The organism is Enterobacter sp. RHBSTW-00994 (assembly GCF_013782625.1).
Lineage (GTDB): Bacteria > Pseudomonadota > Gammaproteobacteria > Enterobacterales > Enterobacteriaceae > Enterobacter.
In genome coordinates, this window is record NZ_CP056199.1 from 1,152,551 (window position 1) to 1,267,893 (window position 115,343).

Sequence of the window (115,343 nt, forward strand, 5' to 3'; positions counted from 1 at the left end):
GGCGGATTTGTCACGTTTTGAACAAGGCCATCAGCAGGCTCCGGGCCTCTATCGCGTAGATATCTGGCGTAACGATGAGTTTATCGGCACGCAGGATGTGCGTTTTGAAGCGGCCACCGGGAGCACCTCTCCTGTTGCAGGCGGGTTATCTCCGTGTATCACGCGTGCGATGCTGGATCGTTTTGGTGTCAATATCACCGCTTTTCCTGAGCTGGCCGCTGTTAAAGGGGAGGCATGTGTTCCGTTGACCACGGTACTTCCTGGTAGCGAGGTGGCATTTAACTTTTCAGCTCAGCGCCTTAACGTCAGCTTGCCGCAGGTGGCATTACAGAACAGTGCGCGGGGCTATATTCCGCCTGAACAATGGGATGAAGGAATTCCGGCTGCGTTGCTGAACTACAGCTTTAGCGGCAATCGGGGCAGCGATGACGACAGCTATTATCTCAGCCTGCAAAGTGGTCTTAACTATGGCGCCTGGCGGTTGCGCAACAATGGCGCGTGGCGCTACACGCAAAGCAATGGCCAGCGACACAATGCCTGGCAGAATATCGGCACATGGGCGCAGCGTACGGTTATCCCGCTGAAGAGTGAGCTGGTGCTGGGCGACAGCAATACCGGTAACGACGTCTTTGATAGCGTTGGCTTTCGCGGGGGCCGCCTCTTTTCTTCCGACAGCATGTATCCGGACAGCCTGCAAGGCTACGCGCCAACCGTGCGCGGTATCGCCCGTACCCCGGCAAAAGTGGTGATTCGCCAGAACGGTTACGTGATTTATCAAAGCTATGTGCAGGCAGGGGCGTTTGCCATCAGTGATTTGAACCCTACCTCTTCAAGCGGCGATTTGGACGTCACGGTCGAAGAGAAAGATGGCAGCCAGCAACGGTATACCGTGCCGTACTCTACTGTGCCTTTGCTCCAGCGCGAAGGGCGCTGGAAATATGATCTGGTGGCCGGGGATTACCGCAGCGGCAACAGCGAACAGGATACACCGTTCTTTACACAGGGGACGCTGATTGCCGGTCTGGCTGAGGGCTACACGTTATATGGCGGGACACAGCTGGCCTCACGGTATACCGCTCTGGCGATTGGCGCGGGAAAAAACCTTGGTGACTGGGGGGCGGTCTCGCTCGATTTAACCCATGCCCGAAGCCAACTGGCGGATGACAGCCGCCATGAAGGCCAGTCGTTGCGTTTTCTCTACGCAAAATCGCTTAACGGAATGGGCACTAACTTCCAGTTGCTGGGCTATCGCTACTCCACGAAGGGGTTTTATACCCTGGATGACGTGGCATGGAACGCCATGGAAGGCTATCAGTACGGTGATAGTAAAGATGAAGATGGCGTGCCGGATGTTCAGAGTTATCACAACCTGACGTGGAATAAAAAAGGGCGCTTTCAGCTCAACATTTCACAGTCTCTCGGGGACTATGGTTCCGTGTATGTCTCGGGTAGCGAGCAGACTTATTGGGGAACCAGCGACTCAAATGTCTGGTATCAACTGGGTTACGCCGGGGGATGGCAGGGCATCAGCTATTCCGTGTCGTGGTCGTGGAACCAGGCGGTCGGTATTAGCGGCACTGACAGGCTCGCATCGGTTAACGTTTCCATACCATTCAGTTTATTTACCCGCCACGGTTACCGCCGCGATAACGCGCTGGACAGAGCTTATGCCACGGCATCGGCCAGCCGAAACAGCGACGGTGATACCAGCTGGCAAACCGGGGTCAGCGGCACGCTGCTGGAAGATCGCAACCTGAGTTATAGCGTGACGCAAGGGCATACCAGCACGAACGGGACCAGTGGGAGCGCCAGTGCTAACTGGCAGGCAACCTATGGCACGCTGGGGATGGGGTATAACTATGCCCGCGATCAGCATGACCTGAACTGGCAGCTTTCCGGTGGCGTAGTGGGCCACGCCGACGGTGTCACCTTTAGCCAGCCGTTAGGGGATACCAACGTCCTCATTAAAGCGCCGGGTGCAGCGGGGGTTAGTGTCGAAAACCAGACCGGGGTAAGAACCGACTGGCGGGGTTATGCGGTGATGCCCTATGCCACGGTTTATCGCTATAACCGCGTAGCGCTGGATACCAACACCATGAGCAACAACACCGATATTGAAAATAACGTAAGCAGCGTTGTCCCGACTAAAGGTGCGTTGGTTCGCGCCAGTTTTGATGCGCGTATTGGTGTACGAGCCTTGCTGACGGTGAAACGCGGCAATCAGCCTTTACCTTTTGGCGCAATTGTGCGGGAAACGCAAAGTGGCGTCACCAGCATGGTCGGGGATGATGGACAGATTTACCTGAGTGGGTTGCCGCTGGAAGGTGAACTGCTGATCCAGTGGGGCAATGGGGCGGGTTCGCAATGCCGGGCATCTTACCGACTGCCAGAAAAGAGCCTGCAACAGGCGATCACACTTAAGGAGATCCGCTGTGATTAAGATTCGCTACCTGATGTTGACGCTTCTGGTTGTGTTGCCTGTGACAAAGGCAATGGCCACTGTATGTGTTAATGAAAAAGGCGTCCCAACCGATGTGTATTACGATTTAACGGATACCTTTAACAGTTCGAATAATCAGGTTGGACAAGTTGTCACGCTTAGCGAGAAGTCGCAATGGGTGGGAGTTAATGCCGTTTGTCCAAAGGGGACGTCGGGGAACACCACCAAGCGCAGCTATGTGACGGATTTCCCGGTGACGGGGACCATTGATGGCTATCAGTACCTGAAGCTGAATGAGTATCTGGACGGGGCGATGAAAATCACGGACAGCTATTCTGGCGTGTTTTACCCCCCGAAGAATTACATTCAGATGGGGAGTCACCCCAATGTCTCCAAAAATCTGCCGTTTGGGGTTCAGGATTCAAGCCTGGTGTTCCGTCTTAGGGTAACGCGGCGTTTTATCAATATGGTGGTGATTCCGCGTGAGACGATGTTCCGTGTGTATGTCACAACGACCTCCTCGGATCCGTTGAGCACTCCGGTCTATACCATCAGTTACAGCGGGACAATTCAGGTTCCGCAAAGTTGTACCATCAACGCCGGTAGCATTGTGGAGTTTGATTTTGGAGATATTGGCGCGTCGTTATTCAGTAAAGCCGGGGCCGGCAATCGCCCGGAAGGGATTGCGGCGAAAACAAAATCGATCGCCATTAAATGCACAAACGTGGAAGCGAATGCTTACTTAACCATGCGTATTGAAGCGGAAAAAGTCTCCGGCAGTGCGCTGGTGTCGGATAACCCGGACGTGGGATTTGTGGTGGCAAATGCGTCCGGAACACCGCTCACGCCGAATAATTTGGGCAGTATTATTCCCTTCCGGCTGGACGATAACGCGTCTGCGCAAGTCGGGATTATGGCGTGGCCGGTGAGTATTACAGGCAATAAACCGGCTGAAGGACGATTCACCTCGCGGGGTTACTTGCGTGTGGATTACCAGTAAGGAGGCGTCATGCATAAAGTGATTGTTGCGGCGGGGATGATGGCCTTCTTATGGCCGCGTCTGGCGCTCGCTGAAACGCCGTTGGGAGAAATCAACATTCAACTCTATGGCAACATAGTGGATTTCACCTGTGTGGCGGAGGGCAGTGACAGCGATAAGTCTGTTACGTTGGGTACGTGGCCAACGAAACAACTCAGCACCACGGGGAGCCGGACGCAGCCTGTCTCATTTACTCTAAAGCTAAGCGGATGCCCGCCCGGTTCCGCCTCTATTACCTTCTCGGGTAAGGCTGACGGCAGCGACAGTCGTTTGTTGGCGCTGAACGATGGCAGCCAGGCCAGTCACGTGGCGGTGGAGATTCGTGATGGCGATAAAACGCCTCTGGCATTGCAACAAGCCAGCCAGGCGGTAGAGGTTGATGCACAGGGAAATGCGATGCTGTCGTTTTATGCCAATTATATAGCTACTGCAGATAATCCTCAGCCAGGCCGGGCTGATGCTGATGCAACCTTTATGATTAATTATAATTAGGGCTGACCGCACTCCCTGCCACTTGTGTAAGTGGCAGGGAGTGAATTCAGGTTAAAGTAGCTCGTGGGTCTTGGCGTAATCAATTAACTCCACAATGGTTTGCACACCCAATTTAGAATAGATATTGGATTTGTGTGCGCTTATCGTTTTGTTACTTAGCAGTAATTGCTCCGCTATCTCTTTATTTGACAATCCATTTGCCAGATAACGGAGCACCGTCACTTCCCGGTTTGATAATGGCATATCAGTGGATATTCCATCCCGAGATCCAAGATGATTTATAAAGCTCAAGGTTTCTGAAGGGAAAAATGAATAGCCATTCAGCAACATGTCGACCGCACTGTAGATATCGCCCAAATCTTTTCGTTTACTGACAAAACCATTTGCTCCGGCACGAATAGCACGCCCGGCATAAAAGGACTCCGATTTTGATGACAGGAATAGAACTTTGATGTTTTTGTTTAAGTTCTTGATTCTCTTAAGTAATGAAAAGCCATCAGTTCCCGAAAGTTCAATGTCAAGGATCACCAGATCAATCGCATGGTTGCGTATGCAGTCAAGCACTTCATGGCTATCACCTGACTTAAGTTTGATCACGATATTTTTATTTTTCTGTAGCAGGACTTCTATCGACATTCTGACGATAGGGTGTTCGTCCATAATGATAACGGATGCCGGTTTCATTTTATATGCCTCAGATTGTTAAAAGCGTTGTGCTGAGCTTTTGCTAAAACTCTCGGAAAGCCGGAAGGATAATTATGTAGATCCTTATACGGTAGTATTTCCCTGGAAAGAACGAAAGCATCCTTGTTAGCGTAGCGATGGAATCAATGCCTCAGCGTGGTTATGTCATTTGGCTGGTAATAGCAAAAAGTTTTTTCTTATTCATGTTTGAAACACGTCTTATTATACCGTGTAAGTTTTCTCCGAAAAGCCTGTAAATTACTATTGGTTTATTGATGGATATTATCTTCTGGATTGGAAGATCTATTATTTTAAATTTGGATAAATTAACCTGTTATTCCATTTGTATTGGACTTTCATCTTCATGTAATAACAAAAAATAACACATATCGCTGTGTGTTGATCAAATGTTAATAAAATAGCGGTCCGATCCTGAGCCTTTTTCCCGACATAAAGGGATCCAGATCTGGCTACAGGGCGCAATACCTTCATCTGAAAGCAATAGGCGTCAGCGAAAAAAAATTGCTGTCTGAACAGCAGGATATGCTGTCTATTCCACAGTGTCATGCCAGCCATTATCGGTAATATGCTTGTTTTTAAATCGTTATCATCTCTTAACCGAATAGTTATTATCTTAACGTATGGATAAAAATACTGCTTTTTAGGATTTTGTCGGTTTTTCGCTTTGTTTAACCTGGTAAATTAGGAATAGTTGTAATATGGAGTGCTTTGTTAAAAATCAACACAAAATTAACATGCTGTGTAAGTAATTTCTTAAAGGTCTTTAGGAATTAAAGGCTTAATTCATGTGTTAAAAGGTAAAGTCTGAGAGATTATTGAGAAGATGCAGGAGTTGCTGACGGTGGTGTAAACCCAATTTATCCAGAATACAGCCCAGGCGATAAACGACACGGCTATAGGGGCGGTTTTGCGCCAGCGCGATGTCGCGTAACGATTTTCCGCGAGAGAGTTCCTGTAATACAGGCCATTCATCCCGGGAAAACCACTCTTTATTGATCCCCGGAGGTTCGTCTTCAAGAAGCCCCTGCTGAATGACGGCTGCTGGCAACTGGCGTTCGAGAATCTGAAACGGCCCCGCAGCTTTGCAGAAGAGCCGGGTATCGTAATCATCAGCACGGATCAACAGATGCGGGGTGAGGAAAGGGGGGTAAAGACTGTATCTGCGCAACTGGTCCAGCATCTCGATAAGCGTTGTCGTGTTGCTGTCGGTATCCACAACCAGCCGCGCTGATGGCCATAGCTCAAGTGCATTAAACGCAGGTTCCAGCGTTTCGTAGTCGTAGCAGTTACTCAGGGGATATTGCCCATGCAGAAAACCGGCACGCAGGAAATTATCCTGAGTAACCAGGATAATGAAGGGGGCATCCGTTTTGCGCGTCTGGTTAACTGACTGGCTCAAAAATTCGAGACGATCAAAAAAAGGCAGGCGAAGAGGCGAGTGCGCAAATCCCAGTGAATCACTCCCTGTGCGACGTCGCCTGTATCGGCGTACTGTCATGCGCATCGTTTTCCTCCTGGCGATGACCGTTTAATTCTACGGCCACTGCCTGGATGGCCAGTGATATCCCTGGCCCAGTCCCGCTCCTGCCTGCAGTGCAAATGCATGATCCCTTTTTGTCTCAATTCCTTCGATAAGCACCTGCCCGGCAATCTGCGAACAGAGATTCACCAACTGCGCAAGCGCAGGGGTTGCACGTAATCTCCAGAACGCCATTTTATCGATCTTGATCCCGCTCAACGGTAAACGGCAGGATAAAAATGGATGTATTGATGTTTCATCAACGTCATCCAGCCAGATCCTGTGGCCCTGAAGGCTCAATTGTTGCAAATGCCTGACAACACATTCTCGTAGCGGCATAGGCAGTGCAAAAAGAGAGGTCGGTTCGACGATTTCAATGTTTAGCCGTGGGCCGCCCCGACGCAGCAATCGCTGGAAAGCGTCCGTCAGGGTGAAGACAGTTATCGGCAGATTGATAAAAAGCGTATGGCCCGGAGGGGAATTTTTAAACGTGGCGAGTTGTGCCTCAAGCAACAAAAGTGATTGCTCAGGAGACTGCTCCTGAAAGAAAGGTTCACTTTTACGGTGAGGGGAGAGCACGCTGAGCACTTCGACACCGACAGTGCGTGAGGATGCGAGGGCGACGATAGGTTCCAGTTTGATACCGGTGATGTCGCGAGAAATTCGGCGTAACCGGCTGATATCGCCATTTGGCGGAGAGGTCTTCCATATCAGGTTTAGCGCTGTCACTCCATTGTCCTGTTGTTTGCCGGCCTCCAGGCGGCCGGGATACCACAGGAGAGTGTGACTGTACGAGAAACGTGAAAACAGCAGGCGTTACTTAATTGTGACCAGGCTTTTTCGCAGTGATACTTGCAATTCGAGGAGAAAAGAAAGGGGGATAAATGTTGAAAAAATCGACGTATATACAGGCGACTAGCGGCGATAAGAGGAGAAGAGTGGTAATCGTGCCAAAAGGCATTGACTCACCTGCTATTGACCGTATAATTCCACGCGTTTCACCGCCACGAAGTTTACTCTTCTCAGTGCGCCCTTAGCTCAGTTGGATAGAGCAACGGCCTTCTAAGCCGTAGGTCGTAGGTTCGAATCCTACAGGGCGTACCATTAAATTTCAATAACTTATGACTCATTTACTTCCTTCATATTTCCGCCATGGGACATATTTGGGACATCAACCCCAAAAAGCTTCCTGTGCTGGGTGTGCCCAGAATGCGACTATGATGAACCTATCTGAATGTAATTAGCCCACCTGATGGTGGGCTTTAAATATTATTGATTAGTCTGCTGCTGAGATGACATCATTCTCATTAGCATATGTCTTGATTTTTCAAGATTCATTTCAACAAGATAATAAAATGCTGCCCCTACAGCAATGGCAGAGGCTAAAGCGATCACAGCATACGGTATGCTATATGAATGATTTCTTGATATCTCGACAAATATTATGTAATGGAAAAGATATATCGAGAAACTCCACTTGCCGAGGTATGTTAAAACCTTACTCCTCATCACTTTTCCCCATACCCCTCTCCCGTTGATAAGCAACATCAGCACAACGGACCATCCCAGACTCAGAGCCACGAACTCCCTTCCCAGATAGTCAGTCATAGGTACGCCAAACAGATAATTAAGCACGCCAGGCGAAGCGATTATCATAGCGATAAAGATCGCGGTAACTATAAAGTCACTGACTTTCTCATTCACGTTAAAATCTCTGTTCACATATAATGTCGCAGCCATGATTCCGAACAGGAAACACGGCAGATACCATGTCGTATATGATGTGTACTCAACGCTAGAAGGAGTTTTTGACTCAGGGAAAAAGAACTGGTGAGCAGCTATTGAAAAAATGCAGAAAATAATAAAAAGAGATGATTTATTTAACTTTCTGAATATATAAAAATATATAAATGCAAATACAGGAAGTACAAAGTAGAACTTAAATTCCACAGGGATTGTCCACATGTGGTAAAAGCCTATATCAAATGCAATGACACTTGGTATTTTTTCAACAGGGTAATATCCAGCATAACAATATATTGTTACTGCAATTGCGAACAAAGGAAGAATCCTGATGACACGGCCCACACAATATGATGTAAGTTCTCTGGCAGAAAATCCCTTGTAGAAGAATTTATACGACAACAAAAAAGCACTCAGAACAAAGAAAAGCCAAACTCCATACTTCCCCATTCCTGATATGTATGGTGCTGTAGACGGGAACAGCATTGCTGATAGGTGCTGAGACAGAACGATTAACACGGCAACGCCGCGTATTCCATCTGCCGCATTCAAATGCCTGGACTCCATTTGTTTATCCATAATTCAATAAATTAAAACGATGCGTGATAGTGTACATGCCACATGTGCAGATCATCCAGTAATGATGACCATTGATCTTCTCCCGATTTGTAAACACTGTATGCATGAACAGTACACGCGTACATCATTAACGATGCGCGGGTTGGAGAGTTTGATGATTGTCCGGTGATGTGAGACAAAAATGGGACGCAAAGGCTTTTATATGCCTTTCGACCAATTTCTATCTTTTTCGAAGATGGGACGTGTGAGCGCCGTGGTGATGGGGTAAGTTGTTGTTAGCTCAGATAGTTCCAGGAACTTCTAAGCCGTAGGCCGTAGGTTCGAATCCTACAGGGCGTACCATTAAATTCAGTAAGTTACGCAAGTTTCAATCCAGTCTGATTTTCTCCTTGTACCGTATTTGTGTCATGATTATCAAAAATGGCATCTATTTTTTTGCCAGCCTGATTGTAAATAGACCCGTTTTAGTTCCATGCATTTTTTGAGATCCCGGCCAAATAATGGTGTTATCGATATTCCTCCGGCATCATATTGTTCAGTGATTCATGCGGGCGTTCACTGTTATATTCTGACAACCATTTTTCCGTGATTTCCCGTACTTCATTCAGCGTTCTGAACAGATAAAAATCGAGTATTTCCGTACGGTATGTCCGGTTAAAGCGCTCAATGAAAGCGTTCTGCGTCGGCATACCCGGCTGGATAAATTCCAGTTTTACTGCACATTTCTCTGCCCATTCAGCCAGTGCCAGAGAGATAAATTCCGGGCCGTTATCCATGCGAAGCATAGCGATCTCCTTCGTTGGCAGATTGATTATGCCGGATGATCTCTAAAAGTGAATGGTCCGTTTTGCCGGGATACTTACATAAATTTTCCAGACCTTGTTCAATATCGCGTAAATCGAGTCGCGCACCCGGTTTAGCCGGGAAGCTATTTAATAGCGAAACATAACGTCCGCTTTGTGGTGTGAATTTCACATGCCGGACAGTGCCTGGTAAAATAATAAGAGTAAGCTTACCTGAATTAAGATTTTGCTTAGGTGCAAGTATTCGCGTTGTGACATAACCGTGATTGACAAGTCGGTTTTGTAATACGCTCATTAGCGCATTAATCCCTTTTCCACCGAGGCAGTGACCTGTTGCCTGATCGGCAAGTTTCTGAAGCGGCAGCCAGTGGGGTAATTTTTCACGTGGCTGTAGCGTTACCTGCCGGATAGCGAAACACGGTATTTCATCAGGGAAATCAATTTGTTCTGAGATGACGTTCTTGGATGAAAGTCGTACGTCATGCACGGGCGGCGTCAGTTGCGCTTCGCGGGCTCGCTGGCTTTCCTGCTGGCGAATAAGCTGTTCGTCAGCTAATGGGGCGCTATATCCAGAGGGAAGGACAGAAAATAAAATGACGCTGCTATAAAGGGCGGGCTGAATCACACGCACGAAAAATTCCTTTTAATTTTTATATAATTATTGGCTAATAATCCATAATTTAGCCGATGGCAAGATAATGAAATTGCTCCACTGGAGTAATGTTCTTGTGCAGGCGTTAATAATAAGACTGGCCGACAGGCTGAGTAGGCTATTAAGAGATTTAATCATTGTCAATTCGTTATTTTTAGGAAGGGAATGCAAAAGGTTTATTTGGGGAGCGAATTAATTATTATGATGAATATGTCCTGTATTAAATTTGGGAATAATGTTTCTCATTGAGTGGGACTGTTGTTGCCTCTTTTGCCGTCCTGTGACGTGGATGACGACGATGATGTCAAAACAGACCTTTCACGAAGCGCAGGTAGCCAGTGACTGACAAGCGAATCAGAAGAAATCTGCGAGTCTTAGACAGCTTGCATGTGTAACGGTTTTGTATCAAAACTCACTCGTGAGAAGGTAAAAAAGGGGAGGGCAGTGGAGGTCAAAGGATGTGTATTACGGCCCTGGGCACAGTATTTCAGGGAATACATGCGTTAAATAAGAAGGTCCAAAATAAATAGAGTGCTAATGAATTTAGGTAATATTTCTTCACCTTAAGGCTTTCCTAATATTTTATTTGAACACTTTTTCTAATTGGATTTTTATCACTTTAAACCCAGCTATTAAAGTATTTTACACTTTTACGATTTATGTTGAGTGATAGTAATTATCATTAGCGTTTTTATATGCTTTAATCTTTTTCACTCGACTGTATGTTGTTATTCACCTGGGCTTATTAAGGATATTTCCATGAATTCTCGCTTATTGTCATGCTTTTCTCTCGCCTTATTATCGTCTTCAATTCTCCTTTCAACTCAATCAGTTGCAGCAGAGAATAATGAAGGCATTGTGGTGTACAACGCGCAACATGAAAACCTGGTGAAGTCGTGGGTTGATGATTTTACGAAAGAAACCGGTATTAAGGTGACGCTGCGTAATGGTGGTGATAGTGAGCTGGGGAATCAGCTTGTTCAGGAAGGAAGTGCATCTCCCGCGGATGTCTTTTTGACAGAAAACTCGCCGGCAATGGTGCTGGTCGATAATGCAAAACTGTTCGCACCATTAGATGCGGAAACATTAAAGCAGGTTCCTGCGGAATATCGTCCGGCTCATGGTCGTTGGATTGGTATTGCGGCACGTAGCACCGTATTTGTCTATAACCCTGAAAAACTCAGTGAAAAACAATTGCCTCTTTCTCTGATGGATCTGGCAAAACCTGAGTGGAAAGGGCGTTGGGCTGCGTCTCCGTCAGGGGCTGATTTCCAGGCGATTGTCAGCGCGATGCTGGAGCTGAAAGGTGAAAAGGCCACGCTGGAGTGGCTCAAAGCGATGAAAGCCAACTTTGTTGCCTATAAAGGTAACAGTACCGTGATGAAAGCGGTCAATGCGGGTCAGATTGACGGCGGCGTCATCTATCATTATTACCGTTTTGTGGATCAGTCCAAAACGGGTGAAAACAGCAAAAACACCCAGCTTTACTACTTCAAACATAAAGATCCCGGTGCATTTGTGAGCCTCTCTGGTGGTGGTGTTCTGGCTTCCAGTAAGCACAAAGAGCAGGCGCAGGCATTCATCAAATGGATCACCGGTAAAGAAGGACAGACATTGCTGAAAACCAACGACGCGTTTGAATATGCCGTGGGTGTTAATGCAGCGTCCAACCCGAAACTGGTTCCTCTGAAGGATCTGGATGCGCCGAAAGTTGAACCGTCTTCGCTCAACAGCAAGAAAGTCATCGATCTGATGACGCAAGCTGGTCTGCTGTGATCCAACGGGTAAAGTGAACGCCTTATGTCTGGTCTGAGTCTCACCCTCGGTAAAAATAGCCTGCGCCAGCCCGCGCGCAGGCGTCCTGCTTTGCCGATGGTCGCGTTAGCGGTGCTGTTTTCATTACTGGCGCTTTTGCCTTTGGGTTTTATTATTGCCACAGGCATAGAGACCGGCTGGGAAACCATTAAGGCTCTGGTGTTTCGCCCGCGTGTTGCTGAGTTGCTCAGCAACACGCTGTGGCTGGCCGCGCTGGCGGTTCCCGGTTGTATTATCCTGGGCGTGGCAATTGCCTGGCTGACGGAACGTACCACGCTGGCGGGCCGTCGGGTATGGTCTGCGCTTGCGGTCGCGCCGCTGGCAATCCCGGCGTTTGTCCAGAGTTATGCCTGGGTCAGTGCTGTTCCTTCGATGCATGGCCTCTCTTCTGGCATTTTTCTCTCTGTTTTGGCGTACTACCCGTTTATCTCTATGCCGGTGGCTGCGGTGTTGCGCCGTCTGGATCCTACGCTTGAAGATGTCGCCGCTTCGCTAGGAACACCGCCCTGGCACGTCTTTTTCCGCGTGGTGTTGCCGCAGTTAAAACTCGCGATCTGCGGTGGTGCGCTGTTGGTCGCGCTGCATTTGCTGGCAGAGTATGGCCTGTTTGTCATGATCCGTTTTGACACGTTCACCACTGCTATTTATGACCAGTTTCAGTCCACTTTTAGTGGCCCGGCAGCCAATATGCTGGCAGGGGTTCTGGCGCTGTGTTGCCTGGCAATACTTCTTCTGGAAGGGGCGACACGTGGCAAAGCGCGCTATGCCCGGATTGGTGCGGGAGCCGCGCGTGAGCAAAAGCGCTGGCCGCTGAGTCGCACTATGGCTGTGCTGGGGCAATTGCTGTTTATTGTATTGATCGTTCTTGCGCTGGGCGTTCCGCTGGGTGTGCTCTGCCGATGGATATGGCTTGGGGGCATTCAAAACTGGATGAGCGCCGATCTCTGGTTCTCCCTGCGCCAGACGCTGATGCTGGGGCTGGGGGGCGCGGGGTTGACGACAGTATGCGTTATTCCCATTGCCTGGCTGGGGATACGTTACCCGCACCGCCTTTTCCGAATGCTGGAAGGGTGTATATACATCACCAGTTCACTGCCGGGGATTGTAACTGCTCTGGCGCTGGTCACCGTGACCATTCATTATGCGCGCCCCATCTACCAGACAGAGGTAACGCTTTTTCTCGCATACCTGCTGATGTTTATGCCCAGAGCACTCATCAACCTGCGTGCCGGGATTGCACAAGCACCGGTTGAGCTGGAAAACGTTGCGCGCAGTCTGGGCAGTTCACCCGCGAAAGCCTTATGGAGCGTAACGATGCGTCTGGCTGCACCGGGTGCGGCGGCAGGCGCGGCGCTGGTGTTCCTGGGGGTCAGTAATGAACTGACCGCAACGCTGTTGCTCTCCCCACTGGGAACACGCACGCTTTCAACCGGTTTCTGGGCGCTTACCAGTGAGATCGATTATGTCGCCGCAGCGCCTTACGCCATGCTGATGATCCTGATCTCGCTGCCGCTGACCGGTATTCTTTATATGCAATCCAAAAAAATCGCAGGGCTTTGACATGCTTGAATTAACGTCGATCTCGAAATCCTTTGCTGACGTGCAGGTACTTGTGGATCTCAATCTGACTGTTGCCCCTGGCAGCAGAACCGCGATTGTGGGGCCCTCTGGCTCCGGTAAAACCACGCTGCTGCGGATCCTTGCCGGGTTTGAAACGCCGGACACGGGCCGTATTGTCATGCAGGGAAGAACGCTGTTTGACGAAGGGCTGTTTGTCCCTGCGCATCAGCGCGGTATTGGATTTGTTCCGCAGGAAGGTGCGTTGTTTCCCCATCTTAATGTGGTGGACAATATTGCCTGGGGGCTAAGTGGAACCCGTCAGGAGAAAAAACAGCGTGTCATGGCGCTGATGGAGATGGTTTCGCTGGACCGGGAGCTTGCCACACACTGGCCGCATGAAATATCCGGAGGGCAGCAGCAGCGTGTGGCGCTTGCTCGTGCACTGGCACAGCGTCCTTCGCTGATGCTGTTAGATGAGCCGTTTTCTGCCCTTGATACCGGGCTTCGCGCAATGACGCGCAAAGCAACAGCCGATCTGCTTGCCGAAGCTGGCGTTGCGTCTATTCTGGTGACGCACGATCAGAACGAGGCTCTGTCATTTGCCACGCAGGTCGCCGTGATGCGTGCCGGTCGGTTTACCCAGGTGGGTACGCCTTTTGAGGTTTATACGCAACCGGTTGATGAAGAAACCGCACTGTTCCTCGGTGATGCGCTGGTGCTTCCCGCACAGTTTTCCGCTGGACGAGCACGATGCTTACTGGGCGAGGTCCTTACGGACCCTGCGCAGGGAAAGGGGCAAGGGCGGGTGATGCTGAGACCTGAACAACTGGTCATTACGCCATGTTCACCACATGAAAGCGTAATCTCGATTATCGATGTTGATTTTACCGGGCATTTATCAACGCTCACGCTTGCGATACCTGGCGAAGCCGTTCCGCTGACGCTGAAAACAGTGAGTCAAGCGGGCTGGCATCCTGGTGCGTCGGTGCGCATTGATATCACCGGTAAGGCGCAGGTTTTTTGACGCAGACTTCGCCTGAAACATTGCCCACCAGTCGGGTGTGATAAAAGAATAACCTTGATTTATTGGTATATTCTGAGGTTCTCAGCCAGGCTAAGAGAGCCAATATCTGAAGACGAATTGCAGTATGACGCCCCTTTGTCCGAAAGGGGGTATTCCCGGAGACTTCGATGCTTGAATTACGCCCCAACTGTGAGTGCTGTGATTGTGACCTACCGCCAGCATCAAGCGATGCCCGGATCTGTTCGTTTGAATGTACCTTTTGTGTCACCTGCGCGGAGGGAAAACTGGCCGGTATCTGCCCAAACTGCGGTGGAGAATTGGTCCGCCGCCCCATCAGGCCTGCGGAAAAACTGATAAACAACCCGGCCTCCACCCGTCGGGTGTCATCCTCGCATTAACAGGCATACTCACGTTGCTCAGCCACCATCCTGATCAACTCATTTGCCGGAATCGGCCGACAAAAATAATACCCTTGCAGGAAGTCGATATTCTTCGCCCGTAAGTAGTCAGCTTGGGCCTGCGTTTCCACGCCTTCAGCGATGATGGTCAAATGCATTTTTTTCACCAGCTCGATAAGGCTGTCAACCAGGCGAGTATCGCTGTTTTCGCCAATCTGGCTGACGAATAATTTGTCAATTTTGATAAATTCAGGGTTCAGGGCGTAAATGTAAGAGAGATTCGAATACCCTGTTCCAAAATCATCCAGTGCGACAGAAATATCGGATTTTCTTAAAGTCGCAAACCACTCGCTTAGCTGTGGTGTGAAATGCATTGGGTGTCTTTCCGTGATTTCGATAACCAGATGAACGTGACTGGCGGCGAGTCGGTGCAAAAGCTCGACAGTATCTTTCTCGAAATGGGGATCGAAACAATTATGGGCGCTGAGGTTAATGCAGATATACAGCCCGTCAGGGAAAAGCTGAATCTGATGCTGGAGATCTGAAATAACCTGCTGTATCAACTGGTGAGTCAGCGGCGCAATAAGGTTATTCTCCTCCGCCACAGGGATGAAAATATCAGGTGAAATGTAGCCATAAAGAGGGTGTTTCCATCTGGCGAGCACCTCCACGCCGGCGATCTTACCTGTTTTCCCGTCGATAAAGGGCTGATAAAACGGCACGATCTGGTGCGAATGGATCGCGAGGTTCAGAGCTTTTGCTGGCGGAATAAAGGGTGAGAGTCGTCGCCTGCCAAAAAAACGCGCCAGGAAAGCACTGAGACCTGAAAGCGTTGCGGGTGGGTTTTTGGGTAAAGTATTCATGGCTTACCTTCATTTCGCTTCCGCCCGGAAAGCGTACTTTTTCCAGGCGAGAGGTTCATTATCAGAATTTAACCCAGTCAGCCTGGTCGTTGGTTTGGACACGTTTAACGGCGGCAGTGTTGGCGATGTTTCTTCTGCTCATTCTGCGTCGTTCATCGCGCCCCTCCGGATCTTTTGATACCTGGAATATAGCGACCACATTCTCAAGCTGTATGGCCTGCTCTTCGAGTGAACCCGCAGCAGCGGAGGACTCTTCCACCAGAGCCGCGTTTTGCTGTGTGGTGGTGTCCATCTCAGCCATGGCCTGTGCAATTTGTGAAATACCCCGGCTTTGTTCGCCGGTGGCAGCGGCTATTTCGTTCATGATGTCGCGTACCTGGGCCACTGACATCTCGATTTTAGACATCGCATCGCCTGCGTTTTCCACCAGGCTAAAGCCGGTATCCACATGGACGACAGACTCCTTAATCAGGCTTTCGATCTCTTTTGCCGACTGAGCGCTACGTTGGGCGAGCGTTCTTACTTCGGCGGCGACCACAGCAAACCCTTTTCCCTGGTCGCCAGCCCGCGCGGCTTCTACGGCGGCATTCAGTGCCAGAATATTGGTCTGGAATGCGATGCTGTTAATCACGGTTGTGATTTCAGAAATCCGGTGCGAACTGCTGCGCACGTTTTTCATGGTGTCGATGACTTTCAGCGAGATCTGGCTTCCTTCGCTGGCCTTCTGCGATGCTTCTTCGGTCAGCAGGCGCGCATGGTTAGCATTTTCCGCATTTAGCGCAACGGTTGAGGTGAGTTCTTCCATGCTGGCAGCGGTTTCCACCACAGCGGCAGACTGTTGTTCCGTTCGTGCGGAGAGATCCATATTGCCGGCGGCGATTTCAGTCGAGGATTGCGAAACGCTGCTCACTCCATTGCGAACGTCGATAATGATCTTCTTGAGATTCTCGTTCATCTCAGAAACCGCCTGCATTAGCAGGCCAGGCTCATCACGGCGGGTGCTGGTTAGCGTGCTGGTCAGATCGCCTTTGGCGATTTGTTCCGCGACACGCAACGTTTCACTGAGTGGCCGGGTGATTGATACGGTAATGCCCATTGCCAGCAAGATGCCTAAAGCAATACCTGCCGCCGCAACAGCGCTCATTTGCATCTGGACGCTGTCGACGGTATCAGCAACTTTTTGTTGCTGGCTGGTAAAAAGCGCCTGAATGGCCTGGGTTAATGCCAGTGCTTTGCCGGTTAAGGCTTCAGATAGCGTCGACTGAGCGGTCCAGACCTGTTTAAAGTTTTCCAGTTCGGCAGCAATTGACTGCATATCGGTGATGCCGGTCTGTAGCCAGGGTTTTTGATCCTCCGCGACGACTTGTAAAAGTTGCTCTGAATCGGCTTTGGCAGCGGCGATGCGTGTCAGAATTCCTTGCCTGAGCTCATCTGTAGGATGTTGTTTATACAGTGAAACCTGGGAATCGATGTCGCTCATAATAAAAGCAACCTGCGCAGCAACCAGCGTCTGCTGAGGAGGCAGAGAGTTGCCCCGGCTTAATCTGGAGGCTATCTCTGAGTTATCACAGAGATTTTTTGTGTCGAGTTTACGTTCGCTCTCTTTTTTGGCAGACAGCGATTTGGTGAAGGGGGTAAGCGTTTCAATGTAGCTGTTCACGGCATTTACCGTGGCATCAACGGCCGCTTTGCCGCCTGGTTCCCATGTCAGAGAACTTAAGTCTGTCACTAATTGCTGCATATGCTGCGCGGCAGCATTCGTCTGATCCAGGTACTTTTGATCAAGCGTGTATTGAAAATTGGTGCGCGCCAGGCGTACCACCGACAGCGTGTTAAACAGGTCTGCAGTGTGACCATTTTTTACAACCTTGTCCTGAATGTTGAGTAAGCCAACGAGCCCAGAAGCCAGGATAGCAAGGGTAGCCAGTAAGATGGTTGCAAAGCCGAATGATAATTTTCTGCTAACGTTTAAATTTAAAAAACGGTTGAGTATTCTCATATATTATTCCCGCGTCGACGAATGTCGATTAACAATATTGTTGTGCTATGTCTCTGAACATTGAGAAATTAATTGGTGGTTTCGGGAAGATGAGAAAAAAAAGCCCCTCGCTTATTCGCTTAGGGCAAAACCCCTGGTTGACATCACTCATTCAGGGTATCTATTTTCTCTTCTTTATCTTTCTGAGTGAGACAGACGCTCACTCATTTTATAATAAATTGGGGTGACATCATGGTAATTCACAATGTAGCCTCGGCCTCTGATGTTTTTGATAAAATCGCCGGGTAACCCCAGTCGATTGAGTTTGTCATTCAAATTGTGGAGAACTTGCCATAATCTCTGTGTAGAAGGGCTTAAGTTATTTTCTTCCCAAATCTTCTCAAATAACTCTTCTTTGGGTACAGGCGTATTTCTGCCATGCTCCAGAAGATATAAAAATAACTTCAGCATTGTCTCATTAAAATAAAGTGATGCAAAAGTGATACTTTTATCCGTATGACAACCGGCCAAGCGGTACAATCTGCGATTAAGAATGTCGAAGTGAATTTCATCACCAATCATAAATCCATATAGAGAATAACTCATCTCATTCCTGCCTGCGTTTATTAAAGTAGCCTTGTACCCCTGCATTCGAATATGGCAATAAACCTTATCTTTTATGTGGCGGATTATATGGCTGCTACGAATGCTTTCCAATACACACCCCTATGCACTATAAGAAATGGGCTGTTTAATCTTTGTTTATGGTGCTCTTGTTTGCATAAATGGTATTGGTGGAATTAAATTCTGTACTCGTCGCCTTTGGCGCTGTAATTCACTAATTATGCTTACATAACCTATTGCTCAAGATTAAGTTTCAAATTTATAACACAAGTTGGAATTAAATGCTGATTCATGAGATTGTCCTCATCAGTCTCCCACTTATGCAAGGTGATGCCATGAGAGTAAGGGGATGGCGTCAGTAAGAGGAGTGAACTTATATGATTTATACTGAATTATGACTGGAATACTGACGGTTATACGAGGGTAAGATAAAGAGTGGGAATCTTACAATTTATTGATTAGTAGAGATAAAGTTCTGAATCAGATTTCTTGTCGTCGCGCAGATGGCATGACGATGAAAAGAATATCTCCCGAGGTGCTATCCGTGGTTAAGCCATGACAAAAGTGTATCTGATTAATGACATGCTGCTTTTTGAGCCGGAAATGCGCCGCATCGGGCCTTTGGCAGGCTATCCCGAACGCTCCGTGTCGTTGCACGGCCCGGTAAGTGAGTGCCTGCTACAACTCCTTGAACACAATACACAGGTGCTTACGCAGCGCTTTTTATTTTCGGCTGTTTGGGAGAGACAGGGCGCGGTCGTCACCACTAATGCGCTTTATCAAACCATTGCGTCTATTCGCAAGGCATTGAAAACCGCCGGACTTGCGGATGATATTATTAAGACCCTTCCTAAGGAGGGATTTAAGTCCGTTGCTTCACTGCGTGTGGGAGATCGCGATGAGTTTCTGATGCCACATGATCCCCCGTCAGTGGCCATCGTGACAGAAAAAATCGCTGATATCATTGAACCTTGCGCGCAAACACCCGTCGTTAAACAACGTTCATCCATTGCGTATTGGCTGGCGGGGGCGATGTTTATTTTCTCCTGTGGTGTCTTTTTTATGACGCTTAATGATGATGCGTCTGTTTTTACGAATTACCACAAAATGGGAAATATTGGTGGTTGCGAGGTGTATTCTTCATGGCAGGATATTGATAAAAGTCGCAGTACATTTGACGCGCTTTCCTTACGGTATCCTGTGACCTGTAAACCCGGCATGGTGGCCTATTTGACACTCAATCATGCGCAACATGGAATATCGGTGATTACCTGCGATCGTAATCCTAAAGACGGCGAGGCAAATTGCAACTCTATCTTTTACAGGCAGCAATATCATGAAGATAAATAATACCGTATTGTGCTGGTTATTGATTGTGATTGCAATTATAACCCCGTTACTGGGGGCGGCATATATTCACTATCAACGTAATAATTTTAGCTGTGAAATTCACTCAGCAATAGTTGATGATAATTCCGTTGTTGATGTGATTATGAATTACACCCTGAATCAAGGGGTCGGGAATTATGAATCTTCTGGTGAGTATATCGCAAAGGGGAAAGACCCTATCGCCATTAGCAATAAAATAACGTTTCACTACTGGAGAGAGGCGGACAGGGTGATCATGATTTCCGACGAGACAAATTCACTGCCTAAAAGAGTGGAGGCGTACAGAAGCTATATTCCAGACTTCTTCCAGCAACGCGATCGTGGCATTAGTTTGCAAATCACCCGCGCTAATACTTCCAGTTATCTCTTTATTTATGGCGGCGCCCCCATTTTCTACTGTTCAAAAAATTAGCGAACAGCGACCGGAGTAGCAGGTATTCCGGTTGTGTTTTAACACAATGCCTTGATTTACACTTGATTACATAAAGATAATGAGTATAGTTCTCATTCTCTTTAGTGTTTGCGGCATTGATGGATATCTCCCGCATAAGCAGTGAGTACTGCTCTCACAAGGAACACTGAGTATTTACGGTGGACTTTGCACTGGCCTTACAGCCCGTAAACACAATCAGATCGCCTGCAGCATGCGACGCAAATCCCCGCCTGAATGACCTCTTGAACGGTAAAGGATGTTCCCGATGACCAAAAAAATGTCTGCGCTGGCTTTGCTTGTTGCAGTTTCTCTCTCTGGTTGTGCAACTCAGCGTACCGCGACCTCTGTGCCTGCGCCTGAAGCAAAAAAAGCGGCAACCGCCCCGGAACAGACGGGCGTCATCAAACGCGATCTGGCTGATGGCTTGTACGAAATGGTTCTGAGCCCGAAAGCGGATGCGCTCTACGTCGCCAGTTCCGAAGGCTTTAAAGATGTGCAGGGCGGGGTGATCTACAAACTCGATCCCGCCACGCTGAAAACGATTGGCCGTAGCCATACCGATATGAAGAACTTTGCGATGGCGATGTCCGCCGACGGTCAAACTGTGTATGTGACCAACTCTCTGGACGGCGGCATTAGCGCAGTCAGTACGGCTGACGGCAAAGTGAAAAAACGTCTGATGTTCACCGAGCGCAACAAAGAAGGTTTCCCGTTTGGCGCACGTGAAATCTTACTGCATGACGGCGTGCTGTACGTCGGCGGCGTGGGCGATCCGGCGGTTATCTGGGTAGTCGATGCTGAAACGCTGAAGCTGAAAAAAACCATCAAAAATGCCGGGCAGTGGGTGACCGGCCTGCTGTGGTCTGAGCAGACAGGTCGTCTTTATGCGGCCAACGGTGGTGGCGAAATTCTGGTTATTAACCCGCGTAACAACCGTATCGAAAAACGCTGGAAGCCGCTCGGCGAAAAACCAGCGCTGTTGCTGAACCTGGCGGAAGATAGCGCCACTGGCCGTCTGTTTGTCACGGATAACTCCAAAGCCAAAACGACTCTGGTGCTGAATATCCACACCGGAGAGGTGATCAAGCCGCTCGATGTGGGCGACTCACTGGCGGTGAAATTCAATGCTAAACGCAATGAGCTTTATATCACCCAGCGTGAAAGCGGCAAACTGCTTAGCCTGGATGCCACCACCTATGCTGTGAAGCAAACCTGGGATCTGCCACCGAATCCGAACAGTCTACTGTTGTCGGCGGATGGCCAAACGCTGTACGTCACCGTTAAGCAGGCTTTCAACAAAGACCACTCCACTAACGGGCCGGACAGCGTTGTTCGAATCGCTCTCAAATAAATAATAAGGCCCGGCGACGGGCCAATTTTGCGCGTGTTTTTAATGAGTTATTTATGAAATATACCGGGAAAATGAACAAAACCTTGCTGGCGCTGGCTATCGGCACGGTGATGCACTCCGCCTTTGCGGCGGATGCCAAAAAAGAAGACACCATTGTCGTCCAGTCGGCTTCAACCGGCGATTTCAAAGCGGGCGGCGATCAGCTTGTCCCGGCTTTCCTTGACGGGCAGGTCGCAAACGGTGGACGGATGGGCATGCTGGGCCAGCAAAATGCGATGGACGTGCCATTCAATATCATTAGTTACACCTCCAAGCTGGTGGAAGATCAGCAGGCTAAAACCATTGCTGACGTGGTGGCGAACGATGCGGGCGTTCAGTATGTGCAGGGCTATGGTAATAGCGCAGAAAGTTTCCGTATCCGCGGTCTGAAGTTTGATGGCGATGACATGACCTTTGGCGGCCTCTCTGGCGTGCTGCCGCGTCAGGTAGTGGATGCGCAAATGGTGGACCGCATTGAGATTTTCAAAGGGGCAAACTCCCTGATGAACGGTGCGGCCAGTTCGGGTGTCGGCGGGATGATCAACCTTGAGCCAAAGCACGCCGGTGAAACACCGCAAGCGAAAGTGGGTGTGGATTACACCTCTGATTCTCAGATCGGAACCACGCTGGATGCGGGCCGTCGTTTTGGTGACAGCGATCAGTTTGGCGCACGCGTTAACCTGGTTCATCGTGAAGGGGAAACCCCGATCGCGAACGATCGCCGTCGTACCACCTTGCTCTCTACGGGCCTGGATTACAAAGTCGACAATTTCCGCACCTCGCTGGACGTTGGCTATCAGAAGAAAACCTTCCACGGCAGCCCAACCAGCGTCAACGTCTCTGCGGTGGATTTCATTCCAACCCCGCCTAAAAACGATCGTAACTTCTCGCAGAAATGGGCCTATAGCAATATCGAAAACGAATTCGGTATGTGGCGTAGCGAATACGATATTACTGATAACTGGACGGCATATACCGGCCTTGGCGCGCAGCATGCGCATGAAGAAGGTCTTTACAGTGCACCGAAGCTGCTGGATAAGAGCGGCAAAGCGACAACCAGCCGTCTGGATACTAACCGTTTAAGTGACACGGTGAGCGGCATGGCGGGTATTCGCGGTAACTTCAATACCGGCTTTGTGTCACACAAGGTCAACGTTGGGTACTCGGCGCAAACCAAAAATGAAAAAATTGCGTGGAAAATGTCGAAGGCGGCGGATAACCCGTATACCAACATTTACCACAATACCGGTGTTGATGCTCCGGACAGCACAAACTCGAACGGGAAGGGCGGAAAATACAGCGATCCATTAACCAGTGGTCGCACCCGTACTCAGGGCTGGTTGTTGAGCGATACGCTGGGTGTGTTTGACGATAAACTGCTGTTTACCGCCGGGGCGCGCCACCAGAAAGTGGTGGTTCGTGGCTATGACAAAATCACGGGTGCGGAAAACGATGCCGATGGTTTTGATGGCAGCCGCTGGATGCCAACTTACGGCGTGGTCTACAAACCGTGGGAAACGTTGTCTCTTTATGCTAACCACACCGAAGCGTTACAACCGGGTAAAACTGCACCAAATACCGCGACGAACTATGGTCAAAGCACCGGTATTGTTCATTCCAGACAGAATGAAGTGGGTGTGAAGGCAGACTTTGGCCGTGTGGGCGGTTCTCTTGCGCTGTTTGAAATCAAAATGCCGTCGGCAATCCTCGACAGTGAGACCAGGCACTATGGTCTGGATGCGGAGCAGCGTAACCGTGGTGTTGAGCTGAATATTTTCGGCGAACCAATGCTCGGGATGCGCCTGAACGCCAGTGCAACCTGGTTGCAGGCAGAGCTGACCAAGACCAACAATGGTTTGAATCAGGGTAACGATGCCATCGGTGTGCCGAATTTTTATGCGGTGCTGGGGGCGGAGTATGACATCAAACCGATTGACGGCCTGACGGCTACTGCGCGCGTTAATCATTCAGGTTCGCAATATGCCGATCTGGCGAATACTAAAAAGCTGGACAGCTACACCACGCTGGATCTGGGGATGCGCTATCACTTTGCGGTCAACCAGAGCCAAAATCAGATGACTGTTCGCGCAGGCATCGACAACGTAACCAATGAAAACTACTGGGCCTCCGTGGATGATTCGGGAACTTACCTGACTCAGGGCGAGCCGCGTACCTTTAAAGTTTCTGTTGGCTACGAATTCTGAGTTCCACCCTCGTTATCAGGGGCAAGGATGCCCCATCCATTCCTGGGCCTTTAACTTGCTACCTCCAGCATGAAGTGTTAAAACGTGCCCCTTCGAAAAAAGAGACAGGGGTAGGGCGTGAAAGACGCGTCATCCGCTTCAGACGGTATTTCTGAAGCCTCGTCGGAACAGACTCCGACGCTGCAACGTGGTTTGCAAAACCGGCATATTCAGTTAATTGCCCTGGGGGGCGCCATCGGCACAGGGCTGTTCCTGGGGATTGGTCCTGCGATTCAGATGGCCGGGCCTGCGGTCCTGCTCGGTTACGGTATTGCCGGGGTTATCGCTTTCCTGATCATGCGCCAATTGGGTGAAATGGTGGTTGAAGAGCCGGTATCAGGTTCATTTGCCCATTTTGCCTATAAATACTGGGGACCGTTTGCGGGCTTCCTTTCCGGCTGGAACTACTGGGTGATGTTCGTGCTGGTGGGCATGGCAGAACTGACCGCCGCCGGGATCTACATGCAGTACTGGTTGCCCGATGTACCAACCTGGATTTGGGCGGCAGCCTTCTTCATCATCATTAACGCCGTTAACCTGGTAAATGTGCGCCTGTATGGCGAAACCGAGTTCTGGTTTGCGCTCATCAAGGTGCTGGCGATTATCGGCATGATTGGTTTTGGTCTGTGGCTGCTCTTCTCCGGCCACGGTGGTGAGCGTGCCAGCATCGATAATCTGTGGAAACACGGCGGATTCCTCGCGACGGGCTGGAAAGGGCTGATTCTCTCCCTTGCGGTGATCATGTTCTCATTTGGTGGTCTTGAGCTGATTGGGATCACCGCTGCGGAAGCGCGCGATCCGCACAAAAGTATTCCAAAAGCCGTGAACCAGGTGGTGTACCGCATTCTGCTGTTTTATATCGGTTCGCTGGTGGTTCTGCTGGCGCTCTACCCGTGGGTCGAAGTGAAATCGAGCAGCAGTCCGTTTGTCATGATTTTCCACGATTTGAACAGCAACGTGGTGGCTTCTGCGCTTAACTTCGTTATCCTGGTGGCCTCGCTTTCCGTGTATAACAGCGGCGTTTATTCCAACAGTCGCATGCTGTTTGGCCTGTCAGTGCAGGGCAATGCGCCGAAGTTCTTAACCCGTGTCAGTCGTCGTGGTGTGCCGGTCAATTCCTTGCTGCTTTCCGGGGCAATCACCTCGCTGGTGGTGCTGATCAACTACCTGCTGCCGAAAGAAGCCTTTGGCCTGTTGATGGCGCTGGTCGTTGCGACGCTACTGTTAAACTGGATCATGATCTGCCTGGCGCACCTGCGCTTTCGTGCTGCGATGCGCCGTAAAGGGCGTGACACGCAGTTTAAGGCTCTGCTCTATCCGGCAGGCAACTACATCTGTATCGCGTTTCTGGCGATGATTCTGGTGCTGATGTGCACTATGGATGACATGCGCCTTTCTGCGATGTTGCTGCCTGTCTGGGTTATCTTCCTGTTCGTGGCGTTTACGCTGTCGCGCAAAAAGTAATGCGCGTAGTACCCTCTCCCAAAGGGGGAGAGGGTCTCAGACCAGCCCTTCCAGCCGTTTACCGACCCTGCAAAACATAACGCCACATACAGCCCATCTAATCGATCTCGACCTTTATCGTGACTCTCCTCCCATTTCTGTTTCGATCCGCAGGATCTTTATTTTGTAATCGATTACTTTTCATGTGAGCTGTTTTGTAATCGATTACTTTTTTATGGGCGAGGCTTATCATGGTGTCAACAACTGAAAGTAGTGGAAAGGCGATAGCGCAGCACCGGCTTCTTGTGCCGCGTCTGTCGTTGATGATGTTTTTGCAGTTTTTTATCTGGGGTAGCTGGTCGGTCACGCTTGGCCTGGTGATGACTCAGCACAACATGTCTTTGCTGATTGGCGATGCGTTTTCCGCAGGGCCGATTGCCTCAATTCTTTCACCGTTTGTACTTGGCATGCTGGTGGATCGCTTCTTTGCCTCGCAAAAGGTGATGGCCGTGATGCATCTCGCTGGCGCGGCGATTCTGTGGTTTGTGCCTGGGGCGTTGATCGCCGAAAACGGCGCGTTGCTGATTGGCCTGCTGTTTGGCTACACCTTGTGCTATATGCCGACGCTGGCGCTGACCAACAACATCGCGTTCCATAGCCTGGCAAACGTGGATAAAACCTTCCCGGTGGTGCGCGTGTTCGGCACAATCGGCTGGATTGTGGCGGGTATTTTCATCGGCGTAACCGGTGTGGCATCAAGCGTCACCATCTTCCAGGTGGCAGCGGCGAGTTCGGTGTTACTGGCACTGTATAGCCTGACGTTGCCACACACGCCAGCACCCGCAAAAGGTCTGCCTGTACAGGTTCGCGATCTGTTTTGTGCGGATGCCTTCGCCCTGCTCAAAACACGCCACTTCTTTATCTTTTCACTCTGCGCGATGCTGATCTCTGTGCCGTTGGGCACGTATTACGCCTATACCGCGTCGTATCTGGCTGATACGGGCATAACTGACGTCAGTACTGCAATGTCGTTTGGGCAGATGTCAGAGATCTTCTTCATGCTGGTGATCCCACTGCTGTTCCGCCGCCTGGGGGTGAAATACATGCTGCTGATCGGCATGCTGGCGTGGTTTGTGCGGTACGCCTTCTTCGCGCTGGGCGTGAGCGAAGAAGGGCGCTTCCTGCTCTATCTCGGCATTCTGTTACACGGCGTGTGCTACGACTTCTTCTTTGTGGTGGGCTTTATCTATACCGACCGTGTGGCGGGTGAAAAGGTGAAAGGCCAGGCGCAGAGTATGATCGTGATGTTTACGTACGGTATCGGGATGCTGCTTGGCTCGCAGATTTCCGGTGCGCTGTATAACCGCCTGGTGGCAGGCCAGACCGTGCCACAAGCCTGGGTGACATTCTGGTGGATCCCGGCGGTGGCTGCGGCGGTGATTGCACTGATTTTCCTGTTCTCGTTCAGGTATGACGATGACAAGGCGTAATTTTCTGGAGGTGTTATGAGGACGATAAAAGGACCGGGTATTTTTCTGTCGCAGTTTATCGGTGCGCAAGCCCCGTTTAACTCGCTGGACGGGCTGGCGGCCTGGGCTGCAAACAAGGGTTATAAAGCACTGCAAATTCCGTGTAACCATCCGGCAATTTTTGATGTTGCGAAAGCGGCTGCGAGCCAGGGCTACTGTGATGATATTCGCGGTCGACTGGCGGAACACGGGCTGGTGATCAGCGAATTATCGACCCATCTGGAAGGGCAACTGGTCGCAGTGAACCCGATCTATCGCGAGGCATTTGACCACTTTGCGCCCGCCGCCGTGCGCGGGAACGATATCGCTCGTCAGGCGTGGGCAACAGAGAAGGTAAAGCAGGCGGCGGCGGCTTCGGCAAAGCTTGGGTTACGAGCACATGCGACTTTCTCCGGCTCGCTGGCCTGGCCGTTTTTCTATCCGTGGCCGCCACACAATGCGCAGCGTTTTCAGGAGGCGTTTCACGAGCTGGCAAACCGCTGGCGACCCATTCTGGATACCTTTGATGAACACGGTGTTGATGTCTGCTTTGAGTTGCATCCAGGGGAAGATTTACACGATGGCGTAACGTTTGAGCGCTTTCTTGCGTTGGTTGATAACCACCCGCGCTGCAATATTCTCTACGACCCAAGCCACATGCTATTGCAGCAGATGGATTACCTGGCCTTTATCGACATCTATCATTCACGCATTAAAGCGTTCCACGTTAAGGATGCGGAGTTCCGGGCTAACGGGAGAAGCGGGGTGTACGGCGGCTATCAACCGTGGATCAATCGCGCCGGACGTTTCCGTTCGCTGGGTGACGGGCAGATCGATTTCAACGGCATTTTCAGCAAGCTGACCCAGTATGACTACGACGGCTGGGCGGTGCTGGAGTGGGAGTGTTGTCTCAAAGAGGGAGAAACGGGCGCTCAGGAAGGCAGTGAGTTTATCCGCCGCCATATTATTCCGGTTTCGGATCGCGCATTTGATGATTTTGCCGCAGGAGGTACGAATGATTAATGTCGGCATTATTGGCAGCGGGTTTATCGGTCCGGCGCATATTGAGGCGCTGCGCCGTCTTGGTTTTGTCCGGATTGTCGCACTCTGTGACAGCTCGCTTGCCGACGCGCAGGACAAAGCGCAGGCGCTGAACGTGCCGCATGCCTATGGCAGCGTCGAGGCGTTGCTCACCCATCCTGACCTACATGTGGTCCATAACTGCACGCCAAACCACCTGCACGCCAGTATTAACCGACAGGTTTTACTGGCGGGAAAACATCTGTTTTCTGAGAAGCCGCTCTGCATGACGCCGGAAGAGGCTCGTGAGCTGGTTGCTCTGGCTGAACAGGCGGGTGTGGTACACGGGGTGAGTTTTGTCTATCGCCAGTTTGCGATGGTGCGCCAGGCGGCGAGTATGATGCGAGCGGGAGATATCGGACGATTGTTTGCCTCCCACGGGAGCTATCTTCAGGACTGGATGCTGCTGGAAACTGACTACAACTGGCGCGTTGATGCTGCTCTGGGTGGCGCATCTCGCGCGGTGGCGGACATCGGTTCCCACTGGTGTGATACGGTGCAGTTTGTGACCGGGCGACGCATCACCGAAGTGATGGCCGATCTCTCCATCGTCTGGCCGACGCGGAAAGCGAACATGGCGGGTAATCAGACGTTCAGCCACGACGAACACGCGAAGTATGAGGATAAACCCGTTACCACTGAAGACTTCGGTTCCGTGTTGTTCCGCTTTGATGACGGCAGCAAAGGCAGTTTTAGCGTTTCGCAGGTGAGCGCGGGGCGTAAAAATCGCCTGATGTTTGAAATCAACGGCAGCGAGCAGTCAGTGGCGTGGGATCAGGAAGTTCCCCAGCAGTTGTGGATTGGCCATCGCGCACAGGCTAACCAGCTATTGACGGACGATCCTGGCCTGATGAACCCCGATGTGGCCGATAGCGCTCACTTCCCTGGCGGCCATATCGAAGGCTGGCCGGACGCGTTTAAAAACATGATGGCGCAGTTCTACGCTGCGGTACTGGCAGGAAGGATGCCTGAACAACCGCTGTTTGCCACTTTCCATGATGGCGCAGATGTGATGTATATCATTGATGCAATAGTAAAAAGCCATCAACAGCAGCGCTGGGTTCGTGTGGTGCGATGACGCGTTGCCCGGTTCGCCGGGCAACGAATTTATGATAGCCTGCATAAAACGCTAACCGCAGGATGTGTCGTCGTTATGTCAATTCAGAAAATCGCCCAGTTGGCCGGAGTCTCGGTGGCGACAGTGTCGCGGGTGCTCAATAACAGCGATACCGTGAAGGCGAAAAACCGCGAACGCGTTTTGCAGGCGATCAAAGAGAGCAATTACCAGCCCAATCTGCTGGCGCGCCAGCTTCGTACTGCCCGCAGTTACATGATTCTGGTGATGGTGTCTAACATCGCCAACCCCTTCTGTGCCGAAGTGGTAAAAGGGATTGAAGAAGAAGCCGAGAAAAACGGCTATCGCATTCTGTTGTGCAATTCCGGCTCTGATATCGATCGTTCCCGTTCAGGTTTAAGCCTGCTGTCAGGCAAAATCGTCGATGGCATTATTACTATGGACGCTTTCTCTAAACTTCCGGAGCTCTCCACCCTGATTGGCAACGCGCCCTGGGTGCAGTGCGCGGAATACGCCGACGCCGGGGCCGTTTCCTGCGTGGGAATTAATGATGTGGATGCCTCACAGCATGTTGTCAGCCAACTGGCGGAAAATGGCCGTCAACGAATTGCCCTGATCAACCACGATTTAAGCTACAAATATGCCCGTTTGCGTGAGCGCGGTTATAAGAGCGTGCTGCATTTGCGTGGTCTGGATTATCAGGTGGTGGAATACGCCAGCGATCTCAGCTATCACGCCGGGGTGGTGGCGATGCAAAAACTGCTGGCGGATGACAACCCGCCGGATGCGGTTTTTGCCGTGTCGGATACCCTCGCCGCGGGTGCGCTGCGTGCCATTGAGCAGGCAGGGTTGCGCGTACCTCAGGATATCGCTGTGGTCGGTTTTGACGGAACGGAACTGGCTGAGATGATCTCATTAACCACCATCGAACAGCCGTCGCGGGATATCGGGCGCAAAGCGGTTAACCTGCTATTAAACAACATCGACAATCCGGATACGCCCACGGAGCGCGTGATGATGGACTGGCGCTATATTTCACGCGCCAGCGCCTGAGTTATTTCACGAATGCATCGGCCAGGGAACGAATATCGTTCCCGGTCGGTGATTGATGAATACGTAAACCAAACTCTTCTACAACGGCATAAATATGGTCGAAAATATCGGCCTGAATATCTTCATATTCTGCCCAGATAACGGTGTTAGTGAATGCATATATTTCTAACGGTAAACCGTTAGCGTCAGGGGCAAGCTGGCGTACCATTAAGGTCATATCTTTGCGGATCCGTGGATGGTTTCGCAGATATTCATTCAGGTAGGCGCGGAAGGTTCCTATATTGGTCATCTTGCGCAGGTTAAGCACCGACTCGCCTTCACCGTTTTTCTGATTCCACAGCGTAATTTCTTCATGACGAGCCGCCATATAGGGCTTAAGCAATTTAGCCTGTATTAACCGTTGCTGCTCCTGCGTATCAAGAAAATGGATGCTGGTGGTGTCAATATTCAAACTGCGTTTAATGCGACGACCACCAGAGGCTGACATTCCGCTCCAGTTAATAAAGGCATCGGATACCAGCGCCCAGGTGGGGATCGTCGTGATTGTATTATCAAAGTTGCGCACCTTGACGGTCGTCAGGCCGATATCCGTTACCGTGCCGTTTGCGCCGTATTTCGGCATCTCCAGCCAGTCACCGAGCTTGAGCATATCGTTGGCTGAGAGCTGAATCCCGGCTACTAAACCCAGGATTGGATCTTTAAACACCAACATCAGCACCGCGGCCATCGCCCCCAGACCGCTAATCAAAATAGCGGGCGACTGGCCAATGAGCAGGGAGATAATCAGAATACCTACCAGGATGGCGCTCACCAATTTAATGCCCTGGAAGATCCCTTTCAGCGGCAACTGCGAGGCCGTTGCCATTTTTTGTGACAGGTTGAAAATGACATCCAGCAGTGAGAAGAAAGAGAGCAGGGCATAGACCATTACCCACAACTTTGCACTGGTGGTGAGTATATCTGCTGCTTCACTGCCTTTTTGCAACCATAATACCGCCTGAACATTGACAATTATCCCTTGCAGGGTAAAAGCCAGGCGGTGAAATAATTTATTCTGGGTAATGATTTGCAGCCACAAATGGCTGCTGGCCTGGGCGCGTTTTTCAAAGGCGCGCAGCACCACTTTGTGCAGAATAAGATGAACAATGATGGCGGTAAGAAAAATAATACCAAAGATAATCACCAGGGATGTGGTGTGGTTAATTTCAATGCCTAACTCTTCTACCTGAGCAATTAATTCCTGCATAACGTCTCCTGTAATGATGCAGCCTCATGATGACGGCTGCCGATCCATTATGCAAATCAGGTCAGGCTTATTTGGTCGCGTGGCAGGGTTTCACCACCGGCAGACACAAACGGTGACGCATACGTAACGTTGCCAGCGCCAGAACCACCATCATCAGGGTTTCCACCACCAGGAAGACGTTAATGGCCTGTGCGAAATCCCCGTGATGGTTTTGTAGCGCGTGCAGCAAAATAGCCCCAAAAATAGCCGGGCCTAATCCTAATGCCGCCTGCTGAAGCGTACTCAGAATGGCGCTGGCTGCGCCGGCATCGTCAGGCTGGATATCGCGCATCCCGATGCGGTAAAAACTGTTCACAATCAGCGCCTGCCCGTAGCCGACCAGCCCGGTGGCCGGAGCCAGCGTCAGTGCCGTGTTGTGCAAACCCCAAAGGCTGAATGTGGCGATCAATGAGACAAGACCCACAATCTGTATTGCCAGGCCCGTCAGCAGAATGGTGCTGGTGCTGTAGCGGGCGATCAGCCGTGGTGCGAACCACGCAGAGACAAAGTACGTCACGCCAAGCGCAATAAAGCTGTTCCCGGATTGCCACGGCGCCATTCCCAGGCCTGTTTGCATGGTCAGCGCCATACAGAACATAAAGCCGGACCAGACGCTGAAAAATAGCATTGCAATCAGCACGCCGAAACGAATGCTATTGAGTTTCAGCAGGCGCGGGGGGATCAGCGGATGATCGTTTTCACGCTCTTTTTTGCGCGCGTTCATCGCCATCAAACAGGCCAGTGGAATAATGGCCAGTAGCGCGGCCTTCAGCGGCCATGACCAGTGCCACTGTGGACCTAACGCCATCGGGAAGAGCAGGCAGCAGAGGATGGCGGCCAGCAGCACCGTTCCTTGCCAGTCGATTCGTGATGGGGTATCGCGGCGTGTTTCAGGGACATAATGACGGCTCAACCCCAGCACTAACAGGCAAATGGGTACATTGATGAAAAAGGCATTCCGCCAGCCAAGCTCGGCGATATCTGCCGATACCAGCCAGCCACCGCCCATCTGTCCGACGATAAAAGCGATGCCGCCAATTCCGCCAAACAGACTGATGGCTTTGGCATGCGCCGTACCTTTTAGGGTGACATGTAACGTTGCCAGGATTTGCGGCATGATCAATGCCGCGCCAGCACCTTGTACAATGCGTGCGGCAAGCAGTTGCTCAATGTTACCCGCCATCCCGCACAGCAAGGAGGCCAGACCAAAACTCGCCACGCCCCACATAAATAAGCGGCGGCGACCCAGGTTATCCCCCAATTTACTGCCCAGAGCCAGGCAGACAGCAAAAGCCACCCCATAGAGGGCAACAATCAGCTCCAGTTCGGTTGCTGTGGCGTGCAATGACTGGGTAATGGAGTCCAGCGCCACGTTGGTGATTGAGGTATCAATCAGCGGCAGCATCTGGCCGGTTAACAGCAATATCAGGCCTGCGCGACCTGGTGAAACAACTGACGTATTCATGGTAACTCCATTGCGTCATTCAACAGATGGTCGTAGCATCGGTGATCTTTAAAACGGGGACCAGTTCTTGCTTATACTGGTATTGGCACTACCATGCAGGAGGTACTATGGCGCTGATGTCTGAACCCGTCACTTCGCTTCAGGGTGACACACGAAAACAGCTTGGCGCGTTTTTACGCGCGCGGCGAGAGAGCCTCGATCCTCAGCGTCTTGGCCTGCCACGAAGCGGCCGCCGTCGAACGCCCGGCCTGCGCCGTGAAGAGGTGGCTGTGCTGGCGGATGTTGGCGTCACCTGGTACACCTGGCTTGAGCAGGGAAGAGACGTTAATCCGTCGGGTATTGTGATGGCCGCAGTGGCGAAAGCGCTCCAGTGTACTCCGACCGAAACCCGTCACTTATTTGTGCTGGCTGGTTTACCGCCCGGCGAAGCGCCGCAGGCAACCTGCTGCGAGGGCATAAGCGAGGGCACGCGTCGCCTGCTCGATACCCTGATGCCAAAACCCGCCAGTATTCAGAAACCAAACTTTGATATCGTGGCCTGGAACGACAGTTTCGGTCATCTGATGGGCGTCGATTTCAACACGATCCCTCCGGAAGATCGTAACTGCATTTACCTCTTCCTGACTCACCCGGCGTGGCGAAGCCGGCTGGGTAAACGCGACGATGTGCTGCCCATTTTCGTCTCCTATTTCCGGGCGGCGATGGCGGAACACCGGGGCGATCCGCAGTGGGAAGCACAACTGGCGCGTTTCTTTGCCGTTTCCCCGGAATTTGAATCCCTGTGGCATCAACGTTACGACGTTCGTGGCGTGGAAAATCAACTGAAGCTGTTCACCCATCCTGATTTGGGCGACTTCAACCTCCAGCAGATGTACTGGTACTCCGCACCGCGAAATGGCTCACGGTTGCTGGTCTATCTGCCGGTAGATGACGCAGGGGAAAGGGCGCTGACGTGGCTGGCTGAACAGGCTGTTATACTCAGGTAAATCCGGTTAATTCAGGGAGTGAAGATGAAAGTCACACGTAAGCAGGAGCGGCTTCTTCGCCGCGCACTCACCGACTGGGAACAGGAAGGGGCGTTATCGGCTGAGGAACACCAGCGTCTGGCGGGAACATTAAAACGTGTGACGATGGACTGGCAACGCCTTAGCCGCTATGCCTTCTGGACGTCGCTTGCCTGTATCGTCATCGCCATGGGCAGTCTGTTCTCCGACAGCGAGCTAATGGCGCGAATGATTGAGTTCTTCGCCTTCTCTTCTCTTGCCCGAATTGGGCTGCCTGCACTCCTGGCTGTGCTGTTTTATGTGTGGGGATTCAGTCGGCAGCGACGGGAAACTCAGTGGCATTACAGTACTGAAGCGATGCTTTTCCTCGGCGTAGTCTTTACTGCTATTGCCTTGTGGCAACTCGGTGAACGGCTGGATAACGGTAGCGGACATATTGCGCCGCTGTTCCTGGCGGGGTGTGTCATATACGGACTGGTGGGCTTTTTGGGGCGTTCGGGTCTGGTCTGGCTGTTCTTTTTGCTCTCTCTGGGTAACTGGTTTGGGGCGGAAACCGGCTATATGTCCGGCTGGGGCGCATACTGGCTGGGGATGAACTATCCGGTGCGGTTTATCTTCTTTGGTGGCGTGCTGTTGGCGGTATGCTGGCTGCTTCGGGCAATGTTGCAGACCCGTCATCTCTATACCACCAGTAAAGCGATTGGGCTGACTTACCTGTTTATCGCGCTGTGGATCATGTCGATTTTTGGTAATTACGATATCGATAACTGGTACGGCGTGACGCAAGCGGTGCTACTGCCCTGGGCGCTGCTGTTTGCCGTCGCGGCGGTTCTCTGTATTTATATCAGCCTGAAAACCGACGACGGCATGTTGCGCGGTTTCGGCCTGACCTTCCTCGCCATTAACCTGTATACCCGCTATTTCGAATACTTCTGGGACGGAATGAATAAAGTGGTGTTTTTCCTGATTCTGGCAGCATCGCTGGCGCTATTAGGGCGCTATGCGGAGAAGATCTGGCACGCGGGACGCCTGGCGAAATAACTTTTTTGCGAGCAGCTTTCAGGGACCGTCATCTGAGATCGGTTTACGGTGGTTAATGCGTGTAATGTTAAGAAAATCCACGGCGCTAGCATCATTTCGATGAGTAATAAAGCGGACTATAATTACATGATGAGAAACAACCCGATGCCACCACTACTGATTGATTCTGCAGATTTCAGCCAAAAATGAGGGCTTATCGCCATACCGAGGCCTTTCTTGCGCGTGGCACAGCAGATTTTAAACTGCCGGGATTTGAATTACCTGAAGGTAATCGTCTCTTAACATCATGTTATAGCGACGAATTTCGCATTGTGACGACTGATGACGGAAAACCTTACACGGTTTATGCCGTTAAGCTGCAGTTTCATAGTTTGACGGGCCGCTAAAGCGGCCCGTTTGCATTAGCACTCAGTCACAATCGTGCTTAACGGCAGGCGTGATTTCGGCAGGGAGGCGTTGAAATCCTCCACGCTGTGGTGGCCGACCGGTACAACCACCAGGCTGGTATAGCCTTTCTCTTTCAGACCAAACTCTTCGTCTAAAATCGCGGCATCGAAACCTTCAATTGGTACGGCATCCAGACCCAGAGCGCCAACGCCCAGCAGGAAGTTGCCCACATTGAGGTAAACCTGTTTGGCCATCCACTGGTCGTCATCTTTCAGGTCGACACGGTGCATATCGGCAAAGTAGCAGCGGCCTTTGTGGTTGGCGGCTTTGGCTTCTGGTGTCGCAAAACGGCCGTCGATCTCTTCCTGATCCACAACGCGTTCAAGCCAGGCATCATCCATTGCGGTTTTTGCGCAGAAGACAACCACGTGTGACGCATCCAGCATTTTACGTTCATTAAACACGTACGTGCCTGCCGCCGATTTTGCGACACGAGCTTTGCCTGCATCGGTGCTGGCGACGATGAAATGCCACGGCTGGGAGTTGGTGCTGGACGGGCTGAACTGCAGCAGGGTTTTGATTTTTTCAGCTTCTTCAGCGGTCAGTTTTTTACTTGCGTCGAACGCCTTCGTGGAGTGGCGTTTTAAGGCGACAGAAATGATATCCATAACAACTCCTGGTGATGTGAATTCGCCCGTATACGGGCGCGAAAGGAAAGCAGATTACAAGGGTAAACGGAAAAAGATAAGGGCGATTCGGGCGGTTAAACTGTTCGTCTGTGGCGAACAATCAGGCCGGACGTAGCCACTTCTGGTCTTTTTTAGGTAATTTGTCGACCACCAGATTCCATGAATCAACGATCAGGTCGCTCACCAGGTCTGGGGTGATGTCGTCTGCCGAGTACAGAGAGATCCAGTGTTTTTTACTGAGGTGATAGCCGGGTTCGATACCGCGATAGATCTGCTGATTCAGCAGGGATTTTTCCGGGTCAGATTTCAGGCTGACATGGGGCCGCCCGTGGGCGACGGCCATGATCATAAAAATTTTGCCGCCTACCTTAAAGACGTCAAATTCCGGGCCAAACGGCCAGCAGTGTTCGGTGAACGGTTGTTCCAGCGCCACGCGTTTTGCGTGTTCCTGCAAGGATTTACTGTCCATTGATATCCTCGATGGCGAGTGCGCGCCACATAGCTTCGAAGCCGAGGGATTTAAAATCAACGGCACGGGATGGGTCGCGGGTGGCAAATGACATGGTGGTTTCTGCCAGCGATAAGAACATCGCATCCCCGAAGGTGCGGAATTCATCGGACATAAATACCGGGCGAACTGAGCGGCGGCACAGTTCATTCAGCTCCGGAAACATATCGTGGACCGCCTGTTCGGTCTCTTTCGAAATTTTCTCGCTTACGCCAAGCTGACGGATCGCGCCGTGCGCAATGGGATTGCGAATGCCCCAGTCCACATAACTGTTCCAGATATTGCGGGTATGCTCTTTTGGCAGGGTGATGGTGCGATCCAGATTTGCCAGCATGGTCTGGCACAGATCTTGTTTCAGGTGCAAATAGAGGGCATTGAGCAGATCGTCTTTAGTGGCAAAATAGCGAAACAGCGTACCTTCGGCGACGCCTGCGTTACGGGCAATTAATGCCGTTGACGCGGCAATACCCGACTGCGCAAATGCTGCGGTTGCTGCCTCAAGTAACGCCTGTTTTTTGTCTTCACTTTTCGGACGTGCCACTAAATTTTCCCTCCTGTCAATTCTTAAAACCACGATTGAAACATGTGCTTTGCTACGCTGCAACGCCGAATGTCAAATAACGAAAACGTCTTGACGACTTTATCATCACATCTATAATGAGTGCTTACTCACTCATAATCAAGTTTAACCCGCGCAAACCACCGGAAGGGGCGCGTTTTCGGGTCAGGATATGAAAAAGCCTCTTTTTGTCTGCGTGGTGTTTGTCATGATTATTGCGTCTGCTGCGAGTTTACCGTTTGTTCTGAATGCCGGATTTGGCCAGCCACCACAGGGTGCGCAGCTAAGTGAAGTGGAAGCCTCCCCGCAGTATCGCGACGGGCGATTCCACAATACGCTCCCCACGCCGGGCTATAACGGCGACAAGAATATGCTGGTGGCGATGTGGGAATTTCTGACCCAAAAAACAGAAAATGCTCGTCCAGCACAGCCGCTGCCGCTGGTGAAAACTGACCTTGAAAGCTTGCCGCTGGAAGAGGATACGCTGATCTGGCTCGGCCATTCTTCCTGGTATATGCAACTGGCAGGGAAACGTATCCTGATCGATCCAGTTCTCGGCGATTACGCTGCGCCGTTTTCATTCCTGAACAAAGCGTTTGCCGGGGAATACCCGTGGCGCGCAGAGAAAATGCCGGATATCGATCTGCTGATTATCTCCCACGATCACTACGATCATCTGGATTACGCCACTATCAAAGCGTTGATGCCAAAGGTGAAACGGGTTGTTACGCCATTGGGCGTCGGTTCTCATCTGCGCTACTGGGGTATGAAGCCAGAAATTATTGATGAGCGTGACTGGAACCAGTCGGTGCGAATCAGCGATGACCTGACGGTTCATGTGCTGCCCGCTCGACACTTTTCCGGGCGCGGAATTAAGCGTGACCAGACCCTGTGGGGCAGCTTTATGTTTGTGACCCCGCAGCAGAAGGTCTACTACAGCGGTGATTCCGGCTACGGCCCGCACTTTAAAGCCATCGGTGAGCAGTTTGGTGAGGTGGATTTAGCCATCATGGAGAACGGTCAGTACGACCAGGACTGGAAATACATTCATATGTTGCCGGATGAAACCGCGCAGGCCTCCGCCGATATTAACGCGAAAGCGGTCGTGCCAGGGCATAACGGACGCTTTGTGCTGGCAAAACACAGCTGGAATGACCCGGTTATCCAGCTGACACGGGCAAGCAAAGATAAACATTATCGGTTACTGACACCGGAACTGGGTGAACCCGTTCGGGTGAATGACACCACCCAACAATTCAGCCAGTGGTGGGAATAAAAGATGTTGAACCGAAGCGCAGAAGGGGCGAGCAGTATGACTATTTCCGCTCAGGTTATCGATACTATCGTTGAGTGGATCGACGATAACTTACACCAGCCGTTACGCATTGAAGAGATTGCCCGCCACGCGGGTTATTCGAAATGGCACTTACAGCGGTTGTTTATGCAATACAAAGGGGAAAGTCTGGGTCGTTATATCCGCGAACGCAAGCTGCTGCTGGCCGCACGCGATTTACGTGAATCGGATGAACGTGTGTACGACATTTGTCTGCGTTATGGGTTTGATTCCCAGCAGACGTTCACGCGTATATTTACCCGCACCTTCAACCAGCCACCAGGCGCGTACCGCAAAGAAAATCACAGCCGCACGCATTGATGTATTGCCCCTCTCCTCTGTGGGGAGAGGGGCCCAGACAGCACTCTCAATTACCAGCGATAATTCACGGTTGCCGTTACCGTACGGCCAATCCCGTAGAAACACGCCGTATCACTGGCGCAGGATGCCACGTATTTGGTATCCGCAATGTTATTGACGTTGAACTGGATGCTGGCGCCCTTCAGGCTGCTGTTCATTTCGCCCAATTCGTAGCTCATCATCGCGTCATATAAATCAACCGATGGCACTTTGAAGGTGTTTTTGGCATCGCCATAGCTTGTCCCGATGTAGCGTACTCCCACACCCGCGGTCAGGCTTTTCAGCACGCCGTCAGGAAGGGTATAGCTGGCGAAAGCCGATGCCATATGTGCTGGAATTCGTGACGGGGTTTTGCCTTCCGTTCCGGCGACCGTCGTGCTTTCTGTTTTGGCATCGGTATAGGTGTAGGAGCCAATCAGGTTGATGTTATCCATTAGCGTGGAGTGGATCTCAAATTCAGCCCCTTTCGAGCGCACCTTACCTGCATTTTCAAACCAGCCTTCGGCGCTGTTGTAAGTGGCGACGTTGTCCTGCGTTAAGTCGTACAAGGCTATTGTCATCAGCGTGGTATCAACAGGCTGATATTTCAGGCCGATTTCGGTTTGCTCGCCAGTTGTCGGTTTAAACGGAGCAACGCCCGGTGCGCGATTGGTTTGCAGGCTCGGTTCAAAGGAGGTGCTGTAGCTGATATACGGCGACAGGCCAAAATCGAACGCGTACAGCAGGCCAGTACGCCAGGTGAACTTACTGTCATTCTGCTGTGTAAGGCTATTGTCGGTAAAATCGTTGGTGCGGACTTCGCTCCAGTCGTAGCGCCCGGACACCAGCCATTCCCAGCGATCCCAACTGACCTGGTCCTGCACATACAACCCCATCTGGTCGAGGTTTTGCTGTTCATCCGTGGCGGTACTGAAGGTGCTTTCATCTATATGAAGGCCATAAACCGGGTGTGTCCAGTCCATGTTATATTGGGAACCCATCCCGCGCTCCAGCAGCTGCTTGTCTTTACTGGTCTTATAATCCAGTCCGCCTAACAGCGTGTGGCTGATCTCTCCGGTGGCAAACTGCGCTTCCAGTTGGTTATCCAGACCGAACTCGTCGGTGGTGCGCTCTTCATGCTGAGCACGGCGCGTGAGCACCGTGCTGTTGGCGGCACTGTTGGCATACACCAGATAACGGTATTTCTGCTTAATGGTGGCGTAACGTGCATTCTGGCGGAAGGTCAGGGCATCATCGAACTGGTGTTCAAATTCGTAGCCAATCATGGTTTGCTCGCGCCATGACTGATCGTAATTCGGGTCGCTGACGTTAAAATCGCGCGGAATATAGCGCCCGTTAGCACTGTTCACCGTCCCGTAGGCGGGCAGGAAGTTACGGTAGCCCGCATCGGGATCTTTCTGATAGCTCGTCAGCAGCGTAAAGCGTGTCTGATCGTTGGGATACCAGGTGATCGCCGGGGCAATCGCCATACGCGTTTCTTTATAATCCTCGACCTGATTATGCTGCGTCCGGGCAATGCCGTTTACGCGATAAAGTACGCTGCCGTCGTCACTGAGCTTGCCGCCAAAATCAAACGCTCCTTCGGCCAGATCATGGTTACCGGTACGGAACTGTACGTTATGGATAGCATCACTGGTCGGGCGTTTGCTGGTCATGCTGATAAGCCCGCCGGGGTTCACCTGCCCAAACAACACGGATGCCGGGCCGCGCACCAGTTCAACCCGCTCAAGCAGCCACGGATCCATCGTGCCGGTTTGTGAGGAGGCGGTTGCACCATAGCTCAGTCCATCGAGGAACTTCGGCACATAGCTAAAGCCGCGCACAAACACTTCATCGTTACGGTTCGATGAGCCGCGGTATTCCGTGAAAACGCCCGCGGAATAGCGCAGTGCCTGTGACACCGAGGTGACATCCAGGGCGTTCATCTGATCGCGGGTGATCACCGACACGGATTGAGGCGTTTTCACGATCTCGGCGCTGGTTTTGGTCGCAGAGAGGGTTTTTGTCGCCACCATTCCTTTAACAGGCGCAGTGGGTTCTTCACTCACGCTCTCTGTTACCAGTAGCGTTTCTTCTTTTGTTTCTGCCTGAGCTGCAACGCTGAACGTTGTCATGCTCAGAAGCCAGAGTTTCATTATCTTATTATTTTTAAACATATTATTTATGCATCCTTGATTGCTATCGCCATAAAAACACCTGAACAACGCGACAAATGATATTGCAAATTATTACCATTTGCATTAGCGTTGTTAACAAATTTAGCGGGAGTAAAGTGGTCATGACGAGGGCATGGAGTGGGTTGCTGTTAGGGATCAGTACGTTGCCTGCACTGGCAACAACGTGCGAGCACTCGTCCATTCAGGGTGAGCTTCAGGGGAAGTTTGATGCCAGCGGTGAGGTCTGTTTTGTGCTCCCACCGCTGAGTGAAAATTATGTGTCTGCGACGCTGAGCGGCGTAACGGATGCCCGTTTACTGGACGGGCAAAACCGTCGTATCCGCACCCTGGTTGAAAAGGGGCCAGTGGACGGTGAACACACATTGCTTTTTGCCCTGCCTGTTCAGCAGAGCACCTCACTGGTGCTTCACGGCGAAGAGGGGAAACCGTGGCGCTTTCAGTGGCGGATGAAGGAAACCTCCGCGCTTCCCCGTATTCAGATGCTTGATCCTGAAAGCCCGACGTTGCAGGCGTTGGCTAAGACAGTTTCTGCCGGTGGGAGTACTGATGCGTTCTGGCAGACGCAGATCCGGCAGGGAACGCCGATGGTGGAGCCGGTTGATGCCAGCCATAAACGCGTGACATTTTTATGGCGTGGCGCACGCGATAACGTCTTTCTTCTTGGCTCGCCAGCAGGCGATCACGATCCCCTGTTTCGTCTTGGAAATACGGATGTCTGGTTTCGCAGCTATGTGGTTCCTGCTGATACCGTTATGCAATATAAACTCGCACCGGATGTGCCGCGCGTGGAAGGCAGTTCGCGGGATCAGCGGCGGGCGATCCTGGTGAGTGCGCAGGCCGATCCGCTCAATCCGCAGACCTTTGGCGATCAAAAGACCGATCGCTGGAATCGCTATTCGTTGCTTGATCTCAGTCCTGCTCGTTATTGCACGGCGCAGGCCGTGGCACAACCGCTGGTATCCGGCACGTTGACCCGCAACAGGTTTGCCAGCCGAATTCTGGATAACTCGCGTGAAGTCATGATTTACAAACCGCGTGGGGCACAGCCTGCACGCTGGACGCTCATACTTTTTGATGGGCAGATTTATCAGGATGAGTACCATTTTGCCAATGTGCTGGACGGACTGATTGCCCGACACCATCTTCCGCCGGTCAACGTGGTCTTTATTGATAGCCTCGATCACGCCCGACGTGGCAAAGAGTTACCGCCAGACCCTGCATTTGCCGACTTTATGGCCCATGAATTACTGCCGTGGCTGCGTGGTCAGGGTATGGCGATGCAGCGCCAAAAAACGGTGCTGGCTGGCTCCAGCTATGGTGGTATTGCTTCGTCCTGGGTCGCGCTGCGCTATCCGCGCCTGTTTGGCAATGTGCTCAGTCTCTCAGGATCTTACTGGTGGGCTCCAGAAGGCGAAACGCCGGGCTGGCTGACACGCCAGTATCAGCAATCGCCACAGTATCCGGTTCGCTTCTGGTTGCAGGCGGGAAGATTTGAAACGGCCGGGCCAAACGGCGGAATTTACCGTAATACGCAGGATTTTGATCAGGTTTTACGGGACAAGGGTTACCGCGTCAGCTTCCATCCCTGGTCCAGCGGCCACGACTATGCGGCCTGGTGTGAAGCCTTGATCCACGGCATGCGAGACTTCGCGGGCTTACGACGCCAGTGAAAACCAGCGGCGCCAGATGAAACGCAGGACGAAAAACTCAATGGCGCCGAGCAATAAAAACCACAGACAAAACAGAATGGTATAGAGCTGGTTAAGGTCAACCAGATGAAATACGGTGATCAGTTTCTGTGCCACAACCAGCCCCAGTGAAGGTGCAGGGAGCAGCAGGCAGGAGAGAAGTGCCATCAGCAAAATTCCGCCTGCTGTTAACAGCGATTCTAATGGGTGTTTCATATTAATGTTAATCGTCAGTTAAAAACGTTATTGTCAGGCATCTCTTCACGTAAAGCAATGTATTCACTGGCCTCGCTTTTGACTAAATGCGAGTGCATTGTCCGGATAATTAATAACAAAAAAAGAATAATATTTCTGATGTCATTAAATTAAATTCTCGTTGTGTAAATTAATGTCATGTTCAGGAAATTAATTTTACAAACATATAAGTGCCATATCCAATTAACGTTGCAATAACAATAGCAGCGACAATATACAACGCCAGGCGGCGTCCGCGATAAATTCCAAACATGCTGTCTCTCCGTTTAGATGTGGTTTAGAAATATTTTGTAAAAATCATTTTATCGAATAAAGTGTAATGAATTTTGAATAACTCGACAGTAATTATATTGCGGCAGATCAATTTACTCCGCAAGAATTAAAAACAGTTGAAATCGAATGAATTAAAGCCCGAAAGGAATTCAGGCTTCCGACCACCGGATATTGAAGGAATTGACCCAATGACCAAGATGATGAACTCGCAGAATGTGCCACCCGCAGGGGGCAATGTGCAGGGGACGCCTTACCAGCAGACCGTTGAGCAAGTGCTTGCTCACAGGAAAAGCCAGGCTAACGGCCTGGAGCGCGCAGAGGCTCAGGCGCGTTTGCAGCAATATGGCCCGAATGCATTGCCGGAGAAAAAAGGTAAACCCGCGTGGTTGCGTTTCCTGGCACATTTTAATGATGTACTGATATATGTTCTGCTGGCTGCCGCAGTACTGACGGCGGTAATGGGCCATTGGGTTGACACGCTGGTTATTCTGGGGGTGGCAGTCATTAATTCATTGATTGGCCATATCCAGGAAAGTAACGCTGAAAAATCGCTGAAGAGTATTCGTAATATGCTTTCCAGTGATGCCCGTGTTATTCGCGGTGGTAGCCATGAAACTATTCCAACGACTGAAATAGTCCCGGGCGATATTATTGTATTACGTGCGGGTGATCGTATTCCGGCGGATATGCGCTTGATTGAAGCACATAATTTACGTGTCGAAGAAGCGATTTTGACCGGCGAATCAACGGTGGTGGATAAACATATTAATCCGCTGAGCGGCGAGCTTTCGCTGGGCGATCGTACAAACCTGGTCTTTTCCGGCACGACGGTCAGTGCAGGCGGCGGCGTAGGCGTTGTTATTGCGACTGGACAAGATACGGAGCTGGGTCACATCAATCAGATGATGGCTGGTATCGAAAAGCACCGCACACCACTGCTGGTGCAGATGGACAAACTCGGCAAGGCGATTTTTGCCCTGATTCTGGTGATGATGGTGGCGCTGTTTGTCTTTAGCCTGGTACTGCGCGACATCCCAATGGGCGAATTACTGCTCTCGCTGATTAGCCTCGCGGTTGCTGCCGTTCCGGAAGGGTTGCCAGCGATTATCTCCATCATTCTCTCTCTGGGTGTACAGGCGATGGCGCGCAAGCGGGCCATCATCCGTAAACTGCCCACTGTGGAAACCCTGGGCGCGATGACGGTGGTCTGCTCGGATAAAACCGGCACGCTGACCATGAATGAAATGACCGTGAAAGCGGTAATCACCGCAGACAGTTGCTACCGCGTGGAAGGCAACAGCTACGAGCCGGTGGGCAATATCTATCTGGAAGGCAGCGATGAGCCGGTACAGATCCAGTCAGGAACGGTGCTGGAGCAGTATCTGCGTACCATCGACCTGTGTAACGACAGCCAGCTGATTCAGGACGAGCGGGGGTTATGGGGGATTACGGGTGGGCCGACTGAAGGTGCACTTAAGGTTCTGGCCGCTAAAGCCCACCTTACTCCGGTCATGACCACACTGATCAACAAGATCCCGTTCGATTCGCAGTACAAATACATGAGCACCCACTACCAGATCGGTAGTGAGGAGCAAATCCTGATCACCGGTGCTCCGGACGTTATTTTTGCGCTGTGCGAGCAGGAGCAGACTCGTCACGGGGCGAAAGCATTCAACCGTGCTTACTGGGAAGCCGAAATGGACCGCTATGCCAGCCAGGGGCTGCGTATGGTGGCGGCCGCGTTTAAACCCGCCACAGGTGAGCAGACGCTGACGCACGACGATCTGAGTCACGGTCTTGTATTCCTGGGCATTGCCGGGATGATGGATCCGCCACGCCCGGAAGCCATTGATGCGATTCACGCCTGCCAGCAGGCCGGGATCCGCGTGAAGATGATCACCGGCGATCACCCGCAAACGGCCATGAGCATCGGCCAGATGTTAGGCATCACCAACAGCACTCAGGCTGTTACCGGCTATCAACTGGAAAAAATGGACGACATCGAACTGGCGAATGCGGCAGTGGAATATGACATTTTTGCCCGTACCAGCCCGGAACATAAGCTACGCCTGGTTAAAGCGTTGCAGGATAAAGGCGAAATTGTCGGTATGACCGGCGACGGAGTGAACGATGCCCCTGCGCTGCGTCAGGCGGATGTCGGGATCGCGATGGGGATCAAAGGGACCGAAGTTACCAAAGAGGCGGCTGATATGGTTCTGACGGATGACAACTTTGCCACCATTGCCAGTTCGGTGAAAGAGGGTCGTCGCGTTTACGACAACCTGAAGAAAACCATTCTGTTTATCATGCCCACCAACCTGGCACAGGGGCTGCTGATTATCATCGCCCTGCTGGCGGGGAACATTATTCCGCTGACGCCAGTGCTGATCCTGTGGATGAACATGGCGACGTCCGCCACGCTCTCTTTCGGCCTGGCCTTTGAAGCGGCTGAGCGTAACATCATGAAACGTCCGCCACGTCAGACGGGCCAGCATGTGATGGATGCCTTCGCAGTCTGGCGCGTGGCCTTTGTCGGAACCATGATTGCCATTGCCGCCTTTGCGCTGGAAGCCTGGCTTGCGCCGCGCGGCCACAGTGCAGAGTTCACCCGCACCGTGTTGCTGCAGATGCTGGTGTGCGCCCAGTGGGTCTACATGATTAACTGCCGCAACACCGATGGCTTCTCCCTGAACCGCGGTCTGCTGGCGAACAAAGGCATCTGGCTGGTCACAGGCGTGCTGTTGCTGCTGCAACTGGCGATTATCTACCTTCCGTTTATGCAGATGCTGTTCGGCACAGAAGCTCTCCCGCTGCGCTACTGGGCAATCACCCTGGTTATTGCAGGCGCAATGTTCTTCATCGTCGAAATCGAGAAGCGACTGACCCGCAGATTCCGTAAAGCTGCATAATCTGACACCTTACTCCTCACCTATCCCTCTCCCGCCGGGAGAGGGGCTCGCCCGGCTTTCTCCCTTAGCCCTTTGGGGTGCGGGGCGGAGTGAGGGGAAACATCCTGAGGTAATCTCAATGAAACTGACTTCCCTGCGCGCCGCACTGGCCTGCGCACTCCTGGCCTGCACCCTGCAAACCGCATTTGCCGCTGTTCCGGTTCGCGTTGCGACCGTAGAGGAAACCACGCATGCACCAGAGCGCCAGATCCCAGGCCGTATCGAAGCGATTCATACCGTGGAACTGCGTGCGCGTACGGAAGGTGTTATTACCCGGACGCATTTTCGTGACGGACAGTATGTGAAAAAAGGCGACGTGCTGTTTGAACTGGACGATGCTGAACCGCGCGCCGCCGTCAGGCTGGCACAGGCTGAAGTGAAAAGTGCGGAAGCTACACTACGCCAGGCGCAGCAGCAACTGACGCGCTTTGAAAGCCTGAAAAATGGTAATGCCATCAGCCGAAATGACGTGGATAACGCGCGGATGCAACGTGACGTGGCGAGCGCGGCGCTGGAGCAGGCGAAAGCCCGTTTAGAGTCCCGCAATGTCACGCTCTCCTATACCCGCATCACGTCGCCAATTGACGGTCGCGTGGGGCACAGTCAGTTTCATCAGGGAAGCCTTGTCAGTCCTGCCAGCGGTGTGCTGGTGGACGTGGTACAACTCGACCCCATCCGCATTGCCTTCGCGCTGGAGGAAGGGGCATTTGCCACCAAAGCCGGACAACATGCCACTCTCACGGCGTTAAAGCAGGCCTGGCAGGCGCAAATCGATAACGGCAGTGAACGTGTCCGCGGCGAGCTCACGTCGGTTGACAACCGTATTGACCCACGTACTGCCAGCGTCATGTTACGGGCGGAATTTGCAAACCCACGCCACCGTCTTCTGCCGGGAGGTAGCATCACCGTCTGGCTGCGTCCGCAGTCAGAGCAATCTTCGTTGCTTCTGCCCGCCGCCGCGGTTGGACAAAACGGCGCCGGTTTTTTCACCTGGGTGATTGATGCTGAAAATAAAGCTGAAAAACGTGCGCTGACGCTGGGTAGCCAGTCAGGCCAGCAATTCCATGTGCTGTCGGGGGTCAACGTCGATGAACGTGTCGTCACGGATGGTGCGCAACGGTTACAGGATGGCGTTGCCGTTCAGGTATTGCAGTAAGGAGCCGCTATGCTGACCTTTTTTATCAAACGCCCACGTTTCGCGATGGTGATTGCCCTGGTGGTCACGCTGCTGGGGGCGATTGCCCTGAAGCTGATTCCGGTGGAGCAGTACCCGCAGATCACTCCGCCAGTGGTAAACGTCAGTGCCAGCTGGCCTGGTGCAAGCTCTGCCGACGTGGCGGAGGCCATCGCCACGCCACTGGAGACACAGCTTAACGGCGTGGACCACATGCTCTATATGGAGTCGACAAGTTCTGATGAAGGCGCATATAGCCTGAGTATCACGTTTGCTGCCGGAACGGACCCGGACCTTGCCGCGATTGATGTGCAAAACCGTGTGGCGCAGGCCGTCGCGCAACTGCCTGCCGACGCACAGCAAAATGGTGTACAGGTGCGCAAGCGAGCCAGTAATCTGATGATGGGGGTGAGCCTTTACTCACCGGATAGCACCCACTCGCCGCTGTTTGTGAGTAATTACGCCAGCACCCAGGTGCGAGAGGCGCTGGCACGTCTGCCGGGCGTCGGACAAGTTCAGATGTTTGGTGCTCGCGATTACAGTATGCGTATCTGGCTGCGTCCCGATCGCATGAACGCCCTGAATATTACTACCGATGACATCGCCCTGGCGCTGCGTGAGCAAAATGTGCAAGGCGCGGCCGGGCAGATTGGAACGCCACCGGTCTTTAACGGCCAGCAGCAGACCCTGACCATCAACGGGCTGGGCCGACTCAATCAGGTTGCGGATTTCGCCGATATCATCATCCGCGCGGGTGAGCAGGGGCAACTGGTGCGCCTGCACGATGTTGCGACCATTGAGCTGGGCTCACGCAGTTACAGCTCTGGAGCGCAGCTTAATGGCCACGATTCCGCCTATCTTGGGATTTACCCTACGCCAACCGCCAATGCTCTGCGCGTGGCGGAAGCGGTGCGCGGCGAGCTTGAGCATCTGGCGAAACGCTTCCCGAACGATTTAACGTATGAAGTGAAATTTGATACCACGCGTTTTGTGGCCGCGACCATCAAAGAGATTGGTGTTTCGCTGGCACTCACGATGCTCGCCGTGGTGGTGGTGGTTTCCCTGTTCCTGCAAAGCTGGCGTGCGACGTTGATTGTCGCACTGGCGATCCCGGTTTCACTTATCGGCACGTTTGCGGTGCTCTATACGCTGGGGTATTCCGCCAACACGCTTAGCCTGTTTGCGATTATTCTGGCGCTCACCATGGTGGTGGACGATGCGATCGTTGTCGTCGAAAACGTCGAAACATTGATGGCGGAGGGGCAAAGCCGTACAGAGGCCACGGCCAACGCACTGCGCCAGATTGCCGGGCCGGTGATCGCCACCACGCTGGTATTACTGGCGGTATTTGTGCCGGTGGCGTTGCTACCAGGGATTGTCGGGGAGTTGTACCGTCAGTTTGCGGTGACACTCTCTACCGCCGTCACTCTTTCAAGCCTGGTGGCGCTGACGCTGACCCCTGCGCTGTGTGCTTTACTGCTTCGCCCGCGAACCGGATATCCGGCGGCGATATTTCGTGGCTTTAACCGTGGGCTTGATGCGACGCGTGAGGCCTACACCCGGCTGGTGAACCGCTTCAACCTGCGGCCCTTGGTGGCGCTAGCCGCGACGTGCGTTGCGGCTGCCGTTGTTGCCTTCAGCTTCATGTCGATGCCGAAAGGCTTCCTGCCTCAGGAAGATCAGGGTTACTTCTTTGCCAGTGTGCAGTTGCCGGAGGCCGCGTCCCTGGAGCGTACCGAAGCGGTGATGGCTACCGCGCGTGCGCTTATAGCCGCGAACCCGGCAGTTGACGATGTGATTCAGGTTTCCGGTTTTAATCTTCTCAACGGGACGAGTGCGTCGAACGGTGGGTTTATTTCGGTGATGCTGAAAGACTGGAGCGAGCGTCCGCCGCTGGACGAGGTAATGGGCACGTTGCAGCGTCAGCTTTTCGCCTTGCCGGAAGCCACCATTATGACGTTTGCACCACCGACATTGCCCGGTCTGGGGAATGCCTCCGGGTTTGATCTACGTATTCAGGCGCAAGCGGGGCAAAGCCCGGCGGAACTGGAGCAGATTACCCGGACTATTTTGCTTAAAGCCAATCAGCATCCGCAGCTTAACCGCGTCTTTACCACCTGGAGCAGCAACGTGCCGCAGTTGACACTCACCGTGGATCGTGAGCGTGCCGCAAAGCTTGATGTGCCCGTTTCCCGCATCTTCAGCAGCCTGCAAACTGCGTTCGGCGGCACACGTGCAGGGGATTTTAGCGTCAACAACCGTGTTTACCACGTTGTGATGCAAAACGAGATGCAGTGGCGTGAGCGCGCTGAGCAAATCAGCGATTTATACGTGCGGAGCAACAGCGGCGAGCGGGTGCGTCTGAGCAACCTTGTCACCATTACGCCAACCGTAGGTGCGCCGTTCCTGCAACAGTACAACCAGTTCCCGTCCGTGTCGGTCAGTGGATCGGCTGCTGAAGGGGTGAGCAGCAGTACCGCGATGGCGGTGATGGGTGAACTCCTGGCGGAGAACCTGCCTGCGGGTTATGACTACGCCTGGAGCGGTATGTCGTATCAGGAGCAGCAGACCGGCAACCAGGCTGTCTGGATCGTGCTTGCGGCGGTGGTAATGGCGTGGCTGTTCCTTGTGGCGCAGTACGAGAGCTGGACGCTTCCGGCAAGCGTGATGCTGTCAGTCCTGTTTGCCATCGGTGGGGCGCTGGTCTGGTTGTGGATTGCCGGGTACGCTAACGACGTATACGTGCAGATTGGCCTGGTGTTGCTGATAGCCCTCGCGGCCAAGAACGCGATCCTTATTGTCGAGTTTGCCCGTGCGCGGCGCAATGAAGGGATGGCGATTGTTGATGCTGCCCGCGAGGGGGCGTCACGTCGTTTCCGCGCGGTAATGATGACCGCTGTTTCCTTTATCATCGGCGTGTTACCGATGATGCTGGCAACCGGTGCGGGAGCGCAGAGCCGTCGCATTATTGGTACGACGGTGTTCAGCGGCATGCTGGTGGCGACCGTTGTCGGGATTGTGTTTATTCCGGCGCTGTTTGTACTGTTCCAGCGTTTACGTGAGTGGGGACATCGGCTTACGGACTAGTGGCCCACCGTTCACACTGTTTTTGTACCAGCGAGGTCAGCGAACCGCCGTCATTAATGAAATCTCGCATTCGCTGCGACTCACTTTTGCCCTGTTTTAACATCAGGGCAATTTCCGTTATCGCGCTCGTCGCACCTTGTTTTTCGGCTGACGGGGCGACGCGCTCCAGCAACCACGCGATATCTTCTGCGATAGTCTTTTGTTCCCCGGTATTGACGTCCGTCAGAATGCCATCCAGGCCGTAACGACAGGCCTGAAAGCGGTTAAAACGGTAGAGCAGAAAATCTTGCGCCTGATGTTTGTAAGGCCGCTCCGTCAGCAGCCAGTGCGATGTTGCCTGAATCAGTCCGGCGATGTTAATGGCCTGAGCAAGCGTTAGCGGGGTATCCATCACCCGGACTTCTACCGTACCGAAATGCGGGCCAGGACGAATGTCCCAGTGCAGATCCTTAATGCTGTCTATCATACGGGTGGCGCTCAGGTGGCGGAACAACCCTTCAAATTCCTGCCAGTTGCTCACCCACGGCATTTGCCCGTTATCCGGAAATCCCGAGAAAATATTGAGCCGGGATGAGGCAAACCGGGTATCTGTCCCCTGCATATAAGGCGATGTCGCCGCCAGAGCAACAAAGTGTGGCACAAAACGGGAGAGACCGTGTAGCAGGTAGATTGCGTCATCCCCATTTCGGCAGCCAATGTGGACATGCTGGCCGAATACCGTTGCCTGCAAAATCAGATAGCCAAAGCGCTCCAGCGTGATGTTGTAGCGTTCGTCATCACACACCTCCTGGCGCTGCCATTTCTGAAACGGATGCGTCCCGCCACCGCAAATCTGGATATGCTGCGCCGCCGCTGCGCGCAGAATACGTTGCTGTATCACTGAAAACTGTGCGGCAGCCTGGTCGATGTTCTGACAGACGCCTGTCGCGATTTCGAGCATGCTTTGGGTGATGTCATGCTTCACTTCACCGGCTTTGATGTCGCCTTTAACGGCAGCGATGAGGGCGGAAGAGTCCTGGCTTAGATCGTACCCCGGCGGATTAACCACCTGTAGTTCCAGCTCAATGCCAAGGGTGAAAGGTTCAGAAGAATGGAAGTCGGGTAAAGGCATGAGGCGCTCCGTTGACGGGGATGAATTGAGTATAGACAACGGAGGCGTTCTTCTTTTCCCGAGAGGGGAGATGCGTTTTTATACTCCACTTCTGCTCCTTACTCATAGCAGATCGCAGTTGCCTGTTAAGTGCCAGAAGGGGACGTTGATGTTAGTATCCTGGACAGAGGCACACCTGAAATGGCTGCCTCCTGATAATAAAGTGTTTAAAAAATCAATGTTATGAATTGCGCACTAAGTGTGAGGGGATTTATTTTGGATATTATTTTTCATATCCGTATAAATTTATTCTACCCGATAAATACTCACCTAAATATACTTCACTGATTTTATTGAAGCCTTGCTTTGTAACTTCACCTTCTAACCAGTCACTATCCTTGTTAATAATTTCGAGAAGGTCATGGTTGGCTAAACCATCCACGATAATTGGATAGCGTATATTTTCATCACCACTTTGTATTATCGTTAACTGCCCGTTTTGTTCGAGAACTACGCGTTTTAGTTGTTCTACTTCATAAATACCATTTGCTCTTAACTTGAACATCAAATCATTTGCAGAAACACCATTTCGTAAACACTCCTTAACATTAACGCTGCCATTATGTACCAAAGTAATGGGTTTCCCATCAATGATTCTTTTAACTAACCGATTGTTCTCTTTTAAAAACTTAAGAGCAAAGACAAGTAAGGTCCATATAATCAGCACCAGAACAAATTGTAGTACTGTTATCGATTCATTGTAGATTACGCCACCGATAATTCCCCCCAGCACATAGTTTTGAACCTGATCCATTGCGGATGAGGGCGCCAGATTTCCTTTTCCCATGAGATTTATTTGAACAATTAAACACAGTATCCCCAATCCCAACTTTATAATAATAGGCGTGTAAATGATCATTTATATCCCTCAGTTTTTCATGATTTCTATTTCTGGGTTTACTAACGAAACCTCTACCAGGTTGTACGTTTTTTGATCCGCGTTTAAGTTGACACGGTAATAAAAGTCATTGATTTTAACGATAATACCATCCGAGAGTTGTACAGAGTTGGAAAAGATAGAGTTTATACTTACTTCTTTTTCTTTTGATAACAACCGTACAAAGTTAACCATTTGTGATGATTGGGAGTGTATATTTTGGCTATCGGTATAATCAGCATACTGAACCCCCGAAATGAAGAGTAAAAATAAGAAGGCGATGATCGTTAAGTCCCGATATTTAGTTTGCAAGCGATGGCGCATATACAGGCTAAAAACAACGATCAGGATAAATAAAGTACTAAATATAATGATGTATTTTAAATAATCATTGATATTAGATTGTGTTTGTAGATAATCAATTCCATAAAATCTCATGCCTATATAACTCCATAATTCTGAAGATCCTAACTTTTATTATAGTAATTCGTTATGACATTACTTAACAACTAATAATTATCAGTTATCAACTGAGATTTGTCATGGTTTTTTAAGGTGAAGAATGGAGTACTGATGGATTAAGTATCTGGCGATGGGAGGACGTTCATTCGAAAAGCCCCCGAATTTGCCACTAACAGCGTAATTAAAGACTCAAGTGCGTAAAGGTGTATAAGGTCTGCCTCTCGCTCATAGCGGCTGTCAAAGCCGCCAGCCATAAGATGAGTCGAAGAACGGTCTCTGTTAGTGATTATGATCCCTCAGGAAGACTGTCAGCACATCTTTCGGAGGAATGCTTCCACACTCAGAAAGTAACCAGCCTACGGCTCCGCGATGATAGGTCCCATGAAAAAGCATATGATTTAGCATATCTATGGCCGTCATTTCTCCTGCCCCTCCATCGACAAAACGGAACGTGATGATTTTTGTTAAATCGTCCGGGCTAATTGATTTAACGTGCTGAATATACCACTCCGTACTGTCGGCCATTTTAACATCAAGCTCGTCTACAGAGGGGGTGTCTGGAGTATTTAATGCTATGTAGCCATGCTGCTGTCCCGACATGTTTGCTCTGAAAATCATGTCAACGACATAAATATGATTCATCAGCCTTAGCATCAGGTGACGTTTTTCAGCAGAAGCGGATTCACTAATACCTTTGATGGCTTTTAGCGTTTCTGAATCAATCCAGCGCTTGTACTTCAACAGTGTAACTATTGTGTTCTTGTCCAAAATTTCCCCCAGATTTTCCTGTCCCGATAACATACCAATAATGCCTGTCTTTAAGCCGCGTTTCATTTTTTCTAAGGCATTCGTTTAACGGCTTGCGTCAGCTTCCTCGCTCAAATCTCATTGGATCGATATGAACGTCCACGGATATTAACGTTCTCGCCAGTCAGCCTCTCAACAACGTCGATTGCGTCTGGATCACCATGCCAGGCCATGCAATTTAAGCAATCACCGCCACAATCTAAATTCAGTGTGCCTGGTATTTTACTCATAGGCAGGTGGCAGGTCTGGCAATGGTTTTCTTTCACTGGAAGTGACATCCTTTTTAAGATTTTCAGTCATGGGGGAGACTTAACATACCACGGTTAAATTCGCTCCTCGATCCCTGTATCCCCTCCAAACCGCTCGCCCCCAACCCCCATTGTGTTTTACACTCCGCCCTGCAAAAATTAAGTCAACAAACGATTGGATACACAGGCGGTAACAGCGATGAACGGTACAATCACAACGTGGTTTAAAGATAAAGGTTTTGGATTTATCAAAGATGAAAACGGTGACAATCGCTATTTTCATGTGATTAAGGTCGCGAACCCTGATCTGATCAAGAAAGATGCAGCGGTGACGTTTGAGCCGACCACGAACAACAAAGGCCTTTCCGCGTATGCGGTGAAGGTGATCCCGGAAAGCAAGCACCTTTATATCGCGGGCGAGCGCGTGAAGCTCACGTCGATCAAATCGTTCGTGGTGTTCAGCGAGGAAGTACCTGCGGATTCCGGGATCGATAAAGAGAATGCGGTGCTCTCAGTCGGGCTTCTGATGAACAACATCAAACCGAAATCGGATAAAAAACCGGGTGAAATGCGCACGGTGAAGAAACTGGCGATCACCACGTTCCAGAATACGACGCTGATCTTCTCGGAAGATGAGATCGACATCGATGCCACAGTGAAGCTGTTGAAATAACGCAATGCCGACATTCCCACAGAATGTCGGCTTCTTTTACCCGCTTTAGTGCGCCGTAATGTACGGCTCCTTCACAAACTCCGCCAGCAACCAGACCATATCATGCAGCAGCCCCGTGAGATCTTTCGCCACGTTGGGAGGGAGCGTTCTGCCCTGAATGGCCCGCGTTAACGCCAGCGCGTAATCCACTTGTAATGCCGTTTCCTGCCAGCAATCCGGGACATAGGACGTCACGCGTTCACCTTCAATCAATTGTGCAATTAGATGCGGGGGAAGTTCAGTATCGCAAAGCGTGCGCAGTCGGTTGAGCGCATGCTGCAACCGTTCACACAGGGTGGCGTGTGTTTCGGCATCGTCGGTTTCGACCAGTACGCAGACAAACGCAGCGCAGGCATCGGCCAGTTCGAAAAGATCCGCAGAGTCGGGAAGCGGCAGGGTAATGAGATGGTGGATAGCGCTTTCTTCAGAGAGCGCGTAAGACAATCCAGGCATTGTTGTCATGTGATATTCCTTTTAAATAAAAATCCGACCACCCCATAAGTTCCTACGCTCATGGGTGGTAGCGCTGACGGAGGTAGGAATACCGCACACGACAAAACGGCCAACCTTTCGGTTGCTCCGCCAGCGCGACCATATTTTAACGGGGTGAGCGCTGCCGCGACAAAATAATTCTCGTGTCATAGTGTACGGGTTCCTACGCCCGGTTGCGGATGTGCCGCAACGCAGGAACTTTACGGTGGGGAAATGGGGAAGAAAAGAGACAACCCTGAATTACACTGGGTTACTTGCGGGTTTGCGAGGCGTCTTCCAGAAAGTCTTTGCCGGATGGCGGTGACGCCTAACCCGGCCGACAAAAAATCCTGCGATAAGAACCGTAAGCCCGTGCAAGTGTCGTCCGCCGGGCACAAACTTACCCCATCCGGTGCTCACCCCGGAGCATAGCCTTCCGGTCAAACACCTGCTGGATCGTCCCATGCGCCATAAACGCCGCCCGGTCAGACATATGCGCAATCACATCGGCATCGTGGCTCACCAGAAGATAGGTCATGTCGTGTTGCTGTTTCAGACGGTTCAGCAGGTTGAGGATCTCCGCCTGCACGGACATATCCAGCGCCGACGTTGGTTCATCCAGCAGCAGAACCTGCGGGCGCAACAGCAGCGCACGGGCAATGGCCACACGCTGCCGCTGACCGCCGGAAAGCTGGTGCGGGTAACGCTTCCCCGCGTCGGTCGACAAACCGACCTGCTGCAATGCATCCGCCACTTTTTCTGGGATCTGCGTCTCGCGGTGAATTTTCAATGGTTCCGACAGGGTACGTGAAATGGTGTGGTTCGGGTGCAGCGACGCCCATGGATCCTGAAACACCATCTGCACGTTGCGGCGAAGCGGGCCTGCAAAACGCTGACCTTGTTGCAGGCGCTCGCCCAGCACGGCAATGTTGCCGCGCCACTCACGCTGTAAACCCGCCAGCACGCGCAGAATTGTTGATTTACCACAACCGGATTCGCCGATAAGGCTAAAGGTTTCCCCTTTCCCGATGGTAAAACTGGCGGCTGAAACCGCGGTTTTCTCTCCGAAACTGACCTGGAGCTGATTGACTTCAACGAGTGCCATTGTTCGCCTCCTGCCACGGCTGAGAGCGGTCGAGGGTCGGCAACATCTGCCCAAAGGTGTTGGCATTTGGGCGGCAAGTCCATAGCGTGCGCGTATACGGATGGGTTGCCTGTGGCAACTGGTTTGCCGCCATTTCATCAACCTTCTCGCCCTGATACATCACCAGTACGCGGTCGCAATGTTCGGCGACCAGCGGCAAGTCATGGCTGATCAGCAGCATCGCCATCTGGCGTTCTTCACACTGTTGTACCAGCAGGTCGAGGATCTGGTTGCGCAGACGTGCGTCCAGCGCAGAAGTGGGCTCATCAGCAATCAGAACCTGTGGGTTATTGATCAGCGCAATGGCAATCATCACACGTTGCCCCATGCCGCCAGAAAGTTCGCTGGGATAACGCGTCAGCACCTGCCCGGCCAGCCCCACGGCGCGGATGATGTCGTGAATGCGTGCAAGACGTTCCGAACGGGGCAGGGACTGATGCAGCGTCAGGGCCTCATCAAGCTGCGCCGCGACATTTTTCACCGGATTGAGCGCATAGCGCGGGTCCTGAAGCACCATCGCAATACCGTTGCCGCGAAGTGCCTGCCAGCGGCGGTTGTTGAGGGTCTGCAGGTCATTGCCCAGCACATTAAGCTGGCGGGCAGTGACGATACCCGGTTTACGCACCAGGCCCATCAGCGCACGGGCAGACATGGATTTGCCGGAGCCAGATTCCCCGACCAGTGCCAGACGCTCGTTGCCCAGCGTAAAGCTCAGGTTGCTGACCACGCGGGCGGCGGGGTAGTCGATATTCAGCGCATCGACGATGACGCGGTGTTCAGTCATGTTGCGGCTCCAGTACGTCGCGCAGGCCATCGCCCAGCAGGTTAAATGCCAGGCTGGCAAACAGAATGGCGCCGCCCGGAATGGCGGCAATCCACCACTGGTCGAAAATCACCTGCATGCCGTCGGCAATCATTGCGCCCCATTCAGCCATGGGCGGACGCGCGCCGAGACCGAGGAAGCCCAGCCCGGCAGCAGCCAGAATAATCCCGGCCAGATCGAGCGCCAGGCGCACTATTGCGGACGGCAGGCACAGCGGAAGAATATGGCCGAAAAGCAGCCTGAAACCGCGAATGCCCATCATCCCGGCAGCGGCCAGGTAATCGCTGTGACGCAGACGCTGAATCTCACTGCGAGCCTGACGCGCATAGGCGGGCCAGGTGGTTAAGGCCAGCGCCAGCGCGCCGTTGACCAGGCCCGGCCCGAGCATGGCGACAAACGCAAAGGCGAGGATCAGGCGTGGCATTGACATCACGACGTCAGTAAAGCGCATCAGCACGCGCTCCAGCCACCCGCCGTAATAGCCGGACAAAACCCCGACCAGCAGACCCGCGGGCAAGGTGATCACCGTGACTAAGGCCACCAGCCCCAGTGCCGGGCGGCTGCCGTAAAGCAGTCGGGAGAGCAGGTCGCGCCCGTAGCTGTCAGTACCCAGCCAGTGCTGGCCGTTGGGGGCTTGCAGACGGGCGGCAGCGTCCTGCCAGTTAGGATCTCGCGGTGCAAGCCAGGGAGCAAACAGGGCAATGAACACCAGAAGTGCGATGGCAATCAACCCGCAACACGCGGCAGGAGAGCGGCGCAGGCGGCGTAAAAAGAGATAAAACGGCATTAGCGCACCCTGGGATCGGTTGCCCGCACGAGCAGGTCAGTAAGGTTATTGATCAGCACAAAACAGACGCCAATGAGTAACGTCCCGCCCATCACCGCCGTTGTGTCGCCAGCAAAAAGTGCGGTCGTGAGATAGCGTCCGATGCCCGGCCAGGAGAAGACGGTTTCTGTTAACACAGCGCCTTCCAGCATGCTGGTGTAGGCCAGGGCGATCACGGTCAGCAAGGTACTGCGAATGTTCGGCAGGACGTGACGCAGCAGGATGGTCATCTCTCCAGCGCCCTTGGCACGGGCGAGCAAAATGTACTCTTTGTTCATCTCGCTCAGACAGGCCGAACGGGTAAGGCGGGTGATGCTGGCCAGCGAGTAATAAGCCAGCAGCAATACCGGCAGAACCAGATGACTGATGGCGTTTCTGAATGCGTCGCGGTCGCCGGAAAGCCAGGTATCAATCAGGGCAAAGCCGGTGCGGGGTTCAACGGTAAATTGCCAGACATCATCCAGCCTGCCAGGGCCTGCACTCCACTGGAGTTTCGCGTAGAACAGCGCCAGCATCAGCAGCCCGAGCCAGAAAATCGGGACAGAGTTACCGAGTAACGTCAGGGTGCGAATGGTTAAATCGAGCGGTGAACCGGCAAAACGGGCGCACAGCACGCCAGCGATAACCCCCAGGACGGAGCCAATGATCAGGGCAAGCGTGGCCAGCTCCAGCGTCGCCGGGAACGCATGCAGCAGATCCTGCAATACGGGTTGTCCGGTGGCGCTGGCTGTGCCTAAATCGCCGTGGGCGAGGCTTTGCAGATAGTGCCAGAACTGAACAGGAATCGGCTGATCAAGGCCAAGCTGGTGGCGGACCTGATCGTAAGTCGACTGGCTGGCGTGATCGCCGACGATCTGCAATACGCGATCGACGGGGGAAAATGCAGAAAGTGCGAACGTGACGAGCAACAGCCCGAAGAGCGTGAGCAGCAGGGTCAGCAGCCCCTGAAACACGCGCGTCACGTGGGTAGATAGGTGTGGCATGGATGATTCTTCATTCCTGGATAAAATACACGGACGAGCCCCCTCTCCCTGAAGGAGAGGGGTAAAACCTATTTCGTTACGCGATCGTACCAGACCATATCTGCATTCAGCCCTTGCTGATATCCCTTCACGTTATCGCGTACCACAATCTGGGTCTTGCCCTGGTCGACGAAGACATACGGAGAATTATGCTGCAGCTCTTCCTGCATCTTCTTGTACAGATCCAGACGTTTCGCCGGATCAGGCTCGGCAACGGCCGCCAGTGTGGCTTTATTCAACTCCGGAATTGTCCAGCCGTTCAGGCCGGCAACCGTGCTGGATTTGCCGTCGTTCCACGCGAAGGCGCTGGCGTTAGAGTGGGCGTCGAAGTAATCCGGGATCCACAGACGAATGGCGGCCTGATGCTGTTTTGCACGCACGCGGGCATACACCTGGCTGCCCGCCGCAGGCAGCAGATCAACCTTCACGCCGCCCTGAGCAAAGCTCGCCTGCATCGACTGGGCGATGGTGATGAACGGCGGTTTGTTCTCGACATCCAGCGTGAAGTGCGCATCTTTGATGCCCGCTTTGGCGAGGATCGCTTTCGCTTTGGCCGGGTCAAATTTGAACGGATTGTTCTCCAGCGCGCCCGGCAAACCGACAGGCAGGAAGCTTTGGTGGACAAAATACTGGCCTTTCAGCAGATCTTTGGTGATACCGTCATAATCCACCAGCCAGCGGGACGCTTCCCAGAACGCCGGGTTATTCAGCAGTGGGTTGGCACTGTTGCCGGTATTGAACACCAGATAGTTCTGCTCGGCAGACGGGATGCTCAGCACCTTCACGCCGGGTTTACCGTCGAGAGCGCTGATCTGGTCTGCCCCTAAATCGCGAGCCACATCCGCATCACCCTGCTGGATCAGCAGGCGACGAGACGCCGGATCGGGGACGTTTTTAATAATGATGCTTTTCAGTTTCGGTGCGCCGCCAGGTGCGGTGTCGTTTGCTTCCAGTACGATGGCCTGATGCGGTTGATAGACACGCATTTTGAACGCACCGCTGCCTGCTGAGTGCATTTTCAGCCATGCGTTGCCGAAGTCGTTATCTTTTACATTTGCGGCGACCTGCTTTTCGTCCACGATCGAGGCAATTGGCGTGGAGAGAATGTTCAGCGCCACCGACGGGCTGACATCAGCCGTCCAGTGCAGCGTCAGCGTGTGGTCATCTACTTTTTTCAACTGGCTGGCGATGTTATCCGCGTCCCAACCCAGCACGTTGAGGATAAACGCCGGAGATTTATTCAACGTTACGGCACGGGTATAAGAGAAGATCACATCTTCCGGACGCAGGGGGTTGCCGGAGGCAAATTTTGCATCGGGTTTGAGTTTGATGGTCAGGGTCTTTGCTGCGGCATCGGCTTGCCAGCTTTCCGCCAGAATCGGGGTGATTTTTTCCGGGTTATCGCGATCTGGCTGAACCAGACGCTGATACAGGCTGGGGACGGTCTGGATACTGGAAAGCTCGTTGGCTTCTGCCGGGTCGAGGCTCACGATGTCATCAAGACCTTGTGCGACAACCAGCGTGTTGGGCGGAGTCGCGGCGTGAACAGCGCTTGAGAGCGCAGCCAACACCAGTAACGGCAGCAGTTTCTTAGTCATAGCGATCCCTGAAGAAAAATTATTGTGATGGTTTTATACCCCGCTACGTTAGGCTGACAGGCGTATTCCTCAAAGTTTAAATTCTGCTTTGCTTATGCCATGGAGGTATAAAGCATGCATATTGGCTATTAGGCCACTCTCTTCTCGTCTGCTTTTTAACCTGCTATAACAAAACTCTTACCTTTCAGGGAGTCACCGTTGTGCCGGAAATCAATCAATATGGTCAAACCGTTAATAACCTCGTCCTCGACTGGAAAGGTGCGCGCGTTTTAACCCGAACGCCACTTGTTGGTCAATATTGTCGCCTTGAGCCGCTGGATGCAGAACGCCATGCCGCCGATCTTTTTGACGCCTATGCACTGGGGGACGATAGCGACTGGACCTGGCTTGCCAGCACCCGCCCTGAGAGTGTGGAAGCGACAGTACACTGGTTGCTTGGCAAAGTAATGGATGATGCGCTTGTGCCTTATGCGGTCATCGACTTACGCACGGAATGCGCCGTGGGTATCGTGAGTTATATGGCGATTGAACGGTTGATGGGCTCGGTCGAAATCGGCCATGTGACCTGGTCGCGAAAAATGAAAAATACCTGGCTTGGTACGGAAACCGTCTGGCTGTTGCTCAAAAATGGCTTTGCGCATGACTACCGTCGGCTGGAGTGGAAATGCGACTCGATGAATATCGCCTCGCGGAATGCCGCAGAGCGGCTGGGGTTTGTCTGGGAAGGGCGTCTGCGCCAGAAGCTGGTGCGTAAAGGCCGTAACCGCGACAGCGATATGCTTTCTATTATTGACGAGGAGTGGCCAGAGCGTGATGCAGAGTTGCGTGCCTGGCTGGCAGCGGAGAATTTTGACGGGAACGGACGACAGCTTAAGAAGCTGGAGGCGTTTCGGGAGTAGAACACTCTGGCATTTAGCCTTCATTCCTCGTCCCAAAGGGGCGAGGGCCGCAGTGAGGGAGTTCTGTTTATGCGTTATTTCGTACGGGTTTCATCCACGCATCGCCATAGCTGATATTGCCCTTCACATAGTTCCACTGAATGCCTCGAAATCTCAGTCCAACGACCTCATGCATATTGGGTGCAGAACTGCCCGGATAATAAACATGAGTAAAATCCACAGACGAGACCACCACACTATCAAGCGTAATGTTGTAGACCTCGGTTTCGAGACCTTCTTCCACAATTTCATAATATTTGATAATGGCTTTTTGCAGACGTTTACTCTCGCAAACGGCAATTGCAAGATAGGGGCTGACTTTGTCTACTTGTTTGTGCAGAGTAACGGGTCCATGTTGTCGAGTCCCGGTCATATTTCCAGTATGACTGTCTACAGGTTGCCTCACACCATAGCTGCTGTTCATTATCTCGATAGCACCTTCCCGACCGGGAATCATACAATTGCCCTGAATAAGCATTCCATTCTCGTCGTAGAGAAATAAGTAAGCGGGTAATGACATTATAAGTCTCCTAAATTGATTCGTTTTCCATTTTTATCAATATCGAATTGATGAACATATTTATGGCCATTTAAACCGTAGTGAATAACGTAAGTATACCCATCTTTCCATTTTATATCTAAACAGGTGTCAGGATAGGATTCTTTTAATTCTTCATATCCAGAACCCGTTACTATGTTAATCTCATGTGCTTCACTCGAGTAAATAGTGTAATAGTTCAAAATATCATTTTTATTGATGCTAAAACAAATGTGATTGCCATTAATAAAAGTCAACCTTGTTTTGGGGGCTTGACTTCCCCCCGGGCAACCAGTTATTAGAATGCTCAGGGTAAGAATAATAAATATCTTTTTCATCCTGGAAATCCTTTAAAGATGTTTTTATATTTTTTAAGAAGATAATATAGTGTTTCTTTAAGATATAAATCACGGTACTTCAATAAAATTTGATTGTTTTCTAAACCATTATATTTCAATAACCAATAGTCACTCACAATCGATGCCTGCTGCTCTAAGCTATAATGAAAAATATCTGCTTTATCTAAGTTATAAGAGTAATCAGCAATACCCGAGAATAATCCCCTTGTTCTGACAAACATCCCTTTTTGTGTTTGCCAGACATGCATCATCTCATGCATAAATATGTGTTTCTTTGCCAGATCTTCCTCTAACGAAAAATCAGGCGAATATGTGTCTTCTCGAAACCACATTTCCCCATTCGGACTCATTGCCACATTCACAGGCTGGAGATTAAAGGGGAGATAACTTTCCCTGTGCACCCACACCCGGTGATAACGGATGCTGTAACCGTAAAGCGTCTTTGCGAGAGCTATTTCTCCGATGGTGAGTTGTCGGATCCCACCAGGATTAATCGGTGTTCCCGATGTGGGCTGAATACGTTCATTAACGGGCATTCCAATTTCCTTTTATTTGATAAGGATATTGGTCGGAAATCATACTCGTGCCCGAAAGAGAAAGAAGAAAGCACTTTTCCGAAAAATCGCGCCCTCGTGATCGCCGCTGACATAACTTTAATGATAACTATTTTCATTTGAATATAGCCTGTGCTATACAATATAGCACAGGCTAATTTTGCTTTTAATTTAACCATATCAGGAGACTTCTGCGATGCAACCACTGCAAGGATTGAAGCGTCTTTTGCTCAGCGCGTTGTTAATGACCATGACCACCACGGGCGCGCTGGCGGCCGAAAAGTTCCAGGTCATCACAACTTTTACCGTCATTGCGGATATGGCGAAAAACGTGGCGGGAGAGGCCGCGGATGTCACCTCTATTACCAGGGCAGGCGCGGAAATTCATGAGTATCAGCCAACTCCGGGCGATATCAAACGCGCACAGAAAGCGCAGTTGATTCTGGCCAACGGTATGAATCTGGAGCTGTGGTTCCAGCGCTTTTATCAGCATCTCAACGGCGTGCCGGAAGTGATTGTCACGCAAGGCATCAGCCCGATGGGGATCAGCGAAGGGCCGTATAACGGCAAGCCTAACCCGCATGCGTGGATGTCTCCGGACAACGCGCTGATTTATGTCGATAACATCCGCGATGCGCTGGTGAAGTATGACCCGACAAATGCGCAGACTTACCAGCGCAACGCCGAAATCTACAAGCAGAAAATTACCGCGACCCTCGACCCCCTGCGTAAACAGGTGGCAGAGATCCCGGCAGACAAGCGCTGGATGGTGACCAGTGAAGGCGCATTCTCCTACCTGGCGCGGGATTTAGGGCTGAAAGAGCTTTATCTGTGGCCGATAAATGCCGATCAGCAGGGTACACCGCAGCAGGTACGCAAGGTTATTGACCTGGTGAAAAAACATCAGATACCGGCCGTGTTCAGTGAAAGTACCGTGTCCGATAAACCTGCTCGTCAGGTGGCACGCGAGACGGATACGCACTACGGTGGCGTGCTATACGTGGACTCCCTGAGTGCAGAAAACGGACCCGTGCCAACCTATATCGATCTGCTTAACGTCACGACCCGCACGCTGGTGCAGGGGATCCGTGACGGCATGAAGGAGTAACCATGCACAAGGGGATTGTGGTAACCGATGTGACCGTGACCTATCGCAACGGTCACACGGCGTTGCGCGATGCTTCGTTCAGCGTGCCGGGTGGCTCGATTGCCGCCCTGGTGGGAGTAAACGGTTCCGGCAAGTCCACGCTGTTTAAAGCGGTGATGGGGTTTGTGCGAGCGGCAAGTGGTCGTATCACCATTCTGGGGATGCCTCCCCAACGCGCGCTGCGCCAGAACCTGGTCGCCTACGTGCCGCAATCGGAAGAGGTTGACTGGTCGTTTCCGGTGCTGGTTGAAGATGTGGTGATGATGGGGCGCTACGGACATATGGGTTTTTTGCGTCGACCTAAAGAGAACGATCGCCGTATCGTGACCGAGGCTCTGAGGCGTGTGGATATGCTCGAGTTGCGCCACCGGCAGATAGGCGAACTGTCTGGCGGGCAGAAGAAGCGTATTTTTCTGGCGCGGGCGATTGCCCAGCAGGGCGAGGTGATCCTGCTCGATGAGCCGTTTACCGGTGTGGATGTTAAAACCGAAGCCAGAATTATCAGCCTGTTACGCGAGCTGCGTGACGAGGGTAAAACCATGCTGGTCTCGACCCACAACCTGGGCTCGGTCACGGAGTTTTGCGATTACACGGTCATGGTCAAAGGTACTGTTCTGGCGAGCGGCCCAACGGAGAGCACCTTTACGGCCGAAAACCTGGAGCGCGCCTTCAGCGGCGTGCTGCGCCACGTGGTGCTCAGTGGCTCTGAAGACCGCATCATTACCGACGACGAGCGACCTTTCGTGATGCACCGTCAGCCGGACGCCGGGCGGGGGGCAAAATGAACGCACTTCTCGAACCCTTCAGCTATGAGTACATGCTCAACGCGATGTGGGTCTCGGCGATGGTGGGGGGACTGTGCGCCTTTCTCTCATGCTATTTGATGCTTAAAGGCTGGTCGCTGATTGGCGATGCGCTCTCGCACTCGATCGTACCTGGTGTGGCGGGGGCCTATATGCTCGGTCTGCCGTTCTCGCTCGGGGCGTTTTTATCGGGTGGGCTGGCAGCAGGCAGTATGCTGTTTCTTAATCAGCGTAGTCGCCTGAAAGAAGACGCCATTATCGGACTGATCTTCTCCTCCTTTTTTGGCCTGGGGCTGTTTATGGTCTCGCTTAACCCGACATCGGTGAATATTCAGACCATCGTGCTGGGTAATATTCTGGCGATTGCCCCGGAAGATATTGTCCAGCTAACGATTATCGGCGTGGTTTCTATCCTTATCCTGCTGGTTAAATGGAAGGATCTGATGGTGACCTTTTTTGACGAGAACCATGCCCGTGCCATCGGCTTACGCCCTGAGCGTCTGAAGATCCTCTTCTTCACGCTGTTGGCGGTCTCCACGGTGGCGGCGCTGCAAACCGTCGGTGCTTTTCTGGTTATCTGTCTGGTCGTGACGCCCGGCGCGACCGCATGGCTGCTCACCGATCGCTTCCCGCGGCTATTGATGATTGCGGTGGCGATTGGCAGTATCACCAGCTTCCTCGGGGCGTGGGCCAGCTATTATCTGGACGGTGCAACCGGGGGCATTATCGTGGTTGCGCAGACGTTGCTGTTCTTACTGGCGTTTGTGTTTGCGCCGACGCACGGCCTGCTGGCCAGCCGCCGCCGGGCGCGTCATGCGCGGGAGGTGCAGGAATGATGACGTTGCTCCTTGAACCCTTCCAGTTTGCGTTTATGAACAACGCGCTGCTGATTGCGTTGCTGGTGGCTGTACCTTGTGCGTTGTTGTCCGTTTTTCTGGTGCTGAAAGGGTGGGCATTGATGGGCGACGCGATGAGCCACGCAGTTTTTCCCGGCGTTGTACTTGCCTGGATGTTGAACCTGCCGCTGGCGCTGGGCGCCTTTGTCGCCGGTCTGTTTTGTGCCGTCGCCACCGGATACCTGAAAGACAACAGCCGGATCAAGCAAGATACCGTCATGGGGATCGTCTTTTCCGGCATGTTCGCAGCCGGGCTGATCCTCTATATTGCCGTCAAACCCGAGGTGCATCTTGACCACATTCTGTTCGGCGACATGCTGGGCATTAACGGGAGCGATATTCTGCAAAGCGGTATCGTCGCCGGGGGAATTGCGCTGATGATTGCTGTGAAGTGGCGTGATTTTTTGCTGTTCTGTTTTGACTATCAGCAGGCACAGGCGAGCGGCTTGCGCACCCGCTGGTTGCATTACGGTTTGTTGTGCATGGTCTCGCTGACCATTGTGGCGACGCTAAAGGCGGTGGGGATTATTCTGTCCATTTCACTGCTGATTGCTCCCGGCGCCATCGCGGTGCTGATGACCCGACGTTTCCACATGGCGTTGCTGGTCGCGGTGGCCATCTCGGTACTGGTCTCGGTGAGCGGCGTCTATCTGTCGTTTTATCTCGACAGCGCACCCGCACCGACCATTGTGGTGCTGTTTGCCCTGATGTTCATTATCACCTTCGCGGTGACCAGCGTGAATGCGAGGCGAAGAGAGAGGGTTAGCGTGGCGAGCTGATGCCTTTACCCCGAACCCTGTATCCAACGTAAGCGAGAACAAACGTTAAAAATGGCAACGCCCGTTGCCATTTCGCGTTTACCTCCGCGCCAACTCCACCGCGTGCTGCCACTCCAGCCATCGCTTCTGCAACCGTTTATGCCGCGCCATATCCGGCATGAACGTGACATGTTCCGGCAGATATGGGCGAAGCTGTGCAACGGTGAGATTCGACAATGCCTTACGCGCCAGCAAAGCAGCGCCGCTGGCGGAAAGCTCTGCCACGTCGCTGCGCATCACCGGACAACCCAGCAGATCGGCCTGATACTGCATCAGCCAGTCATTTTGGGTTGGCCCGCCGTCGACCATCAGCGCATTGAGTGTAAAGCCCTGGTGGGCGCGCATGGCGGTGACCACATCGGCAATCTGATAGGTGATGGACTCCAGCGCGGCGCGGATCAGGTGTGCGCGTTTCACGCCACGGCTTAACCCGTGGATCAACCCACGCGCATTTTCATCCCACCAGGGGGCGCCCATGCCGGTTAATGCCGGAACGAAAAAGACGCCCAGCGTGGACTCTACCGAACGCGGCAGGGTATTCAGTGCCTGCGCCAGTTCGTCCGGGGGAAGCTCGCTCAGACCGGTGCTGTCCGCCATCCAGGCGACTGCATCCCCGGTATGGGGAATATTGCCTTCCAGACCATAGACCAGCGTGTCGCCATCGTGCCAGGCTACGGTGGTCGCCAGTGCGCTAACGTTACACTCTGCTGAACTCACGGGGGCCATCACTGATGAACCCGTTCCGTAGGTCGCCTTTACGCAGCCTTCAGCCCCCAGCCCGTGTGCGAACAACGCGGCGTGAGAATCGCCGATCATGGCCATTACGGGGATCCCCGCCGGGATCGACGTCAGCCCCCGCGTTGAGCCAAACAGGCCACTCGACGGTTTGATGGCTGGCAGGGCTTCCCGCGGAATGCCGAACAGCGCGAGCATATCGTTATCCCAGTCGGCGGTTTGCAGGTTCAGCAACTGGGTGCGTGCCGCGTTGGTGTCGTCGCAGGAAAAGCTTTCCCCTTGCGTTAACTGCCAAAGAAGCCAGCTATCCACTGTGCCGAGACAGATTTCACCGCGTCCGGCGAGGGCAAAACCATCCGGTGTGTTCTCCAGTAGCCAGCGCATTTTTGAGGCGGAAAAAAGCGGCGCGACCGGCAACCCGGTAATCGCTTTGATCTGCGGTTCATGACCGTTTTCGCGCAGCGCGTGGCAAAACGATGCCGTGCGGGAACATTGCCAGCTCAGGGCCGGAGCAATGGGTTTTCCCGTTGTCCGATACCATCCCACCACAGTTTCACGCTGATTGCTGATCGCCAGTGCCGCCACGCGTTGCGCTCCAACGGCGGCAATGACACGGGCGATAACGTCCAGCGAGGCGGCCAGCAACAGTTCTGCCGACTGTTCCACCCAGCCTTCGCGTGGCGTCTCGATATTCAACGCGCGTGAGACGCTGGCAACCACCTGTCCGTTGCCATCAAAAGCAACGGCTTTGGCGTTAGTTGTGCCCTCGTCGAGGGCAATAATAATATCCTTGTTCACCGACATAGCGGCCTCCGGCCTTACTGGTGGAGATAGGTCGACACGCCAAGATAGCGGGTGAACGCTTCGTTGAGGATCGCCGCACTGGATGAGTGATTCATCGCCACGTGATGCTCAAACCCGTTGCGGCAGATCCACGACAGCAGGTTCTCCAGATGTGGAACCTGGATCACCGCGCGACAGCCCACTGTATCCAGTGCATCGTTAACCGATTGCCCTTCGCCCACATACGCTTTGATTTCTCCCGTAAGGTCATCCGTACTCAGGCGGAAGTAGGTCAGTGGGCCGCTTTTCAGTCGGCCATGGACCGCGCCGCAGGTGTTCTCTTTGCCAACGGTTGTACCGATGATGTCGGCCGTGCCCATGTGCGGGGTTTCAAGGCTGGCGGCGGCAAAGTTACCGCAGTGGAACAGCACACACTTGTCACGGTCATCGCCAAAGTTGTTATTCCAGTCAGCAATGGAGGCGGGGTTAAGGTTGCTGCTGGCAAGGGCGTACATGGAAAGCGCACCCATCACGTCCACTTCACAGGCGCTTGGCATCAGCTGACCGGACATTACGCTCATAATCGAACAGACGTTTATGCCTAAATTCTCCTGCAACGATGTCCAGCACTGAATGGCTGTGGTATCGATGTCGTTAGCGACGATCCATTCGCTCAGCACCACAAAGAGTTTTGCCATTGTCACCAGCTTGTCTGCCGGAATACCGCTGGCATCGGCATTGTCGAGCAGCAGGCGGCGCTTTTCATCGACACGGATATCGTCGTCCCGCAGCAGTTTAATGCGGGTAAAGACTTCAGAAAGATCCAGCGTTTCAACGGCAATGCCCAGTCGTTCCAGCAGTTTTTCGCTGTAACGGACCGTGTTAAAGCCCGCCGGACGTGCGCCAATCGCGCCAACGCGTACACCACGCATGCTACTTACCACGCGACAGATTTGCTCGAAGCGACGCAGATCCTGTTCAAACACCTCGCCGCTAAGGGCGCACACATGCTGGGTAGTGAGCGTAAAGGGAATGCCATACTGACGCAGGTTGTTACACAGTGAGATCTTGCCGCAGAAGCTGTCGCGGCGGGTGGCGAGCCCCATTTTGTCAAGGTTATCTTCTTCGGCCTGTACCAGCACCGGCACGTTCAGGCCAGAAAGGCGCAGGGTTTCGGCGATCGCTTTTTCGTCGCCAAAGTTAGGCAGCAAAACCACAACGCCGTGGATCGTATCGCGATGGGCGCGGAACAGATCGGCACAGGTTTTGGCATCCTGACGAGTTTCGACGCCGCCCAGTTCAGTCTGGCCCGGGTCGAGCATCAGAGTGTTGATACCCAGACGGTCGAACAATGCGATTGCCTGTTCACGTGCTTCTGCAACCAGGTAGCTGGGGAAAAATCCCCGGTTGCCAATGATCACGCCCATGGTGAGTTGTTGAGGAATTCGGGACATTGCGTACTCTCCAGTAAGATGTTCTTTTTATTTTCAGGAAGCCTGTTTTACGTGCAGTTCTCTGGCGTGTTTGATCACGCCCGCTGCATCTATTTCGTGGCACGCGCGCGTGGAGGCGCGGTCGGCCGCAATGGCGTATTGTCCGTCAGGGATGCCCAGGCGACGTAACGGGATCGCACACCCGGCTTCGGCCAGTACTTCAGCCACCAGGCTGCCCACACCGCCGTTGACGTTGTGCTCTTCGACGGTGACGACTGCTTCGCACGGTTTGATGGCCGCCAGCAACGCTTTGGTATCACAAGGACGAATAGATGGAACACTGATAACAGTGGCGTCAATACCTTCCTCAGCGAGTTGTGCGGCGGCTTCCACTATTTCATGTACGGTCGAACCCATTGCAACCAGGGCTACGTCCTGCCCCGCACGCAGCACATCAATGTTGCCAGGTGCAAAACGATAGGTTTCGTCATGCAGTTCCGGCAGGGCTTTGCCGTCAAGACGAATATAAACAGGGCCGATATGGGCAAGGGCGTAGTCGATGATCTGGCGGCATTCTGCCGGGCTGGACGGTGCATAAATTTCGATGTTGCCAAAGCCGCGCATGATGGCGATATCGTCAATACTGTGGTGTGTACTGGCGAGCGGGCCGTAGCTCGCTCCGGCGTTCAGGCCAAAGAGCTTGACGTTGGTGTTGTTGTAGCAGATATCGACTTTAATCTGCTCATTGGCGCGTGAAATCAAAAAGGGGGCGGCATTACAGGTGACAGCCACTTTGCCGCCGATTGCCAGCCCGGCGGCCGCGCCAACCAGCGTTTGCTCGGCGATCCCAACGTTTACCAGTCTGCCTGGGAAGCGCGTAATAAACGGCGAGATTTTGGCTGTGGAGGTGGAGTCTGCTACCACCGGAACCAGATCCACGCCTCTGTCGACTGCATCAATAAAGGCATCCACCATCACGGTAGCGAGATGTTCACTATTATTCATCTTTCAGTTCCTCCAGTGCCAGTTCAACTTCTTCGCCTTTAGGCACGCGGTGATGCCACTCCGGGCGACCCTGAATAAAGGAGATCCCCGCGCCTTTGGTGGTGTGGGCAATCACCACATGCGGTTTGCCGTTTGGCTGTAAGCCTTCCAGCGTGGCGACCACATCAGCCATGTCATTGCCCCGGCATTCAGTGACATCCATACCAAATGCACACCATTTCTCATCCAGCGGATCGGTATTGAGGATCTCTTTTGTGGAGCCCGCGAGCTGTAGGTTGTTTTTGTCGTTGATGATGACCAGGTTATCCAACTGATAGTGGGCGGCAACCAGCGCGGCCTCCCAGTTACTGCCTTCTGCCAGCTCACCATCGCCAGTGACTACAAAGACGCGGCGTTTGCTGTTATTGCGTTTCGCCGCCAGCGCAATTCCGACCGCCACCGGCAGGCCGTGACCAAGCGCACCGGTATTCAGTTCAATACCCGGTGTTTTGTGTTTCACCGGATGTCCCGGCAGGTGAGAATCGGCGTGTTGATAGGTGGCAAGCCAGTCCAGTGGGATAAAACCGGCTTCTGCGAGGACGCAGTAATAGCCGCCAACGGCATGACCTTTGGACTGGATATAGATATCGCGTTCCTCGCTGTCTTTCAGCTGTGGCGAGCAGTGGAGAATGCGGAAGTAAAGTGCCGTGAGCAGTTCGACCTGAGAGAGATCGGCCCCTGTATGGCCGCCTGCGGGGCTTTCAGCATTCAGCACGATGATCCGACGGCGAATCGAGCGGGCTTTCTTTTCGAGCTCTGCGATGGAGAGCGAAAATGGATTCATAAAACACCTCCTGAATTTATAGTCTGTAATGAATAATTATTCCAGCAAGGCAGTAAATGACCCATCATGAATGGTTTCTTTTACGTGATTGAATATATATTCAATGCTGATTTATTATTCATAATGATAAGATATGCCCGGATTCAGGGTTTGTCTATGGCCGGATCGGGCTGTTTGCAAAAAAAGCGAAAACGATCACATTCGGATCTGTTTGCGGGGATAACGGCAGCTTGTTATCTATTCATCAATGAATAAAAATACAGGGACGAAATCAGGGGGAATGCCATGTCGAAGCAGGATGAACAACGGTTGCTGGTGAAGATTGCCACGCTTTACTACAGCGAGAATAAAAAACAGTCCGAGATTGCCTCACTGCTGCATCTCTCGCAATCGTTCGTTTCGCGTGCGTTGACGCGTTGCCAGAAAGAGGGGCTGGTTAAAATCACCGTTGTCCAGCCGACCAATATTTTTGTGTCGCTGGAAAAAGCGCTGGAAGAGCAGTACGGGATCCGCCAGGCGATTGTGGTGGATGTCGGGGATAACCCGACCAATGCTCAGGTGAAACATGCCATCGGCAGCGCGGCGGCACATTATGTTGAAACGCGTCTGCGGCCAGAAGACCTGGTGGGGATCTCCTCCTGGAGTAGCACCATTCGTTGCATGGTGGATGAGATGCATCCGCAGAACATTCGCGCGGCCGGGGTGATCCAGTTGCTGGGCGGGGTAGGGCCAAATGGCAACGTCCAGGCGACCATCCTGACCCAACAGTTGGCTGCGCATCTTGATTGCCCGGCGTGGCTGTTGCCGTCACAAAGTATTGAACACTCGGTGGAAGAACGCGCCAGGCTGGTGGGCAGCCCGGACGTCGCGGCAGTGGTCAGCAAGTTTGCTGAAGTCAATGTCGCCATTGTCGGGATTGGCGAACTTGAACCGTCGCAACTGCTGAAAAACTCCGGCAACTATTACAACGAAAACATGCTGAAACTGCTGTCTGAGCGCGGGGCGGTAGGCGATATCTGCCTGCATTACTACGATGCGCAGGGCAAGCAGGTGCTGAGTCATGACGAGGACCCGGTTATTGGCATGGAACTGTCTCAAATCCGCGCCTGCCCGCAAGTGATTGCGCTCGCAGGGGGGCCTGAGAAGTGCAATGCCATTCGCGGCGCGCTGGAAGGGGATTACATCGACGTGTTGATCACCGATTACCCGACAGCGCGGAGTTTGCTGAAAGCGTAGCAAACGTAAAGGGCCGGACATGCCGGGGGCGACCAGGCTTAACCCGGCTGTTCGGGGGCGCGCGCGAAAAAGCAGAGCCCTCCCGGTAACTCCACAAACTTCTCCACGATAATATAAAGCACAACGTTTTATGCTTTACGGACCGTTTCTCTAATTAGCATGCCGCTGGACATCATTACATTCGTACCTTCGTCCTGAATATCATTAGGTTGTGAAAAAGTTGATGACAGTTGGCACTCCTGTAATACAGCATCAAACTCACGCAGTACTCTATCAAGATCAAGATATTGCCTGCTTTGGACAATAAATACATCTTCTTCCTCAGCATCGTTTAAATTTTTAATAAATACGATAAATGCATCGCTGATGGTTTTATACTCACCATCAAAATGATATGAATTGATGTTGTTTTCGAGTCGTTCAATCATGAATTTTGCTGACCATTGCGTTCTTTCTTTATATTTTTCAATAATCTCATTCACGAGTAAGAACAACCCAAGGCTGGCCCTAAGTCGTACTTCCAGGTTGAAGTATTTTGATGGCAAAGCAATTTCCAGGTTCTCTGTCTGCGATACAGATTTCCATTCCCATTTTTCCTCAGTATATGTCTCTGTATTAATGGCATGGAACTGGTCCAGGCTTTCAGCAATTTTAAGTAGCTTGCAAACGGCTTCATCAATGATGATTTCCTGAAATCCTTCGTCATTTTCACCTGGTGGATCATATGCTACTACTTTCAATCGACTGCCGGCATCGATACTGGTGTGTGTACATACCTGTGTTATGACAGATTGTGGCTGTTTAGGATCAGATGACCATCCGAGATGAGTGATTAGCCCCAGTTGTAGTAATCCTTCCTGAATTCTTTTGTTACGTCCTCTATCCGTTCCACCTTTACTTTCGAAAACATGCCATTTTCCGCTATCCGATTCAACGAGATAGTCTGGTGATTTTTTGCTGGTTAAGAGGTTTGTTTTTATTGAGGATGATATTCCTTTCGTATAAATACTGGTGTGCAACATCACCTTTACCTTTTCCCCTGCGGCGTCTAACCAATATTTTGCGGCTATAAAACTACCTATACCGCCGGCGATAAATGAAATTGCCACTTTCTCGGAAGGCTCGATTTTTGAATAGAAATCGCAGGTTACATAGGCATCATTTTTATCAACACGGATACATGATACCGCCATCAATAATCGCTTAATCAAGTAAGCGGAAAGTTCTTTTGACTCAGTAGAGCTTAAAAGAAGATGAGAGGACCACATTTTTCTACGACCGTAACCACATTCAAGTGCTGCACGTACGATTTGAGGAAGAGGTAACGCAGGATAGCGTGTCAAAAGGTTTTTATTAGGACCTTTGCCAAAATTTACGCTTGTCGTTTTTGTAAATGAGGTTTTTAGAAAATCTGCAGGTTTGGTTTTATCGTAAACTAGTTTTTTGGGATCTTTTTTATCTTTAACCAGTTTAGGCCTTGGTCTTGTCCCAGGTATTTTAGGAACATAAAACTCGAATATATTGCCTTTGCTCGTTTTTGAGACTGGTTTTGACCTGGAACTTCTGCCGGATTGGGTTTTTGTCACAATAACATCCTTTTTAGAAGACGCATGCTGAATTAAAAATGAGTATCAGAAATTGTCGGGCCGGCGAGATATCCCCCGGTTGCTTGACGTCATCACAATGAGAGTAAACTCATTTTCGTTAGCATCCATCATTATAGTGCTATGATATGACTACTGAAATTAGTAGGCGTTTCTCAGACGTTCCAGTAGCCATTCACTATATTGGATTGTGGTTACCCATTAATAACACAGGAATTTATCACCAGCTTATCCCCGTTATATGTACATCCCTCTCGGGTGCGGTATTTATCAGGATGCTCGCAGCCATAAGTGGTTGTGCCATCGCTGTTTTGCGTTGAACTGAAAATACCTTTAATTACATTCTTACAGCACTGTTTAAACCTGGACGGCGTGGCATAGGTGCATTTTTCCTGATTGCTGGAGAACGATTGCATGCCGCTTTTAACGGCTCCCATCATTTCCGGGTTATCCGACATACTGACGGCAGAGTCTGCCAGGCTGTTATTCACCGCCTGCGCAACATTGCCCCCTGATGCGCTTGCGACACCAGCACTGACGACCGCTCCCGTCACCGTGTTCACCAGATCCTGCGTCTGGTCACGCTGTTGTGCTTCAAATTCGGCGTTACTTTTTGCCAGCGCAGCATCTGCCTGGGCGCTTTCAGCATCGGATTTTAAGAAGCCCTGATACTGTTTTTTGACGCCTTCGTAGTAGGCAGCCAACACAGGTTCACCGGCTTTCCGGTAAGCCTCTGAAAGGAATGCACCGCGTTTATAGCCTGCCAGGTTGGCATCGCCGCCAGCGGAAGACTCAACGCCTGGCCCGGCGATATTTCTTGCCCGCGCTTCTGCTTCAACATGCTCGATAGTGGCCTGACGCGTAGTCAGTGTCTGTGCCAGCTTTTTGTCACCTAATGACTGGGCGAGCTTGATCGGTCTGTCGAAACGTAGTGGAAATTTAGGATTATCAATCAGCGCCATGTAGTTATTCATCAGGCTCTTGTCACGCGTGCCCACATCATAGATGGCATCCAGCACATCGACATTGCTTTTGCTGTCTGAGATCGGTAGCGCCTGGTTGATGTAATCCTGCGCTTTTGCTGGATTCAGGCGTGCCATGCTGATGTTGTAATACATCGTTGCGGGTCTTTGTAAATAAGGGTTGGCATTTTTAAAGGCCATCAGTTTTGCAAAGGCATCCGCCGCTGGCTGGTACTGCTGGAGGGAGTAATAACTCAGCCCGGCATAGTAGTAGGCATCTTTTGCATCCGTGGTCATCATCCCGTCTTTAATCGGACAGGAAGCCAAAACCGTGTTGGAGGTATTAATCGCGCTCTGATACTGCTTGTTATTGATCGCAATGTTGGCGTCATAGAGCAATTGAGAGCAGTGCGACTCTGCGGAGGTGTCGCTACCAGAAGAGAGGTTACTGCAACCAGATAAAAGATGTGTGAGTGCAAATACGGCGATGGCAAAGGGCAGTCGTGTGAGAGAACGCTTCATATAACCTCTCGATTATTCAGTGAGTTATTTTTTGTAACGTGACGATGGCTGTCGTACTACACATGACGGTGAAATTAAATGAAACATTTAATTTACATAATAATACAAATAATCACGGTAACGTATTTTTTCACTGCGTTCTCAGCCGAAGGGTTAGCCATGCTAACCCTTTTGTGGCCGGGCTATTTTCCTTCCATCACCGCCTTTTGCGCCACGACGGCGGCTTTCTGCTGCATGCGGTTTTGCATCTGGTCGATAATCACTGCGACGATAATCACGATGCCTTTAATCACCATTTGCCAGAATTCGCTGACCCCCATCATCACCAGTCCATCGGCCAAAAAACCGATAACAAATGCGCCAATCAGCGTGCCGAGAATGGTTCCGCGCCCGCCTGCCAACGATGTTCCGCCGAGTACCACGGCGGCAATCGCGTTCATCTCAAACGCCGTTCCGTTTGCTGGATGGCTGGCTAACAGTTGAGCGGAAACCACAATCCCGGCGATAGCGGCGCAGAAGCCGGACAAGGTATAGACCAGCACCTTGACCTGTTTGACTTTTACACCCGAAAGTTCTGCTGCGCGTTCGTTATCACCAATGGCGTAGACGTGGCGACCAAAGGGCAGGCGGCGGGCGATATAGGCGATGACCACGGCAAGCACAATCATCAGCCAGATGGCCCACGGAATACCGAGCAGCGTGCCAGCTCCAATCTCATCGAAGCCCGTGTTGCCCAGTTGCGGGTTACCGGAAAGGCCGGGGAAGGTTTGTCCATCGGAGGTCAGCATGGCTGTACCACGCAGAACATACATCGTTCCCAGCGTGCAGATGAACGGGGCAACGTTATAGCGGGTTATGATCCAGCCGTTGACCGCACCGATTAACGCGCCGATGAGTAACACGACAGGGACAATTACCCAGACGCTGGGGAAAATGGCGATGCCGAACATTGGCAGCACGATGCCTTTGGTGATAAGCCACCCTGCAACCATGCCGCACAGTCCAAGCGTTGCGCCAATCGACAGGTCAATCCCGGCGGTGATGATCACAAAGGTGATCCCCAGCGCCAGAAAAGCATTAATGGCGATGTGCTTGATCATGATCACCAGACTGCCCGCCGAGAGGAAACCCGGCACGGTGATCGTAAAGAAACCCACAATGATGAACAGCGCAATAAACGTGCGCATTTTCAACAGAAGTAGCAGGATATTTTCCCGGGAAAGCGCCACCCCTTTTTGCGGTGTGAGCGCGACAGACTGTGTCGTTTTCATATCAGAACCCCTGAGCACTTGCCGTTACCAGTGCCGATTCTTCGGCCCGATCGCGAACGATATCCGCGGTCAGTTTGCCGCCAGACATCACCAGAATGCGGTCAGATACCGCCATAATTTCTTTCAAATCGGAGGTGGAAAAAACTATTGCGATGCCCCGGTTTGAAAGTTCCACCATCATGCGAAACACATCCGCTTTCGCCCCCACATCAATGCCGCGCGTGGGTTCATCGAGGAACAGGACTTTAGGATCGGTGAGCAACGAGCGGCCAATCACCACCTTTTGCTGGTTGCCGCCGCTCAGCGCCTGAATTTCGACCTCGGGCGAGGAGACCTTGATCGACAGATTGCCGATGGTAGTGGCGACCACGGCATGCTCCTGTTTTTGCGAGATGGTCAAACCGCGCTGTAACCGTCGCCACAGGCTGGCGATGGTCAGATTGCTGGCGACCGATGAGCCGGGAAAAATCCCGGTTCGTTTCCTGTCTTCCGGAACCAGGCTCATGCCCATGCGGATACGGTCGGCGGTGGCGAGCCGTTGCGGAACGGGTTTGCTGTCCAGCCACAGTTTGCCCAGATAATTACGCTGCGTACCCAACATGCATTCGAAAAGCTCAGTTCGCCCCGCACCCATCAGGCCGTAAATCCCGACAATCTCCCCGGCGCGCACGTTAAAACTGACATCATTGACCACTGAGTTACCCGCAGCATTAACGCAGGTAATGTGTTCAGCTTCGAGCACCGGAGTGCCAAACGTCCGCCCTGGCGAGAGGAAGTTGTTGACCGGGTCGCTGCCGAGCATCTCGCGTACAATCCACGGCACATCGATATCGTTTACCTGCGCCTCAGACTGAAATTTGCCGTCACGTAAAATGGTGATCACATCGCCAATGGCCATTAACTCTTCCAGACGGTGCGAGATATAGATGATGGATACCCCCTGGCGGGTCAGCTCGCGGATCACACGAAACAGAATATCCACCTCCGTTTTGCTCAGGGCCGATGTCGGTTCATCCAGGATCAGGATGTCAGCATCTTCCGCCAGCGCTTTGGCAATCTCGATAAGCTGCTGCTGTCCGACTTTAAGATTGCCGACCAGTTCGCGTGGTGAAATGGGCTGATCGAGCCTTTTCAGCAAGGTGGCGGCGTGTGCTTCCTGCTCACTTTCGTTAATCGGCATCACGCCTTTCTGCCGTTCTCGCCCGAGAAAGATGTTTTCCGCCACGTTCAGATTTTCGAACAGGTTTAGCTCCTGATGCACCATGCCAATACCCTGCGCTGCCGCGTCGCGGGTATTGGTAAAATGGACCTGTTTTCCGTTAAGCCACATTTCGCCCAGGCTGGGTTGCTGAACACCCGCCAGGATTTTCATCAGCGTGGATTTTCCGGCCCCGTTTTCGCCAATGATAACGTTCACTTTGCCGCGCCAGACGCGGTAGTCGACGTTATCCAGTGCCACAGTGCCAGGAAACAGCATCGATATGCCGCGTGTGCGCAGGATGATGTCGTCAGTCGGGATGTCGTTCATCATGGCGTCTCCTGTTTCAGTTCCAGCGCGGTGGCCTCTTCGGCTTTACCGGCGGTGATCGTCGTGGCGAAGACGATACTGGCTGTTTTGCCGTTCCAGCTGTCGTCCACTTTCGGCAGGTACGTCACTGCTTCGCGGTTAAAGGCGCGAGAGAGCTGGGCAAACTGAACCTGGTTGGTGAACTCCTCGAAGCGGAATCCTGCCGCATCGCGAATGGCATTGCCGCGCATCACCGGGCCACTCTGGATCGACAACGGCTGGCCGTTGACCGTCATTACCACTTTTTGCTCGCGTGCGTTGCTGCTATCTACCCGCTCAATTTTGCCGGTAAGCCGGACAAACACACTTTGCGGTGTGGCGGAGGGGATTTTGAGTTGTGCTGCCAGCGTACTGGCATCCAGTGCGTGCTGACTGGCAGTATTCAGTACCCTTGATTGCCAGGTTTGTTGCGCGATCTGCTGAGGGGTCTGGTTGTCAAAACTGGCTTTTGCGTTCGGATCGGCAGGCATCATCGGCTTGCCGTCCGCGTCCAGATCCACCACTGTGCAGGCCGTCAGCAACAGGGCGGCGCACCCTGTAAGTGCTGCGCCCCATTGTTTTAACCACATAGCGCCTCCGCTTATTTGCTGAGGTTGAACATATTCAGTTTGCTGGCGTTGCTGTCATCAATCAGCACGCAATCCATCAACTGCTTCTCTTCTTTCTGCGCTTTGCCGTTTTTCAGGTAGTAGTCGGCTTGCTCAACCGCCATCTGGGCCTGTTGCCAGCCAGGTTGCAGCACGGTGGCTTTGATATTGCTGTTTTTGATAATGGAGTCGCGGGTGTAGTCGCTGCCGTCAAAACCAACGACGATAACGTTATTTTTCCCGGCGGCTTTCAGTGCGGCTTCAGCACCCAGCGCCATGGTGTCATTGCCGGAAATCACGCCCACGATGTCCGGATTGGTTTGCAGAATAGCTTCCATTCGGGTGAAGGCTTCGGTCTGGCTCCAGTTCGCCGTTTGCTGTGCGACCATTTTCATGTCCGTATAATCGTCCAGAACGTCATGATAACCCTGAGAGCGGACGTGGGCGTTGGTGTCTGACTGGCGTCCCAACAGCTCAACGTATTTCCCTTTCCCGTTCAGCAGTTTGGCGAACTTCTCTGCGCCCAGTTGCGCGCCCTGATAGTTATTGGAAACGATCTGCGCGACAGCCACGCCCGTTTTATTGATTTCACGGTCGATAAGGAAAGCCGGTACGCCAGCTGCTTTGGCTTTTTCCAACGGACCGACGGTCGCGTCCGCTCCGGCGTTGTCCAGGATAATGGCTTTGGCCTTGCGGGCTATTGCCGTTTCAATCAGTTGGTTTTGCTTGTTCACATCATCATCATGCGACGCCACCAATACGGTGTAGCCCAGCTCTTTGGCTTTGGCCGCCGCGCCGTCGGCTTCTGCCTTGAAGAACGGGTTGTCGTGGGATGGGGTAATTATCGCGATAAGGCCATTGTCAGCAGCAAACAACGAACCGGAAGCGGTAATCATCGAAGCAAGAAGGGCGGATTTTACAAAGGTCATGTTCATTCTTTTTCTCCACATTGAATATTTATTCAATAATGATTTATTATTCAATTTAACGATAAAGCCGCCTTCCCGAACTGTCTACGGTTTAGGCAGCTAATTTCTTAAAAGGAGAAAAGGATCACGATCCTGATGAAGTCAGATGCGGCAAAGAAGTGTCACGATAGTGGCGTCAAAACGACACCATGAGAGAGTAATGTTTTGATTTTTTTTAATATTATTCAATGTATGGTTGAGTTCGAGGGTCAATGTGGTGTCGTTGAGGGAAAGAACCCTGGCGCAATCAAAACCCATCAGCCTCTTCACCTGAGGGAAGAGCGCTTTAAACAGGCTTTCTTTGGCGCTGAAAGTAAGCGTTAACGCTAAAGCAAACGGGAAACCCGAGCGGGAAAGAATGGCGTCTTCCTGGGGATCTATTATGCCGCCTTTGATTTCCTGTGCGTCATTTTCGCTGAGGATCGCTTCGCAATCGATACCAATAAGCGCATTTTGGTGACGAATAGCTATCGCCATTGCCTGAGATCCACTGTGGGTGATACTCCCTGAAATTCCCTTTGACCAGAGCGGTTCCCCATTGGGTCCGATGCCTGGCAGGGTGCGATCGTGCAAGGCGCTAAGCGCATGTGCGGCGGCGATCCGTCCGGCAAGGTGTTCGGCTTTACGTTTACGCCCGGCGGGAGTGATCTGTGCGTGATGAGGGAGCCACAGAAGATCGGCATCGGTAAACGTTGTGAGATCGAAGGTGATACGATGGACGGTTTGGTCGGCAAGAGGGAATGTGGTGTGGGTAGTTTGCATTGCGATGTCCTGACCCCGATCCTCTTCCGGTGGGAGAGGGGGAAAACGGCAACCGGAGTTGCCGTTTTGTTTTTACCTTAGAAGTGCGTGTTCACGCTCATGTACCAGGTACGGCCCGGTTCATTGTAGGTGTACGCACCTGCGCCATACATATAAGCGCCGGTCGTGGTGTTCCCGGTGGTCTGGGCATTACCCGCACGCCACTGGCGTTTGTCGAAGACGTTATCCACGCCGCCAGTCAGACTGACGTTTTTGGTCACGTCCCAGGTCGCGCTCAGGCCAACGATGCTGTACGGGCTGACTTCATCTTTCTCAGATCCCGTAACTGGCTTACCTTTGTAGTTGTATTTCTTCGGCTGCTGCTTGCCGTACCAGGTGAAGGTCGACTGCAGTGACACATCCTGTTGTACCTGCCAGCTCAGGGTTGAGTTCAGCGTGTACTCCGGAATGATCGACAGACGGTCACCAGTCTCCTTGTTCTTGCTTTGCAGCATGTAGGTGATGTTGTTAGTCCAGTTAACGGTCTCAGTCACTGGAATGTTCAGTGTACCTTCCAGACCTTCTACAACGGCTTTAGGCACGTTTTCCCACTGGTAAATATCGGTTTTCACTTTACCCAGGGATGTATTGCCAATTGGCGCGTAGCCCGCTTCAATTTTGTCGCGGTAGTCGTTACGGAACCAGGTCACACCGGCCAGCCAGCCGTCACGTTTGAACTCCAGACCAATCTCTTTGTTGATACTGGTTTCGGCTTTCAGGTCATCGTTACCCATCATGTAGCAGCCGGTGTTGTCGGCGCTGGCGTAGCAGCCCTGACCTTTGCTGTACAGCAGGTAGTTCGGGTTAGTCTGGTACAGGCTCGGTGCTTTGTATGCACGCGCAATGCCCATCTTCAGCGTGAAGTCATCCCCCAGACCTTGTGAAAGGTTCAGGGACGGGCTCCAGTTGTTACCCACGATGGTGTGGTGATCGAAGCGCAGTGCCGGCGTCAGCATGGTGCTGTCGGTCAGCTCCATGTTGTTTTCAGCAAACAGAGAGAAGATTTCAGCCTGTGAATACGGGCTGCGATCGTCACTCATGCCAGGAATTGAACCGCCTTGCTGCGTCTGGGTATTGGAGGACATGTCCTTCATACGCTGCTGGTTCCATTCGGTTCCCAGCGTCAGGTTTTGATTAACCAGCAGTTCAAACGGCAGGCTAATTTCACTGTGTAAGGTGACGTCGGACAGATCGGAATCGGTGAACTTGTTGCTGTTGAACAGCCCTTCAAGACCGCCTGCCAGGCCTTCGCCCAGACGTGAATTGCGGGTGTGTTCGTACTGCGCCCAGGTGCTGGAGGTGATACCGTTATCCCAGCCGCCATTCCAGGTCAGGGAGTAGTTCTGGCGATAAAGACGGTTGGTCTCTTTGCCGTAGTACTTCTTCACCAGGCCGCTTGAGCTGTTGTCGTTGTTGGTGTTCTGGGTATCGCCTGCGTACAGGTTATTCTGGCGGCTATAACCGGCTTCCAGTTCCAGAGACTGCATGGGCGCAAAGTCCCAACGCACAACGCCGTTAACGTCTTTGTTTTCTACCCCTTCACGGCCCGCAGGCAGCGTGTCGGCGTACATGCCTGTACGTTCAGACTGGTGACCGTCGTTAATGTCACGCGCATCGGCCTGGGTTTTGTCCAGGTTTCCGTACAGACGGAAGCTGAAATCGCCACCCAATGGGCCATTCAGGCTGAAGTTGGTACGTTTGGTGGAGCCTTCGTCTTTATGTTCCGGCGCATTCAGGTAGGTGTTCCAGGAACCATGCCACTCGTTGCTCCCTTTTTTGGTGATGATGTTCACCACACCACCTGCTGCACCGTCACCGTAGCGTGCAGCTGCCGGGCCACGGATGACTTCAATGCGTTCGATCATCTCTGGCGGAACCCAGCCAGTATCGCCACGGGTATCGCGCTCGCCACGCCAGCCCAGACGGACAGAGTTACGGCTGGTTACCGGTTTACCGTCGATCAGAATCAGGGTGTTTTCCGGGCCCATACCGCGAATATCGATCTGGCGGTTGTTGCCGCGCTGGCCGCTGGTGGAGTTACCGGTCAGGTTAACGCCTGGCATCGTGCGGATGATTTCGGCGACGTCACGGGCGGGAGGATTTTTACGGATCTCATCGGCGGTGATGGTGGAAACCCCCGGCGCCTGCAGATTCTGCTCGGCCGCGGTGATCACCATAGTGTCTTCATGTGCAGCACTGCTGGCAGTCTTGTCTTCCGCCATGGCTGGCAGCGCAACGCCGTAGATCCCTAAGTTGACCAGCAAGGCCAGGGAGTGAATCTTCTTATTCATTGTACGTCCTGCTTTTCGTTGCCGCATCCTCCTGGCTCCATTCCCGAAGGGGAGAGGAGGCGGCATGTTGTCACCCGCATTTTGCGTAAGCAGCTCTGTCCTCGAGCGCACACAATGCATGGCATGGTTATTTTATGAGCGCGCTTCCCACAGCGCGGGCACTACGCTATTGCAAATGCAAATAGTTATCAATAATATTATCAATAAATTTTGTCTTGTAACAAAAAAAGACGTGTTAAACATGAGGTTATAAGGGTGACGGCGTTAACAACGGGAAGTGATGACTGGTGGCAGTCGAAAAAGGGTCCCGAATGGGTGCGTGAACAGGATACGTATCGCGTCACCTTCTGGTGGCGTGACCCGGCAGGCACTGCGAAGTCATCCAGCGTGAAACGGGTCTGGCTCTACATTACTGGCGTGACCGATCACCACCAGAATGCCCGCCCGCAGTCCCTTGAGCGTATTCCTGATACCGACGTCTGGCAGTGGCAGGGCGAATTCAGCCCGGAATGGCGCGGTAGCTACTGCTTTATCCCCTCTGAAAACGAACAGGATTTTGCCGAAGTGGTCTTTGACGGCGAACGGCCAGACCGCGTCGCGCTCCGCGAGGGCTGGCGTAAACTGCTGCCAGATGCGATTGCCGATCCGTTAAATCCACAGCACTGGCGGGGTGGGCGCGGTCATCCTGTCTCCGCACTGGAGATGCCCGAAGCTCCCCTTCAGCCAGGCTGGAACAAACCTGATACCCCGTACTCACCTCCACATTGCCTGACCTGGCACAGCGTACGTCTGGGCAATACCCGACGCGTCTGGATTTTTACCACCGGCGATGACCACCCTGAATCCCGTCCACTGGCGGTGCTGCTCGACGGGCAATTCTGGGCCGAAAGTATGCCCGTGTGGCCGGCGCTGTCGGCGTTAACCGAAGAGGGAAAATTACCGTCTGCGGTGTATGTGCTAATCGATGTGATTGATACGCCGCACCGCAGCCACGAACTGCCCTGTAATCCTGACTTCTGGCTTGCGGTACAGGAAGAGTTGCTCCCGCTCGTGCGCAGCACCACGCTGTTTAGCGACCGTGCCGATCGGACTGTGGTGGCAGGGCAAAGTTTTGGCGGGCTCTCATCGTTGTATGCTGGTCTTAACTGGCCGCAGCGTTTTGGCTGCGTACTTAGCCAGTCAGGATCTTACTGGTGGCCGCATCGCGGTACACAGCAGGACGGTCTGCTTATCGAACAACTTAAAGCGGGTGAAAAAACCGCACACGGACTGCGCATTGTCCTTGAGGCAGGCCGCAATGAGCCGCTGATTTTCCGCGCTAATCAGGCGATTTACGCCCAACTACAACACACACAGCAACCGGTTATCTGGCGTCAGGTTGACGGCGGACACGATGCGCTTTGCTGGCGCGGTGGGCTGACGCAGGGGCTTATGACCCTCTGGCAGCCGCTTATTCAATAACGGAGTCTGGTATGGAATTCAGTAATCCTTTCGATAATCCGCAGGGACAGTTCGCTATTTTGTGCAACGAGCAGGCGCAATACAGCCTGTGGCCGCAGCAGTGTGCATTGCCTGCTGGCTGGCGTGTGGTTTGCGAACCCGAGTCACAGGAAGCCTGCCAGCAGTGGCTGGCCGATAACTGGCGGACACTCGAACCTTCTCATTTTGCGAGGGAACACGCATGAGCCAGCATCTTCCTCTTGTCGCCGCCCAGCCGGGTATCTGGATGGCGGAGCAGCTTTCCACATTGCCGAATGCCTGGAGCGTGGCGCACTACGTTGAACTGAAGGGCGATATTGATGCCCCGTTACTGGCTAAAGCGATTGTCGCGGGCATGATGCAGGCTGACACGCTGCGCACGCGCTTCATGGAAGATAACGGTGAGGTGTGGCAGTGGGTTGATGCAGCCATGACATTGCCGGAACCGTCTGTCGTTGTGGTCGACTCACATGACGCCGCTGTAGCACTGATGGAGGCCGATCTCAGTCAGAATCTGCGGGTGGACGGTGGGCAGCCACTGGCATTTCATCAATTGATTCAGGTCGATAATCAACGCTGGTACTGGTATCAGCGTTATCACCATTTAGTGGTGGATGGCTTCAGTTTTCCGGCAATTACCCGCCAGATCACCACGATTTATACCGCCTGGCGTAACCGGCAGCCAACACCGGATTCCCCGTTTACCCCTTTTTCCGATGTGGTGGAAGAGTATCAGCACTATCGCAACAGCGAAGCGTATCAGCGGGATAGGGCATTCTGGGCGGAGCAGCGTAAGCAACTTCCCCCACCGGTTTCACTTTCAGCCACGCCGTTGCCGGGGCGTGCTGCGACAACCGATATCCTGCGCCTGAAAGTCACCGCTGACAGCCGGGCTTTTAGCCAACTTTCGCAGGCGGCCGGACAGGTGCAGCGTACCGATCTGGCGCTCGCGCTGGTGGCTCTGTGGCTGGGACGGTTAACCGGAAGGCTGGACTATGCCGCCGGGTTTATCTTTATGCGCCGGATGGGCTCCGCAGCATTAACCGCAACGGGGCCGGTGCTCAACGTGCTGCCGCTGGCGGTGAACATTGTTCCCCAGGAAAGCCTGCCGGAGCTGGCGCTACGTCTTGCAAATCAGCTTAAAAAAATGCGCCGTCATCAGCGTTATGATGCGGAGCAGATTGTTCGCGACAGCGGACGTGCAGCAGGGGATGAGGCGCTGTTTGGTCCGGTGCTTAACGTCAAAGTATTTGATTATCAGTTGGATATCGACGGTGTTGAGGCGATTACCCATACGCTGGCGACCGGTCCGGTTAACGATCTGGAACTGGCACTGTTCCCGGATGAACAGGGCGGTTTAAGCATTGAAATCCTTGCTAACAAACAGCGTTACGATGAAGTGACGTTGACTCGCCACGTTGCGCGTCTGAACGCCATGCTGGCGCAGTTTGCCGCAGATCCTGGCCTGCGCTGTGGCGAGGTTGAAACGGTTTCTGTGCAAGAGTATCAGCAACTGGAACGCATTAACGATACAGGGATGATGTTACCGTCCACCACGCTTGCCCAACTGGTGGCTGAACAGGCACAGAAAACGCCGGATGCCCCTGCACTTGCTGACGCCCATACTGAACTGACCTACCGCCAGATGCGCGAGCAGGTTATTGCTCTCGCATCGCACCTGCGTGAGCGCGGGGTGAAACCGGGGGATAGCGTTGCGGTTGCACTGCCGCGTTCAGTATTCCTGACGCTGGCGCTGCATGGCATTGTGGAGGCGGGGGCGGCCTGGCTGCCGCTGGATACGGGTTATCCTGACGATCGCCTGCGTATGATGCTGGAGGATGCAAAACCCTCTTTGCTCATCACCACGCCGGATCAACTTCCACGCTTTAGCGATCTGCCGGTTGAAAACCTCTGCTACCACGCACTGCTCCCTGTCGCCGGAAGCGAACCGTTGCATCTGGCGACGCCGGAACAGACGGCCTACATCATCTTTACCTCAGGCTCGACGGGCCGCCCGAAAGGCGTGATGGTGGGGCAAACCGCCATCGTCAACCGTCTGCTGTGGATGCAGGATCACTACCCGCTGGATGCCAGCGATGTTGTTGCGCAGAAAACGCCGTGCAGTTTTGATGTGTCGGTATGGGAGTTTTGGTGGCCATTTATCGCGGGCGCGAAACTGGTGATGGCGGAGCCTGAAGCACACCGCGATCCGCAGGCGATGCAGAGTTTCTTTGCGCAATACGGCGTGACCACGACTCACTTTGTGCCATCGATGCTGGCGGCGTTTGTCACCTCGCTCACGCCGGAAAATACCGACTGCTGTCAGACGCTGAAGCAGGTCTTTTGCAGCGGGGAAGCTTTGCCAACCGGGTTGTGCCGCGAGTGGGAACAGCTTACCCATGCGCCGCTGCACAATCTCTACGGCCCAACGGAAGCCGCCGTCGATGTGAGCTGGTATCCCGCTTTTGGTGCTGAGCTGGCAGCGGTGGAAGGCAATAGCGTGCCGATTGGTTTCCCGGTGTGGAACACCGGTTTGCGTATTCTGGATGCCATGATGCGTCCTGTTCCGTTTGGCGTAGCTGGGGATCTTTACCTCACCGGTATTCAGCTGGCGCAGGGATATCTGGGACGCCCGGATCTGACCGCCAGCCGTTTTATCGCCGATCCGTTTGCGCCTGGTGAACGCATGTATCGCACAGGGGATGTCGCCCGCTGGCTGGACAACGGCGCAGTGGAATACCTTGGTCGTAGCGACGATCAACTGAAAATTCGTGGTCAGCGTATTGAGCTTGGTGAAATCGACCGCGCGATGCTCGCGTTGCCGGATGTGGCGCAGGCCGTGGCGCATGCCTGCGTGTTTAACCAGGCGGCGGCAACGGGCGGCGATGCACGTCAGCTGGTCGGGTACGTGGTGTCTGAATCCGGTTTACCGCTGGATCGTGACGCCCTGCTGGAATTACTCAAAGCACAGCTGCCGCCGCATATGGTTCCGGTGGTGTTGTTACAAATTAGCGCCTTACCGCTGAGTGCTAACGGTAAGCTCGACCGCAAAGCGCTGCCGCTCCCCGAACTGACCCGTAAAACCTCTGGTCGCGCGCCAGAGACAGAAACTGAGATGGCCGTAGCGCAGGCATTTTCTGCCCTGCTGGGATGTGACATCAGCGATATCGAGGCCGATTTCTTTGCCCTCGGCGGGCACTCGTTGCTGGCAATGCGCCTGGCCGCTCAGCTTAGCCGCGTATTCTCCCGCAAAGTGACGCCGGGGCAAATTATGGTCGCTTCCACGGTCAGTAAACTGAGTGCGTTGCTGGGGGGGCAAATGAGCGAAGAACAGGCGCAACGTCTGGGGTTCGAAACCCTTCTGCCACTGCGCGAGAGCAATGGTGCGACGCTGTTCTGCTTCCATCCCGCTTCAGGTTTCGCCTGGCAGTTCAGCGTACTGGCGCGGTATCTGAACCCGCGCTGGTCGATCATTGGTATTCAGTCTCCGCGTCCGGACGGGCCGATGGAGCAGTGTGCAACACTTGATGATGTCATTGAACGTCACCTGGCGACACTGCGTGAACAGCAGCCACGAGGGCCGTATTATCTGTTCGGCTATTCACTTGGCGGCACGCTGGCGCAAGGCATTGCCGCTCGCTTATGTGCGCAGGGTGAACGTGTCGCGTTTCTCGGTTTGCTGGATACCTGGCCGCCGGAAACGCAAAACTGGGCCGAAAAAGAGGCTAATGGTCTTGATCCGGAGGTGCTGGCGGAAATCGAACGTGAACGTCAGGCGTTTATTGCCGCGCAGCAGGGGCAAGGTTCCAGCGAGCTGTTTAACGCCATTGAAGGCAACTATGCTGATGCGGTGCGGCTGCTCACCACGGCGCACAGCGCACGCTTTGATGGCAAAGCGACGCTGTTTGTCGCCGAACGGACACGAACGATGGAGCCGCAGGTAGCCTGGACGCCGTGGGTGGGTGAGTTAGAGGTTTACAGCCAGGATTGTGCCCACGTGGATATCATTTCACCGCAGGCATTTGAATCGATTGGACCGGTGCTACAGGAAATATTGGGGTAGTGTAAATGCCCCTCGCCCTGTGGGTGAGGGGAGGATTTGATGTCTTCTCTCATAGGGAGAGGGCATCAAACCGCACGTCTGCCCAACGGCACAACTAGCGGCGTACCCGCCACCGGATCGTCAATAATCATGCAACGCATACCGTAGATCCGCTCGATTAACTCCGGGGTGACAATCTCTTTTGGTGCACCTTCCGCCACAATGTTTCCGTCGCGCAGGGCGATGAGGTGTGTCGCATAACGGCAGGCCTGGTTTAAATCATGCAGCACTGCGGCCAGCGTATAGCCTCGCGTGCGGTTGAGATCGCTCAGCAGTTCCAGTAAATCAATCTGATGACTGATATCAAGCCAGGTCGTCGGCTCGTCCAGCAGCATGATCGAGGTTTCCTGCGCCAGCACCATCGCGATCCATGCGCGCTGGCGTTGTCCGCCGGAAAGCGTATCCACACTCTGCGCGGCAAGGTCGACAATACCCGTAGCCTGCATTGCCCGGTTGACGGCCTCTTCATCCTCTGTGCGCCAGCGGGTAAACAGCGGCTGATGCGGATAACGCCCTCGCGCGACCAGCTCCTGTACGGTGATATCACCCGGTGTCGTGGCGTTTTGCGCCAGTAACCCAATACGACGCGCCACCTCTTTGCTGGCGAAGCGCTGGATCTGCTCCCCATCGAGAAAGACGCTGCCGTGTGTCGGGGTCATCAGACGGCTCAGGGTTCGCAGCAGGGTCGATTTACCGCAGCCGTTCGGGCCGATAATCGCCGTAAAATGCCCTTCCGGAATGGCGACGGTTAAATCACGGGCGACGGTTTTTTTGCCGTAGCCGAGGGTCAGTTTTTCGCCGCGCAAGCGGGTTGCGAAATCGGTCATTTCTTGCGTGACTCCTGAACTAACAAGACGATGAGGTAAATGCCACCGAGGCTGACTGTCACAACCCCGACCGGTAGCTGATAAGGCATGAACAACTGCTGGGCACAGAGGTCCGCGGCCAGTAGCAACAGTGCGCCGCACAACGCCGCCTGGGTTAAGCCCCAGCGGGCTGTGCCGCTAATGCGGCGCGCAATATGCGGCGCAACCAGCGCGATAAAGGAGATAGGGCCGGCAATGGCGGTGGAGGCGGCGGTCAGTAATACGGCCACCAGCATGAGCGTCAAACGCGAGCGCTCAACGCCCACACCCAGGGCACAGGCGCTGTCATCACCCATCTCCAGCAGACGCATACGACGTACCAGCAGCAGTGCGCCGATAAACATCAACAAAATTAGCGGTGCGGCGGGCCAGGTTTTACCCCACGTCAGGCCATTGAGTGAACCGGCATACCACAGCCCGGCGGAGAGTGCGGTTTCCAGCGATGCCTGCAACAAAAGCCAGGTGTTAAAGGCCATCAGCATCGCGCGAATACCAATCCCGATAATGATCAGGCGGAAGGTGTCGATGCCGTTGCGCCAGGCAAGCGCCCAGATGACCAGCGATGTTAAAATGCCGCCGGCCATCGCCGTAAAGGTAATGGCCGCCAGGTGTTGACCAAACAGCACCATCGCCACCAGCACGCCGCTCCAGGCTCCCGTATTGAGACCCATCACATCCGGGCTGCCGAGCGGGTTGCGCATCAGCGACTGGAATATTGCGCCGCTGACGCCGAGCGCGGCGCCCACCAGAATGGCCATCGTCACGCGCGGCAGTCGCCATTCCGTCACCACCATCGTGATATTGCGCGGTGCACTGCCGATGAGGGCGTTAAAGACCTGGCTGAAATCAAGCATCACTGCGCCGCTGCACAGGCTCCAGACGGCGACCAGAACAATGGCGATCGCCAGCAGAGATACGCTGGTGACTAAACGACGGGACGGGGCCATCATGAGCCACCTCCGCGTTTACGCCGCACAAGGAAGATCAGAACCGGTGCGCCGATAAAGGCGCTGACCACCGAAACACGCAGCTCGCCGGGAACCAGCAAACGGCCCAATACATCGGCAAACAGCAGCAGGGCAGGGGTTGCCAGCAGCGTTACGGGTAAGGACCAGCGGTGATCCGCCCCCACCAGCCAGCGTGACATATGCGGCATCATCAGGCCGATAAAGGCAATCGGGCCGACTACCGCCGTCGCGCTACCGCACAAGACGGTGATTGCAAGAAGGCCCATTAACTGGGTTCGTGCCACGCGGTTGCCAAGCGCGGTGGCGGTGTCGCTGCCAAGGCTCAGACTGTTCAGCGCCCGGCTTAAAAACAGCGCCACGATGGCAGCGATCGTCACCGGGATCACCACCACTTTTAAGGTTTCCAGCGTACGGATATCCAGCGAACCGGCTTGCCAGAAGCGCAGCTGATCGTAAACATCCGGATTAAGCAGAGCGATACCGTTAGACAATCCTTCCAGCACCGCCGCAAGCGCCACGCCAGCCAGTGTTAAACGCACCGGACTGAGCTGACCCCCGCCCTGACTGCCGGTAAAAGCCACTACCACTGAGGCGGCCAGTGCACCGCAAAAGGCCATTACCAGCTGTTCAGATGGCGACGTTAACCCGAATAATGCTGCGCCAAGCACGATGGCAAAACTTGCGCCACTGTTAACGCCCAGAATGCCGGGGTCGGCCAGCGGGTTACGCGTGAGGGTTTGCATCAATGCACCAGCAAGGCCGAGCGCCGCGCCTGCCAGCAACCCGGCGAGCGTGCGGGGGAGCCGGGCGTCGAGCACAATGGTGCAATCGGCACTCTGACATGTACCTGTCAGGGCATCGATAATGACGGAAGAAGGCAATGGCTTCGCACCAACCAGCAGGCTGAGGGCAATCGCCAGGATCAACAATAGCAACAAAACGGGCGCGGCAATGGCGCGCACCGCAGAAGAGGAAAACGGCATAACAACATCCATGATTTGATAATGATAGTAATTATCGTTATCTATCTTATTTGGCTATGTTAGCATGTGCCGCCATGGAATTGGTATAAAAGAAACCGGACAAGGCCTTGTAATGACCCAAAAATCCTGGCTGCTCAACCTCAGCCTGCTCAAAACGCATCCGGCGTTTCGCGCCGTCTTTATCGCCCGTTTTATCTCCATTTTATCGCTTGGCTTGCTGGGCGTTGCCGTACCGGTGCAGATTCAGGCCATGACGCAATCCAGCTGGCTGGTAGGGTTGTCCGTCACCTTAACGGGCGGAGCGATGTTCATCGGTCTGATGGTGGGCGGTGTGCTGGCAGACCGTTATGAGCGTAAGAAATTGATTTTACTGGCACGCGGAACCTGCGGTATCGGATTCGTGGGCCTGTGTCTGAATGCCATGCTGCCAGAACCGTCCCTGATTGCCATTTACGCGCTGGGAGTGTGGGATGGCCTGTTTGCCTCTATTGGCGTGACGGCGTTACTGGCGGCAACGCCTGCGCTGGTCGGGCGTGAAAATCTGATGCAGGCCGGGGCGATCACCATGCTTACGGTGCGCCTGGGATCGGTCATTTCCCCGATGGTAGGCGGCCTTTTGCTGGCGACGGGCGGCGTGGCGTGGAACTACGGTCTGGCGGCGCTGGGGACGTTTATCACCACCTTAACGTTGCTCCGTTTGCCGGTTTTACCCCCTCCGCCGCAAGTGCGTGAACACCCTCTGAAATCGCTGATGGCGGCCATTCGTTTTCTCTTCAGCCATCCGCTGATTGGAGGCATCGCCCTGCTTGGCGGCTTGCTGACAATGGCGAGCGCGGTACGCGTGCTTTACCCTGCACTGGCGGGGGAGTGGCAGATGAGTGCCTCACAAATTGGCTTGCTGTATGCGGCTATCCCGCTCGGTGCGGCCTTTGGTGCATTGACCAGCGGAAACCTGGCGCGGAGCGCGCGGCCAGGTTTGATCATGCTGGCCGCGACGCTTGCCTCATTTATCGCGATTGGCTTTTTCAGCCTGATGCCTTTTTGGGCGCTTGGTGTGGTGTGTCTGGCGCTGTTTGGCTGGCTCAGCGCCATCAGCTCTTTACTGCAATACACGCTGATTCAGACGCAGACGCCAGAGGCGATGTTGGGCAGGATCAATGGTCTGTGGACTGCGCAGAACGTCACGGGGGATGCCATTGGTGCGGCGATATTAGGCGGGCTGGGAGTCATCCTGACGCCGGTGGCATCAGCGAGCAGCAGTGGGTTTGCGCTGGCGATTGTGGGGGCGATTTTGTTCGTCGTCCTGGCAGAGTTACGGCGGTTCAGACAGGACGTGATGTTGAACGACAGTGCGGCTTGATGGCCTGGCCCGAACCCTCTCCCGGCGGGAGAGGGAGGGGTTGTGTCTTATTTGAACAGTGTCTCTAAGCGCTGTAACACCCGCATCGCACTGTAGTAATCCAGACGGAAGGTTTCCGTACCCAGTGCCCAGACGCGTTTGTTTTGCACCGAAGGCAGATGTGCCAGCAGCGGGTTGGCATAAATTGCGTCCACGTCTTTCTGATCCCCGGCGAACAGGAACAACCCTTCACCGTTCAGGCCAGTAGCCAGATTTTCACCGCCTAACTGAATGATATCGTGACGTTTACCCTGGCTTTTCGAGGTATGCAGCCCGGCAGGGAGTTCAGCAAGCTGGAAGCCTAACTGTTGCAGCAGCTTCCCTTGCGCGGACTCAGACGTCCACAGGTTGGCGCTGTGTGCTGCTGCGGTATAGACAATGGCATTGACCGGCTGCGGCGGCAGTTTCATCTGCTGTTTGACCTGCGTGAGCTGTTTATCAAATTCGGCAATACGCGCGGCAGCCTGTTTTTCCTGACCGGTGATTGTGCCCAGTTGTGTCAGCAGTGCCTGCCAGCTTTTGTCGTCGTAGTTGATGATAAGCGTCGGGGCAATGGCTGAAAGCTGGTCGTACAGTGCCAGTGCAGAATCACCGCCCGTGGCGCTGATCAGAATCAAATCCGGCATTTGAGCCGCCACCGCTTCAGCACTGGGTTCGCCAATATAGAGGCGGGCGAGCTTACGTTGTTTAGCGATATCTCCCCACTGGCGTAAAAAGCCTTGTGCATCGGCCACGCGGTTGTTGGGGGTGGTTGCCCCGCTGGCAATGACCGGGGCATCAATCGCCAGCAGCGATCCGGTTAAGGTGACGCTGGTGGATACAATGCGGGTCGGTTTGCTGTCAAGCATATGCACGCCGTGGCTGTCCGTTATCTGACGTGGCCAGTCGGCAGCGGTAGCTGAGGTTAATCCTAAAACAAAAAGTCCTGCGAAAAGCAGGGCGTTATGGCAAACGGCGGGGAGTTTCACAAAGCGACATCCTGTTTGTATTGGAGTTAATGCTTCTCATTTTCATGAATGGTGAGAAGGGATGCAAGCGATAGTCGCACAAGATGCTCGCTCATCGGTTGACACCAGGGCGCTCTGCGATTAGGTTAGCCATCGAAAATATAAATGATAATCATTATTACTGCCTTTATCATTTTATGGAGGATGATATGGATACGTCATTGGCTGAGGATCTTCAGCACACTGCGACCACGCTGCAATCAGACAGCTTTTTCTTTATGTCGCCTTATCGCAGCTTCACCACGTCTGGTTGTTTTGCCCGTTTTTCTGAGCCTGCTCTGGGCGGCGATGACCCTGCAAGCGCCTTTCAGCAAAAGCTGACCCGAATGTTTGAGAAGGCGAAAGCCAGCGGAATTGCACATCCCGTCATGGTCGGCGCAATCCCGTTTGATACTCGCGAACCGTCTTCACTGTTTATTCCGCAACGCTGGCAAACCTTTTCGCGCCCTGCGCGTCAGCAGTCTGCGCGTTATCTTTCCGGGGCGCAGGAACTGACGGTAAAACAACGCACTGAAATCCCACCACAGCCTGTGTTTGAAGAGATGGTTTCCCGGGCTGCTGCGCTTACGGCCACACCGCAGGTGAATAAAGTGGTGCTGTCGCGCCTGATTGATATTGCCACCGATCGCAACATTGAGAGCGGTGCGCTGCTGGAGCGCCTGATTGCGCAAAACCCGGCGAGTTTTAACTTCCATGTGCCGCTGGAAGATGGCGGCGTGCTGTTGGGGGCAAGCCCGGAACTGCTGCTGCGCAAAGAGGGCTCTCACTTTAGCTCGCTGCCGCTGGCAGGCTCTGCGCGACGTCAGCCGGATGATGTGCTGGATCGTGAAGCGGGCAACAAATTACTGGCATCGGAAAAAGACCGCCACGAGCATGAGCTGGTGACGCAGGCGATGAAAACGGTGCTGGAAAATCGCAGTCACTCCCTGAGTATGCCGTCGTCACCTCAGTTGGTGACAACACCGACGCTGTGGCATCTGGCTACGCCGATCGAGGGCGAAGCGCATCAGCATGAAAACGCACTGACGCTGGCCTGTTTGCTGCATCCGACGCCGGCACTGAGCGGCTTCCCGCATCAGGCGGCTAAACAGATTATCGCTGAGCTGGAACCGTTCGACCGCGATCTGTTTGGCGGCATTGTTGGCTGGTGTGATAGCGAAGGCAATGGCGAGTGGGTGGTGACTATCCGCTGTGCGCGTATCCACGATAAAACCGTTCGTCTGTTTGCTGGCGCGGGTATTGTCCCTGCGTCATCTCCGGTTGGCGAATGGCGCGAAACCGGGGTGAAACTCTCCACCATGCTGAACGTTTTTGGCTTGCATTAAGGACAAATAATGACCATCCCCTTTACCCGTTGGCCGGAAGATTTTGCCCGGCGCTATCGTGAAAAAGGCTACTGGCAGGATCTGCCCCTGACCCACATTCTGACACGCCATGTGGATAATGACGCGGTGGCGATCGTCGACGGTGAGCGGCGTTACACCTACCGCCAGTTTAATCAGGCGGTGAATAACCTCGCGAGCGCGTTGCAGGCCCAGGGTCTTCATCGTGGTGAGACGGCGCTGGTGCAACTGGGTAACGTTGCCGAGTTTTACATCACCTTCTTTGCCCTGCTTCAGGTGGGAGTCGCGCCGGTTAATGCGCTCTTCAGCCACCAGCGTAGTGAACTGAACGCTTATGCGTTGCAGATAAAACCTGCGCTGCTGATTGCCGATCGCGACCATACGCTGTTTGCGGGCGATGATTTCCTCAATACTTTTATCAATGAACACAGCTCAGTGCGCGTGGTTCTGCTGCGTGGCGAGCGTGGTGAACATGCCCTGGAGGCGGCTATTGCCCGTCCGGCGGATAATTTCATCCCTAATCCGACACCTGCCGATGAAGTCGCATTTTTCCAGCTTTCCGGTGGCAGTACCGGTACGCCGAAACTGATCCCGCGTACGCATAACGACTATGACTACAGCATTCGTCGCAGCAATGAGATTTGCGGCATCACCGCTGACACCCGTTACCTGAATGCGCTGCCTGCGGCGCATAACTATGCCATGAGTTCTCCGGGCTCGCTCGGGATCTTTACGGCCGGCGGTTGTGTTGTGCTGGCAAACGATCCGAGTGCCACGCTCTGCTTTCCGCTGATTGAACAGCATCAGATTAACGTCACCTCGCTGGTTCCTCCGGCAGTTAGCCTGTGGCTACAGGCGATTGCAGAAGGGGCGGGCAACGCACAGCTTCAGTCGCTCAAACTGCTGCAGGTGGGTGGGGCTCGTTTGTCGGCAACGCTTGCCGCGCGTATTCCGGCGGAGATTGGCTGCCAGTTACAGCAGGTGTTTGGCATGGCCGAAGGACTGGTCAACTACACGGCGCTGGATGATACGCCAGAGCGCATCATGAACACTCAGGGTCGTCCGATGTGCCCGGATGATGAGGTGTGGGTGGCTGATGAGAACGGTAACCCGCTGCCGCGCGGTGAAGTTGGACGGCTGATGACGCGCGGGCCGTATACCTTCCGGGGCTACTTCAACAGCCCGGAACATAACGCCAGCGCCTTTGATGCCGAGGGTTTTTACTGCTCTGGCGACCTGATCGCCATCGACGAGCAGGGCTACATCACCGTACAGGGGCGCGAAAAAGATCAGATCAATCGGGGGGGCGAGAAAATTGCCGCCGAGGAGATCGAAAACCTGCTGCTGCGCCATTCGTCGGTGATCCATGCCGCGCTGGTGAGCATGGAAGATAACCTGCTGGGTGAAAAAAGCTGCGCTTATCTGGTGGTGAAACAGCCGCTGCGTGCCGTTGAGGTTCGCCGGTTCCTGCGTGAACAGGGCGTTGCGGAGTTCAAACTGCCGGACCGCGTAGAGAGCGTGGACGCGCTGCCGTTGACCCCGGTAGGGAAAGTAGACAAGAAACAGTTGCGCCTGTGGCTCGCTGAACGCGCCCAGGGCTGAGGAACAAGACGATGGCAATTCCAAAATTAACCGGTTACGCACTGCCGACGGCTGCCGATCTGCCGGACAATAAAGTGAACTGGGCATTTGAACCGGAGCGCGCGGCGCTGCTGATCCATGATATGCAGGAATACTTCCTGAATTTCTGGGGCGAAAACAGCCCAATGATGGCGCAAGTGGTTGCAAACATCGCGAAAATTCGCGAGTACTGCAAAGAGCACAATATTCCGGTTTATTACACCGCACAGCCAAAAGAGCAGAGCGATGAAGATCGCGCCCTGCTGAACGATATGTGGGGGCCGGGGCTCACCCGCTCGCCAGAGCAGCAACGCATTGTTGCCGAACTGACGCCAGATGAAGCTGACACGGTGCTGGTGAAATGGCGCTATAGCGCGTTCCACCGCTCGCCGCTGGAGCTGATGCTTAAAGAGACAGGCCGCAACCAGTTGTTGATCACTGGCGTGTACGCCCACATTGGTTGTATGACCACGGCAACAGATGCCTTTATGCGCGATATCAAACCGTTCTTTATTGCCGATGCGCTGGCAGATTTCACCCGTGACGAGCACCTGATGTCGCTTAACTACGTGGCGGGGCGTTCTGGTCGTGTGGTGATGACCGAGGAGCTGTTACCTTCGGTTCCGGCCTCGAAAGAGGCGCTGCGTGCGGTCGTGCTGCCGCTGCTGGATGAGTCCGATGAGCCTTTGGATGATGAAAACCTGATCGACTATGGTCTGGACTCGGTGCGCATGATGGCTCTGGCTGCCCGCTGGCGAAAAGTGCATGGCGATATTGATTTCGTCATGCTGGCGAAAAACCCAACCCTTGATGCCTGGTGGGCGTTGCTCTCCCGCGAGGTGAAGTGATGGCCGGATTCGATTTTACCGGCAAAACTGTCTGGGTGACGGGGGCGGGCAAAGGGATTGGCTACGCCACCGCGTTGGCCTTTGCCGAGGCCGGGGCACAGGTGACGGGGTTCGATCTGGCGTTTCCGCTGGCGGAGTATCCTTTTACCACCGAAACGATGAACGTCGCGGATCCCACGCAGGTGAGTGACGTCTGCGGGCGCGTGCTTGCCACCGTTGATCGCCTGGACGTGCTGGTGAATGCCGCCGGTATTTTGCGCATGGGGGCAACCGATCAGCTTTCGCAGGATGACTGGCAGCAGACCTTCGCCGTTAATGTGGGGGGGGCGTTTAACCTGTTCCAGCAGACGATGGGTCAGTTCCGTCGTCAGCAGGGTGGGGTGATTGTCACCGTTGCCTCCGACGCCGCTCATACGCCGCGCTTGGGTATGAGCGCCTATGGCGCGTCGAAAGCGGCGCTGAAAAGCCTTGCGTTGACGGTTGGGCTGGAGCTGGCACGCGATGGTGTGCGTTGTAACCTGGTATCCCCGGGATCGACCGATACCGATATGCAGCGCACCCTGTGGGTGAGCGATGATGCTGAACAGCAGAGAATTCTGGGGTTTGGCGAGCAATTTAAACTCGGTATTCCGCTCGGTAAAATTGCCCGTCCGCAGGAGATTGCCAGTACTGTTCTGTTCCTGGCATCTGACCATGCCAGCCATATCACCTTGCAGGATATTGTGGTGGACGGCGGCTCCACGCTGGGGGCGTAGATGATCTGGAAACGTCACTTATCCCTTGATGAGCTGAATGCCACCAGCCTGAACACGATGGTGGCGCATCTGGGGATTATCTATACCCGCCTGGGCGATGACACGCTGGAAGCAGAGATGCCGGTAGATGAGCGTACTCATCAGCCGTTTGGCCTGCTGCACGGTGGGGCTTCGGCAGCGCTGGCAGAAACGCTGGGGTCAATGGCCGGATTTCTGATGACCCGCGACGGGCAAAATGTGGTGGGCACTGAGCTTAATGCCACCCATCATCGTGCCGTGTCCCAGGGCAAGGTGCGCGGTGTATGTCAGCCTCTGCATCTGGGGCGACAGAGCCAGAGCTGGGAAATTGTGGTCTTCGACGAGCAGGGACGCCGCTGCTGTACGTGTCGCCTGAGTACGATGGTACTGGGATAAGCCTTTCACGCTGAAAGTGATCGGCTTAACACTGTGATGTAAATATCTGGTTTGACCACGCATTATTGCGTTTCAAAGTTGTTAAATTTTACGCGTTGATCTAGAAACAAAATGTAACATCTCATTGTTTCACGACAACGGATAACAACTATGAACAACTCAGGGAAATACCTTAAATGGGCAGTGCTCTCCGTTGTGGGAGCATTTGCTCTGGGCTACATCGCCCTCAATCGTGGTGAACAGATCAATGCGCTATGGATCGTCGTCGCCGCCGTCTGCATTTATCTGATCGCGTATCGTTTTTATGGTCTCTATATCGCAAAGAATGTCCTCGCGGTAGACGGGACGCGCATGACACCTGCCGTTCGTCATAACGATGGTCTGGACTACGTACCAACCGACAAAAAAGTGCTGTTTGGCCACCATTTCGCGGCAATCGCAGGGGCAGGCCCGCTGGTAGGCCCCGTACTGGCGGCGCAAATGGGCTATCTGCCAGGGATGATTTGGATCCTTGCTGGCGTGGTGCTGGCAGGAGCGGTACAGGACTTTATGGTGCTGTTCGTCTCCACGCGTCGCGATGGCCGCTCATTGGGTGAGCTGGTAAAAGAAGAGATGGGGCCGACGGCCGGGGTGATTGCCCTGGTCGCGACCTTTATGATCATGGTGATTATTCTGGCGGTACTGGCCATGATCGTAGTGAAAGCGTTGACCCACAGTCCGTGGGGAACCTACACCGTCGCCTTTACCATTCCCCTGGCGTTGTTCATGGGGATCTATATTCGCTATCTGCGCCCTGGGCGTATCGGCGAAGTCTCCGTGATTGGTCTGGTCTTCCTCGTGTTCGCCATTATCTCTGGAGGCTGGGTGGCGGAAAGCCCGACGTGGGCCCCGTACTTTGACTTTACCGGCGTACAACTGACCTGGATGCTGGTGGGTTACGGTTTTGTAGCGTCTGTTCTGCCGGTATGGCTGCTGCTTGCCCCGCGCGATTATCTCTCCACCTTCCTGAAAATCGGCACTATCGTGGGCCTGGCGATTGGCATTCTGATCATGCGTCCGACGCTGACCATGCCTGCGCTAACCAAATTTATTGATGGTACGGGTCCGGTATGGACCGGGAGCCTGTTCCCGTTCCTGTTTATCACCATCGCCTGTGGCGCGGTATCAGGCTTCCATGCCCTGATTGCGTCAGGTACGACGCCGAAAATGCTGGCGAATGAGAATCAGGCCTGCTTTATCGGTTACGGCGGGATGCTGATGGAATCCTTCGTGGCGATCATGGCGCTGGTTTCGGCCTGTATTATCGATCCGGGTGTGTATTTTGCGATGAACAGCCCGATGGCGGTGCTCGCACCTGCCGGAACGGTTGACGTGGTGGCATCAGCGGCACAGGTGGTGAGTGGCTGGGGCTTTGCCATCACGCCGGAAACACTGACGCATATCGCCAATGAAGTGGGTGAGCAGTCGATTATCTCTCGTGCAGGCGGTGCGCCGACGCTGGCCGTTGGGATGGCGTACATTCTGCACGGGGCGCTTGGCGGCTTAATGGATGTGTCATTCTGGTATCACTTTGCCATTCTGTTTGAAGCGCTGTTTATTCTGACGGCGGTGGACGCCGGAACCCGCGCGGCACGCTTTATGTTGCAGGATCTGTTGGGGGTTATCTCCCCAGGGCTGAAACGCACCGATTCATTGCCTGCAAACCTGTTGGCGACAGCGTTGTGTGTCCTGGCGTGGGGATATTTCCTGCATCAGGGGGTGGTGGATCCGCTGGGCGGAATTAACACCCTGTGGCCGCTGTTCGGTATTGCTAACCAGATGCTGGCAGGCATGGCGCTGATGCTGTGTGCCGTTGTGCTGTTCAAGATGAAGCGCCAGCGTTATGCGTGGGTCGCACTTGTGCCGACATCCTGGTTGCTGATTTGTACTCTGACGGCGGGCTGGCAGAAAGCCTTCAGCCCGGATAACAAAGTGGGTTTCCTGGCGATTGCCAATAAGTTCCAGGCAATGATCGACAGTGGGAAAATCCCGGCGCAGTACACCGAGTCACAGTTGACTCAACTGGTGTTTAACAACCGTCTGGATGCCGGGCTGACGATCTTCTTTATGGTGGTGGTTGTGGTGCTGGCGTTGTACTCTGTGAAAACCGCACTGGCGGCGCTGAAAGAAGACAAACCGACAGCGAAAGAGACGCCATATGAGCCGATGCCTGAAAACCTGGAAGAGATTGTGACCCAGGCGAAAGGGGCGCATTAACCCCTTACTTTACCCCTCTCCCCACAGGGGAGAGGGGACAACGACGAGAAAAAACGATGTTCGACACCCTCTCTAAAGCAGGTAAATACTTAGGTCAGGCCGCCAAAATGATGATCGGCGTACCGGATTACGATAACTATGTCGAGCACATGCGCGTTAATCATCCTGACCAGACGCCAATGACCTACGAAGAATTCTTCCGCGATCGCCAGGACGCCCGCTACGGCGGCAAGGGGGGCGCGAAGTGCTGTTAACCCTCTTTCGGTAAATAGAGGCTGATCTGTTCCTGCCTGCAACCGTAGATTGCCGCGAGTTTTTCACGGGGCGTTTTTGTGGACGGGAATCGGCGTCATCCAAACTATCGTGTGCGACGTTAATATCCTCCAGACCATCAGCGGAAGAAAGCAGCAAAACGCGAACCGTCAAGGCGGCTCGAAAAGGCCTCTGCCGGGCGACAGAGGCATACAGCAAAAATGCGTTCAGGCGTTCAGACCGCCATCCACGTCCAGGCCTGTGCCGGAGATCTGCCCGGCGGCGGGGCTTGCCAGAAACGTCACGGCGGCAGCCACATCTTCCGGCTGGCCGTAATGCCCTATGGCAATGAGCTGACGCTGAGAATCTGCCTGTTCGCCGTCCTCCGGGTTCATATCACTGTTGGTTGGGCCGGGATGTACAAGGTTGACGGTAATGCCGCGCGACCCCAGATCGCGAGCCAGACCACGGGTGAGAGAGTTGAGCGCAGATTTGGTCATCGAATAGACCGAGATACCTGGCTGGGCAACGCGGTTCGCCAGGCAACTGCCAATATTGATAATCCGTCCACCATCAGAGAGATGAACCAGTGCTGCCTGGGTTGCAACAACCACGCCGCGAATATTGACGTTGATCAGGGCATCAATGTCGGCCAGAGTCATGGACTCCAGCGGGCCACCACGGGCTATTCCGGCGTTATTGACCAAAATATCTAACCCGCCAAGGGATCTTGCTGCATGCGTGACGGCATCCTGTATGGCCTGCGCATTGGCGCTGTCCGCCTGAATCGCTTCGCTGTGCCGCCCCAGTGCGGAGATTTCATCGGCGACGGCCTGGGCTTTTTCGGCCGATTTTTCATACGTAATCACGACATCGGCTCCGGCTTGTGCCAGAGAGAGCGCAATCGCGCGACCCAACCCACGGCTGGCGCCGGTGACCAGCGCCTTTTTACCTGTTAAATCGATCTGCATGATGACCTCGTTGCGAGAGTGGTGAGAATCATCATTAGGTATAGACCGTCAACGTCATTAGCGGCTGAAGGCTTCCACCTTTTCAAACGCGGCGCGCAGAACATCGGGGGTCAGAGCAACCGGTAAATAGTGGATAGACTCCACCGGACGCAGCGTGTGGGTAATCACCTTGTCCAGTTCATCGCGATTGTTGATATCGATATCCAGCTCATGCAGCGTGGTCGGCAGGTTAAAGCGCTGATAAGCCGCAACCAACTGGGCCAGCACGTCATCCTGACCAAGCAGGGCACTTTGTACCAGAATGCCGTAAGCCACTTTCGTACCGTGCAGGTATTTTTCGGTCTGTGGCAGGACGGTTAAGCCGTTATGTACCGCATGGGCGGCTGCCACGCGCGTATAGCGTTCTCCCAGACCGCCGACCATACCGCCACCGGCAATAATCGCATCTACCACATCACGAAATGCTTGTGTGATTTCACCGCGTTGCTGGTCGGCCAGCGCCTCTTCACTGCGCTCCAGCAGGACATCGCGGATCGCCAGTGCGCCGTTGATCCCGAGGCGTACGGTCAGTGGCAGGTTTTCAGGCTGAGGGGCAAGAACCACTGCTTCGTACCATTTTGCCAGAGTGTCGCCGATGCCTGCCAGCAGGTATTCCGCCGGGGCATTAAGGATGATCTGCGGCTCAACCAGCACCAGGAAATTGGCATCGTCGAAAATTTCGAACTGCAACGCTTGTCCGGCATCGTTATACCAGACGGATAACGGCGTCCAGGCTGCACAGGTGGCGGCAATGGTTGGAATAGCGACAACCGGAACACCCAGACGACGCGCCACCGCTTTGACGGTATCGAGTAGCGCCCCGCCGCCCACGCCGATCACCACGCGAGCGTCATTGCCGGATGCCTTTACCAGTCCGGTTACGTCACGTTCGCTACAGTGGCCTGTAAACAGTAAATGTTTTGCGCCTGGCGTATGAAAACTGTCCGGCAGGAAAGGGCGCGCGCCTGCAATTGCACGTTCGCCATAAATCCACACCGCGTGCGCCAGCTGTTCCGGCGTGAAGAAGTCATTCAGGCGAGCAAGGCTGCCGGGATGAGAGAAGTAATTCGCCGGGCCGGGTACGACGCGGATGTCGGTGTTGCTCATTGTGTTGTCCTTTTTTAGGAAGCGCTAACCCGATGTTATGTCTGGACATCCGGATGGCTAATAATATTTAGCTTTATCTTATGCCTTTTCCGTCGTTGTCAGTCAACCGGAGCTGTGAAAAATTCCATAAATCAAAAAATTAATGAAGGATTTTACGCGGATGGTTTCCAGTCGCCTTGAGATGCGCGGTATCAGCCTGGCTTTTTCAGGGTTTCAGGCGCTGTCACGTGTGGATTTCACGCTGATGGGCGGTTCCGTGCATGCGTTAACCGGTGCGAATGGTGCGGGGAAATCAACGCTGATGGCGGTGTTGTGCGGTACGCACGATCACTATGAAGGCGAGATCTGTATCAACAACCAGCCGGTTGCCATTCGTGAACCGCTGGATGCGAAGCTGCTGGGGATCCACCTTGTGCAGCAGGAAGTGGACGTGGCGCTGATTCCGGGTTTGAGCATCGCCGAAAATATCATGCTCGATCAACTGGCACAGCCGGGGCATCGCTACAACTGGCGCGCTATTCGCCAGCAGGCGAGGCAGGCACTAGCGCAGCTGGATATCGGGATGGACGTGCGCCGCTCAATCGACAACTGCTCGCTTGCTGAAAAGCAGCAAATTTTGCTGGCGCGGGCGCTGTCACATCACTGCCGTTTTCTGATTCTCGATGAACCCACCGCTCCGCTGGACGCGCATGAAAGCGAACGTCTGTTTGTGGTCGTGAAACGCCTGCAACAGCAGGGTATTGGTGTGGTGTTTATCTCCCACCGTATTCACGAGCTGAAAGCCATTTGCGACACCTTAACGGTGCTGCGCGACGGCAAGCTGATTGAATCTGGCCCGATGGCAGCGCTAAGCGGCGAAGCCATTGTGGAGAAAATGCTCGGCCATGAGCTGAGCGACATCTATCCGCCAGCACGTCCACCACACAGCGAAGAGACGCTGTTGCGGGTGGAAGGCCTGCACGATGAAGCGCTGCTGAAAAATATCTCATTGCATCTGCGTAAAGGGGAAATCCTGGGGATCGCAGGGCTGGCGGGGGCTGGGAAAACGGAACTCTGCAAGGCGCTATTCGGCGCGACTAAAAGCCGCGTTGAACATGGCGAACTGAATCATCAACCCTGGCAACCGCGCGATCCGGCCGATTCTGTCCTGCGTGGTCTGGCGCTGGTTCCGGAAGAGCGTCGCAAAGAGGGCATTTTTATCGATGAGCCGGTCAGCATGAATCTTTCTGTCAGTGCGGATAACTCATTCTCCCGCTGGAGCCTGTTCGGGCATCGTCAGGCGTGGCGATGGGCAGAAGAGGTCATTGCTCGCGTGGGGGTACGTACGCGTGGGCCAGGACAAGTGCTGCGTCGCCTTTCGGGAGGAAACCAGCAAAAAGTGGCCATCGGTAAATGGCTACGCAATGAGGCCAGTGTGCTCATTTTTGACGAGCCAACCAAAGGTGTGGACGTGAAAGCCAAAACGGACCTGTTCCAGTTGATTGATGGCCTGGCACGGGAAGGGAAAGGGGTGATTTACGCCTCTGGTGAGTTTGCTGAACTGGTGGGATTGTGCGACCGCATCTGCGTGCTGTGGGACGGGCGTATTGTGGCGGAGATCGCCGGGGCCGAGGCCCGTGAAGAGACATTACTTTATTATTCAACCGGAGGAACGGCGTCGTGAGCAAGGCCCTTTCAGTGAATGCGACGGTGTCGGGCCGTCAGCAAATTTTCGATTTTCTCTACAAATGGGGCATGTTGCTGACCGTTGTGGCGCTGATCGCCGTGTTTGGCGCGGCATCAGATAACTTCCTCGATCCGAACAATATTATCAATATTCTGCGCTCGATCGCCATTGTAACGGTGATTGCCATTGGTGTGTCGATTTCCCTGACCATAGGCGGGTTCGACCTTTCTGTTGGATCAACCGCATCGCTTGCCAATGCGCTGGTGATTTCATTATTTGTCTGGCACGGCTTTGGTGCGACGGAGTCGATTCTGATTACGCTCGCACTCTGTACGCTGGTCGGTCTGTTCAATGCGTTTCTGATTGTGATCCTGCGAATTCCGGACATGCTGGCCACCCTGGCCAGCCTGTTTGTGATTCAGGGAGTGGCAATGACCTACAGCTATGGCGGATCGATTACGGAGAACATGGTGCTGCCGAGCGGTGACATGGCCGAAGGGACGATCCCGGCCGCCTTCAGTGCGCTGGGCCAGGTTCCGACCATTGTGATTATCATGCTGGTGGTCACCATTCTGGCGCAACTGGGCTTGTCGCTGACCACTCACGGGCGTCGTATGTACGCGATTGGCGGGAATCCTGAAGCGGCACGTTTATCCGGCATTCGTACCACGCGTTATAAAGTGGCGGCGTATGTGATCGCTTCTCTTCTGGCGGGATTAGGTGGCATTTTGCTGGCCTCGCGTATCGGCTCTTCGCAGGTGAATGCGGGTGGCGGATATCTGATGGATGCGGTCGCGGCGGCGTGGATAGGTTTTTCGCTGGCAGGTTCGGGCAAGCCTAACGCGCTGGGTACGCTGGTAGGGGCGGTGATCCTCGGCGTGCTCTCTAACGGCCTGGTGATGCTTTCCGTACCGTATTACGCCATGGACATTATAAAAGGGCTGGTGCTCGCAGTGGCGCTGGCGATTACTTACATACAAAAACATTAGCAATACATAACAACACAACGGGATAACAGAATGAAAAAAATCGCACTCTCTTTAGTGGCGCTGGGGTTACTGACTTCTCTGCCAGGTTTTGCGGCGACACCTGCGCCGGTTCCGGCAGCGATTGCTAATCACGACGGTCCGATCCGCATTGCGGTGATCCGTAACCTCGGTTCAGACGACAACACCACCCAGTTTGTCGCAGGCGCGATTCAGGAAGGAAAGAAACTCGGTTTTAAAGTCAGCACCTTTTTAAGCAACGGTGACGATGCCAAATTCCAGGATTTCGTCAACCAGGCGATCAGCCAGAAATACGACGGGATTATCCTCTCTCAGGGGCGTGATCCGTATGCCACCGCACTGGTGAAAAAAGCCGTGGATGCCGGGATCAAAGTGTCGGTGTTTGATACGGCGGTAAACGGTGATATTCCGGGCGTAACCGTTACTCAGCAAGATGATGCGTCTCTCACCAACCTTTCCTTCGGTCAACTGGCGAAAGATTTCAACGGTAAAGCCAATATCGTCAAGCTCTGGGTTGCGGGCTTCCCGCCGATGGAGCGTCGCCAGGCTGCGTACCAGGCGCTGCAAAAACAGTACCCGGACATCAAAGAGCTGGAGTCCATTGGCGCTGTCTCTTCTGACGTGCAGGGCGATACCGCGAACAAAGTGGGCGCTATTCTGGCGAAGTACCCGAAAGGAAAAATCGATGCGATCTGGGGAACCTGGGATGCGTTTAGTCAGGGAGCGTATAAGGCGCTGAAAGAGAACGGTCGTACTGAAATCAAACTCTACAGCATTGATATCTCCAACCAGGATCTGCAACTGATGCGTGAGCAGGGCAGCCCGTGGAAAGTGAGCGTGGCCGTCGATCCAAAACTGATTGGCGCAACTAATGTGCGTCTGATTGCAAACAAGATTGCCGGGGAAGCGACACCTGCGACCTATGATTTCAAAGCTGCGGCTATTCCGCAGGCGCTGCTGACTGCGCAACCGGGCGCGGTGAACGTGGCGTCACTGGGCAAAATTATCCCTGGCTGGGGCCAGACTGAAGACTTTATCGCCCCGTGGTTTGCCACTCTGGAAACGAAAAATAAATGAGTGGATTACCCACGCCTGAATACAGCCGCAATATGCGGCTGATTGGTCATAGCGACCAGGGCGGTCGCCCGGACGGCGTACAGTTGATGGTGCATCGCGGCTTTGCGTATATCGGCCATATGGTGTCGCAGGGTTTTTCGATTGTGGATGTTCGCGACCCGAAAAATCCGAAGGCGGCAGGATATGTTCCTGCCCCACCGGGGACATGGAATGTGCATCTCCAGGCGCATGACGATCTGCTGCTGGTGATTAACGCCCGTGACCTGTTTGCCGATGCCCGCTTTGCCGATGAGAAGGTCTATTACACCCGACAGGTCGGTGAAACGGTCAGCGATGTGCGGGACAAAGGCTGGAGTGCAGGGCTGCGCATTTTCGATATTTCTACCCCGGATAAGCCGCGCGAAATCAGCTTCCTGTCATTGAACGGGATTGGTATCCACCGGATCTGGTATGTGGGCGGGCGTTGGGCATACGTCTCGGCACTGCTCGACGGATTTACGGATTATATCTTCCTGACCATCGATCTTGCCGATCCACATAAACCCGAAGTGGCGGGGCGCTGGTGGCTACCAGGGATGAACCAGGCCGAAGGGGAACAGCCATGCTGGCCGGAAGGTAAACGTTATGCGCTTCACCATGCAATCATCGCGGGTGACACCGCCTATGGAAGCTGGCGTGATGGCGGACTGACGCTGCTGGACGTGAAAGATCGTACACAACCTAAACTGATCAGCCATCGTAACTGGAGCCCGCCATTTGGTGGGGGCACGCATACTGCGTTGCCGCTACCGGACCGCGATCTGCTGGTGGTGCTGGACGAGGCGGTGCTCGATAACCAGGAGGATGGCGAGAAGCTGATCTGGGTGTTTGATATTCGTGAGCCGTCGAATCCGGTGAGCATTTCCACCTTCCCGCAGCCGGATGAAAGGGATTATGTGGCGAAAGGGGCGCACTTTGGTCCGCATAACCTGCATGAAAATCGGCCTGGCAGTTTCATCAGTTCAACGCTGATTTTTGCCACTTACCAGAACGCCGGTGTGCGTGCATACGACATTTCCAATCCGTATCGGCCCGTCGAAACGGGGGCGTTAGTCCCTGCAGCACCGGAAAAAATGATGGATACACGTCCAAATCGCCCTCAGGTGATCCAGTCATGTGATGTGTTTGTGGATGCGCAGGGAATAATCTACAGCACGGATTACAACGGTGGACTGTCGGTGATTGAGTATTTGGGGTGAGTGCGGTTTGACGCCCTCACCCGGCCCTCTCCCACCGGGAGAAGGAGAATATCAACTGTACTGACGTATCCGCGCCACCAGCTCTTCTGCGCTATCGATTCGCTCGGCAATCACAATCAGTGCCTTACCGAGTGTAATCGCGTGGCGCAGGCATTCGTGGCGCATGGCTTCATCCTGAATGGTGTCAATGTCGGCCACGTGAGACAGGCCGACACTGCGTCGAATCAGCTCTGTACCGCAGAAGCCAATCGCATCCTGCCAGACCTTTTTCAGGAACGTGGAGGCATAACCCGGTACGTTCAGGGCGGCATCACGCGTTTTCTCGCTCGCCAGTGTCTGGAAGCGTTCAGCGAAGGTGTTCCACAGTTCCTGAATATCGCTCAGACGCTGTTCGCGGGCAGCCGCGGCATCGCGAATACCCAGATGCCCCGGCAGGCCACAGAAGTTCAGCAGCAGGTTGCCAATTGCTGTACCGATGTCAAAGCCAATCGGGCCGTAATAGCCAAATTCGGCGTCAATCGCTTTCAGGCTACCGTCAGCGACAAAAATCGAACCGCTGTGAATATCGCCGTGAAGCAATGCTTCAGCCTGAGAGAAGAAGCGGTGTTTAAGGGCAGCGACGGCAATTTTCAGTTGAGCGTCGTCGCGCAGGGCGGCAACGTCGTGTTCCAGTGCCGCAGGATAGTTATTACGTTCGTGGATCTGGTAGGGATCGTTGAAGAACAGATCTTCGGTGATCTCACACATTTCGGGGTTAATGAATTTTGCCACCTGCGCTTTTTTATCATGCGGATGCAGATAAAAGTCGCTGGTGTGGAACAGCGTGTGAGCAAGATATTCCCCTAACTGGCGAGCGGCCTGCGGGTAGTAAATGCCTTGAACCAGCTCACCGCGCCAGATTTTATGGCTGGAGAGATCTTCCATCACCATCACCGCCAGCTCCGGGTCGAAATGATGGATTTTAACGGTGTGCTGCGGGCTATGTTGATAGTGTTCCACCAGTGTCTGCGCCTCCAGACGGGCGCGATCCAGCGTGAGTGGCCAGGATTCACCTACGCAGCGAACATAGGGCAGGGCCTGCTTGACGACGATGCGGCTTACTCCCTCGGCGTCGAAAATTTTAAAGACCAGATTGAGGTTGCCGTCGCCAACTTCCTGCGCCTCTACCAGCGATGATGGGTTATCGAGTCCGCCAAACTGCTTTGCATACTCCACTGCATCCTGGGCGGTAAAGGTACGGTATTGCGACATTGCCTGTTCCTCACTGATTTTAGTAATAAAGACATTTAGACGTCTATACATCTGGATTTCATCCTGACACAATGTGATACATCAACGCAACAGAGAATTAACGACATGCAGACATTACAGACGACCAGCCTGCGGGTGGCGGATAATCAGCTCTTTATTCTCGATCAGCAGGCACTTCCGCAGGAGAAACGCTGGCTGGATGCCTCCACGGTCGAGGCGCTGGTGGGACATATTCATGCTCTGCGCGTGCGTGGTGCACCGCTGATTGGGCTTTCCGCCAGCCTGCTTTTGGCGTTGCTGGCAGAAAACGGCAAAAACCGTGACGAACTGGCGCTGGCGCTGGATACCCTGCGGGCCTCTCGCCCGACAGCAGTGAACCTGATGAATAACCTCGACCGCATGAAGCAGGCGCTGTGGCAGGAAGATTTTGTCCCGGCACTGGTGGCGGAGGCGCTGCATCTGATTGATGAAGATAAACAGCTCTGCAATGCGATTGCGCAAGCGGGTAGCGCGCTGGTCAAACCGGGCAGCCGACTGCTCACGCATTGTAATACGGGCGGCCTGGCGACAGCCGGAGTGGGGACGGCGTTGGGTGTCATTGCGCGTGCGCACCAGGAAGGCCACGTCAGCAACGTCTGGGTGGATGAAACGCGTCCATTATTGCAGGGCGGCAGGCTGACCGCATGGGAACTGGGGGAGCTGGGCGTGCCGTATCAGCTGATTACTGATTCGATGGCCGCCAGCCTGATGGCAAAAGGGCAGGTGGATGCCGTGTGGGTCGGGGCAGACCGCATTGCCGCGAACGGGGATGTGGCGAACAAAATCGGGACATATTCTCTGGCGGTACTGGCGAAATTCCACGGCATTCCGTTTTATGTGGCAGCCCCACAAACCACACTTGATCCAAACTGCCCGAACGGCGATGCGATCCCCATTGAACAACGTGCCGCCAGCGAAGTGACAGGTGTGGCCGGAAGCTTTGGTTCGGTGCAGTGGGCTCCAGAGGATGCGCAGGTCTACAACCCGGCATTTGATGTTACGCCAGCGGCGCTGATCAGCGGCTGGGTGCTGGATACCGGCGTGGTCACGCCGCAAGAGGTGGCAAAAGGGAAATTCGCCTGAGCCTGGCTATCCTATAAGGGGCTCCCCTTAGAGGACAGAATCGTGAAGCTTGATCCCAATACTGATTTAAAACTGGAACGCGTGGTGGATGCGCCACGCGACTTGCTGTGCTCTGCTGGACCACGCCAGAGCACATCAAAAACTTCTTCATTCCTGTTCCCCATAAAGTGACCGAATGTGACCTTGATTTACGCGTGGGCGGGCGCTTTAACACCGTATTTGAGGTGGATGGCCAGCGGATGGACAACAAAGGCGTGTTCCTGGAAATTGATCCGGGCAAAAAGCGGGTGTTTACCGATGGCTACACCGAAGGCTGGGGAATTGTGCTGAATCAACTGGTGGCGTATGTGAAGGGGCTGAAACGGTAAAGAGTGCGTGCTTATACCCTCTCCCCATGGGAGAGGGTGAAAACCAGCCTATGCCAGGCGCGGATACGCATCCGCAATCGCATCCCCGGTAAACTGTGCAATCCACCCTTCTGGGTTATCGAAAATACGGATTGCGGTAAAGTTCGGCTCTGAACCCATATCAAACCAGTGTGGTGTGCCTGCGGGAACTGAGATCAGATCGTTTTTCTCACACAGCACCTGGTAAACCTGGTCACCGATGTGCAGGCAAAACAGCCCGGCGCCTTCGACAAAGAAACGCACTTCATCTTCGCCGTGTGTATGCTCGTTCAAAAACTTGGCACGCAGCGCCTCTTTTTGCGGGTTATCGGCCCGCAGGCTGATGACATCCCAGCTCTGATAGCCCTTCTCGGCGACCAGTTTGTCAATGGCGTGCTGATAGGCGTCGATCACCGTTTCAGGGGCGGGGTCACGGCCTAAATCGCGATCGGCAGCCCAGCGCTCAAAACGCACACCTTTGGCGTTGAGTTGTTGGGCGATGTCGGCGGTGTTGGTGCTGTGCCACTGTGGTTCGCTGGCATCTTTATCGGAATAAATGGTCAATGCGCTCATGAAGGGATCTGCTCCGGATTAATCTCGTCAAACTGGTGCACCTGATGATGCTGACTCGCGCCATCGTCATCACCACGGATCAACTGCAACGTACGGAAACCGGCCTGTGCGGCTGCATCCAGCTCCTGATGAATATCGGACAGGAACAGGATCTGCGCCGGGGACACGCCAATCTGCGTGGCGATGGTGCTGTACGACTGCGTTTCGCGCTTCGCACCCACATGGGTATCAAAATAGCCGCTGAACAGATGAGTAATATCACCTTCGTCGCTGTAGCCAAATAACAGTTTTTGCGCAGCAACGGAGCCAGAGGAATAAACATAGAGATCAATGCCTTGTGCTTTCCATTTTTCCAGCGCAGGCAGGACGTCCGGGTAGAGATGGCCGGTAAAATCGCCGTTCACGTATCCGTCGTGCCAGATAATGCCCTGCAAGGCTTTCAGTGCCGTCGATTTGCGGTCTTCATCCATGAACGTAAACAGAGCGTCGGTAAGTTCGCTGGCGCTGGCATGCGGATTGCTGATTTCATCACGCAGGTTGTCCAGAATCGATTTGACCGGTTCGGCGTACTGCTGAGCGGTCACGAAGGCCGCCAGTCGCTCACGCGCATAAGGGAACAAAACATCATGGACAAAACGGATATCGCTGGTGGTCCCTTCAATATCCGTCACAATCGCGCGAATCATACTCTCTCCAGTTGTCGTAAACGCATTTCGCATTCAAATAGGAATTCTAATCCCTCCAGATGACGTCGGGCTTCTGCCACATCACGTCCCCAGCAGGTTAAGCCATGACCGCGCAGAAGAAAACCATAATTAAGCGCTTGTTCCTCGGCGTAATGGGCGATTCGCGAAGCGAGGGCGTCAATATCCTGGTCGTTATCGAAAACCGGGATGGTGACGGTGTCCCGGTGCGTCGTCTGCCCGGAGAGGGATTTCTGCATTTCAAAACCGCTGAGCTGGAGTGCAGGGCCTTTGATCAGGCGCGACAACACCGTGGCATTCACCGTGTGCACGTGTAACACCGCGTTGGCCTGTGGGAACAGGCGGTAAATCAGCGTATGTAGACCCGTTTCGGCAGACGGTTTACGACCCGATGGCGCGCGATTCGTGGCGATCTCCACTTGCAGGAAGTCTTCTGTCGTGAGGCTGCCTTTATCTTTGCCGGATTCACTCAGCCAGCAGAGCGTTTCGTCCTGGCGTACCGACATATTGCCGCCTGTTGCAGGGGCCCACCCTTTTGCGCCAATCCAGCGGCAGGCGTCGGCCAGTTGTGTAAGTTGCAGGTTGTCTGTCATTTTCCTTTTACCCTCTGTCGGCCAGGAATATTTATATCGTATAGACGTCTAAGCGTCTTGATTGCCAAAGACTAACATCGTGTTATAGTGGCAGCAACATAAGTATTACATGCAGGCACAACACAATGAGCAATAACGCATTGATTCCTCAGAGCAAACTTCCCAATCTTGGCACAACGATCTTTACGCAAATGAGCGCTCTGGCTCAGCAGCACAACGCTATTAACCTGTCCCAGGGATTCCCGGATTTTGACGGCCCGACCTATTTGCAGGAACGTCTGGCTCACCATGTGACGCAGGGGGCGAACCAGTATGCGCCGATGACGGGGGCTCAGGCGCTCCGGGATGCGATTTCCGATAAAACAGCAGAGTTGTACGGCTACAAGCCGGATGCCAATAGCGAAATCACGGTCACGGCGGGGGCTACCGAGGCGCTCTATGCGGCCATCACCGCACTGGTGCGAACGGGCGATGAAGTGATCTGTTTCGACCCAAGCTACGATAGCTACGCACCGGCAATAGAACTTTCCGGTGGGGTGGTGAAACGTGTGGCGCTTCAGCCACCGCATTTTCGTCCAGACTGGCAGGCATTTTCCGCCTTGCTGAGCGATAAAACCCGTCTGGTGATCCTCAATACGCCACATAACCCGTCAGCCACCGTATGGCGTAAAGATGATTTTTCCGCCCTGTGGCAGGCCATTGCCGAACATGAGATCTATGTACTGAGCGATGAAGTGTACGAGCACATCTGTTTTGCAGAGGAAGGGCACGCCAGCGTGCTGGCGCATCCTCAATTACGTGAGCGATCGATTGCTGTCTCTTCGTTCGGTAAAACCTACCATATGACCGGCTGGAAGGTGGGGTACTGTGTGGCTCCGGCGGCCATCAGCACTGAGTTGCGTAAAGTACACCAGTACCTGACTTTTGCGGTGAACACGCCAGCACAGCTGGCTATTGCCGACATGTTGCGCGCAGAGCCGGAGCATTATCGACAGTTACCTGAATTTTACCGTGCACGTCGCGATCTGTTTGTGAATGCGCTGAGCCAGAGCCGTCTGGAGATTTTACCCTGTGAAGGGACCTATTTCCTGCTGGCGGATTACAGTGCTATTTCCGATCTGGATGATGTGAGTTTTTGTCAGTGGTTGACGAAAGAAGTCGGTGTTGCGGCAATCCCGCTCTCTGTTTTTTGCGCCGATCCATTTCCGCATAAACTGATTCGACTCTGTTTTGCGAAGCAGGAATCGACGCTACTGGCTGCTGCAGAACGTCTTAATACGCTCTGATTACTTCACCGTCCAGGCTTCTGAATATCGACGGTCTGCAAACAGCTCCAGCAGGCCGTTGATTTGTTTCAGGCGCAATACTTCATCGCTGTCCATGCCAAGTTCTTTACCAATTTTCACTTCACTCCAGCCCAGTAATGCCAGTTCGCGCACAATCTCAGACATGGCGTTAATTTGATGGCGTCCTCGGGCACGGTTATGGCGGATCGTGGCGGCCATGCGATCAACCTTCTCCTGCCGTTCTTTGCGCAGGCAGGTAACAGGTAAGTAGCCTTTCAACTGGCGTTTTAACGCGGCCCGGCTTTTACCGATCTCATGGCGGTGAAAACCATCGACGATTTCGTAATGTTGCGGTTCGCTCTCCGTCACCACAATCGGTTGTGTGAAACCATCTATCTCCAGAGATTGGCTGAGCAGCCGTTTTTCCGGTGGGGCAACGTTATTGGGGTTGTAGTCATTGGCATAAATATCATCGTGTTTGATCCATAGCACGCAATCGATAGGCTGTTCCCTGAACGGGCTAAGCGTATGGATCGTGTGACGAAAGGTATTTATCGCATCAATCCGTTCAGCTTCAGAGAGTGACTGAAGATAGCTTTCCATCTCTTTGATCAATCGTTGTTGCATAAAATTCCCCATTCCTTGCGTTTGTTTTTCATCCGTGCATTGTAGCGTTGATAGTGATTTGGCTTATTTGGGCTGAAGGAGAGTGCCCGACACCAGTAATCGTTATTGAGCAGAACCTTACAAATACGTCGCCATGAAGGGATATCTTTTGAACCTATGTCACCTTCCTGGGTATCGGGAATATCATCCATTCCTCTCTTTTGATACCAGTGCAAATAAACGGCAATTTTATTGCGATAATGTTCAGCTGTGGTTTGCGGCATGCTATCGAGCAACAGCATGGCGTATTCGTACCAGCGAAGATGATCCGGTTTGATAATTTTACGGTGGCCATAAAAATGGTTGTCGTGACCCGCGTAGATGCCACCACTTCGTACGCCACTGACACGCTCACACATGGCTGCCCAGCGCTCAGGTTCAAGAACATGATAGAGCCACAACCCCTGACGTTGCTCAGGCCCAAAGGGTTCGCAGATCCGCATATAACGAGGCGGAACGCCGGCCTGAAACATCAGGTTATATAGCGGGTTATAGCAACATCC

The 115,343-nt window shown here is 53.4% G+C and carries 100 protein-coding genes, 1 tRNA gene and 3 pseudogenes (2 of these 104 running past the window's edge); 50 read left to right on the forward strand and 54 right to left on the reverse strand.

Annotation, left to right across the window (positions count from 1 at the left end; translation table 11 throughout):
- The 3 genes in view from HV346_RS05415 to sfmF are tightly spaced (at most 36 nt apart) and all read left to right on the forward strand, a layout consistent with a single transcriptional unit that may run on beyond the window.
- Positions 1–2,440: the 3' portion of a fimbrial biogenesis usher protein gene (locus tag HV346_RS05415; protein WP_181622542.1), read on the forward strand. The gene continues 122 nt to the left of window position 1, outside the view; 2,440 of the gene's 2,562 nt are visible here — the last part of the coding sequence; its start codon lies off the left edge, out of view; its stop codon occupies positions 2,438–2,440.
- The gene (gene fimH, locus HV346_RS05420) at positions 2,433–3,440 is read left to right on the forward strand and encodes a type 1 fimbria D-mannose specific adhesin FimH (protein WP_181622543.1); all 1,008 of its coding nucleotides are present in this window, start codon (positions 2,433–2,435) and stop codon (positions 3,438–3,440) included. Before HV346_RS05415 ends, fimH begins: the two co-directional genes overlap by 8 nt.
- A 36-nt stretch (positions 3,441–3,476) precedes the next feature.
- Positions 3,477–3,971, forward strand: coding sequence for a fimbria assembly protein (gene sfmF, locus HV346_RS05425; RefSeq protein ID WP_239006286.1), 495 nt, complete (start codon positions 3,477–3,479; stop codon positions 3,969–3,971).
- A gap of 51 nt (positions 3,972–4,022) precedes the next feature.
- On the opposite strand, the gene fimZ is transcribed toward sfmF, so the two are convergent.
- The 3 genes from fimZ to HV346_RS05440 all read right to left on the reverse strand — a co-directional run bounded on the left by fimZ (position 4,023) and on the right by HV346_RS05440 (position 6,924).
- A complete protein-coding gene (gene fimZ, locus HV346_RS05430) occupies positions 4,023–4,655 on the reverse strand; it encodes a fimbria biosynthesis transcriptional regulator FimZ (protein ID WP_181622545.1) in 633 nt (210 codons plus the stop codon).
- Positions 4,656–5,466: 811 nt separating this feature from the next.
- Entirely contained in the window at positions 5,467–6,180 is a 714-nt protein-coding gene (locus HV346_RS05435) for a LuxR C-terminal-related transcriptional regulator (RefSeq protein WP_181622546.1), read from the reverse strand.
- 30 nt (positions 6,181–6,210) lie between these two features.
- A complete protein-coding gene (locus HV346_RS05440; RefSeq protein ID WP_181622547.1) occupies positions 6,211–6,924 on the reverse strand; it encodes an EAL domain-containing protein in 714 nt (237 codons plus the stop codon).
- A 298-nt stretch (positions 6,925–7,222) separates the two neighbouring features.
- On the opposite strand from HV346_RS05440, the gene HV346_RS05445 reads away from it, so the two are divergent.
- Positions 7,223–7,299: transfer RNA gene (locus HV346_RS05445), tRNA-Arg, on the forward strand.
- Between the two features lie 165 nt (positions 7,300–7,464).
- Here HV346_RS05445 and HV346_RS05450 read toward each other — a convergent pair.
- The 3 genes and pseudogenes from HV346_RS05450 to HV346_RS05460 all read right to left on the reverse strand — a co-directional run bounded on the left by HV346_RS05450 (position 7,465) and on the right by HV346_RS05460 (position 9,951).
- A complete protein-coding gene (locus tag HV346_RS05450) occupies positions 7,465–8,505 on the reverse strand; it encodes an acyltransferase (protein WP_181622548.1) in 1,041 nt (346 codons plus the stop codon).
- A gap of 518 nt (positions 8,506–9,023) precedes the next feature.
- Positions 9,024–9,299, reverse strand: a pseudogene (locus HV346_RS05455) (integrase core domain-containing protein); the annotation flags it as partial.
- The gene (locus tag HV346_RS05460) at positions 9,286–9,951 is read right to left on the reverse strand and encodes a ShlB/FhaC/HecB family hemolysin secretion/activation protein (RefSeq protein ID WP_181622549.1); all 666 of its coding nucleotides are present in this window, start codon (positions 9,949–9,951) and stop codon (positions 9,286–9,288) included. The gene HV346_RS05460 and the pseudogene HV346_RS05455, both read right to left, overlap by 14 nt.
- Before the next feature lie 780 nt (positions 9,952–10,731).
- On the opposite strand from HV346_RS05460, the gene HV346_RS05465 reads away from it, so the two are divergent.
- The 4 genes from HV346_RS05465 to HV346_RS05480 all read left to right on the forward strand — a co-directional run bounded on the left by HV346_RS05465 (position 10,732) and on the right by HV346_RS05480 (position 14,769).
- Positions 10,732–11,748, forward strand: coding sequence for an iron ABC transporter substrate-binding protein (locus HV346_RS05465; protein ID WP_181622550.1), 1,017 nt, complete (start codon positions 10,732–10,734; stop codon positions 11,746–11,748).
- 24 nt (positions 11,749–11,772) lie between these two features.
- The gene (locus tag HV346_RS05470; protein ID WP_181622551.1) at positions 11,773–13,347 is read left to right on the forward strand and encodes an iron ABC transporter permease; all 1,575 of its coding nucleotides are present in this window, start codon (positions 11,773–11,775) and stop codon (positions 13,345–13,347) included.
- 1 nt (position 13,348) lies between these two features.
- Positions 13,349–14,371, forward strand: a complete 1,023-nt coding sequence (locus HV346_RS05475; protein ID WP_181622552.1) for an ABC transporter ATP-binding protein — start codon at positions 13,349–13,351, stop codon at positions 14,369–14,371.
- 167 nt (positions 14,372–14,538) lie between these two features.
- Positions 14,539–14,769, forward strand: a complete 231-nt coding sequence (locus HV346_RS05480; protein WP_181622553.1) for a DUF1272 domain-containing protein — start codon at positions 14,539–14,541, stop codon at positions 14,767–14,769.
- On the opposite strand, the gene HV346_RS05485 is transcribed toward HV346_RS05480, so the two are convergent.
- The 3 genes from HV346_RS05485 to HV346_RS05495 all read right to left on the reverse strand — a co-directional run bounded on the left by HV346_RS05485 (position 14,766) and on the right by HV346_RS05495 (position 18,216).
- Positions 14,766–15,632 carry an EAL domain-containing protein gene (locus HV346_RS05485; RefSeq protein ID WP_181622554.1) on the reverse strand — a complete coding sequence of 289 codons (867 nt, stop codon included), beginning with the start codon at positions 15,630–15,632 and terminating at the stop codon, positions 14,766–14,768. The genes HV346_RS05480 and HV346_RS05485 overlap by 4 nt on opposite strands.
- Positions 15,633–15,693: 61 nt before the next feature.
- Positions 15,694–17,631: a methyl-accepting chemotaxis protein gene (locus HV346_RS05490; protein ID WP_181622555.1), complete on the reverse strand. Its 1,938-nt coding sequence runs from the start codon at positions 17,629–17,631 to the stop codon at positions 15,694–15,696.
- A gap of 174 nt (positions 17,632–17,805) precedes the next feature.
- Positions 17,806–18,216, reverse strand: a complete 411-nt coding sequence (locus HV346_RS05495; protein WP_239006273.1) for a winged helix-turn-helix domain-containing protein — start codon at positions 18,214–18,216, stop codon at positions 17,806–17,808.
- Positions 18,217–18,789: 573 nt separating this feature from the next.
- Between HV346_RS05495 and HV346_RS05500 the strand changes: the two genes are divergently transcribed.
- The 9 genes from HV346_RS05500 to HV346_RS05540 all read left to right on the forward strand — a co-directional run bounded on the left by HV346_RS05500 (position 18,790) and on the right by HV346_RS05540 (position 29,848).
- Positions 18,790–19,584, forward strand: coding sequence for a winged helix-turn-helix domain-containing protein (locus HV346_RS05500; RefSeq protein WP_181622556.1), 795 nt, complete (start codon positions 18,790–18,792; stop codon positions 19,582–19,584).
- On the forward strand, positions 19,571–20,035 hold the full coding sequence (locus tag HV346_RS05505) for a hypothetical protein (RefSeq protein ID WP_181622557.1): 465 nt from the start codon (positions 19,571–19,573) through the stop codon (positions 20,033–20,035). The genes HV346_RS05500 and HV346_RS05505 overlap by 14 nt, the downstream gene beginning before the upstream one ends.
- A 286-nt stretch (positions 20,036–20,321) precedes the next feature.
- A complete protein-coding gene (locus HV346_RS05510) occupies positions 20,322–21,407 on the forward strand; it encodes a hypothetical protein (RefSeq protein WP_181622558.1) in 1,086 nt (361 codons plus the stop codon).
- A 53-nt stretch (positions 21,408–21,460) separates the two neighbouring features.
- Complete coding sequence (locus HV346_RS05515) at positions 21,461–23,650, forward strand: TonB-dependent siderophore receptor (protein ID WP_181622559.1); 2,190 nt, start codon at positions 21,461–21,463, stop codon at positions 23,648–23,650.
- A gap of 117 nt (positions 23,651–23,767) precedes the next feature.
- The gene (gene pheP, locus HV346_RS05520) at positions 23,768–25,153 is read left to right on the forward strand and encodes a phenylalanine transporter (protein WP_181622560.1); all 1,386 of its coding nucleotides are present in this window, start codon (positions 23,768–23,770) and stop codon (positions 25,151–25,153) included.
- Between the two features lie 230 nt (positions 25,154–25,383).
- On the forward strand, positions 25,384–26,622 hold the full coding sequence (locus tag HV346_RS05525) for an MFS transporter (protein WP_181622561.1): 1,239 nt from the start codon (positions 25,384–25,386) through the stop codon (positions 26,620–26,622).
- Between the two features lie 15 nt (positions 26,623–26,637).
- Entirely contained in the window at positions 26,638–27,663 is a 1,026-nt protein-coding gene (locus HV346_RS05530) for a sugar phosphate isomerase/epimerase (RefSeq protein ID WP_181622562.1), read from the forward strand.
- Entirely contained in the window at positions 27,656–28,798 is a 1,143-nt protein-coding gene (locus HV346_RS05535; RefSeq protein WP_181622563.1) for a Gfo/Idh/MocA family oxidoreductase, read from the forward strand. Before HV346_RS05530 ends, HV346_RS05535 begins: the two co-directional genes overlap by 8 nt.
- Before the next feature lie 75 nt (positions 28,799–28,873).
- Positions 28,874–29,848, forward strand: a complete 975-nt coding sequence (locus tag HV346_RS05540; RefSeq protein ID WP_181622564.1) for a LacI family DNA-binding transcriptional regulator — start codon at positions 28,874–28,876, stop codon at positions 29,846–29,848.
- 1 nt (position 29,849) lies between these two features.
- Here the strand turns inward: HV346_RS05540 and HV346_RS05545 are convergent, their stop codons facing one another.
- Both HV346_RS05545 and HV346_RS05550 read right to left on the reverse strand, forming a co-directional pair.
- Positions 29,850–31,094 carry a mechanosensitive ion channel family protein gene (locus HV346_RS05545; protein WP_181622565.1) on the reverse strand — a complete coding sequence of 415 codons (1,245 nt, stop codon included), beginning with the start codon at positions 31,092–31,094 and terminating at the stop codon, positions 29,850–29,852.
- Positions 31,095–31,161: 67 nt separating this feature from the next.
- A complete protein-coding gene (locus tag HV346_RS05550; protein WP_181622566.1) occupies positions 31,162–32,598 on the reverse strand; it encodes an MFS transporter in 1,437 nt (478 codons plus the stop codon).
- Positions 32,599–32,705: 107 nt separating this feature from the next.
- On the opposite strand from HV346_RS05550, the gene HV346_RS05555 reads away from it, so the two are divergent.
- Both HV346_RS05555 and HV346_RS05560 read left to right on the forward strand, forming a co-directional pair.
- Positions 32,706–33,584, forward strand: coding sequence for a helix-turn-helix transcriptional regulator (locus HV346_RS05555; RefSeq protein WP_181622567.1), 879 nt, complete (start codon positions 32,706–32,708; stop codon positions 33,582–33,584).
- Between the two features lie 24 nt (positions 33,585–33,608).
- Complete coding sequence (locus tag HV346_RS05560) at positions 33,609–34,643, forward strand: DUF2157 domain-containing protein (RefSeq protein WP_181622568.1); 1,035 nt, start codon at positions 33,609–33,611, stop codon at positions 34,641–34,643.
- A 401-nt stretch (positions 34,644–35,044) separates the two neighbouring features.
- Here HV346_RS05560 and nfsB read toward each other — a convergent pair whose 3' ends face one another.
- The 3 genes from nfsB to HV346_RS05575 all read right to left on the reverse strand — a co-directional run bounded on the left by nfsB (position 35,045) and on the right by HV346_RS05575 (position 36,768).
- Complete coding sequence (gene nfsB, locus HV346_RS05565; RefSeq protein WP_181622569.1) at positions 35,045–35,698, reverse strand: oxygen-insensitive NAD(P)H nitroreductase; 654 nt, start codon at positions 35,696–35,698, stop codon at positions 35,045–35,047.
- Positions 35,699–35,819: 121 nt separating this feature from the next.
- Positions 35,820–36,188, reverse strand: a complete 369-nt coding sequence (locus HV346_RS05570; protein WP_181622570.1) for an MmcQ/YjbR family DNA-binding protein — start codon at positions 36,186–36,188, stop codon at positions 35,820–35,822.
- Entirely contained in the window at positions 36,178–36,768 is a 591-nt protein-coding gene (locus HV346_RS05575; RefSeq protein WP_181622571.1) for a TetR/AcrR family transcriptional regulator, read from the reverse strand. The genes HV346_RS05570 and HV346_RS05575 overlap by 11 nt, the downstream gene beginning before the upstream one ends.
- 190 nt (positions 36,769–36,958) lie before the next feature.
- Here HV346_RS05575 and HV346_RS05580 point away from each other — a divergent pair, with 190 nt between their 5' ends.
- Both HV346_RS05580 and HV346_RS05585 read left to right on the forward strand, forming a co-directional pair.
- The gene (locus HV346_RS05580) at positions 36,959–38,062 is read left to right on the forward strand and encodes an MBL fold metallo-hydrolase (RefSeq protein WP_181622572.1); all 1,104 of its coding nucleotides are present in this window, start codon (positions 36,959–36,961) and stop codon (positions 38,060–38,062) included.
- 36 nt (positions 38,063–38,098) lie between these two features.
- Complete coding sequence (locus tag HV346_RS05585; RefSeq protein ID WP_020885132.1) at positions 38,099–38,440, forward strand: RamA family antibiotic efflux transcriptional regulator; 342 nt, start codon at positions 38,099–38,101, stop codon at positions 38,438–38,440.
- A gap of 50 nt (positions 38,441–38,490) precedes the next feature.
- Here HV346_RS05585 and HV346_RS05590 read toward each other — a convergent pair whose 3' ends face one another.
- Complete coding sequence (locus tag HV346_RS05590) at positions 38,491–40,635, reverse strand: TonB-dependent siderophore receptor (RefSeq protein ID WP_181622573.1); 2,145 nt, start codon at positions 40,633–40,635, stop codon at positions 38,491–38,493.
- 122 nt (positions 40,636–40,757) lie between these two features.
- Here HV346_RS05590 and HV346_RS05595 point away from each other — a divergent pair, with 122 nt between their 5' ends.
- Positions 40,758–42,326, forward strand: a complete 1,569-nt coding sequence (locus tag HV346_RS05595; RefSeq protein WP_181622574.1) for an alpha/beta hydrolase-fold protein — start codon at positions 40,758–40,760, stop codon at positions 42,324–42,326.
- On the opposite strand, the gene HV346_RS05600 is transcribed toward HV346_RS05595, so the two are convergent.
- On the reverse strand, positions 42,312–42,560 hold the full coding sequence (locus tag HV346_RS05600; protein ID WP_181622575.1) for a DUF1158 domain-containing protein: 249 nt from the start codon (positions 42,558–42,560) through the stop codon (positions 42,312–42,314). The genes HV346_RS05595 and HV346_RS05600 overlap by 15 nt on opposite strands.
- A gap of 500 nt (positions 42,561–43,060) precedes the next feature.
- On the opposite strand from HV346_RS05600, the gene HV346_RS05605 reads away from it, so the two are divergent.
- The 3 genes from HV346_RS05605 to HV346_RS05615 all read left to right on the forward strand — a co-directional run bounded on the left by HV346_RS05605 (position 43,061) and on the right by HV346_RS05615 (position 50,081).
- Positions 43,061–45,781 (forward strand): cation-transporting P-type ATPase, encoded by a 2,721-nt coding sequence (locus tag HV346_RS05605; RefSeq protein WP_181622576.1) that lies wholly within the window; start codon positions 43,061–43,063, stop codon positions 45,779–45,781.
- 118 nt (positions 45,782–45,899) lie between these two features.
- Positions 45,900–46,976 carry an efflux RND transporter periplasmic adaptor subunit gene (locus tag HV346_RS05610; RefSeq protein WP_181622577.1) on the forward strand — a complete coding sequence of 359 codons (1,077 nt, stop codon included), beginning with the start codon at positions 45,900–45,902 and terminating at the stop codon, positions 46,974–46,976.
- A gap of 9 nt (positions 46,977–46,985) precedes the next feature.
- On the forward strand, positions 46,986–50,081 hold the full coding sequence (locus HV346_RS05615; RefSeq protein ID WP_181622578.1) for an efflux RND transporter permease subunit: 3,096 nt from the start codon (positions 46,986–46,988) through the stop codon (positions 50,079–50,081).
- On the opposite strand, the gene HV346_RS05620 is transcribed toward HV346_RS05615, so the two are convergent.
- From HV346_RS05620 to HV346_RS05635, 4 genes are all read right to left on the reverse strand, one after another.
- The gene (locus tag HV346_RS05620) at positions 50,071–51,192 is read right to left on the reverse strand and encodes a YbdK family carboxylate-amine ligase (protein ID WP_181622579.1); all 1,122 of its coding nucleotides are present in this window, start codon (positions 51,190–51,192) and stop codon (positions 50,071–50,073) included. The genes HV346_RS05615 and HV346_RS05620 overlap by 11 nt on opposite strands.
- A gap of 262 nt (positions 51,193–51,454) precedes the next feature.
- Positions 51,455–52,090 (reverse strand): DUF421 domain-containing protein, encoded by a 636-nt coding sequence (locus HV346_RS05625; RefSeq protein WP_181622580.1) that lies wholly within the window; start codon positions 52,088–52,090, stop codon positions 51,455–51,457.
- A 9-nt stretch (positions 52,091–52,099) separates the two neighbouring features.
- The gene (locus HV346_RS05630) at positions 52,100–52,546 is read right to left on the reverse strand and encodes a DUF3290 domain-containing protein (protein WP_181622581.1); all 447 of its coding nucleotides are present in this window, start codon (positions 52,544–52,546) and stop codon (positions 52,100–52,102) included.
- Positions 52,547–52,849: 303 nt separating this feature from the next.
- Entirely contained in the window at positions 52,850–53,338 is a 489-nt protein-coding gene (locus tag HV346_RS05635) for a DinB family protein (protein ID WP_181623700.1), read from the reverse strand.
- A gap of 486 nt (positions 53,339–53,824) precedes the next feature.
- Here HV346_RS05635 and HV346_RS05640 point away from each other — a divergent pair, with 486 nt between their 5' ends.
- Positions 53,825–54,298, forward strand: coding sequence for a cold shock domain-containing protein (locus HV346_RS05640; protein WP_181622582.1), 474 nt, complete (start codon positions 53,825–53,827; stop codon positions 54,296–54,298).
- Between the two features lie 45 nt (positions 54,299–54,343).
- Here the strand turns inward: HV346_RS05640 and HV346_RS05645 are convergent, their stop codons facing one another.
- From HV346_RS05645 to HV346_RS05670, 6 genes are all read right to left on the reverse strand, one after another.
- The gene (locus tag HV346_RS05645) at positions 54,344–54,799 is read right to left on the reverse strand and encodes a hypothetical protein (RefSeq protein WP_181622583.1); all 456 of its coding nucleotides are present in this window, start codon (positions 54,797–54,799) and stop codon (positions 54,344–54,346) included.
- Positions 54,800–55,208: 409 nt separating this feature from the next.
- The gene (locus HV346_RS05650; protein ID WP_181622584.1) at positions 55,209–55,913 is read right to left on the reverse strand and encodes an ABC transporter ATP-binding protein; all 705 of its coding nucleotides are present in this window, start codon (positions 55,911–55,913) and stop codon (positions 55,209–55,211) included.
- The gene (locus tag HV346_RS05655; protein ID WP_181622585.1) at positions 55,900–56,736 is read right to left on the reverse strand and encodes an ABC transporter ATP-binding protein; all 837 of its coding nucleotides are present in this window, start codon (positions 56,734–56,736) and stop codon (positions 55,900–55,902) included. Before HV346_RS05655 ends, HV346_RS05650 begins: the two co-directional genes overlap by 14 nt.
- Complete coding sequence (locus HV346_RS05660) at positions 56,729–57,562, reverse strand: ABC transporter permease (RefSeq protein WP_181622586.1); 834 nt, start codon at positions 57,560–57,562, stop codon at positions 56,729–56,731. The genes HV346_RS05655 and HV346_RS05660 overlap by 8 nt, the downstream gene beginning before the upstream one ends.
- The gene (locus HV346_RS05665; protein WP_181622587.1) at positions 57,562–58,584 is read right to left on the reverse strand and encodes an ABC transporter permease; all 1,023 of its coding nucleotides are present in this window, start codon (positions 58,582–58,584) and stop codon (positions 57,562–57,564) included. The genes HV346_RS05660 and HV346_RS05665 overlap by 1 nt, the downstream gene beginning before the upstream one ends.
- Before the next feature lie 68 nt (positions 58,585–58,652).
- Positions 58,653–60,221 carry an ABC transporter substrate-binding protein gene (locus HV346_RS05670; RefSeq protein WP_181622588.1) on the reverse strand — a complete coding sequence of 523 codons (1,569 nt, stop codon included), beginning with the start codon at positions 60,219–60,221 and terminating at the stop codon, positions 58,653–58,655.
- A 200-nt stretch (positions 60,222–60,421) separates the two neighbouring features.
- On the opposite strand from HV346_RS05670, the gene HV346_RS05675 reads away from it, so the two are divergent.
- Positions 60,422–61,120 carry a GNAT family protein gene (locus tag HV346_RS05675; RefSeq protein ID WP_181622589.1) on the forward strand — a complete coding sequence of 233 codons (699 nt, stop codon included), beginning with the start codon at positions 60,422–60,424 and terminating at the stop codon, positions 61,118–61,120.
- Between the two features lie 67 nt (positions 61,121–61,187).
- Here HV346_RS05675 and tssD read toward each other — a convergent pair whose 3' ends face one another.
- From tssD to HV346_RS05690, 3 genes are read right to left on the reverse strand one after another with little or no spacing between them, the layout of a single operon-like run.
- On the reverse strand, positions 61,188–61,679 hold the full coding sequence (gene tssD, locus HV346_RS05680; RefSeq protein WP_181622590.1) for a type VI secretion system tube protein TssD: 492 nt from the start codon (positions 61,677–61,679) through the stop codon (positions 61,188–61,190).
- Complete coding sequence (locus tag HV346_RS05685) at positions 61,679–62,035, reverse strand: putative T6SS immunity periplasmic lipoprotein (protein WP_181622591.1); 357 nt, start codon at positions 62,033–62,035, stop codon at positions 61,679–61,681. The genes tssD and HV346_RS05685 overlap by 1 nt, the downstream gene beginning before the upstream one ends.
- Positions 62,032–62,592, reverse strand: a complete 561-nt coding sequence (locus tag HV346_RS05690; RefSeq protein ID WP_181622592.1) for a type IV secretion protein Rhs — start codon at positions 62,590–62,592, stop codon at positions 62,032–62,034. The genes HV346_RS05685 and HV346_RS05690 overlap by 4 nt, the downstream gene beginning before the upstream one ends.
- 214 nt (positions 62,593–62,806) lie before the next feature.
- Here HV346_RS05690 and HV346_RS05695 point away from each other — a divergent pair, with 214 nt between their 5' ends.
- The 4 genes from HV346_RS05695 to sitD are packed head-to-tail and all read left to right on the forward strand — an operon-like array spanning position 62,807 to position 66,235.
- Positions 62,807–63,718 (forward strand): metal ABC transporter substrate-binding protein, encoded by a 912-nt coding sequence (locus HV346_RS05695; RefSeq protein ID WP_181622593.1) that lies wholly within the window; start codon positions 62,807–62,809, stop codon positions 63,716–63,718.
- A gap of 2 nt (positions 63,719–63,720) precedes the next feature.
- A complete protein-coding gene (locus tag HV346_RS05700; protein ID WP_181622594.1) occupies positions 63,721–64,542 on the forward strand; it encodes a manganese/iron ABC transporter ATP-binding protein in 822 nt (273 codons plus the stop codon).
- Positions 64,539–65,396 (forward strand): iron/manganese ABC transporter permease subunit SitC, encoded by an 858-nt coding sequence (sitC, locus tag HV346_RS05705; RefSeq protein WP_181622595.1) that lies wholly within the window; start codon positions 64,539–64,541, stop codon positions 65,394–65,396. Before HV346_RS05700 ends, sitC begins: the two co-directional genes overlap by 4 nt.
- Positions 65,393–66,235 (forward strand): iron/manganese ABC transporter permease subunit SitD, encoded by an 843-nt coding sequence (gene sitD / locus HV346_RS05710; RefSeq protein ID WP_181622596.1) that lies wholly within the window; start codon positions 65,393–65,395, stop codon positions 66,233–66,235. Before sitC ends, sitD begins: the two co-directional genes overlap by 4 nt.
- Positions 66,236–66,313: 78 nt before the next feature.
- Here the strand turns inward: sitD and HV346_RS05715 are convergent, their stop codons facing one another.
- Genes HV346_RS05715 through HV346_RS05730 form a run of 4 tightly spaced genes read right to left on the reverse strand, consistent with a single transcriptional unit; the run spans position 66,314 to position 71,053 of the window.
- Positions 66,314–67,813, reverse strand: coding sequence for an FGGY-family carbohydrate kinase (locus tag HV346_RS05715; RefSeq protein ID WP_181622597.1), 1,500 nt, complete (start codon positions 67,811–67,813; stop codon positions 66,314–66,316).
- Between the two features lie 14 nt (positions 67,814–67,827).
- Positions 67,828–69,246: an L-fucose/L-arabinose isomerase family protein gene (locus tag HV346_RS05720; RefSeq protein ID WP_181622598.1), complete on the reverse strand. Its 1,419-nt coding sequence runs from the start codon at positions 69,244–69,246 to the stop codon at positions 67,828–67,830.
- A 33-nt stretch (positions 69,247–69,279) separates the two neighbouring features.
- On the reverse strand, positions 69,280–70,230 hold the full coding sequence (locus HV346_RS05725) for a transketolase C-terminal domain-containing protein (protein ID WP_181622599.1): 951 nt from the start codon (positions 70,228–70,230) through the stop codon (positions 69,280–69,282).
- Complete coding sequence (locus HV346_RS05730; RefSeq protein WP_181622600.1) at positions 70,223–71,053, reverse strand: transketolase; 831 nt, start codon at positions 71,051–71,053, stop codon at positions 70,223–70,225. Before HV346_RS05730 ends, HV346_RS05725 begins: the two co-directional genes overlap by 8 nt.
- Before the next feature lie 285 nt (positions 71,054–71,338).
- Here HV346_RS05730 and HV346_RS05735 point away from each other — a divergent pair, with 285 nt between their 5' ends.
- Complete coding sequence (locus tag HV346_RS05735; protein ID WP_181622601.1) at positions 71,339–72,289, forward strand: sugar-binding transcriptional regulator; 951 nt, start codon at positions 71,339–71,341, stop codon at positions 72,287–72,289.
- 128 nt (positions 72,290–72,417) lie between these two features.
- Here HV346_RS05735 and HV346_RS05740 read toward each other — a convergent pair whose 3' ends face one another.
- From HV346_RS05740 to HV346_RS05775, 8 genes are all read right to left on the reverse strand, one after another.
- Complete coding sequence (locus HV346_RS05740; RefSeq protein ID WP_181622602.1) at positions 72,418–73,875, reverse strand: hypothetical protein; 1,458 nt, start codon at positions 73,873–73,875, stop codon at positions 72,418–72,420.
- A gap of 212 nt (positions 73,876–74,087) precedes the next feature.
- Positions 74,088–75,377, reverse strand: a complete 1,290-nt coding sequence (locus HV346_RS05745; protein ID WP_181622603.1) for a hypothetical protein — start codon at positions 75,375–75,377, stop codon at positions 74,088–74,090.
- 182 nt (positions 75,378–75,559) lie between these two features.
- On the reverse strand, positions 75,560–76,648 hold the full coding sequence (locus tag HV346_RS05750) for an ABC transporter permease (RefSeq protein ID WP_181622604.1): 1,089 nt from the start codon (positions 76,646–76,648) through the stop codon (positions 75,560–75,562).
- A 1-nt stretch (position 76,649) separates the two neighbouring features.
- On the reverse strand, positions 76,650–78,176 hold the full coding sequence (locus HV346_RS05755) for a sugar ABC transporter ATP-binding protein (protein ID WP_181623701.1): 1,527 nt from the start codon (positions 78,174–78,176) through the stop codon (positions 76,650–76,652).
- Positions 78,176–78,784, reverse strand: a complete 609-nt coding sequence (locus tag HV346_RS05760; RefSeq protein WP_181622605.1) for a DUF2291 family protein — start codon at positions 78,782–78,784, stop codon at positions 78,176–78,178. The genes HV346_RS05755 and HV346_RS05760 overlap by 1 nt, the downstream gene beginning before the upstream one ends.
- A gap of 11 nt (positions 78,785–78,795) precedes the next feature.
- Positions 78,796–79,737, reverse strand: coding sequence for a D-ribose ABC transporter substrate-binding protein (locus HV346_RS05765; RefSeq protein ID WP_181622606.1), 942 nt, complete (start codon positions 79,735–79,737; stop codon positions 78,796–78,798).
- A 135-nt stretch (positions 79,738–79,872) separates the two neighbouring features.
- Positions 79,873–80,532, reverse strand: coding sequence for an enterobactin synthase subunit EntD (gene entD, locus HV346_RS05770; protein WP_181622607.1), 660 nt, complete (start codon positions 80,530–80,532; stop codon positions 79,873–79,875).
- A gap of 77 nt (positions 80,533–80,609) precedes the next feature.
- On the reverse strand, positions 80,610–82,862 hold the full coding sequence (locus HV346_RS05775) for a TonB-dependent siderophore receptor (RefSeq protein WP_181622608.1): 2,253 nt from the start codon (positions 82,860–82,862) through the stop codon (positions 80,610–80,612).
- 255 nt (positions 82,863–83,117) lie between these two features.
- Here HV346_RS05775 and fes point away from each other — a divergent pair, with 255 nt between their 5' ends.
- The 3 genes from fes to entF are packed head-to-tail and all read left to right on the forward strand — an operon-like array spanning position 83,118 to position 88,404.
- Positions 83,118–84,323, forward strand: coding sequence for an enterochelin esterase (fes, locus tag HV346_RS05780; protein ID WP_181622609.1), 1,206 nt, complete (start codon positions 83,118–83,120; stop codon positions 84,321–84,323).
- Positions 84,324–84,334: 11 nt separating this feature from the next.
- Entirely contained in the window at positions 84,335–84,547 is a 213-nt protein-coding gene (locus tag HV346_RS05785; protein ID WP_181622610.1) for an MbtH family NRPS accessory protein, read from the forward strand.
- Positions 84,544–88,404 carry an enterobactin non-ribosomal peptide synthetase EntF gene (gene entF / locus HV346_RS05790; protein WP_181622611.1) on the forward strand — a complete coding sequence of 1,287 codons (3,861 nt, stop codon included), beginning with the start codon at positions 84,544–84,546 and terminating at the stop codon, positions 88,402–88,404. The genes HV346_RS05785 and entF overlap by 4 nt, the downstream gene beginning before the upstream one ends.
- Positions 88,405–88,469: 65 nt before the next feature.
- Here the strand turns inward: entF and fepC are convergent, their stop codons facing one another.
- Genes fepC through fepD form a run of 3 tightly spaced genes read right to left on the reverse strand, consistent with a single transcriptional unit; the run spans position 88,470 to position 91,260 of the window.
- On the reverse strand, positions 88,470–89,270 hold the full coding sequence (fepC, locus tag HV346_RS05795) for an iron-enterobactin ABC transporter ATP-binding protein (RefSeq protein ID WP_181622612.1): 801 nt from the start codon (positions 89,268–89,270) through the stop codon (positions 88,470–88,472).
- A complete protein-coding gene (gene fepG, locus HV346_RS05800) occupies positions 89,267–90,256 on the reverse strand; it encodes an iron-enterobactin ABC transporter permease (RefSeq protein ID WP_181623702.1) in 990 nt (329 codons plus the stop codon). Before fepG ends, fepC begins: the two co-directional genes overlap by 4 nt.
- Complete coding sequence (fepD, locus tag HV346_RS05805; protein ID WP_181622613.1) at positions 90,256–91,260, reverse strand: Fe(3+)-siderophore ABC transporter permease; 1,005 nt, start codon at positions 91,258–91,260, stop codon at positions 90,256–90,258. The genes fepG and fepD overlap by 1 nt, the downstream gene beginning before the upstream one ends.
- Positions 91,261–91,372: 112 nt before the next feature.
- Here fepD and entS point away from each other — a divergent pair, with 112 nt between their 5' ends.
- Positions 91,373–92,620: an enterobactin transporter EntS gene (gene entS, locus HV346_RS05810; RefSeq protein ID WP_181622614.1), complete on the forward strand. Its 1,248-nt coding sequence runs from the start codon at positions 91,373–91,375 to the stop codon at positions 92,618–92,620.
- A 47-nt stretch (positions 92,621–92,667) separates the two neighbouring features.
- Here the strand turns inward: entS and fepB are convergent, their stop codons facing one another.
- Positions 92,668–93,627, reverse strand: a complete 960-nt coding sequence (fepB, locus tag HV346_RS05815; protein ID WP_181622615.1) for a Fe2+-enterobactin ABC transporter substrate-binding protein — start codon at positions 93,625–93,627, stop codon at positions 92,668–92,670.
- A gap of 188 nt (positions 93,628–93,815) precedes the next feature.
- Between fepB and entC the strand changes: the two genes are divergently transcribed.
- The 7 genes from entC (at position 93,816) to HV346_RS05850 (ending at position 101,156) form a co-directional block, all read left to right on the forward strand.
- Positions 93,816–94,991: an isochorismate synthase EntC gene (gene entC / locus HV346_RS05820; protein WP_181622616.1), complete on the forward strand. Its 1,176-nt coding sequence runs from the start codon at positions 93,816–93,818 to the stop codon at positions 94,989–94,991.
- Positions 94,992–95,000: 9 nt separating this feature from the next.
- Positions 95,001–96,611, forward strand: coding sequence for a (2,3-dihydroxybenzoyl)adenylate synthase EntE (gene entE / locus HV346_RS05825; RefSeq protein WP_181622617.1), 1,611 nt, complete (start codon positions 95,001–95,003; stop codon positions 96,609–96,611).
- An 11-nt stretch (positions 96,612–96,622) separates the two neighbouring features.
- Positions 96,623–97,477: an isochorismatase gene (locus HV346_RS05830; RefSeq protein ID WP_181622618.1), complete on the forward strand. Its 855-nt coding sequence runs from the start codon at positions 96,623–96,625 to the stop codon at positions 97,475–97,477.
- Positions 97,477–98,232 carry a 2,3-dihydro-2,3-dihydroxybenzoate dehydrogenase EntA gene (entA, locus tag HV346_RS05835; protein ID WP_181622619.1) on the forward strand — a complete coding sequence of 252 codons (756 nt, stop codon included), beginning with the start codon at positions 97,477–97,479 and terminating at the stop codon, positions 98,230–98,232. The genes HV346_RS05830 and entA overlap by 1 nt, the downstream gene beginning before the upstream one ends.
- Positions 98,233–98,646 carry a proofreading thioesterase EntH gene (gene entH / locus HV346_RS05840; protein WP_181622620.1) on the forward strand — a complete coding sequence of 138 codons (414 nt, stop codon included), beginning with the start codon at positions 98,233–98,235 and terminating at the stop codon, positions 98,644–98,646.
- A gap of 150 nt (positions 98,647–98,796) precedes the next feature.
- A complete protein-coding gene (gene cstA / locus HV346_RS05845; RefSeq protein ID WP_181622621.1) occupies positions 98,797–100,902 on the forward strand; it encodes a pyruvate/proton symporter CstA in 2,106 nt (701 codons plus the stop codon).
- Positions 100,903–100,958: 56 nt separating this feature from the next.
- A complete protein-coding gene (locus tag HV346_RS05850) occupies positions 100,959–101,156 on the forward strand; it encodes a YbdD/YjiX family protein (RefSeq protein WP_006809671.1) in 198 nt (65 codons plus the stop codon).
- On the opposite strand, the pseudogene HV346_RS05855 reads toward HV346_RS05850, so the two are convergent.
- From HV346_RS05855 to HV346_RS05865, 3 genes and pseudogenes are all read right to left on the reverse strand, one after another.
- Positions 101,153–101,259: pseudogene (locus HV346_RS05855) on the reverse strand (transcriptional regulator); the annotation flags it as partial. The gene HV346_RS05850 and the pseudogene HV346_RS05855 overlap by 4 nt on opposite strands.
- A 122-nt stretch (positions 101,260–101,381) precedes the next feature.
- The gene (locus tag HV346_RS05860) at positions 101,382–102,125 is read right to left on the reverse strand and encodes a 3-oxoacyl-ACP reductase family protein (protein WP_181622622.1); all 744 of its coding nucleotides are present in this window, start codon (positions 102,123–102,125) and stop codon (positions 101,382–101,384) included.
- A gap of 57 nt (positions 102,126–102,182) precedes the next feature.
- On the reverse strand, positions 102,183–103,271 hold the full coding sequence (locus HV346_RS05865) for an oxidoreductase (protein WP_181622623.1): 1,089 nt from the start codon (positions 103,269–103,271) through the stop codon (positions 102,183–102,185).
- Positions 103,272–103,431: 160 nt separating this feature from the next.
- On the opposite strand from HV346_RS05865, the gene HV346_RS05870 reads away from it, so the two are divergent.
- The 4 genes from HV346_RS05870 to HV346_RS05885 are packed head-to-tail and all read left to right on the forward strand — an operon-like array spanning position 103,432 to position 108,259.
- A complete protein-coding gene (locus tag HV346_RS05870; RefSeq protein ID WP_181622624.1) occupies positions 103,432–104,934 on the forward strand; it encodes a sugar ABC transporter ATP-binding protein in 1,503 nt (500 codons plus the stop codon).
- Positions 104,931–105,926 (forward strand): ABC transporter permease, encoded by a 996-nt coding sequence (locus HV346_RS05875; protein ID WP_181622625.1) that lies wholly within the window; start codon positions 104,931–104,933, stop codon positions 105,924–105,926. Before HV346_RS05870 ends, HV346_RS05875 begins: the two co-directional genes overlap by 4 nt.
- 30 nt (positions 105,927–105,956) lie before the next feature.
- Positions 105,957–107,021, forward strand: coding sequence for a sugar ABC transporter substrate-binding protein (locus HV346_RS05880; RefSeq protein ID WP_181622626.1), 1,065 nt, complete (start codon positions 105,957–105,959; stop codon positions 107,019–107,021).
- Positions 107,018–108,259 (forward strand): LVIVD repeat-containing protein, encoded by a 1,242-nt coding sequence (locus tag HV346_RS05885; RefSeq protein WP_181622627.1) that lies wholly within the window; start codon positions 107,018–107,020, stop codon positions 108,257–108,259. Before HV346_RS05880 ends, HV346_RS05885 begins: the two co-directional genes overlap by 4 nt.
- 51 nt (positions 108,260–108,310) lie before the next feature.
- Here the strand turns inward: HV346_RS05885 and mtnK are convergent, their stop codons facing one another.
- Complete coding sequence (mtnK, locus tag HV346_RS05890) at positions 108,311–109,510, reverse strand: S-methyl-5-thioribose kinase (RefSeq protein WP_181623703.1); 1,200 nt, start codon at positions 109,508–109,510, stop codon at positions 108,311–108,313.
- Between the two features lie 105 nt (positions 109,511–109,615).
- Here mtnK and mtnA point away from each other — a divergent pair, with 105 nt between their 5' ends.
- A complete protein-coding gene (mtnA, locus tag HV346_RS05895; RefSeq protein WP_181622628.1) occupies positions 109,616–110,632 on the forward strand; it encodes an S-methyl-5-thioribose-1-phosphate isomerase in 1,017 nt (338 codons plus the stop codon).
- A 42-nt stretch (positions 110,633–110,674) separates the two neighbouring features.
- A pseudogene (locus HV346_RS05900) lies at positions 110,675–111,000 on the forward strand (SRPBCC domain-containing protein).
- 48 nt (positions 111,001–111,048) lie between these two features.
- On the opposite strand, the gene HV346_RS05905 reads toward HV346_RS05900, so the two are convergent.
- The 3 genes from HV346_RS05905 to HV346_RS05915 are packed head-to-tail and all read right to left on the reverse strand — an operon-like array spanning position 111,049 to position 112,888.
- Entirely contained in the window at positions 111,049–111,591 is a 543-nt protein-coding gene (locus HV346_RS05905) for an acireductone dioxygenase (RefSeq protein ID WP_181622629.1), read from the reverse strand.
- The gene (gene mtnC / locus HV346_RS05910) at positions 111,588–112,277 is read right to left on the reverse strand and encodes an acireductone synthase (protein ID WP_181622630.1); all 690 of its coding nucleotides are present in this window, start codon (positions 112,275–112,277) and stop codon (positions 111,588–111,590) included. Before mtnC ends, HV346_RS05905 begins: the two co-directional genes overlap by 4 nt.
- Positions 112,274–112,888, reverse strand: a complete 615-nt coding sequence (locus HV346_RS05915; RefSeq protein ID WP_181622631.1) for a methylthioribulose 1-phosphate dehydratase — start codon at positions 112,886–112,888, stop codon at positions 112,274–112,276. The genes mtnC and HV346_RS05915 overlap by 4 nt, the downstream gene beginning before the upstream one ends.
- A 125-nt stretch (positions 112,889–113,013) precedes the next feature.
- On the opposite strand from HV346_RS05915, the gene HV346_RS05920 reads away from it, so the two are divergent.
- The gene (locus tag HV346_RS05920) at positions 113,014–114,174 is read left to right on the forward strand and encodes a pyridoxal phosphate-dependent aminotransferase (protein WP_181622632.1); all 1,161 of its coding nucleotides are present in this window, start codon (positions 113,014–113,016) and stop codon (positions 114,172–114,174) included.
- Here the strand turns inward: HV346_RS05920 and HV346_RS05925 are convergent, their stop codons facing one another.
- Both HV346_RS05925 and HV346_RS05930 read right to left on the reverse strand, forming a co-directional pair.
- A complete protein-coding gene (locus HV346_RS05925) occupies positions 114,175–114,801 on the reverse strand; it encodes a ParB/RepB/Spo0J family partition protein (protein ID WP_181622633.1) in 627 nt (208 codons plus the stop codon).
- Positions 114,786–115,343 carry the final stretch of a phosphoadenosine phosphosulfate reductase gene (locus HV346_RS05930; protein ID WP_181622634.1) on the reverse strand. Its footprint extends 666 nt past the window's final position, so 558 of the gene's 1,224 nt are visible here — the last part of the coding sequence; its start codon lies off the right edge, out of view — the gene reads right to left on this strand; its stop codon occupies positions 114,786–114,788. Before HV346_RS05930 ends, HV346_RS05925 begins: the two co-directional genes overlap by 16 nt.

What these genes read in the sequence shown, in the direction of transcription:
- HV346_RS05920 (WP_181622632.1), top strand. Translation starts at nt 113,014, where the DNA reads ATGAGCAATAACGCATTGATTCCTCAGAGCAAACTTCCCAATCTTGGC.
- HV346_RS05625 (WP_181622580.1), bottom strand. Translation starts at nt 52,090, where the DNA reads ATGATCATTTACACGCCTATTATTATAAAGTTGGGATTGGGGATACTG.
- HV346_RS05510 (WP_181622558.1), top strand. Translation starts at nt 20,322, where the DNA reads ATGACCAAAAAAATGTCTGCGCTGGCTTTGCTTGTTGCAGTTTCTCTC.
- entE (WP_181622617.1), top strand. Translation starts at nt 95,001, where the DNA reads ATGACCATCCCCTTTACCCGTTGGCCGGAAGATTTTGCCCGGCGCTAT.
- HV346_RS05735 (WP_181622601.1), top strand. Translation starts at nt 71,339, where the DNA reads ATGTCGAAGCAGGATGAACAACGGTTGCTGGTGAAGATTGCCACGCTT.
- HV346_RS05555 (WP_181622567.1), top strand. Translation starts at nt 32,706, where the DNA reads ATGGCGCTGATGTCTGAACCCGTCACTTCGCTTCAGGGTGACACACGA.
- HV346_RS05685 (WP_181622591.1), bottom strand. Translation starts at nt 62,035, where the DNA reads ATGAAAAAGATATTTATTATTCTTACCCTGAGCATTCTAATAACTGGT.
- HV346_RS05830 (WP_181622618.1), top strand. Translation starts at nt 96,623, where the DNA reads ATGGCAATTCCAAAATTAACCGGTTACGCACTGCCGACGGCTGCCGAT.
- HV346_RS05450 (WP_181622548.1), bottom strand. Translation starts at nt 8,505, where the DNA reads ATGGAGTCCAGGCATTTGAATGCGGCAGATGGAATACGCGGCGTTGCC.
- HV346_RS05540 (WP_181622564.1), top strand. Translation starts at nt 28,874, where the DNA reads ATGTCAATTCAGAAAATCGCCCAGTTGGCCGGAGTCTCGGTGGCGACA.
- HV346_RS05760 (WP_181622605.1), bottom strand. Translation starts at nt 78,784, where the DNA reads ATGTGGTTAAAACAATGGGGCGCAGCACTTACAGGGTGCGCCGCCCTG.
- entS (WP_181622614.1), top strand. Translation starts at nt 91,373, where the DNA reads ATGACCCAAAAATCCTGGCTGCTCAACCTCAGCCTGCTCAAAACGCAT.
- HV346_RS05590 (WP_181622573.1), bottom strand. Translation starts at nt 40,635, where the DNA reads ATGTTTAAAAATAATAAGATAATGAAACTCTGGCTTCTGAGCATGACA.
- fimZ (WP_181622545.1), bottom strand. Translation starts at nt 4,655, where the DNA reads ATGAAACCGGCATCCGTTATCATTATGGACGAACACCCTATCGTCAGA.
- fepD (WP_181622613.1), bottom strand. Translation starts at nt 91,260, where the DNA reads ATGCCGTTTTCCTCTTCTGCGGTGCGCGCCATTGCCGCGCCCGTTTTG.
- HV346_RS05560 (WP_181622568.1), top strand. Translation starts at nt 33,609, where the DNA reads ATGAAAGTCACACGTAAGCAGGAGCGGCTTCTTCGCCGCGCACTCACC.
- HV346_RS05640 (WP_181622582.1), top strand. Translation starts at nt 53,825, where the DNA reads ATGAACGGTACAATCACAACGTGGTTTAAAGATAAAGGTTTTGGATTT.
- HV346_RS05550 (WP_181622566.1), bottom strand. Translation starts at nt 32,598, where the DNA reads ATGAATACGTCAGTTGTTTCACCAGGTCGCGCAGGCCTGATATTGCTG.
- HV346_RS05915 (WP_181622631.1), bottom strand. Translation starts at nt 112,888, where the DNA reads ATGACAGACAACCTGCAACTTACACAACTGGCCGACGCCTGCCGCTGG.
- HV346_RS05785 (WP_181622610.1), top strand. Translation starts at nt 84,335, where the DNA reads ATGGAATTCAGTAATCCTTTCGATAATCCGCAGGGACAGTTCGCTATT.
- HV346_RS05655 (WP_181622585.1), bottom strand. Translation starts at nt 56,736, where the DNA reads ATGACTGAACACCGCGTCATCGTCGATGCGCTGAATATCGACTACCCC.
- HV346_RS05695 (WP_181622593.1), top strand. Translation starts at nt 62,807, where the DNA reads ATGCAACCACTGCAAGGATTGAAGCGTCTTTTGCTCAGCGCGTTGTTA.
- fepG (WP_181623702.1), bottom strand. Translation starts at nt 90,256, where the DNA reads ATGGCCCCGTCCCGTCGTTTAGTCACCAGCGTATCTCTGCTGGCGATC.
- HV346_RS05615 (WP_181622578.1), top strand. Translation starts at nt 46,986, where the DNA reads ATGCTGACCTTTTTTATCAAACGCCCACGTTTCGCGATGGTGATTGCC.
- HV346_RS05570 (WP_181622570.1), bottom strand. Translation starts at nt 36,188, where the DNA reads ATGGACAGTAAATCCTTGCAGGAACACGCAAAACGCGTGGCGCTGGAA.
- HV346_RS05665 (WP_181622587.1), bottom strand. Translation starts at nt 58,584, where the DNA reads ATGCCACACCTATCTACCCACGTGACGCGCGTGTTTCAGGGGCTGCTG.
- HV346_RS05490 (WP_181622555.1), bottom strand. Translation starts at nt 17,631, where the DNA reads ATGAGAATACTCAACCGTTTTTTAAATTTAAACGTTAGCAGAAAATTA.
- HV346_RS05850 (WP_006809671.1), top strand. Translation starts at nt 100,959, where the DNA reads ATGTTCGACACCCTCTCTAAAGCAGGTAAATACTTAGGTCAGGCCGCC.
- HV346_RS05545 (WP_181622565.1), bottom strand. Translation starts at nt 31,094, where the DNA reads ATGCAGGAATTAATTGCTCAGGTAGAAGAGTTAGGCATTGAAATTAAC.
- HV346_RS05730 (WP_181622600.1), bottom strand. Translation starts at nt 71,053, where the DNA reads ATGAATCCATTTTCGCTCTCCATCGCAGAGCTCGAAAAGAAAGCCCGC.
- HV346_RS05580 (WP_181622572.1), top strand. Translation starts at nt 36,959, where the DNA reads ATGAAAAAGCCTCTTTTTGTCTGCGTGGTGTTTGTCATGATTATTGCG.
- HV346_RS05860 (WP_181622622.1), bottom strand. Translation starts at nt 102,125, where the DNA reads ATGCAGATCGATTTAACAGGTAAAAAGGCGCTGGTCACCGGCGCCAGC.
- HV346_RS05530 (WP_181622562.1), top strand. Translation starts at nt 26,638, where the DNA reads ATGAGGACGATAAAAGGACCGGGTATTTTTCTGTCGCAGTTTATCGGT.
- HV346_RS05645 (WP_181622583.1), bottom strand. Translation starts at nt 54,799, where the DNA reads ATGACAACAATGCCTGGATTGTCTTACGCGCTCTCTGAAGAAAGCGCT.
- HV346_RS05650 (WP_181622584.1), bottom strand. Translation starts at nt 55,913, where the DNA reads ATGGCACTCGTTGAAGTCAATCAGCTCCAGGTCAGTTTCGGAGAGAAA.
- HV346_RS05725 (WP_181622599.1), bottom strand. Translation starts at nt 70,230, where the DNA reads ATGAATAATAGTGAACATCTCGCTACCGTGATGGTGGATGCCTTTATT.
- HV346_RS05870 (WP_181622624.1), top strand. Translation starts at nt 103,432, where the DNA reads ATGGTTTCCAGTCGCCTTGAGATGCGCGGTATCAGCCTGGCTTTTTCA.
- HV346_RS05750 (WP_181622604.1), bottom strand. Translation starts at nt 76,648, where the DNA reads ATGAAAACGACACAGTCTGTCGCGCTCACACCGCAAAAAGGGGTGGCG.
- HV346_RS05595 (WP_181622574.1), top strand. Translation starts at nt 40,758, where the DNA reads ATGACGAGGGCATGGAGTGGGTTGCTGTTAGGGATCAGTACGTTGCCT.
- mtnA (WP_181622628.1), top strand. Translation starts at nt 109,616, where the DNA reads ATGCAGACATTACAGACGACCAGCCTGCGGGTGGCGGATAATCAGCTC.
- HV346_RS05605 (WP_181622576.1), top strand. Translation starts at nt 43,061, where the DNA reads ATGACCAAGATGATGAACTCGCAGAATGTGCCACCCGCAGGGGGCAAT.
- entH (WP_181622620.1), top strand. Translation starts at nt 98,233, where the DNA reads ATGATCTGGAAACGTCACTTATCCCTTGATGAGCTGAATGCCACCAGC.
- HV346_RS05480 (WP_181622553.1), top strand. Translation starts at nt 14,539, where the DNA reads ATGCTTGAATTACGCCCCAACTGTGAGTGCTGTGATTGTGACCTACCG.
- fepC (WP_181622612.1), bottom strand. Translation starts at nt 89,270, where the DNA reads ATGACCGATTTCGCAACCCGCTTGCGCGGCGAAAAACTGACCCTCGGC.
- HV346_RS05925 (WP_181622633.1), bottom strand. Translation starts at nt 114,801, where the DNA reads ATGCAACAACGATTGATCAAAGAGATGGAAAGCTATCTTCAGTCACTC.
- HV346_RS05620 (WP_181622579.1), bottom strand. Translation starts at nt 51,192, where the DNA reads ATGCCTTTACCCGACTTCCATTCTTCTGAACCTTTCACCCTTGGCATT.
- HV346_RS05865 (WP_181622623.1), bottom strand. Translation starts at nt 103,271, where the DNA reads ATGAGCAACACCGACATCCGCGTCGTACCCGGCCCGGCGAATTACTTC.
- tssD (WP_181622590.1), bottom strand. Translation starts at nt 61,679, where the DNA reads ATGTCATTACCCGCTTACTTATTTCTCTACGACGAGAATGGAATGCTT.
- HV346_RS05765 (WP_181622606.1), bottom strand. Translation starts at nt 79,737, where the DNA reads ATGAACATGACCTTTGTAAAATCCGCCCTTCTTGCTTCGATGATTACC.
- HV346_RS05585 (WP_020885132.1), top strand. Translation starts at nt 38,099, where the DNA reads ATGACTATTTCCGCTCAGGTTATCGATACTATCGTTGAGTGGATCGAC.
- HV346_RS05470 (WP_181622551.1), top strand. Translation starts at nt 11,773, where the DNA reads ATGTCTGGTCTGAGTCTCACCCTCGGTAAAAATAGCCTGCGCCAGCCC.
- HV346_RS05475 (WP_181622552.1), top strand. Translation starts at nt 13,349, where the DNA reads ATGCTTGAATTAACGTCGATCTCGAAATCCTTTGCTGACGTGCAGGTA.
- sfmF (WP_239006286.1), top strand. Translation starts at nt 3,477, where the DNA reads ATGATGGCCTTCTTATGGCCGCGTCTGGCGCTCGCTGAAACGCCGTTG.
- HV346_RS05660 (WP_181622586.1), bottom strand. Translation starts at nt 57,562, where the DNA reads ATGCCGTTTTATCTCTTTTTACGCCGCCTGCGCCGCTCTCCTGCCGCG.
- HV346_RS05600 (WP_181622575.1), bottom strand. Translation starts at nt 42,560, where the DNA reads ATGAAACACCCATTAGAATCGCTGTTAACAGCAGGCGGAATTTTGCTG.
- HV346_RS05505 (WP_181622557.1), top strand. Translation starts at nt 19,571, where the DNA reads ATGAAGATAAATAATACCGTATTGTGCTGGTTATTGATTGTGATTGCA.
- entA (WP_181622619.1), top strand. Translation starts at nt 97,477, where the DNA reads ATGGCCGGATTCGATTTTACCGGCAAAACTGTCTGGGTGACGGGGGCG.
- HV346_RS05775 (WP_181622608.1), bottom strand. Translation starts at nt 82,862, where the DNA reads ATGAATAAGAAGATTCACTCCCTGGCCTTGCTGGTCAACTTAGGGATC.
- HV346_RS05515 (WP_181622559.1), top strand. Translation starts at nt 21,461, where the DNA reads ATGAAATATACCGGGAAAATGAACAAAACCTTGCTGGCGCTGGCTATC.
- HV346_RS05755 (WP_181623701.1), bottom strand. Translation starts at nt 78,176, where the DNA reads ATGAACGACATCCCGACTGACGACATCATCCTGCGCACACGCGGCATA.
- HV346_RS05700 (WP_181622594.1), top strand. Translation starts at nt 63,721, where the DNA reads ATGCACAAGGGGATTGTGGTAACCGATGTGACCGTGACCTATCGCAAC.
- HV346_RS05500 (WP_181622556.1), top strand. Translation starts at nt 18,790, where the DNA reads ATGACAAAAGTGTATCTGATTAATGACATGCTGCTTTTTGAGCCGGAA.
- HV346_RS05465 (WP_181622550.1), top strand. Translation starts at nt 10,732, where the DNA reads ATGAATTCTCGCTTATTGTCATGCTTTTCTCTCGCCTTATTATCGTCT.
- HV346_RS05525 (WP_181622561.1), top strand. Translation starts at nt 25,384, where the DNA reads ATGGTGTCAACAACTGAAAGTAGTGGAAAGGCGATAGCGCAGCACCGG.
- HV346_RS05880 (WP_181622626.1), top strand. Translation starts at nt 105,957, where the DNA reads ATGAAAAAAATCGCACTCTCTTTAGTGGCGCTGGGGTTACTGACTTCT.
- HV346_RS05745 (WP_181622603.1), bottom strand. Translation starts at nt 75,377, where the DNA reads ATGAAGCGTTCTCTCACACGACTGCCCTTTGCCATCGCCGTATTTGCA.
- mtnK (WP_181623703.1), bottom strand. Translation starts at nt 109,510, where the DNA reads ATGTCGCAATACCGTACCTTTACCGCCCAGGATGCAGTGGAGTATGCA.
- HV346_RS05670 (WP_181622588.1), bottom strand. Translation starts at nt 60,221, where the DNA reads ATGACTAAGAAACTGCTGCCGTTACTGGTGTTGGCTGCGCTCTCAAGC.
- HV346_RS05435 (WP_181622546.1), bottom strand. Translation starts at nt 6,180, where the DNA reads ATGCGCATGACAGTACGCCGATACAGGCGACGTCGCACAGGGAGTGAT.
- HV346_RS05690 (WP_181622592.1), bottom strand. Translation starts at nt 62,592, where the DNA reads ATGCCCGTTAATGAACGTATTCAGCCCACATCGGGAACACCGATTAAT.
- HV346_RS05495 (WP_239006273.1), bottom strand. Translation starts at nt 18,216, where the DNA reads ATGAGTTATTCTCTATATGGATTTATGATTGGTGATGAAATTCACTTC.
- cstA (WP_181622621.1), top strand. Translation starts at nt 98,797, where the DNA reads ATGAACAACTCAGGGAAATACCTTAAATGGGCAGTGCTCTCCGTTGTG.
- HV346_RS05485 (WP_181622554.1), bottom strand. Translation starts at nt 15,632, where the DNA reads ATGAATACTTTACCCAAAAACCCACCCGCAACGCTTTCAGGTCTCAGT.
- sitC (WP_181622595.1), top strand. Translation starts at nt 64,539, where the DNA reads ATGAACGCACTTCTCGAACCCTTCAGCTATGAGTACATGCTCAACGCG.
- entC (WP_181622616.1), top strand. Translation starts at nt 93,816, where the DNA reads ATGGATACGTCATTGGCTGAGGATCTTCAGCACACTGCGACCACGCTG.
- entD (WP_181622607.1), bottom strand. Translation starts at nt 80,532, where the DNA reads ATGCAAACTACCCACACCACATTCCCTCTTGCCGACCAAACCGTCCAT.
- HV346_RS05715 (WP_181622597.1), bottom strand. Translation starts at nt 67,813, where the DNA reads ATGTCGGTGAACAAGGATATTATTATTGCCCTCGACGAGGGCACAACT.
- HV346_RS05535 (WP_181622563.1), top strand. Translation starts at nt 27,656, where the DNA reads ATGATTAATGTCGGCATTATTGGCAGCGGGTTTATCGGTCCGGCGCAT.
- HV346_RS05720 (WP_181622598.1), bottom strand. Translation starts at nt 69,246, where the DNA reads ATGTCCCGAATTCCTCAACAACTCACCATGGGCGTGATCATTGGCAAC.
- entF (WP_181622611.1), top strand. Translation starts at nt 84,544, where the DNA reads ATGAGCCAGCATCTTCCTCTTGTCGCCGCCCAGCCGGGTATCTGGATG.
- sitD (WP_181622596.1), top strand. Translation starts at nt 65,393, where the DNA reads ATGATGACGTTGCTCCTTGAACCCTTCCAGTTTGCGTTTATGAACAAC.
- HV346_RS05610 (WP_181622577.1), top strand. Translation starts at nt 45,900, where the DNA reads ATGAAACTGACTTCCCTGCGCGCCGCACTGGCCTGCGCACTCCTGGCC.
- nfsB (WP_181622569.1), bottom strand. Translation starts at nt 35,698, where the DNA reads ATGGATATCATTTCTGTCGCCTTAAAACGCCACTCCACGAAGGCGTTC.
- mtnC (WP_181622630.1), bottom strand. Translation starts at nt 112,277, where the DNA reads ATGATTCGCGCGATTGTGACGGATATTGAAGGGACCACCAGCGATATC.
- HV346_RS05630 (WP_181622581.1), bottom strand. Translation starts at nt 52,546, where the DNA reads ATGAGATTTTATGGAATTGATTATCTACAAACACAATCTAATATCAAT.
- HV346_RS05885 (WP_181622627.1), top strand. Translation starts at nt 107,018, where the DNA reads ATGAGTGGATTACCCACGCCTGAATACAGCCGCAATATGCGGCTGATT.
- HV346_RS05905 (WP_181622629.1), bottom strand. Translation starts at nt 111,591, where the DNA reads ATGAGCGCATTGACCATTTATTCCGATAAAGATGCCAGCGAACCACAG.